At 43.9% G+C, this 115343-nt stretch carries 108 protein-coding genes and 4 tRNA genes (1 of these 112 cut by a window edge); 66 read left to right on the forward strand and 46 right to left on the reverse strand.

The annotated features are described in order from the left end of the window. Window positions 1–158: 158 nt before the first annotated feature. Window positions 159–1016 (reverse strand): TraB/GumN family protein, encoded by an 858-nt coding sequence (locus B3O12_RS07625; RefSeq protein WP_286755852.1) that lies wholly within the window; start codon window positions 1014–1016, stop codon window positions 159–161. A 620-nt stretch (window positions 1017–1636) separates the two neighbouring features. On the opposite strand from B3O12_RS07625, the gene B3O12_RS07630 reads away from it, so the two are divergent. The 7 genes from B3O12_RS07630 (at window position 1637) to B3O12_RS07660 (ending at window position 4903) form a co-directional block, all read left to right on the forward strand. Then, a tRNA-Cys gene (locus B3O12_RS07630) sits at window positions 1637–1707 on the forward strand. 5 nt (window positions 1708–1712) lie between these two features. Further along, window positions 1713–1786: transfer RNA gene (locus tag B3O12_RS07635), tRNA-Ile, on the forward strand. Between the two features lie 293 nt (window positions 1787–2079). Continuing rightward, window positions 2080–2162: transfer RNA gene (locus B3O12_RS07640), tRNA-Tyr, on the forward strand. Between the two features lie 70 nt (window positions 2163–2232). Next, complete coding sequence (locus B3O12_RS07645) at window positions 2233–2730, forward strand: tetratricopeptide repeat protein (protein ID WP_286745315.1); 498 nt, start codon at window positions 2233–2235, stop codon at window positions 2728–2730. A gap of 104 nt (window positions 2731–2834) precedes the next feature. Then, complete coding sequence (locus tag B3O12_RS07650; protein ID WP_286745317.1) at window positions 2835–3359, forward strand: hypothetical protein; 525 nt, start codon at window positions 2835–2837, stop codon at window positions 3357–3359. Beyond that, on the forward strand, window positions 3341–4762 hold the full coding sequence (locus B3O12_RS07655; RefSeq protein ID WP_286755853.1) for an RtcB family protein: 1422 nt from the start codon (window positions 3341–3343) through the stop codon (window positions 4760–4762). The genes B3O12_RS07650 and B3O12_RS07655 overlap by 19 nt, the downstream gene beginning before the upstream one ends. 59 nt (window positions 4763–4821) lie before the next feature. Beyond that, window positions 4822–4903: transfer RNA gene (locus tag B3O12_RS07660), tRNA-Leu, on the forward strand. 121 nt (window positions 4904–5024) lie between these two features. On the opposite strand, the gene B3O12_RS07665 is transcribed toward B3O12_RS07660, so the two are convergent. Continuing rightward, entirely contained in the window at window positions 5025–5303 is a 279-nt protein-coding gene (locus tag B3O12_RS07665; RefSeq protein ID WP_286755854.1) for a TIGR03643 family protein, read from the reverse strand. 395 nt (window positions 5304–5698) lie between these two features. Between B3O12_RS07665 and B3O12_RS07670 the strand changes: the two genes are divergently transcribed. Further along, window positions 5699–6079, forward strand: coding sequence for a hypothetical protein (locus tag B3O12_RS07670; protein WP_189629624.1), 381 nt, complete (start codon window positions 5699–5701; stop codon window positions 6077–6079). On the opposite strand, the gene B3O12_RS07675 is transcribed toward B3O12_RS07670, so the two are convergent. From B3O12_RS07675 to B3O12_RS07705, 7 genes are all read right to left on the reverse strand, one after another. Further along, window positions 6080–7120: a c-type cytochrome gene (locus tag B3O12_RS07675; RefSeq protein ID WP_286755855.1), complete on the reverse strand. Its 1041-nt coding sequence runs from the start codon at window positions 7118–7120 to the stop codon at window positions 6080–6082. It abuts the gene before it with no gap. Between the two features lie 46 nt (window positions 7121–7166). Continuing rightward, on the reverse strand, window positions 7167–8510 hold the full coding sequence (locus tag B3O12_RS07680; protein ID WP_286755856.1) for a hypothetical protein: 1344 nt from the start codon (window positions 8508–8510) through the stop codon (window positions 7167–7169). Further along, window positions 8510–8923, reverse strand: coding sequence for a YeeE/YedE family protein (locus tag B3O12_RS07685; RefSeq protein ID WP_286747097.1), 414 nt, complete (start codon window positions 8921–8923; stop codon window positions 8510–8512). The genes B3O12_RS07680 and B3O12_RS07685 overlap by 1 nt, the downstream gene beginning before the upstream one ends. Before the next feature lie 12 nt (window positions 8924–8935). Continuing rightward, window positions 8936–9502, reverse strand: a complete 567-nt coding sequence (locus tag B3O12_RS07690; RefSeq protein ID WP_286755857.1) for a YeeE/YedE family protein — start codon at window positions 9500–9502, stop codon at window positions 8936–8938. A gap of 113 nt (window positions 9503–9615) precedes the next feature. Further along, on the reverse strand, window positions 9616–11028 hold the full coding sequence (locus B3O12_RS07695; protein ID WP_286755858.1) for an MBL fold metallo-hydrolase: 1413 nt from the start codon (window positions 11026–11028) through the stop codon (window positions 9616–9618). A 90-nt stretch (window positions 11029–11118) separates the two neighbouring features. Next, a complete protein-coding gene (locus B3O12_RS07700) occupies window positions 11119–12834 on the reverse strand; it encodes a SulP family inorganic anion transporter (RefSeq protein WP_286755860.1) in 1716 nt (571 codons plus the stop codon). Window positions 12835–12943: 109 nt separating this feature from the next. After that, window positions 12944–13120: a hypothetical protein gene (locus B3O12_RS07705; protein WP_286747091.1), complete on the reverse strand. Its 177-nt coding sequence runs from the start codon at window positions 13118–13120 to the stop codon at window positions 12944–12946. Between the two features lie 15 nt (window positions 13121–13135). Here B3O12_RS07705 and B3O12_RS07710 point away from each other — a divergent pair, with 15 nt between their 5' ends. The 7 genes from B3O12_RS07710 to B3O12_RS07740 all read left to right on the forward strand — a co-directional run bounded on the left by B3O12_RS07710 (window position 13136) and on the right by B3O12_RS07740 (window position 18820). Next, window positions 13136–14788, forward strand: coding sequence for a hypothetical protein (locus B3O12_RS07710; RefSeq protein ID WP_286755861.1), 1653 nt, complete (start codon window positions 13136–13138; stop codon window positions 14786–14788). A gap of 32 nt (window positions 14789–14820) precedes the next feature. Beyond that, the gene (locus tag B3O12_RS07715; RefSeq protein WP_286755862.1) at window positions 14821–15555 is read left to right on the forward strand and encodes a DUF6090 family protein; all 735 of its coding nucleotides are present in this window, start codon (window positions 14821–14823) and stop codon (window positions 15553–15555) included. A gap of 60 nt (window positions 15556–15615) precedes the next feature. After that, window positions 15616–16659, forward strand: a complete 1044-nt coding sequence (locus B3O12_RS07720) for a glycoside hydrolase family 43 protein (RefSeq protein ID WP_286755863.1) — start codon at window positions 15616–15618, stop codon at window positions 16657–16659. A 144-nt stretch (window positions 16660–16803) separates the two neighbouring features. After that, window positions 16804–17247, forward strand: coding sequence for a hypothetical protein (locus tag B3O12_RS07725; protein ID WP_189629614.1), 444 nt, complete (start codon window positions 16804–16806; stop codon window positions 17245–17247). Further along, window positions 17247–17477 (forward strand): helix-turn-helix transcriptional regulator, encoded by a 231-nt coding sequence (locus B3O12_RS07730; RefSeq protein ID WP_189629613.1) that lies wholly within the window; start codon window positions 17247–17249, stop codon window positions 17475–17477. Before B3O12_RS07725 ends, B3O12_RS07730 begins: the two co-directional genes overlap by 1 nt. Window positions 17478–17510: 33 nt before the next feature. Then, window positions 17511–18491: an NAD(P)-dependent alcohol dehydrogenase gene (locus B3O12_RS07735; protein WP_286755864.1), complete on the forward strand. Its 981-nt coding sequence runs from the start codon at window positions 17511–17513 to the stop codon at window positions 18489–18491. Window positions 18492–18601: 110 nt separating this feature from the next. Next, a complete protein-coding gene (locus tag B3O12_RS07740; RefSeq protein WP_189629611.1) occupies window positions 18602–18820 on the forward strand; it encodes a hypothetical protein in 219 nt (72 codons plus the stop codon). A 105-nt stretch (window positions 18821–18925) separates the two neighbouring features. Here B3O12_RS07740 and B3O12_RS07745 read toward each other — a convergent pair whose 3' ends face one another. From B3O12_RS07745 to B3O12_RS07765, 5 genes are read right to left on the reverse strand one after another with little or no spacing between them, the layout of a single operon-like run. Beyond that, on the reverse strand, window positions 18926–19564 hold the full coding sequence (locus tag B3O12_RS07745) for a Crp/Fnr family transcriptional regulator (protein WP_286755865.1): 639 nt from the start codon (window positions 19562–19564) through the stop codon (window positions 18926–18928). Window positions 19565–19567: 3 nt separating this feature from the next. Next, window positions 19568–21031, reverse strand: a complete 1464-nt coding sequence (locus B3O12_RS07750) for a TolC family protein (RefSeq protein ID WP_189629609.1) — start codon at window positions 21029–21031, stop codon at window positions 19568–19570. Window positions 21032–21038: 7 nt separating this feature from the next. Next, on the reverse strand, window positions 21039–22394 hold the full coding sequence (locus B3O12_RS07755) for an HlyD family secretion protein (protein WP_189629608.1): 1356 nt from the start codon (window positions 22392–22394) through the stop codon (window positions 21039–21041). A gap of 4 nt (window positions 22395–22398) precedes the next feature. Continuing rightward, window positions 22399–24573, reverse strand: coding sequence for a peptidase domain-containing ABC transporter (locus B3O12_RS07760; protein WP_286755866.1), 2175 nt, complete (start codon window positions 24571–24573; stop codon window positions 22399–22401). Window positions 24574–24576: 3 nt separating this feature from the next. Continuing rightward, a complete protein-coding gene (locus B3O12_RS07765) occupies window positions 24577–25257 on the reverse strand; it encodes a TetR/AcrR family transcriptional regulator (protein WP_189629606.1) in 681 nt (226 codons plus the stop codon). Window positions 25258–26340: 1083 nt separating this feature from the next. On the opposite strand from B3O12_RS07765, the gene B3O12_RS07770 reads away from it, so the two are divergent. Together B3O12_RS07770 and B3O12_RS07775 are read left to right on the forward strand one after the other, a co-directional pair. Continuing rightward, the gene (locus B3O12_RS07770) at window positions 26341–28014 is read left to right on the forward strand and encodes a glutamine--tRNA ligase/YqeY domain fusion protein (protein WP_286755867.1); all 1674 of its coding nucleotides are present in this window, start codon (window positions 26341–26343) and stop codon (window positions 28012–28014) included. Between the two features lie 31 nt (window positions 28015–28045). Further along, window positions 28046–30880 carry a CHAT domain-containing protein gene (locus tag B3O12_RS07775; protein WP_286755868.1) on the forward strand — a complete coding sequence of 945 codons (2835 nt, stop codon included), beginning with the start codon at window positions 28046–28048 and terminating at the stop codon, window positions 30878–30880. A gap of 5 nt (window positions 30881–30885) precedes the next feature. Here the strand turns inward: B3O12_RS07775 and B3O12_RS07780 are convergent, their stop codons facing one another. The 3 genes from B3O12_RS07780 to B3O12_RS07790 are packed head-to-tail and all read right to left on the reverse strand — an operon-like array spanning window position 30886 to window position 32363. Then, window positions 30886–31053: a hypothetical protein gene (locus B3O12_RS07780; protein WP_189629603.1), complete on the reverse strand. Its 168-nt coding sequence runs from the start codon at window positions 31051–31053 to the stop codon at window positions 30886–30888. A 26-nt stretch (window positions 31054–31079) separates the two neighbouring features. Next, on the reverse strand, window positions 31080–31832 hold the full coding sequence (locus B3O12_RS07785) for a tetratricopeptide repeat protein (protein WP_286755869.1): 753 nt from the start codon (window positions 31830–31832) through the stop codon (window positions 31080–31082). Then, entirely contained in the window at window positions 31833–32363 is a 531-nt protein-coding gene (locus B3O12_RS07790) for an RNA polymerase sigma factor (RefSeq protein WP_189629601.1), read from the reverse strand. A gap of 231 nt (window positions 32364–32594) precedes the next feature. On the opposite strand from B3O12_RS07790, the gene B3O12_RS07795 reads away from it, so the two are divergent. From B3O12_RS07795 to speB, 12 genes are all read left to right on the forward strand, one after another. Next, a complete protein-coding gene (locus B3O12_RS07795; RefSeq protein WP_286755870.1) occupies window positions 32595–33887 on the forward strand; it encodes a S8 family serine peptidase in 1293 nt (430 codons plus the stop codon). An 8-nt stretch (window positions 33888–33895) separates the two neighbouring features. Beyond that, window positions 33896–35566: a hypothetical protein gene (locus tag B3O12_RS07800; RefSeq protein WP_286755871.1), complete on the forward strand. Its 1671-nt coding sequence runs from the start codon at window positions 33896–33898 to the stop codon at window positions 35564–35566. Between the two features lie 52 nt (window positions 35567–35618). Beyond that, window positions 35619–36659 carry a hypothetical protein gene (locus tag B3O12_RS07805; RefSeq protein WP_189629599.1) on the forward strand — a complete coding sequence of 347 codons (1041 nt, stop codon included), beginning with the start codon at window positions 35619–35621 and terminating at the stop codon, window positions 36657–36659. Between the two features lie 2 nt (window positions 36660–36661). Then, a complete protein-coding gene (locus B3O12_RS07810) occupies window positions 36662–38626 on the forward strand; it encodes a hypothetical protein (RefSeq protein ID WP_286755872.1) in 1965 nt (654 codons plus the stop codon). 9 nt (window positions 38627–38635) lie between these two features. Then, entirely contained in the window at window positions 38636–38782 is a 147-nt protein-coding gene (locus tag B3O12_RS07815; RefSeq protein WP_189629597.1) for a hypothetical protein, read from the forward strand. Window position 38783: 1 nt separating this feature from the next. Then, window positions 38784–39071 carry a hypothetical protein gene (locus B3O12_RS07820; RefSeq protein ID WP_286745676.1) on the forward strand — a complete coding sequence of 96 codons (288 nt, stop codon included), beginning with the start codon at window positions 38784–38786 and terminating at the stop codon, window positions 39069–39071. Then, the gene (locus B3O12_RS07825; protein ID WP_189629595.1) at window positions 39061–39783 is read left to right on the forward strand and encodes a hypothetical protein; all 723 of its coding nucleotides are present in this window, start codon (window positions 39061–39063) and stop codon (window positions 39781–39783) included. The genes B3O12_RS07820 and B3O12_RS07825 overlap by 11 nt, the downstream gene beginning before the upstream one ends. Before the next feature lie 2 nt (window positions 39784–39785). Further along, window positions 39786–42953 carry a DUF4347 domain-containing protein gene (locus tag B3O12_RS07830; RefSeq protein WP_286755873.1) on the forward strand — a complete coding sequence of 1056 codons (3168 nt, stop codon included), beginning with the start codon at window positions 39786–39788 and terminating at the stop codon, window positions 42951–42953. Window positions 42954–42958: 5 nt separating this feature from the next. Next, window positions 42959–43588, forward strand: coding sequence for a hypothetical protein (locus tag B3O12_RS07835; protein WP_286755874.1), 630 nt, complete (start codon window positions 42959–42961; stop codon window positions 43586–43588). Beyond that, on the forward strand, window positions 43578–44105 hold the full coding sequence (locus tag B3O12_RS07840) for a hypothetical protein (RefSeq protein ID WP_286755875.1): 528 nt from the start codon (window positions 43578–43580) through the stop codon (window positions 44103–44105). The genes B3O12_RS07835 and B3O12_RS07840 overlap by 11 nt, the downstream gene beginning before the upstream one ends. A gap of 7 nt (window positions 44106–44112) precedes the next feature. Then, a complete protein-coding gene (locus B3O12_RS07845) occupies window positions 44113–44664 on the forward strand; it encodes a hypothetical protein (protein WP_286755876.1) in 552 nt (183 codons plus the stop codon). A gap of 117 nt (window positions 44665–44781) precedes the next feature. After that, complete coding sequence (gene speB, locus B3O12_RS07850) at window positions 44782–45597, forward strand: agmatinase (RefSeq protein ID WP_286755877.1); 816 nt, start codon at window positions 44782–44784, stop codon at window positions 45595–45597. A gap of 41 nt (window positions 45598–45638) precedes the next feature. Here speB and B3O12_RS07855 read toward each other — a convergent pair whose 3' ends face one another. From B3O12_RS07855 to B3O12_RS07890, 8 genes are all read right to left on the reverse strand, one after another. After that, the gene (locus B3O12_RS07855; protein ID WP_286755878.1) at window positions 45639–46424 is read right to left on the reverse strand and encodes a phosphatidylinositol-specific phospholipase C/glycerophosphodiester phosphodiesterase family protein; all 786 of its coding nucleotides are present in this window, start codon (window positions 46422–46424) and stop codon (window positions 45639–45641) included. A 12-nt stretch (window positions 46425–46436) separates the two neighbouring features. After that, on the reverse strand, window positions 46437–47774 hold the full coding sequence (locus B3O12_RS07860) for an alkaline phosphatase PhoX (protein ID WP_286755879.1): 1338 nt from the start codon (window positions 47772–47774) through the stop codon (window positions 46437–46439). A 206-nt stretch (window positions 47775–47980) separates the two neighbouring features. Further along, window positions 47981–49060: a sulfatase-like hydrolase/transferase gene (locus B3O12_RS07865; RefSeq protein WP_286755880.1), complete on the reverse strand. Its 1080-nt coding sequence runs from the start codon at window positions 49058–49060 to the stop codon at window positions 47981–47983. Window positions 49061–49141: 81 nt separating this feature from the next. Beyond that, a complete protein-coding gene (locus B3O12_RS07870; RefSeq protein WP_189629586.1) occupies window positions 49142–50692 on the reverse strand; it encodes a SusD/RagB family nutrient-binding outer membrane lipoprotein in 1551 nt (516 codons plus the stop codon). 21 nt (window positions 50693–50713) lie between these two features. Next, complete coding sequence (locus B3O12_RS07875; protein ID WP_286755881.1) at window positions 50714–53983, reverse strand: SusC/RagA family TonB-linked outer membrane protein; 3270 nt, start codon at window positions 53981–53983, stop codon at window positions 50714–50716. A gap of 189 nt (window positions 53984–54172) precedes the next feature. Next, complete coding sequence (locus B3O12_RS07880; RefSeq protein WP_286755882.1) at window positions 54173–55282, reverse strand: TIGR03364 family FAD-dependent oxidoreductase; 1110 nt, start codon at window positions 55280–55282, stop codon at window positions 54173–54175. A 5-nt stretch (window positions 55283–55287) separates the two neighbouring features. Next, complete coding sequence (locus B3O12_RS07885; RefSeq protein WP_286755884.1) at window positions 55288–56589, reverse strand: DUF5690 family protein; 1302 nt, start codon at window positions 56587–56589, stop codon at window positions 55288–55290. Further along, window positions 56586–57278 carry an HAD-IA family hydrolase gene (locus tag B3O12_RS07890; RefSeq protein ID WP_286755886.1) on the reverse strand — a complete coding sequence of 231 codons (693 nt, stop codon included), beginning with the start codon at window positions 57276–57278 and terminating at the stop codon, window positions 56586–56588. Before B3O12_RS07890 ends, B3O12_RS07885 begins: the two co-directional genes overlap by 4 nt. Window positions 57279–57347: 69 nt before the next feature. Between B3O12_RS07890 and B3O12_RS07895 the strand changes: the two genes are divergently transcribed. After that, on the forward strand, window positions 57348–57923 hold the full coding sequence (locus tag B3O12_RS07895; RefSeq protein ID WP_189629581.1) for a helix-turn-helix domain-containing protein: 576 nt from the start codon (window positions 57348–57350) through the stop codon (window positions 57921–57923). Between the two features lie 245 nt (window positions 57924–58168). On the opposite strand, the gene B3O12_RS07900 is transcribed toward B3O12_RS07895, so the two are convergent. Beyond that, window positions 58169–59344: an aminotransferase class V-fold PLP-dependent enzyme gene (locus B3O12_RS07900; RefSeq protein WP_286755888.1), complete on the reverse strand. Its 1176-nt coding sequence runs from the start codon at window positions 59342–59344 to the stop codon at window positions 58169–58171. 98 nt (window positions 59345–59442) lie between these two features. On the opposite strand from B3O12_RS07900, the gene mltB reads away from it, so the two are divergent. Then, on the forward strand, window positions 59443–60411 hold the full coding sequence (mltB, locus tag B3O12_RS07905) for a lytic murein transglycosylase B (protein ID WP_286755889.1): 969 nt from the start codon (window positions 59443–59445) through the stop codon (window positions 60409–60411). Window positions 60412–60414: 3 nt separating this feature from the next. On the opposite strand, the gene B3O12_RS07910 is transcribed toward mltB, so the two are convergent. The 7 genes from B3O12_RS07910 to B3O12_RS07940 all read right to left on the reverse strand — a co-directional run bounded on the left by B3O12_RS07910 (window position 60415) and on the right by B3O12_RS07940 (window position 65099). Further along, complete coding sequence (locus B3O12_RS07910) at window positions 60415–60939, reverse strand: DinB family protein (RefSeq protein ID WP_286755890.1); 525 nt, start codon at window positions 60937–60939, stop codon at window positions 60415–60417. Window positions 60940–61073: 134 nt separating this feature from the next. Further along, window positions 61074–61346 (reverse strand): hypothetical protein, encoded by a 273-nt coding sequence (locus tag B3O12_RS07915; RefSeq protein WP_189629577.1) that lies wholly within the window; start codon window positions 61344–61346, stop codon window positions 61074–61076. A 141-nt stretch (window positions 61347–61487) separates the two neighbouring features. After that, window positions 61488–62180, reverse strand: a complete 693-nt coding sequence (locus B3O12_RS07920) for a hypothetical protein (RefSeq protein WP_286755892.1) — start codon at window positions 62178–62180, stop codon at window positions 61488–61490. 2 nt (window positions 62181–62182) lie between these two features. After that, window positions 62183–62920: a hypothetical protein gene (locus B3O12_RS07925; RefSeq protein WP_286755894.1), complete on the reverse strand. Its 738-nt coding sequence runs from the start codon at window positions 62918–62920 to the stop codon at window positions 62183–62185. Window positions 62921–62997: 77 nt separating this feature from the next. Further along, window positions 62998–63774, reverse strand: a complete 777-nt coding sequence (locus B3O12_RS07930; RefSeq protein ID WP_286755896.1) for a hypothetical protein — start codon at window positions 63772–63774, stop codon at window positions 62998–63000. A 67-nt stretch (window positions 63775–63841) separates the two neighbouring features. Further along, window positions 63842–64600, reverse strand: coding sequence for a HEAT repeat domain-containing protein (locus B3O12_RS07935; RefSeq protein WP_286755898.1), 759 nt, complete (start codon window positions 64598–64600; stop codon window positions 63842–63844). Next, window positions 64587–65099, reverse strand: a complete 513-nt coding sequence (locus B3O12_RS07940; RefSeq protein ID WP_286755900.1) for an RNA polymerase sigma factor — start codon at window positions 65097–65099, stop codon at window positions 64587–64589. The genes B3O12_RS07935 and B3O12_RS07940 overlap by 14 nt, the downstream gene beginning before the upstream one ends. 146 nt (window positions 65100–65245) lie before the next feature. Between B3O12_RS07940 and B3O12_RS07945 the strand changes: the two genes are divergently transcribed. After that, window positions 65246–66010: a YdcF family protein gene (locus tag B3O12_RS07945; protein ID WP_286755901.1), complete on the forward strand. Its 765-nt coding sequence runs from the start codon at window positions 65246–65248 to the stop codon at window positions 66008–66010. Here B3O12_RS07945 and B3O12_RS07950 read toward each other — a convergent pair. From B3O12_RS07950 to B3O12_RS07960, 3 genes are all read right to left on the reverse strand, one after another. Next, on the reverse strand, window positions 66007–67371 hold the full coding sequence (locus B3O12_RS07950) for an NAD-dependent succinate-semialdehyde dehydrogenase (RefSeq protein ID WP_286755903.1): 1365 nt from the start codon (window positions 67369–67371) through the stop codon (window positions 66007–66009). The genes B3O12_RS07945 and B3O12_RS07950 overlap by 4 nt on opposite strands. 53 nt (window positions 67372–67424) lie before the next feature. Further along, entirely contained in the window at window positions 67425–67727 is a 303-nt protein-coding gene (locus B3O12_RS07955) for an ArsR/SmtB family transcription factor (protein ID WP_189629569.1), read from the reverse strand. Window positions 67728–67892: 165 nt separating this feature from the next. Next, complete coding sequence (locus B3O12_RS07960; RefSeq protein WP_286755905.1) at window positions 67893–69302, reverse strand: OmpA family protein; 1410 nt, start codon at window positions 69300–69302, stop codon at window positions 67893–67895. 179 nt (window positions 69303–69481) lie between these two features. Between B3O12_RS07960 and B3O12_RS07965 the strand changes: the two genes are divergently transcribed. Then, window positions 69482–69991: a metallophosphoesterase family protein gene (locus B3O12_RS07965; RefSeq protein WP_286746254.1), complete on the forward strand. Its 510-nt coding sequence runs from the start codon at window positions 69482–69484 to the stop codon at window positions 69989–69991. A gap of 38 nt (window positions 69992–70029) precedes the next feature. Here B3O12_RS07965 and B3O12_RS07970 read toward each other — a convergent pair whose 3' ends face one another. After that, the gene (locus B3O12_RS07970; protein WP_189630072.1) at window positions 70030–70194 is read right to left on the reverse strand and encodes a hypothetical protein; all 165 of its coding nucleotides are present in this window, start codon (window positions 70192–70194) and stop codon (window positions 70030–70032) included. Window positions 70195–70446: 252 nt separating this feature from the next. Between B3O12_RS07970 and hisS the strand changes: the two genes are divergently transcribed. From hisS to B3O12_RS07990, 4 genes are all read left to right on the forward strand, one after another. Then, window positions 70447–71823: a histidine--tRNA ligase gene (gene hisS, locus B3O12_RS07975; protein ID WP_286755906.1), complete on the forward strand. Its 1377-nt coding sequence runs from the start codon at window positions 70447–70449 to the stop codon at window positions 71821–71823. A 138-nt stretch (window positions 71824–71961) separates the two neighbouring features. After that, window positions 71962–73611: a gliding motility-associated C-terminal domain-containing protein gene (locus B3O12_RS07980; protein ID WP_286755908.1), complete on the forward strand. Its 1650-nt coding sequence runs from the start codon at window positions 71962–71964 to the stop codon at window positions 73609–73611. A gap of 21 nt (window positions 73612–73632) precedes the next feature. Further along, window positions 73633–73965, forward strand: a complete 333-nt coding sequence (locus B3O12_RS07985) for a YbaB/EbfC family nucleoid-associated protein (RefSeq protein ID WP_189629565.1) — start codon at window positions 73633–73635, stop codon at window positions 73963–73965. Beyond that, window positions 73965–74984 carry a glycosyltransferase family 2 protein gene (locus tag B3O12_RS07990; protein WP_286755909.1) on the forward strand — a complete coding sequence of 340 codons (1020 nt, stop codon included), beginning with the start codon at window positions 73965–73967 and terminating at the stop codon, window positions 74982–74984. Before B3O12_RS07985 ends, B3O12_RS07990 begins: the two co-directional genes overlap by 1 nt. Here the strand turns inward: B3O12_RS07990 and B3O12_RS07995 are convergent. Continuing rightward, window positions 74981–75199, reverse strand: coding sequence for a PspC domain-containing protein (locus B3O12_RS07995; RefSeq protein ID WP_189629563.1), 219 nt, complete (start codon window positions 75197–75199; stop codon window positions 74981–74983). The two genes, B3O12_RS07990 and B3O12_RS07995, sit on opposite strands and share 4 nt — an antisense overlap. Before the next feature lie 124 nt (window positions 75200–75323). On the opposite strand from B3O12_RS07995, the gene B3O12_RS08000 reads away from it, so the two are divergent. The 4 genes from B3O12_RS08000 (at window position 75324) to B3O12_RS08015 (ending at window position 79820) form a co-directional block, all read left to right on the forward strand. Next, on the forward strand, window positions 75324–77117 hold the full coding sequence (locus B3O12_RS08000; RefSeq protein WP_286755910.1) for a tetratricopeptide repeat protein: 1794 nt from the start codon (window positions 75324–75326) through the stop codon (window positions 77115–77117). Between the two features lie 133 nt (window positions 77118–77250). Further along, window positions 77251–78228 (forward strand): pyruvate dehydrogenase complex E1 component subunit beta, encoded by a 978-nt coding sequence (locus tag B3O12_RS08005; protein ID WP_189629561.1) that lies wholly within the window; start codon window positions 77251–77253, stop codon window positions 78226–78228. A 299-nt stretch (window positions 78229–78527) separates the two neighbouring features. Further along, window positions 78528–79028 carry a uridine kinase family protein gene (locus B3O12_RS08010; RefSeq protein WP_189629560.1) on the forward strand — a complete coding sequence of 167 codons (501 nt, stop codon included), beginning with the start codon at window positions 78528–78530 and terminating at the stop codon, window positions 79026–79028. A gap of 144 nt (window positions 79029–79172) precedes the next feature. Next, window positions 79173–79820, forward strand: coding sequence for a hypothetical protein (locus B3O12_RS08015; RefSeq protein WP_286755911.1), 648 nt, complete (start codon window positions 79173–79175; stop codon window positions 79818–79820). Window positions 79821–79984: 164 nt separating this feature from the next. Here B3O12_RS08015 and ffh read toward each other — a convergent pair whose 3' ends face one another. Continuing rightward, the gene (gene ffh / locus B3O12_RS08020; RefSeq protein WP_189629557.1) at window positions 79985–81319 is read right to left on the reverse strand and encodes a signal recognition particle protein; all 1335 of its coding nucleotides are present in this window, start codon (window positions 81317–81319) and stop codon (window positions 79985–79987) included. Window positions 81320–81461: 142 nt separating this feature from the next. Here ffh and B3O12_RS08025 point away from each other — a divergent pair, with 142 nt between their 5' ends. Continuing rightward, window positions 81462–83906, forward strand: coding sequence for a YfhO family protein (locus B3O12_RS08025; protein WP_286755912.1), 2445 nt, complete (start codon window positions 81462–81464; stop codon window positions 83904–83906). On the opposite strand, the gene B3O12_RS08030 is transcribed toward B3O12_RS08025, so the two are convergent. Beyond that, the gene (locus B3O12_RS08030) at window positions 83893–85104 is read right to left on the reverse strand and encodes a glycosyltransferase family 4 protein (RefSeq protein WP_286755914.1); all 1212 of its coding nucleotides are present in this window, start codon (window positions 85102–85104) and stop codon (window positions 83893–83895) included. The two genes, B3O12_RS08025 and B3O12_RS08030, sit on opposite strands and share 14 nt — an antisense overlap. Before the next feature lie 77 nt (window positions 85105–85181). On the opposite strand from B3O12_RS08030, the gene B3O12_RS08035 reads away from it, so the two are divergent. The 6 genes from B3O12_RS08035 (at window position 85182) to B3O12_RS08060 (ending at window position 92109) form a co-directional block, all read left to right on the forward strand. Next, window positions 85182–85913 carry a hypothetical protein gene (locus B3O12_RS08035; RefSeq protein ID WP_286755916.1) on the forward strand — a complete coding sequence of 244 codons (732 nt, stop codon included), beginning with the start codon at window positions 85182–85184 and terminating at the stop codon, window positions 85911–85913. Continuing rightward, window positions 85906–87693 carry an HAD-IIIC family phosphatase gene (locus B3O12_RS08040; RefSeq protein ID WP_286755917.1) on the forward strand — a complete coding sequence of 596 codons (1788 nt, stop codon included), beginning with the start codon at window positions 85906–85908 and terminating at the stop codon, window positions 87691–87693. The genes B3O12_RS08035 and B3O12_RS08040 overlap by 8 nt, the downstream gene beginning before the upstream one ends. 110 nt (window positions 87694–87803) lie before the next feature. Then, entirely contained in the window at window positions 87804–88433 is a 630-nt protein-coding gene (locus B3O12_RS08045) for a TylF/MycF/NovP-related O-methyltransferase (RefSeq protein ID WP_286755919.1), read from the forward strand. Next, window positions 88411–89136, forward strand: coding sequence for a polysaccharide deacetylase family protein (locus tag B3O12_RS08050; RefSeq protein WP_286755921.1), 726 nt, complete (start codon window positions 88411–88413; stop codon window positions 89134–89136). Before B3O12_RS08045 ends, B3O12_RS08050 begins: the two co-directional genes overlap by 23 nt. Window positions 89137–89166: 30 nt before the next feature. Continuing rightward, complete coding sequence (locus tag B3O12_RS08055; protein WP_286755923.1) at window positions 89167–90558, forward strand: tail fiber domain-containing protein; 1392 nt, start codon at window positions 89167–89169, stop codon at window positions 90556–90558. 75 nt (window positions 90559–90633) lie between these two features. Continuing rightward, complete coding sequence (locus tag B3O12_RS08060; RefSeq protein ID WP_286755924.1) at window positions 90634–92109, forward strand: polysaccharide biosynthesis C-terminal domain-containing protein; 1476 nt, start codon at window positions 90634–90636, stop codon at window positions 92107–92109. Here B3O12_RS08060 and B3O12_RS08065 read toward each other — a convergent pair. After that, complete coding sequence (locus B3O12_RS08065) at window positions 92095–93408, reverse strand: glycosyltransferase family 4 protein (protein ID WP_286755925.1); 1314 nt, start codon at window positions 93406–93408, stop codon at window positions 92095–92097. The two genes, B3O12_RS08060 and B3O12_RS08065, sit on opposite strands and share 15 nt — an antisense overlap. 72 nt (window positions 93409–93480) lie before the next feature. On the opposite strand from B3O12_RS08065, the gene B3O12_RS08070 reads away from it, so the two are divergent. Beyond that, window positions 93481–93921, forward strand: a complete 441-nt coding sequence (locus B3O12_RS08070) for a hypothetical protein (protein WP_286746287.1) — start codon at window positions 93481–93483, stop codon at window positions 93919–93921. Here B3O12_RS08070 and miaA read toward each other — a convergent pair. Further along, the gene (gene miaA, locus B3O12_RS08075) at window positions 93895–94827 is read right to left on the reverse strand and encodes a tRNA (adenosine(37)-N6)-dimethylallyltransferase MiaA (RefSeq protein ID WP_286755926.1); all 933 of its coding nucleotides are present in this window, start codon (window positions 94825–94827) and stop codon (window positions 93895–93897) included. The genes B3O12_RS08070 and miaA overlap by 27 nt on opposite strands. Window positions 94828–94870: 43 nt before the next feature. On the opposite strand from miaA, the gene B3O12_RS08080 reads away from it, so the two are divergent. The 4 genes from B3O12_RS08080 to B3O12_RS08095 are packed head-to-tail and all read left to right on the forward strand — an operon-like array spanning window position 94871 to window position 97043. Then, a complete protein-coding gene (locus tag B3O12_RS08080) occupies window positions 94871–95623 on the forward strand; it encodes an Hpt domain-containing response regulator (protein WP_189629549.1) in 753 nt (250 codons plus the stop codon). Window positions 95624–95625: 2 nt separating this feature from the next. Next, entirely contained in the window at window positions 95626–96009 is a 384-nt protein-coding gene (locus B3O12_RS08085) for a response regulator (protein WP_189629548.1), read from the forward strand. Then, window positions 96010–96285, forward strand: coding sequence for a hypothetical protein (locus tag B3O12_RS08090; RefSeq protein WP_189629547.1), 276 nt, complete (start codon window positions 96010–96012; stop codon window positions 96283–96285). It abuts the gene before it with no gap. Next, entirely contained in the window at window positions 96282–97043 is a 762-nt protein-coding gene (locus tag B3O12_RS08095; protein WP_286755927.1) for an MBL fold metallo-hydrolase, read from the forward strand. Before B3O12_RS08090 ends, B3O12_RS08095 begins: the two co-directional genes overlap by 4 nt. A gap of 6 nt (window positions 97044–97049) precedes the next feature. On the opposite strand, the gene pyk is transcribed toward B3O12_RS08095, so the two are convergent. Together pyk and B3O12_RS08105 are read right to left on the reverse strand one after the other, a co-directional pair. After that, window positions 97050–98483, reverse strand: a complete 1434-nt coding sequence (pyk, locus tag B3O12_RS08100) for a pyruvate kinase (protein ID WP_189629545.1) — start codon at window positions 98481–98483, stop codon at window positions 97050–97052. Between the two features lies 1 nt (window position 98484). Beyond that, entirely contained in the window at window positions 98485–98913 is a 429-nt protein-coding gene (locus B3O12_RS08105; RefSeq protein WP_189629544.1) for an IPExxxVDY family protein, read from the reverse strand. 111 nt (window positions 98914–99024) lie between these two features. Between B3O12_RS08105 and B3O12_RS08110 the strand changes: the two genes are divergently transcribed. The 13 genes from B3O12_RS08110 (at window position 99025) to B3O12_RS08170 (ending at window position 113607) form a co-directional block, all read left to right on the forward strand. Then, window positions 99025–99264 carry an acyl carrier protein gene (locus B3O12_RS08110; RefSeq protein WP_068224820.1) on the forward strand — a complete coding sequence of 80 codons (240 nt, stop codon included), beginning with the start codon at window positions 99025–99027 and terminating at the stop codon, window positions 99262–99264. 21 nt (window positions 99265–99285) lie between these two features. Further along, window positions 99286–100536 carry a beta-ketoacyl-ACP synthase II gene (gene fabF / locus B3O12_RS08115; protein WP_286755928.1) on the forward strand — a complete coding sequence of 417 codons (1251 nt, stop codon included), beginning with the start codon at window positions 99286–99288 and terminating at the stop codon, window positions 100534–100536. Between the two features lie 2 nt (window positions 100537–100538). Further along, on the forward strand, window positions 100539–101285 hold the full coding sequence (rnc, locus tag B3O12_RS08120; protein WP_229838573.1) for a ribonuclease III: 747 nt from the start codon (window positions 100539–100541) through the stop codon (window positions 101283–101285). After that, window positions 101282–103123, forward strand: a complete 1842-nt coding sequence (gene nadE / locus B3O12_RS08125; protein WP_286755929.1) for an NAD(+) synthase — start codon at window positions 101282–101284, stop codon at window positions 103121–103123. The genes rnc and nadE overlap by 4 nt, the downstream gene beginning before the upstream one ends. A gap of 116 nt (window positions 103124–103239) precedes the next feature. Then, window positions 103240–104340 (forward strand): prolipoprotein diacylglyceryl transferase, encoded by a 1101-nt coding sequence (locus B3O12_RS08130; RefSeq protein ID WP_286755930.1) that lies wholly within the window; start codon window positions 103240–103242, stop codon window positions 104338–104340. A 7-nt stretch (window positions 104341–104347) separates the two neighbouring features. Further along, window positions 104348–105772, forward strand: coding sequence for a hypothetical protein (locus B3O12_RS08135; protein WP_189629540.1), 1425 nt, complete (start codon window positions 104348–104350; stop codon window positions 105770–105772). Between the two features lie 90 nt (window positions 105773–105862). Next, window positions 105863–106636, forward strand: coding sequence for a hypothetical protein (locus B3O12_RS08140; protein WP_286755931.1), 774 nt, complete (start codon window positions 105863–105865; stop codon window positions 106634–106636). Beyond that, entirely contained in the window at window positions 106633–108708 is a 2076-nt protein-coding gene (locus B3O12_RS08145; RefSeq protein WP_286755932.1) for a ComEA family DNA-binding protein, read from the forward strand. The genes B3O12_RS08140 and B3O12_RS08145 overlap by 4 nt, the downstream gene beginning before the upstream one ends. A 190-nt stretch (window positions 108709–108898) precedes the next feature. After that, window positions 108899–110776 carry a M1 family metallopeptidase gene (locus B3O12_RS08150; protein WP_286746304.1) on the forward strand — a complete coding sequence of 626 codons (1878 nt, stop codon included), beginning with the start codon at window positions 108899–108901 and terminating at the stop codon, window positions 110774–110776. Between the two features lie 106 nt (window positions 110777–110882). Further along, complete coding sequence (locus B3O12_RS08155) at window positions 110883–111908, forward strand: TlpA disulfide reductase family protein (RefSeq protein ID WP_286755933.1); 1026 nt, start codon at window positions 110883–110885, stop codon at window positions 111906–111908. Then, on the forward strand, window positions 111908–112255 hold the full coding sequence (locus tag B3O12_RS08160) for a DoxX family protein (protein ID WP_286755935.1): 348 nt from the start codon (window positions 111908–111910) through the stop codon (window positions 112253–112255). Before B3O12_RS08155 ends, B3O12_RS08160 begins: the two co-directional genes overlap by 1 nt. A gap of 144 nt (window positions 112256–112399) precedes the next feature. Beyond that, window positions 112400–112954 (forward strand): carboxymuconolactone decarboxylase family protein, encoded by a 555-nt coding sequence (locus B3O12_RS08165; protein ID WP_189629534.1) that lies wholly within the window; start codon window positions 112400–112402, stop codon window positions 112952–112954. 185 nt (window positions 112955–113139) lie between these two features. Beyond that, window positions 113140–113607, forward strand: a complete 468-nt coding sequence (locus B3O12_RS08170) for a MarR family winged helix-turn-helix transcriptional regulator (protein WP_189629533.1) — start codon at window positions 113140–113142, stop codon at window positions 113605–113607. Between the two features lie 119 nt (window positions 113608–113726). On the opposite strand, the gene B3O12_RS08175 is transcribed toward B3O12_RS08170, so the two are convergent. Both B3O12_RS08175 and B3O12_RS08180 read right to left on the reverse strand, forming a co-directional pair. After that, a complete protein-coding gene (locus B3O12_RS08175; protein ID WP_286755937.1) occupies window positions 113727–114881 on the reverse strand; it encodes a hypothetical protein in 1155 nt (384 codons plus the stop codon). Beyond that, window positions 114882–115343: the 3' portion of an NAD(P)-binding domain-containing protein gene (locus B3O12_RS08180; RefSeq protein WP_286755938.1), read on the reverse strand. Its footprint extends 1005 nt past the window's final position; 462 of the gene's 1467 nt are visible here — the last part of the coding sequence; its start codon lies off the right edge, out of view — the gene reads right to left on this strand; it ends in the stop codon at window positions 114882–114884. It lies immediately after the preceding gene.

The following is a 115343-nucleotide window of genomic DNA, read 5'->3' on the forward strand; positions in this document are numbered from 1 at the left end:
ACGCTGTGAGGACACAGCTTGTGGATAGTATACTGAATCTAACGAATGTGATCTAAATGAGTAACCCTATAATATTATAAACCTCAAGACCTAAAAGATAAAAAGGGGTAGCCATTGTAAAGTAGCTACCCCTTTTTTGGAATGGGTTGGTGTGCAACCTATTGAAGTTGTTCAACCTTATATCCTTTTGCTTTTAGCATGTTTAAAAGGCCATCTGGACCATGCAGATGAAGTGCACCGACAATTACGAATTCAATTACTTCATCATTTATAAACCCTTCAATCTGGGGTATCCAATTATTATTCCTATCCACCATGATGGATTTGTATATATTCGGATACTCATTCTTCATTTCGGTTAACTGAGTAATCATCAGGTCTGAGGAGCCATTTCTCCAGTTTTCCGTCATTTCATCCATCGCAGACTCCATATCGTCCATATCCTCTAAAGAATAGTTAACAAAACTATCTTCGCTTCCTTCGCCCATGCTAGTGAGTATATCAAGTTGCTCCTCAACAGTTTCTAAAAACCCCAAAGTCTTTTCATGCTCCTTAGCTTTCTTATGAAAATGTTGGTCAACACCGTCTGCGGTAACGCCCATTTGTTGGAGCTTGATTCCGGACATGGTTACTATAACCATAGAAGGCTTAAACCTGGAAAGAGAAGCCAGCGGAATTGACAGTTTACTACACTCCTGTTCCAACTTTTTATAGACCTCCTCACTCAAAACATCTTTCAGAGTTTTATTATCAGGTATCATGGCCTTAGAAAGCAAAACTTGAGCAATCTGAGGATCATTTAACTTGTCAATATCCGTCTCAAAGACAACCTTCTGGGACTTATTAAAAGCAATATCAAACTCTTTTGGAAGCGGGTAATCCGACTCTTTTAGCAAATGGATAGAACCTGCAAGGTAAATTTCATTTTCCCCTGAACTAACTCTCCAAACCGAGGTTTGAGCCTGAGCCTTAGTTAAAACGAAAAACAGTAAAAATAGAGTGAACAACTGCTTCATGGTCTGACTTTAATTGTGATGCATTATAGTAAGCTTTCACAAGAACCGTTCTCCCTTCTGGCTAAAAGTCATGATTCATTTAAATAATTGCTTAAACGGTTTTACGAATTTTTACTTGTGTTTAATCTTTTTTTTAATTTTTTCCCTCAAATTAAACTTCTGATTTTCAGTAACTTAACTTTTTTATATATAGAGAAGTAATTTGACCTCCGATTTACAGACACTTGCAAATTTAAAATCTCTTTTTCTACCTTTGTGCCACATAAGAAATGAAAGCACTATTCTCACATATCAGCAGTATACAACCAATGGAAACATTGGGTTACAATGATTGTGATGTGCTACGGTTCCGGAATATAAGTTAAGCTTAAGTATAAAGACACTTAGAAACCCGGGCCAATTGGTTCGGGTTTTTTGTTTTAAATGAATTTGAAAATGCAAAAGAACAGTATACGCTTAGAGGTTACATGGCTATCACCGGCAGCCTATCCAAATCACAGTGATTTTGGCCTGGGTGAAATATGTCTTTTGCAAAATAAGATCGGGAAGAATATGACTTGACAATTCCGTATACACGGCATTGAAAAGCCCGGTCTGCATAAGGCCGGGCTTTTTTTATTGTCGGGATAGCCAAGTGGCAAGGCTTCAGTCTGCAAAACTGACATCACCGGTTCGAATCCGGTTCCCGACTCAAAACGGCCCATAGCTCAACAGGTCAGAGTGCCAGTCTTATAAGCTGGTGGTTCGGGGTTCAAGTCCCCGTGGGCCGACAAATGATACCGTAGTTCAGTGGCAGTAATAGATCACTGATGATGAAGACGCCCCTTCCTCTTTCCCCTTACCAAGGCGAAATGTCCGCAGGACAAAGGGGTCAAGAAGCTAAAGGAGAGGCAGAACGAGCGTCTCCTCAACTTGGAGAGAGCCTGCCTGCCGCAGGCAGGGTTAAAGCCCTCAAGCAGTCTTTCGTTCGGACTGTGATGTTTGAAAAAGCTCCAATGCAAATAGCAGGTCGTTGAACCGGAATATTGGTTGAGTGCCAATTGGAAGGAACAATGACCTCAATGGAAATGCGATAACGAAGGAGAGTTATGCTGGTCTGTAAAACCAGTGCCTCAGGCTGAGTAGGTTCGAATCCTACCATTTCCACAAGACTTCAATGAAGTCTCATTGAAGCGATGGTCGCTTCAATCCATGTTTAACAATAAATGAATAGGCCATGACTGCTTATGCATTAGAGAATTACATTTTAGATGCAGAAAGTGCCTTCGAGAGACAGGAATGGCTTGAAGGCGAAAGTTATCTGCTGGCGGCTCTGGTTGAAGAGCCATGTTTCGGTAAGGCTCACAACCACTTAGGCTGGTTGTACCTGAACCATTTGCGAGACTTAGAAAAGGCCGAAAGGCACTTGAAGTTGGCTATGAAATATTCACCAAACTACAGTGCGGTGTACATTCACATGACCCACTTCCTTTTCGATGCAAAGCGTTTTGAAGAACAGCGAAACATTCTGGAAAAAGCTAAAACTATTCCAGGAGTAGACTTTGCCTTTATCTACAACGAGTTAGGCAGGATTGAAGAGGTCCACGGAAAAAGTAGAAAAGCGGTAAAGCACTACAAAGCTGCTTTGAAATGGAGTTTGAACGATCATGAGATGCAAGTGATCAGGACAAACATCAAAAGATGTCGAGCAAAGCGATTGATTTTGCTGTGGTAGCAACTCCTTACCTGCGTTCACTCCTCCAGTCATGGGGGAGTGTTAAAATTCGCTCCTCATGTGAGAGATATCCGGAAAACTAAGGGGTTACAAATAAGACAAAAATGGACATTTACGAAGAATACATAGAAAGTATTATTCAGATGGCAGATCAAGCTATAGATAATGGCCAAGATGATGAGGCCAAAAGATGGTTTGAGAGAGGATTGTGTGAAGAACCTGGTAGTGCCAAACTTCATTTTAGAATGGCTTGCCTACTTCAATACGGCCTTGATGATAAAGCGGGAGCTGAACAGCATTATTTGCTGGCAATAAAATTTAAGCCAGATTACAGAAATGCATACGACAACCTGGCACAGCTCTATCTGGATAATGAGAAGTACCCGGGTCTGGAAAAACTTATGCTAAAGGCCATCAAGGTGGAAGGCTTTAATAAAACCTTTGCTTATGAAAACCTAGGCAAGGCAGCAGAGGCTCAGGGTCAGTTTAAGAAGGCTATTGCCTTATACCGAAAAGGCATGATGCAAGCCCTTGACAACTACGATGTGGACGACCTGAAAGACCACATCAAGCGAAATAAGTATAAACGATTGAAGAAACGTTGGAAATTATGGCAACGAGAAAATTAAGCGGAAAAGACCTGAGAAAGCTCGGATTCCCTGAAGGTAGAGCCATTGGCGAAGCCATCAAGGCTATAGAAGAGCATTACAAGGGCAAATCCATACTACATAAAAAAGCCATGTTGAAAAAGGTGGTCGAAAACCCAGGTCTCTATTTAAAACACGAGGCTTGGGGTCCGGTAGCGATGGCCCTGATCATCAAAACTGAGCACAATGAAACACTGGCTTTGAGGGAAAAGCGTATACCATATCATATATATGGGGCAGACGGCATTGAGCAAGGGGCAATCAACCAAATGGAGATTGCCATGAAATTGCCGGTGACTAAATACGGTGCACTAATGCCCGATGCACACCAGGGCTACGGACTGCCAATTGGTGGTGTATTGGCTACTGAAAATGCAGTGATCCCTTATGGAGTTGGCGTAGACATTGGCTGCAGAATGTGCATGACCATGTATGACATCCCTCCTGCTTTTGTGCATCAAAACACTGATGAGTTAAAAGACATGCTAATGGAGAACACCAAATTCGGTCAGGCGGTATTTAAAAGGCCAAAAGACCATGAGGTGTTAGATAGAGGACTGTTCAATGAGATCAACATCTTGAAATCATTGAAAGACACGGCCTGGAAGCAAATTGGATCTTCCGGAGGTGGCAACCACTTTGTGGAGTTCGGTATTACTGAAATCCACTCGGAGATCAATGAATTCAACCTGCCGGTTGGCAAGTATCTGTCGGTACTCTCCCATTCGGGATCGAGGGGACTTGGTGCGAATATCGCGAGACATTACACCAAGCTGGCCATGGATATGACCAAGTTACCGGGAGAAGCCAAACATCTGGCCTGGTTGGATTTAGATTCCGAAGCGGGTCAGGAATACTGGCAAGCCATGAATTTGGCAGGTGACTATGCCTCGGCATGCCACCACCAAATCCACGATAGGCTCGCTGCGGCCCTGGGTGAGCAACCATTGGCACTGATCGAAAACCACCACAACTTTGCCTGGAAAGAGCGAGATGCAGATGGAAACGAGATCATTGTGCATAGAAAAGGTGCTACCCCTGCAGGCGAAGGGGTGTTGGGAATAATTCCTGGCTCAATGACTTCACCAGGCTTTATTGTAAAAGGCAAGGGGAATGTGGATTCCATCAATTCGGCTTCGCACGGAGCAGGAAGAGTACTTTCCAGAACCAAAGCCAAGCAGACACTCTCTAAAAAGGAAGTGAAGAAGCACATCAAAAAAGCCGGAGTGACTTTGATCGGTTCCGGTTTGGACGAAGCCCCTCAGGTGTATAAGAACATTCATGAGGTAATGGCCAAGCAAACCGACCTGATTGATGTACTAGGCACTTTCGAACCCAAGGTGGTTAGAATGTGTGGCGATGAAAGGTTTGGGGAAGGAGATTAACAACTTATGATTTGGGCATTGATTATTGAATCATTTTTCAGTTATCTTTGCCCTCCCTTGCGCACGTGGCGAAATTGGTAGACGCGCTGTCTTCAGGCGGCAGTGCCTTCGGGCATGGAGGTTCGACTCCTCTCGTGCGCACTTAAAACCCGGAAATTCCGGGTTTTTCCTTTTATGGCGGCAAGGCCTCAAATACCCTTGTGATACTTCCTTAGCAACTATTTATATCGGCCCGACCATCTGCAGTGGTCTAACCAACCATTTACCTCTTACTAATCTTGTTTCCGGAAATCTCTCTCTGAAGACTACTTTTAAATTTATCGGAGGCTTGTAAAGCGGTATGCTTGGTCTTTCGCCCTTGAACTCTGGCTCTCCACATCCGAAAAGAACTCGCTTTCATCTCATTGCGCATTAAGGCAATCACCTCTTTTTCCGTCAATCCAAATTGATGCTCAATGGCCTCAAAGGGTGTGCGGTCTTCCCAGGCCATTTCTATTACTCTGTCAATTTCTTGTTCTTTCAAATTACCATTATTAGTCATGCCTATATAATTCGGTAACTCAATAAATGTTCAAAAAAAAGAACCCTGACGCGTATCGTCAGGGCTTCCAACCATCAACTTACCAATATCACTAAACAATGATATTCAAAATCATCTCGTTCTAAGCCTGAATGCCAGCTTAGAGTACACTCTCAAAAGAGGTTCTCAAAAGCATACTTTACAGTTTGTGACTGTGGCTTGAACAATGCAAAGATGCAACTGATTGTAAGCGGGTTCGCCAACTTAGATTACCTCGCGAACTGATCATTGTCATTTTTTTGCCGTTTAACACTTTTCAAGAAAATTTTGACATACATTTTTTTGTTATTTGTCACACATAGAATTAGATTCGTAAACGGTGCAAAAGCACCAAACTAAGAACTCAAAATAAAATTATGGCTCAAGTCCTATTGGTGGAAGACCGAGAGAATCTGAGGGAGCTTTTTTCTGAGCTAATTCAGAATTATTGGTTAGAAGAATCGGAATTAATGGTCGAATCGTGCTCGTTCGGTCAACTTCAAAATCAAATGTCATCAAAGGACTTTGATACCTATGTTTTCAATGTTGGCTTCAACAGCTCCGAAAACTATCGTCTGGTCAAACAACTTACTGAGTCTGGAAATTTTGAGAATCGAAAAATCATAGTTTGCTGCGGAATCACTCCTCCTGAAATTCAAAGCAGTGGCACTGCCGACATCCACTACTGCAAAGAAGACCGCTTCGTATCCGATTGTCTACCGCTTATTGTCAACAACCTGAGCGGAAGAATGAGCTAATCATTTGTTCTTTTTGATATTATACTGTTGCTCGTAAAACCGCATTATGGGTTGGAATGGGCCATATTTATGCTGCTCTGCCGGAAAAGTATCAGCCCAGGGTCCATAAGGAGTAGACACAGGCTTTAATTTTACATCGGGAAAATCGGCTTGAGCATTGTGTTTTTGGGGTCTTTCAAAACTATTGATGTAAGCCGCCACATGATAGGCTTCTTCATCGGTAAGCACGGGTTTGTCATAGGTAGCCAGTAAATAAGGCATATTTGCTTTAATAAACTCAGCAGCGGTAATTACCCGATGCATACCGGCTCCATGATTGTACGAATCGGAGCCCCACAGCGGAGGGTACTGATACATCGTATTCTCACCGGCTCTTATTCCCTGACCATTTTCGCCATGACAAGCTACACAGTAGCGTTTAAAAACAGCTTCTCCGATAGTTAAATCTGCTTTTATCTCCGGTAACTCCAGTGTAGTAAAGCCTTTGTATTTTTCTTCTTCTTCCACCGGAACCTCTTCGCTCAACCACTGCATATAAGCCACCATCGCTTTCATTTCTTCACTATCGGCCGGCAATTTTATTCCATTCATGCTACGCTCCATGCAGCCATCAATGCGCTCAAAGAGTGAACCCTCTTTGTTTTCTCTGGCCCTGAACTGAGGAAATCGGTTATATACTCCCACAAAACTCCCTGCTCCGGCTTGGGTCCCTGCTTTTAGATGGCAGTTCTGGCAGGTTAGGTTATTTCCGGCAAATCGTTTAGACACATCCTCAGCCAACGGGCCTATGAGTTCAGGTGTACGGGTAATAAGGTCATGCCCCAGCCTGATTAACCCGGCATTGGCTTGCTGGTCTGACAGGTCTGTAGCTATGTCTCTGGGTCTCCAGGGTTCCGGCTCCACAGCTTGCTCATAGCTTAGCCATGCATCCGCCCACCCCAGCTGAGCCCCCAGAATTCCGGAAAAAGCAACTACCAGCAGTAAGCCGCAAAGCAACAACAACAGACGAATGCGAGCAAAGGCCGTACGGAACTCTTTCATACCTCTGAATTTCAATATTTTAAAATGAGACTCAAAGTGTTAGACCTCAGAAATTATAATTGAAAATAATGTCGGCATGAAAGAAGTCCGCCCGATTAATTAAGACATTATAGTTAGTATGAATGTCTTCGGCCAGAAAGCGATAAGCAAGGTAAATCTCTGCAGTGATCTTACCATCTCCGGCAATGGGCTGGTAACGCAGGGAAGCGTCCCAGTGTACATGCGATGGTAAAGTATATTTGTTCCTCGGATAGTCGGTAGCCAATGGCATCTTGTTTTTTCCTATAGAAGTAAAGAAGCGATAGAGAGACTTATCCGTTACCCAAGACCTTTGCCACTTGAGCATTATGGCCCAAACATCACTCGCGCCTTCAACCCGGGTTCTGCGTTGAAACGTATAAAACGGCTCTCTCCCCCACTCCCGTGGCAACAGCAGTCGTCCATCCGCACTAATCCGGGATAGGTTCATCTGAAAAACATCTTTTTCCAAATGTTTTTCCAATCTGAGTCCCAGATACAACGCTAAATCATCCCTCTGATAAGTCAGGCTCTCAGCGGCATTGCCTCCATCGCCTAAACGGTTTTGTACTATGGCCATTCCGGAAATGTTTATGGCCGGATCAGCCAAATGGAGCTTAGACTCAGCAATAAAAGTATTGGTAACGTTCGGCACAAAGTAATTCCAAAGATTTATAGAGGCCTTTTCGTTGAGTTGTTGCTGAACATTGGCAATGAGCATTAACCCGGCATCGATCTGCCCTCTGTATTGAGCAGTATTGCCATCAAAGTCCACTCCCGTTGCACCAACACCAATGCTCTCCCCTACCACCTCAAAGGCTCCAGAAAACCGGGGGGCAATCCTCCGGATTATTCCGAGTTGCCACGAGGTAGATTCTGCACTATAGTTTTCATACCAAACACCCTCCATAGCATTGGGAAAGGGCCATGGCTCCGGGTTAATGATGGGCGACTCTTTAGTAAAACGACCCAGCGTAAGAAACTGACTCTTAAACTCTAGTTCGGCATTCAGTACGGGAAGACTAAACTGCGTATTGCCGGACATAAGTCTATCGTTCCAAAGGTTGCCCTCATAAATGGGGCCCGATCCGGTTGCAGCATCTACACGCAGCAACCCGTCTTTAAAAGGTATATACACCCCATTGAACTGGGCCGAAAACTTTAACCAGGGCTTTGCCTTATAGCTCGCCTTCAGCATACCCTGACCAATCAGAGCATTGAAGTCCGCCAGTTCTCCACGGTTGTGGGTAGATATATAACGGCTACCCAAGACTCCTTTAATTGACAGAGGTGATTTGTTGGTCTCTTTCTGCGCTTTGCCTAAAAAAGGAGTGCTTAAAAGCACCAGTAAAAGAATGAATCGCTTTATCACTAATGTGGAAGTTTATGCTTGATGCGTCCATATACATAGGTTCCTAGCAAACCCGATGCAATGGCTACCAATATAACGAATACACCATTACCAACTAAAATAAACATTGGCCCCGGACAGGCGCCTGTCATGGCCCAGCCCAGCCCAAATATGATTCCGCCAATTAGGTAACGGGCTATTGAAAATTTCTTTGGACTTATAACAATAGGCTCCCCCGACAGGGTTTTCATACGGGTTCGTTTTATGATTTGGGTGATGATGATGCCGAGCACTACGGCAGAACCTATTACCCCATACATATGAAAAGCCTGGAATTTGAACATTTCATAGATTCTATACCAAGAGATGATTTCTGCCTTAGTGAGGGTAATACCAAAGACAATCCCAAGTACCAGATATTTAAGATATTTCATATGGCAACAGAATTAGAGCGTGAGTAAATGAGGGAGTAAAAGGTGGGTCATAAGTAAGCCACCAATAAAAAAGCCAATCACCGCAACAAGCGAAGCCGGCTGCAAATCACTTAGGCCACTAATGGCGTGTCCGCTGGTGCAACCACCGGCATAGCGCGTACCAAAACCGACTAAAAAGCCTCCTACAACAAAAAACACCACTCCTTTTAGCGAGAGTAGCGATTCAAAGCTAAAGAGATCGGCTGGCACAAAACCATTTCCCGGATTATTGATACCCAACGCTTTAAGGTCGACCACAGTAGCATCGGAAATAGCCACTGAGGTGTCACTCATTAAGAACTGCGAAGCAATGAACCCTCCCAGTACCGTACCGGCAAGAAAAACGAGGTTCCAAAGTTGCTTGCGCCAATCGAAGGCAAAGAAATCGCACGACTTACCGGCACCGAATACAGAACATATATTTCTAAAATTGGCAGAAAGGCCAAAGCTGTTACCAAAATAAATAAGGGCGAACATGACAAAGGCAATAACCGGCCCGGCCACATACCACGGCCATGGCTGCTTAATAGCTTCTAACATTGTATTGATAAATTAATGGTTGGAAATAGTTGGAAAGAAATTCCGAACAAGGCCGGCCCCTAAAAGAGTTCATGTAAGCAGGCCAGCCTTGAGGGTTTTTGTTATCGGTTTATCTACTTGAGTGTAGAAGGACAGACATAGTCGGTAAGAGGAATACCAACTTCTCTTATGGCCTTTACTCCTCCTTGTACATCAATAATTTTGTCATAGCCACGAGACTTTAGTATCGATGAAAAAATCATGGATCTATAGCCTCCTGCACAATGGATGTAATACTCCGTGTCTTTCTCAATGCGATGCATTTCGTCATTTATAAAGTCTAAAGGAGTGTTTTTCGCCTTCTCAATATGTTCGGCCTCATATTCTCCCGGCTTACGCACGTCCAATACGTTGGCACTACCTTCCTCTAGCTTTTCCTTTAGCACCTCGGCCTTCACTGAGGTGATTGTATCTACCTCTTTGCCGGCTTTTCTCCAGGCTTCGATACCTCCTTCAAGGTAACCCAGGGTGTTGTCGTAGCCCACTCGTGACAAACGGGTAACTACCTCTTCTTCACGGCCCTCTTCGGCAATAAAGACAATAGGTTGTTGCAGGTCGGGGATAAGAGCACCCACCCAGGGGGCAAAGCTTCCGTCAACTCCAATAAAGATGGAATTGGGAATAAAGCCTGAAGCAAACTCCTGAGGTTTACGGGTATCCAATACCAGGGCTCCTTCGTGGTTGGCCATGGCTTCGAAAGTTTCTACATCGAGAGCTACCTTACCTCGCTCTAAAATTTTGTCTACACCATGCGTTTGGGCCGATTTATTCATGGCCACATTCTGGGCAAAATATTGAGGAGGGGGTAAAAGTCCGTCCGTCACCTCTTTAATGAACTCTTCTTTACTCATATCGGCTCTAAGTGCATAATTCACTTTTTTCTGATTCCCGAGACTATCCGTTGTTTCCTTGCTCATGTTCTTTCCGCAAGCGGAGCCGGCACCATGAGCCGGATACACAGTTACATCATCAGGGAGGGTCATTATTTTAGAGCGCAGGCTGTCATACAGCATTCCGGCAAGCATTTCCTGAGTAATATCACCTTTTTGAGCAAGGTCAGGGCGCCCCACATCTCCAATAAAGAGTGTATCTCCACTAAAAAGAGCCTGCTCTTTTCCTTTTTCGTCAATCAACAGAAAGCATGAACTTTCCAGCGTATGACCAGGCGTATGAAGTACTCTGATCTTCACTTTCCCGAGTTGAAACTCTTCTCCATCCGCTGCCTGGTGAATGGCAAATTCCGTAGTGGCTCCGGGACCATACACAATGGTTGCTCCTGTCTTCTGCGCCAGGTCGAGATGCCCCGAAACAAAATCGGCATGAAAATGAGTCTCGAATATGTATTTGATTTTGGCATTATTCTTTTCAGCCATATCCACATAAGGTTGGGTTTCTCTCAGTGGGTCTATAATGGCCACCTCTCCATCGCTTTCAATGTAGTAGGCTCCCTGGGCCAAACATCCGGTGTAAATCTGATCTATCTTCATTGTTCTTTATTATCGTTGTAAACTCAATTTTCAGTTCGTATAGTTCAAAGTAAACATCTTCTACTTTTATCGGTGGTAACTAAAGTTACACTAGGTATTGCGCTGAGTTACCAAGGCCACTTTTTCATTGGCATACTCCCCGGAGAGGCAGTAGTTTACCGCATCGTTGGTGGTCAGAAAAAACACTTCGCTGGCTTCGCCTTCTACCAACCGGTTTCGATAGAAAGTATCTCTTACAGGGCCAATTACCTCTGCATAGAGAATACGTATTCCTTTTTCGGCCAACGAATCCATCAACTCCCTCAACCCGATTACACCAGTGGCATCTACATAGGCCACAGAAGCGGCATCGAGCACCACAAATTTAAGCTTGCCATCTCTTTTATGGACCTCTGCCAGTATTCTATCTTTAATGGTTTGAATGTTGACAAAGGCAAAAGGTGCATCAACCCTCATGACTAACAGTTCAGGCCAGGTTTCCACATCAACAAATCGTTTCACATTTCGGTATTCCTCCAGTCCCTTTACTCTGCCCAACACAGCTATATGGGGATTGGCAGCCTTGAATAAAAGAATGAGGATGGAAAGCACTATGCCAGTAACTATACCGGGAACCATGCTAAATTGGAGGGTGACCAGAAAAGTAGCCAGCAACAATCCAAACTCTATTTTGTTGGTTTTCCACAAAGTTCGGGCATAGCCCAGATCTATAAGCCCAGCCACAGCCACCATTATAATGGAAGCCAAAACTGCATGCGGCAAATGATAAAAGAGTGGGGTAAGAAATAACAGGGTTAGAGCCACTAAAACAGCCGAAATAATGGATGCCATTGGTGTATTGGCCCCTGCCTGATAATTAACAGCCGAACGGGAAAAGCCCCCGGTAACAGGATAACTTTGAAATAGGGACCCCACTATATTGGCCGCCCCCAGAGCAACCAACTCCTGATTGGGTACTACTTTGTAATTCCTTTTTTTAGCTTCTATGGCTTTGGCCACAGAAAAAGCCTCCATAAAGGCCACCACTGCAATGGTAAGCGATAGTGGCAACAACTTTTGAAAAGTCTCCAACGAAAGGTCGGGCATAACCAGAGCCGGCAAACCTTGCGGCACATCTCTTACAATACTCACACCGCGGCTATCGAGTCCTAAAAGGCTTACCGCGGCAATACCAAGTACCACGGCCAACAATGCCCCCGGCAATTTGGAGCTAATCTTTTTACTGCCTTTTATAAGAAAAATACCCAAAATGCCTATCAGTAAGGTAATACCATGGGTCTCGTTGAGTTTTCCTATGGCACTCCATAGTATTTTATACACCTGATTGCTCTTTTCTAACTCTACCCCCAAAATGTATTTGAGTTGGTTGAGCCCTATAATGAGTGCCGCGGCCGAGGTAAAGCCACTAATGACAGGTTTCGACAACAGGTTGGTAATAAACCCCATACGTATAAGCCCCAGCAAAAGCTGGGCAGCTCCCATAAAAAAGGCCAGCATGATGGCATATGTAATATACGCCTCACTGCCTTCGGTGGCCATTACCGATACTCCCGTAGCTACCAACAGTGAATCCATGGCCACCGGAGCAACCGATAGTTGCCTTGAGGTACCAAAAATGGCATAGATGAGTTGAGGCACTACCGAAGCATACAAACCATAGACGGGAGGCAGCCCCGCTATCAAAGCATAGGCCATTCCCTGAGGCACAAGCATAACCCCTACCGTTAAACCTGCAAACAGGTCACCGTTGAACTGCGACTTTTTATAATTAGGTAGCCAGGAAAGTATTGGTAAAAACTGCTTCACTTTATTCTGATTTAGCTGACACAAAAGTAGGCCGGCTCAGAAGCTGTAAAAGTAACTAAAGTTACGGAAGGCTGAAGCTACCATGGCTGGCTACCATTGGGTTTAAGGCTCAACCTAGCATTTTCTCTGCTTTGGAGGTGGCTTTACACACAAAATTGGCTCTCGGAGTGCCCGGCATCTCTGCCTTTTGGTGCTCGGTAATCGCACGGTCACCCTGCTTGTTTTTGCATATCATAGATTTTCCGGAAGGATTTTTAATAGCCTCAGGAATACTTAACTTGATCATAGCAAAATCTACCCTATGCCAACCTTAAGAATTATACTCCTTCTCATTTTTGCTTCTTTTTTAAGTTGTGAAAACACTAAAAATCAGACCGATGTAAAAACCCAGGCATCTTATAAAGACCTGACAGCTCTCTTCAAAGAATGGCGCACTTTTGAGCAGCCACCCTTGCACAATGAGGCTCCTGACTATAGAGAAACCACTTTTAACCAGAGGTGGAGTGAGTTCAAGAAGCTTCAAAACCGATTACTATCTATGGACACCACGGGCTGGAGCATTTCCGAACAGGTAGACTATCATATTGTTTGGGCAGAGATGAATGGCTATGATTTTAACCATCGCATATTGAAACCATGGCAAAGAGACCCGGCCTACTACAAAGTCGTTTGGATGGAACGAAGCGATGTGCCTGCCCATGAAGGCCCAACCAATCACGGCACCGTTGAGGTATGGACTTATGACTTTCCTTTGAGTGCGGATAAGAGAGATAGTTTTTTGAAAGGAATTCAGGCTATTCCTGCATTTAATGATCAAGCCAAAGAAAACTTAATCGGCAATGCCAGAGATCTTTGGATAGCCGGTATAAGAGACATCAAAACACAATCGGCCAACCTTGCCTCCATAAAAACAAGGGAAGGCATTCTGGCAGACGAGGAACTGACCAAGGCCATAGATAAGGCCATTGCATCTACAAATAGCTTTGCAGAATGGCTGGAGACTGAGTCAGCCAATAAAACAGGCCCTTCCGGCATTGGTAAAGAAAACTATACCTGGTATCTACAAAATGTACATTTAGTACCGCTGACCTGGGAAGATGAGGTAATGTTGTTGAAAAGAGAGCTAGCCCGAGCATGGTCTTCCCTCAAGCTCGAAGAGCACCGAAACAGAACTCTTCCGCAGCTCGAAGCAGTAAGCTCTCCTGAAGCCTACAATGAAATGGCCGAGCGGTCGGCCAAAAGCTTGCTTAACTTTCTGAATAATGAAGACATAGTAAGCGTTAAAGATTACTTTGCTCCAGCCCTCAGGGCCCATCTGGGAGAATATATTCCCGAAGAAAAGCGCAACTTCTTTACCATTGGTGAGCACTATGATGCGCGCCCCTTATACTCCCATTTCTATCACTGGTTTGAGTTGGCCAGAATGGACAATGAACCCCACTCTAGCGAAATTAGAAGAGGACCTCTGCTCTACAATATTTTTGACTCCAGAAATGAAGGAACAGCCACTGCCGTAGAAGAAATGTTTATGCACGCTGGCCTTTATAACGATGACCCAAGGGTTAGAGAAATTGTTTATATAATGATTGCCCAACGGGCAGCCAGAGGCCTGGGTTCACTCTATGCTCATGCCAATGAGATGACTATGGAAGAAGCCGGTGGAATTCACTCAGAATATACGCCCAGAGGATGGATGAAAACGGAAAAGGAGTTACTCATTTTCGAACAACATCTCTACCTCAGACAACCCGGCTACGGCACCAGCTACATTACAGGTAAATACCTTTTGGAAGCCGCCATGGCAGATTATGCCCGCATAAATGAACAAGACTTTGAGCTGAAAGAATTTTTCGATCAACTCAATAGCATTGGCAATATCCCAATATCTCTGGGCCACTGGCAAATGACAGGAGTAAATGATCAGGTTCTGACCATAACCAGGCCGAAGAAATGATTGGATTCTTCAGAAAAATAAGGCTTCAACTCATGGTTTCTCAAGCAAAAAGCAAGTATCTAAAATATGCCATTGGAGAAATTACTCTGGTGGTAATTGGTATTCTCATAGCTCTGAGCATAAACAACTGGAACGAAAGAAGGAAGACCCGAAATGAAGAGCAAGTTTACTTACTCGGACTAAGGGATGAGTTCCAATTCAATCAACAGGCTCTTCTCAAAGCATCCAGAATAAACGAAACCAACCTCAGACACGCATTGGAGCTTATTAAATATACCGGCCCCGGCACTCCTCAATTAACTGAGTCTCAGTTCGACTCTCTACTATATGGATCCATCGTCAACGAAGTGCAATTTTTGCCAAGTCCGGGCGTATTGAACGAGATTACCAATTCCGGCAAGCTGGGCAATTTTTCAGATGTCGAGCTTAAAAAAGCTCTGGCCTCCTGGGAATCTATTCTTTCCAGAGTTAGATTTCAGGAACAAGAAGAAGTACAGCGCACAAGATTAGGCATCTTAAATTTCTTGTCTGATAAAGTCAACGAAAGAAGAGGATCATATGCCAAATACGGAGCAGTTGTAGGCTTTGGGCCAAGGAAGTTTAAGGGCAACAACCAAAACGTTTTACAGCTCGAAGAATTCGAAAATAAGCTACTGGAATTCATATTTACCAACACCTTTTTAAGGGATAACTACTACCCGCAACTCAGGGAGCGAATAGACCTGATCCTATCCCTTATCAACCAAAACATTGACCCATCTTCATAAAGCCTCCAAGCGGAGTAAACGAATATTCTAACATTGTACTTTTCGTGTTATCTTAAAGCCATGTCAAAATTCCAATTCCATAGCCTTTCGGTGTACCCATACCTGTTTATCCTGTTCATTAGCCTCTCTTGCCATCCTTCCGGAGAGCAGGCCGATACCGACAAAACCTCGGGCAATCCGATTTTTGAAGGCTGGTATGCCGACCCCGAAGGAACTGTTTTTGGCGATGAGTATTGGATATTCCCTACCTACAGCAACCGATACAAACAACAGGTTTTCTTCGATGCATTTTCGTCTAAAGATTTGGTTACCTGGCAGAAACACGAGAGAATACTCGACACTACCATCATTAGCTGGGCCCGGCAGGCCATGTGGGCTCCTGCTGCTATTGAAAACAACGGCAAATACTTCCTGTTCTTCTCTGCCAATGATATACAGCGCCCCGGCAGCTCGCTATACAATGCCAACGACAACATTAACCACACGGGTGGCATTGGTATTGCCGTGGCCAATGCACCCGGTGGACCCTATAGAGACTACCTAGGTAAACCCCTGATCGATGATTTCTATAACGATGCCCAGCCGATCGACCAATTTGTGTTTAAAGACACCGATGGCCAACACTATATTTTCTATGGCGGTTGGAGGCATTGCAACATTGGTAAGCTCAGTGCTGACTTTAAAGAGATTATTCCATGGGATGAAGAAAACCTTTTCAAGGAAATTACACCCGAGGGCTATGTAGAGGGCCCTTTTATGTTCCTTAGGAACAACAAGTACTACCTCATGTGGTCAGAAGGTGGCTGGACCAACGGTAGTTATAAGGTAGCCTACGCCATGGCCGATAAAGTAGACGGTCCATACCACCGAATTGGTACAATTCTGGAATCCGATACCACCGTTGCCACCGGAGCCGGACATAACTCGGCCATCAATGTGCCCCATACAGATGAATGGTATATGGTATATCACAGACGCCCCATTCCTAACGAAGACCGTGACCACCGCGTGACCTGCATCGACAAAATGGAGTTCAATAGTGACGGAACCATTAAGCCTGTGAAAATGACATTTGAAGGCGTAAAAGCCCGCTCCATAAAATAGCCACCACTTTTTTCCAATTAGCAAATAACTGATTATCAGTTATTTATAAATAAATGTAAAAAATTTTTAACATCATGTTAAACTTTATATACCTTTAGTACGTCATTTTTTACATAAGGTCAAATTTTATATACAACTAAAGTCATGTCATATCGAGAAAACAAAAACCTGGTCAACATTGTCAGTGCCATAGCGGTGCCGGCCATTTACTTTTTCTTCATTTTCAAAAACTCGCCTTACGAACACATGGACACTGCCGAACTGCTTAAGTTCTGGGGTAAGGAAATGATGACCTACATATTGGTAGCCATTGGAGTGCGCATAGGTATAGAAATACTGTACTCTGTGCTCTATGCGGTAATTACCCGTGAGTCTATTCCAAAAACTGATGAGCGCGACAAGATCATTGAGCTAAAGTCTAAAAACATCAGTCAGGTTATTTTCATCTTCGGAATTATAGCCGGCATGGGTTCACTGGCCCTGGAAATGTCGGTAAACACTTTCTTCCTGGCTTTTCTTATTGGAGGAGTAATTGCAGAAATCGTTGAAAATCTGGTGCAGCTATTTTACTACCAAAGAGGCTTTTAATGGCAAAGTATAAAATTCAAAATAACATAAGAACACTCAGGTTCCTGAACGAAGAAATGACCCAGCAGCAATTGGCTGAAAAAGTGGACGTATCGCGACAAACCATTGTGGCTATAGAAAAGGGCAAATACTCCCCCACTCTGGAACTGGCATTCAAGATTGCCCAGGTATTTGAGGTTCCTTTACATGAAGTATTTTCTTATGAGCCGGAAGGCAAAAACTCAAAATAGCTTGGTCATTCCATTAATTAAATTCAAAACAACATGAAAAGGTATATCAGAAAAAGGTACTGCGGTCCGGAAGGGCTAGAAGTTGTGAACATACCAACTCCTGAACCGGCTGAGGATGAAGTGCTCGTTAAGGTACAAGCAACCTCTATAAACCCGGCCGACTCGCACACCATGCGAGGCACTCCCTACTTCTATAGGTTAATGTTGGGTGTTTCCAGGCCAAAAAACCCAAAACTGGGTGCCGACCTTTCAGGTATCATTGAAAAAGTAGGAGCCAACGTAAATCAATGGCAAGTAGGCGATGAAGTTTTCAGTGACATTCTTTCGGTGGGAGCAGGAGCCTTTGGTGAATACATTTGCGTAAAACAGCAACATCTGGTTAGAAAACCAAATGGCATCTCACATCAGGCGGCTGCCGCGGTGCCCCTTGCCGGAATTACTGCCTTGCAAAGCGTAACCAGCAATGGCTCATTAAAACCCGGCCAACAAGTAATGATTATAGGGGCCGGAGGTGGAGTAGGCACTTTTTTGGTGCAACTGGCTAAACACTATGGAGCCGAGGTAACTGCGGTGTGCAGCACCGGCAAAGCGGAGAAAGTAAAAATGCTTGGAGCTACTGAAATAATAGATTACACCCGGGAAGATTACAGAAACTGCCAAAAAGCATTCGACCTCATAATAGATGCCGTAGGTAATTGCTCAGCCGGCACGGCCAAAAAACTACTCAAACCCAATGGCACCTGCCTGCTCATTGGCTGGGGCGGATTTGGCCACTTAATCAGCTATATGCTGTACGGTTGGTGGATAGGCCTTCGAACGGATAGAAAAATCAGCATACTGACAGCCCAGTTCTCCACAGCAGACCTCAGCACTCTTGGTTCCCTGATAGAAGCCGGGGCCATAGTACCGGTTATAGACAAGATTTACTCATTTAAGGAGCTGCCACAGGCTATAGCCTATCAGGAATTGGGGCATTCCGGTGGCAAGGTGGTGGTTACACTTTCCAATGAATAACCACTCAGCAACTCAGCGCAACAACTGGGGCATTTCATTCACCGTTTCGGCAAGATATTCAGTCGATTAGGTGATTTTTTGAACACATTGCAGATATAAATATCAAGGTCATGAAACTCCTTATTTTTAAAACCAACATTGAAAACGAACTGAAGGTAAAAAAGGTCAATGCCTTACTGGCCTACAGCCCTGAAATTATGGACTGGTCAGTAGATCTGGAAGATAGAGATAAAATACTACGCATAGAAGCCGAAGACGAAGTTGTAGAGGCAGACATTATGGATATTGTGAACTCATGGGGACTACACTGTGAAGCACTGGAAGACTGACAGAGATTACTGATTTTTTGCTACACGGTACAGTCTTGCAGACTCTGATTTCTTTAGAAAATGCAGGACGACTATTTACCCGCATGGCTCGAAGTAAAAGGCACTCTACAAAACCTCTATTCGGTTGCGGTGCAGCTCAATTTTTTCCTGTCGTTCCAACTTCTTTAACAAACGCGAAACCACCACCCGACTGGTATTGAGTTCCTGTGCTATCTGCTCATGGGTTTTATGAATGATGTAAGAACCAGTGCTTTGCTTCTTGTCCAGCAGGTATTTCATTAGTCGCTCATCCATGTTCATAAAAGCAATACTATCAACAGTGCTAAGCATTTCATCGAACCGATTGTGATAGGCATCGAAAATAAACTTTCGAAACGACTGATAACGAGCCAGCCAATGATCGATTTGACTCATGTGAACCATCCACAACCATGTATCTTCTTCCGCCACCGCTTTGAACGAAGACAACTGATTGCCCAAACAGCAGGAAATGGACATGGCGCAAGCATCGCCTCCTTCCAAATCATAAAGCAAAAGTTCTCGCCCGCTGTCTTCCTCACGCATCACCCGCAAAACACCGGAAACCACCAGAGGCATTTCCGCTGCTTTCATTCCCGGCTCAATGAGCGATTGACCCTGAATTATTTTCAAAGGTCTTCCTGTCTGAAGAATATCCTGCTTGAGGTCTTCTTCAAAACCCATTTGACTCAGTAGCTCGGCTACTCTCACATGCACACTTTCCATCGGTTATCTAAAGTTTAGATAAGGTTTACCTGCCGCCCAAAGTAACTCTACTTTGGCCTTTTCTATAGCCACCCGCTGCTTAATAAGTTTCACCTGAGCTTCCAGCAACTTGTCTTGTTGGAAATTGATTTTAAACAGGTCGCTTTCGCCCACATTGAGGTTAAAAATCTCGGCCTCCAGCAATCGTTCATAGTTGCTCACCGCTTGTTGTAAAAGGCTCACCATTTCGCGACCATTGACCATTTCAAAATAGGCACCCTCAACCTCATTAAGAATTTGCTGTTGCGCAAACTGGGTCTCAAAACTGGTTTGATCTATCTTAATTCGTGTTTGCCTCAACTTGGCCCTTTCCTTTCTCAAAAACAACGGAAACTCCACCTCCAGGCCAAACTTGTAGTTACTACCCAAAGCAATATCTGTGAAGTCGCCAGAGTAGTTTATGGGTGAATTAATGAAGTTATAATTGAGGTCTACTCTTGGTTTAAGGTTTTCTTTGGCCAGTCGTTCATCTACTCCCAACTGCTCTAGTTTAAAGCCTAACTTCTGAAGTTCAGGGTGATTCTGAACGGCAAAATCAAGAAGGCTGTCCAGCGATTCTTCCGGAAGGGTAAACTCGGCATCCCAACGTGGGGCTACATCATCCTGCAATTCCAATGGCTCCTCATTTTCACCCCACAAAAAGTTAGAAAGCATAAGGCCAGAACGCTTAAACTGAATGAGAGCGGCCTGCCTTTCCGTACTTCTGTTCTGCAGCGTAATGGCGGCCTGAACAGTATCTACAGCAGCTAGTTCGCCAAGCTCAAAGTCTACTTTAACTCTACGGTAAATTTCCTGTGAAATGACCAAACTCTGGTCAACCATTCGAAACTGAAAATAGCTGTAATACCAGTCCCAATAGGCCTTAACAGCCGAAAGCAGTGCCTTATTAATCATCTTTATGCGTTCAGCATCTGTTATCTGGGCAAAAAGCTCAGCCTGTTGCACAGCTGCCCTTCGCTGGTCGATTAGCAAACCCCGGCCCACCGGCAAACTCAAACCGGCCGTTACTTGTCTAAAGTCTTCGCTTTCGGCAATAGAACGCTCCGGGTTTAGGTATACCCCACGGTTTCTGTCTACGCTAATCTTAGGGTCTACCGGAAACCACAGGGGCACTTTTAGAGTGGTGTTGAAAATATCGTAGTACTCCGTGTCTTTGTAGTTTTTCACATCCCAGTTACCGGTAAGCTTGGGATCGAAGGCTCCACGAGCCAGGCGAATTTCTTCACGAGCATTTTCGGGCAGTAAATCGGCTTGTTTGATCACCGGATGGTTGGCCAAAACTACTTTCACGTAGGCTTCGAGAGGAAATACCTCTGCACTATCGCTCGGTGCCACTATCTCGGCAATGGTTTTTACCTCAATTTGTTGCGCCAGCGTAGCACTTACGCACATAAAAAAGGATGAAAGAATAATCAGTACCTGCTTCATGAGCTTTTTACTTCTTTTCTTCTTTAACCAAAACCGCATCTTCCGGAGCCTCATACAAACTTGGAGGGAAACCATTGAGTTGACGCCATATCTCGTACCAAACGGGCACATTGTCTAGCATAACCCAACCTTTGGTACCTGAGCCCATTCGCAACTGTTGCGGCCACTCCTCTTCGGCCGGGTCTGGCGTTACTAAAATCCTGAACTCTCCCGGTCTGGACTCTACCCTGTCGATCACCTGTACCACACCTCCAAAAGTACCAACAGAAACACTAGGCCAGCCGGAAAACTGCAATGCCGGCCAACCATCGAACTCAATTCGCACTTTTCTACCCTTTTGAATAAGCGGCACATCCATGGCTTTCACATACATTTCTACTGCCAATCGAGGGTTCTCCGATATGATTTGCACAATGGACTCTCCCTCTTTTATGGTTTCGCCAACTCCTGCTTTGAGTGCTTTTACCACATAGCCCGACTGTGGCGCCACCAGCTGATAGTTCTGGGTGCGTATTTGATAGTTGCTAAACTGATTCTCCAGTTTGGCCAAACCGGCCTCTGCCTCAAAAACTTCGGCCGCAGTGTTATTCAGGTCAGATCTTGCCTTGCTGATTTTGTCCTGATACTCGGCTTCCACACCGGTAATATTTACCCGTGCATTAATCACTTCCGTTTTGGATTCCAGAAATTTATTTTCAGCACTGATGAGCTTCATTTTCGCCTCCTGATACTTAGATTCTAACTCCTGAAACTTGGTAAGGGCAATGTTTCCGGCCTCATAGCGCTGTTTGTTCCGGTAAAATATATTTTCCTGGTTGGCATATCTTACTTTCTCGGCCTCATAATCTACACTATCGCTTGTCAGCTTAAAACGAGACTGCCTGAGCTTGTTTTGCGCCTGCTCCAACTTAACTTTCATTAAGTTTTGCAGTGCCTCAATCTGATTTTCCAGTTGGGTAATTTTCTCCTTCTTGGAATCTATACTCTGTCTTTTAGCCTCAATCTGTTCCTGGGTACGCTGCAATAATTGCGGATCGAAATAGTCGTCTTTTACCTCTGAAAGAGTGAGAATGGTATCTCCTTTTTCTACAAATTGCCCTTCAATTACATGCCAGGCTTCAATTCTACCTGCAATGGCCGATTCTACCGACTGAGGTCTTTGCCCTGGAGAGAAGGCAGTTACTTTTCCCTTTCCTCTTATGTTTTGCTGCCAAGGAAAAAACAATAGCACAAAGAAGACCAACGAAATGGATACCAACACCTTGGCCAGAAGCTTGCCGGCATTAGGAGTTTTGAGGGTTTTGAACAAAATGCTTTTCTGCTCTACACTCCTGTTATCGGTTTGTTCAGAAATATTCAACATAAGCTTATCCGTTTACCAGGTCTTGTAAATATCCTTTAGAAAGCAATTCTTCGTAGGTCGAATCGGCCTTAATCTGGCCGTCCTCCATCAGTACCACACGGTCGCAGGCCGACATCACGGCCGGATCGTTAGAAACGGCCACCACAGTGCACACACTCATTTCCATAACCAATTGTATGAGCTTGAGCTTCTCCGAACGCTGAAACATATGAAAGAAGTCGTTCAGAATCATGAGCTTAGGCTTCTTAACCAGGCAACGTGCCAATATGAGCTTGCTCACAAAAGAAGTGGAATATCCTTTGCCTCCACTTAAAATGTGGGTATTCATTCCGTTAGGCAACATGTTCACCTTGTCTTGCAAGCCAACCAGGCGAATGGCCTCAATGGCATCGCTCACAGAAACCTGAGGTTTGCCCACCGTTACGTTGTCCAGAATTGTACCTTCAAAAATATCTTCCTGAGACACATTCTTGGCAATCTTATCGCGTAGATTGGTGAAATCCAGGTCTCTCAAACTGTATCCGTTAATGGTGATAAGGCCTTTGTACTTATGATTGAGCCCGGATAACATGTTGGTGAAAGTGGTTTTGCCCGACTCGTTGCCTCCGGCAATACACAACTTGGTTCCGCAGGCAATGGAAAGGTTAATATTCTTGAGGCTTAGATCGTCAGCACCAGGGTACGAGTAGTTAAGGTCTTTTACTTCGATAGAAAAACCACGGTCTACATCTTCCTTGCGTAAATCAATCCCACCAACTTTTTCAAGCGGCAAATCAGTTACCTGGCTAATTTTATCTACTGCCGTGAGCATATCATAGACTACATCCATGTAGGTGATAATCTTTTCCACAGAGTTGAGAATAAGAATGATGATTACCTCAGAAGCTACGAACTGTCCGAGGGTAATTTCCCGATTAATAACCAGTGAAGTACCAATAATGAGGAGCCCTCCCGTAATGGCTGCCTTAAACAGTACAATGTAACTGTATTGTGTAATGAGCACCCGGAAATGGTTCTTTCTGTTTTTGAGGTAGTTGTTTACGTTGTACTCTGTCTTCTTTATGGGCAAGTTGGTATTGCCCGAAATTTTGAAGGAATTAAGCACCCTGGCTATTTCTTCCAACCAATACACCACCTTATACTTGTACTTAGACTCCTGAATGGATGACTCCAACCCCTTGGGGCCGGTTAATCTGAAAATGAGCACCAAAGTAAGTACCAGCACCAAACCAAAAAACACAAAGAATGGGTGGTAGAAAGAAAGAAGCAGCAAACCAAAAACTATCTGTATTACGCCTGACATCAGGTCGCCCAGCAACTTGGGCAATCCCTTTTGCAGGGTAAGCACATCAAAGAACCGGTTCATAAGTTCGGGGATATGCAGATTAGAAAGTGCTTCCACTTTCATGCGTGGAATTCGGAACGTAAACTCCAGTGCTGCTTTGGTGAAGATTCTTCGTTGAATATATTCCACCAGGGTTATTTGCATAATTTGTAGCCCTCCGGCCGCCAAAATGCCCAGCAACACAAGCCCTATAAGCAGGTATATGGAGCTAAACACCACGCCACCGGAAACCAATTCAACCGTAGCCTGAATGCCCAATGGCAGGGTGAGCGATACAATACCCACAAAGGCGGCATAAATAAACACATAGAAGATGTCTTTCTTCTCCTCTCCCAATACCCTTAGCAGTCGCTTTACGGGCGAAAGAGGCTTAGGCACCTCGTCTTCGTCATGCTCAGACACCAGGCTCTTGTAACTAAACGTGCCCAGCAGAATAATCTCGCCACTCTCGTTTTTGATTAAACGGCCCTCAAGTTCTTCAAGGGTTATTTCCTGAGTCTCGCTTTCCGTTACTTCCTGAACAACCACCTCACCCTTCTTGTCCTTGTGAATAATTACCGGAGCAAAACCCGACTCAGTAGTCTTCAGGGCAATCAAAGGAATGCTTACTTCCTTAAGAAACGGAATCAGTTCATCGTCTTTCAACGGCTGATCGAGCAAAACCACCCGTACTTTGTTGGCCGACTCTAGCAAGTCACGCTTAAATTCGTACGATTCATCGATGGAATACAGCCGGGTACCCACCTGTAAATCCTGGTACAAAGCATCTTCGATGCCTTCACCCAGCAATAGCTTTACTTCTTTTATGGTGTTAGCAATGTGCTGATTGGTCATGTTTTATTCTTGAATAGCTTTTAAAACTAATTGATGGATGAACTCATAGTTTTGAGTATATACCTTGTCGTTGGCTCCTGAATGATCGGTAAGTGAAGGCAAATGCTCCGAAAAGAAGACTTGCTGATGAGCCGCCTGCAAACAGGTACTTATCAGCGAATGGGCATACGGATAATCAGGGTTTATCTCCTTAACTATATCTGCAATGCGCCCACAGAGCGATTTAACCCCTCTAAAAAGGCCAAAGCTGTTGTCATGATCTACCTGTTTGGTTAGGTATGTTTTGTCAAATTCATTAATCACTATGCGCTGCAAGGCTGTTTCGTCTACATCTGGAAATGAATTATCGTATGTCTTTTTCTCCGTTACCAAGCGCAAAGCTTTTGATAGTCTCAGGTAAGGATCGGCCACGTTGTTGGTCTCAAATTCAATCTTATACTCCAGCCACGTCCAGTACCACGTAATAAGATACACCAAAAGCTTGTGTTTGTTTTCAAAGTATCGATATATCGAAGCTTCGGTAGAATCTATAACCAAAGAAAGTTTCTTGAATGTAAAGGCTTCGAGCCCCAACTCGTCAATCATTTGAATGGATTGCTGTACTATTTTTCTCCCCAATTCGGTGTCTTGAGGATCTTTTAAATACAGGCATTCATTCATTTGTAACTTAAGCAGAGTGGCCATGCATTAGTAGGTTAATTTTACTTTAGATAATGATAGTATTACTATTGTTAAAATCAGTAATACAACGTAGGCAGTTTAATTTTGTTCATTGGCTGCGAAAAAAAACGAGAATATTTTTTCAATGAGGTTTCAAACCCCTGACTTACAGAAGACTACGCGATAAAATATTTCAGACCAGTCACAAAAAAAAGGATCACTCCCCAGTGATCCTTTCCGTATTTTTACAAATACCCCCAAATAACAAAAGCGGGGGACGATTACTCGCCCCCACTCACCCTGTTTCAACTAGTGTTAAAACAGGATGCCAAGGTACTGTTCAGAACCAGACTGTCAATAGGAAAACCTACCTTGGTCTATCTCCTTTCAGCTTCGCCTTACCCGAGCCACTTCGTGACAAGGGAGGGTGAATTTTGCAGCTTCCAGCATTTACATGCCAATGCCTATTTATACTAAGAACAAGTCTTTTCTAAATTCCTCGCTCTCGTGGAGTTTGGCGCACCGTTTCCGGTGGGGCATTGCAACGCAGCTCGTGGCTGCGTTGGCCGTAACATACATTACGGCCGCTTCTCATCTACGGCCTGCTTTAATCACCTTTCAGCAGAAAGATTTTTAAAACGTCTTCAGATTACTCCCTTTCAAAGTTGTGATCTGGCACCTGTGGAGTGAGTCCCTGAAAGCCTCAGTTCCACACCACTGAGACTATTGCCTCAACGGTCGATTCGAAACGTTTGCTGTTTCAGATTTACCTGAGTAAACCCTTTCATTACACTTTTTCAGGCTTCCCCTGAAGAGAGATTGAAGCCATGCTTCAGTTCTTTATCCCTCACTTGGTATGTCTAAGGTATCCTTAATAATTTTACGCGCAAACTTTGTAAGTCCTTAGTTTTCAACAAGTTTCCCACTCCCTAATTCACAAGGTTATACACAGGGTTATCCACATAGTTATACACACATCTCTCAGCTTCAATCATTTAACATCTTCTACCTCCTATTTAAGCCTCTTTCGGTTTCCATAAGAAGCTTTCTATCTTATACTGCCATTTGAGGCATTTTCACTAAAATTGCAGCCTAATTGAAACGACCATGAGCGAAAACGAAAAGCACGAATCCCTGAACTTTATTGAGCAAATGATTGAGGCTGATTTGAAATCGGGCAAACGACAGGCCGTGCATACCCGTTTTCCTCCTGAGCCCAATGGCTACCTGCATATAGGTCATGCCAAATCTATTGTGCTAAACTTTGGCCTGGCCGAAAAATACAATGGCACCTGCAACCTTCGGTTTGACGATACAAATCCGGTAAAAGAAAGCACCGAATATGTAGACGCCATTAAGGCCGATATCGAATGGCTTGGTTATGAGTGGAACGGAAAGGCGCGTTATGCTTCAGATTATTTTGAGCAACTCTACACGTTTGCCGTAACCCTCATTGAAAAAGGACTTGCCTATGTAGATGAGCAAACAGCCGAACAAATAAGTGCTGGTCGCACCAACCCTTCTACCCCCGGGATTGAAAGCCCGTTCCGAAACCGACCGGTAGAGGAAAACCTGGACTTGTTTAAACGAATGCGCGATGGTGAATTCGAAGAAGGCTCGCATGTACTTAGAGCCAAAGTAGATATGAATTCGCCCAATATGCATATGCGCGACCCTATTATGTATCGCATACGCAAGGTGAAGCACCACCGCACAGGCGACCAGTGGTGCATTTACCCTACCTATGATTTTGCCCATGGGCAGTCGGACTCCATAGAAGAAATTACCTACAGCCTTTGTACCCTCGAGTTTCGTGACCACCGGCCTTTATACGACTGGTTTATTGAGAAACTGGGCATATTCCCTTCGCAACAAACCGAGTTTGCTCGGCTAAACCTGGGATATACTGTAGTGAGTAAACGTAAGCTGCTACAGTTGGTAGAAGAAGGGCATGTTTCCGGCTGGGACGACCCCCGAATGCCTACCATAAGTGGTTACAGACGCAGAGGCTACACCCCGGACTCCATTAAGAACTTTATTAAAAAAGTTGGAGTAGCCCGGAGAGATGGCATAACAGACATTGCCTTACTGGAACACTCTATAAGAGAAGACCTGAATAAGAAAGCTAATCGTGTTTTTGGTATTCAAAATCCGCTAAAAGTGGTGATTACCAACTGGCCGGAAGATAAAGTAGAAATGCTTCAGGCCGTAAACAACCCTGAAGATGAGTCGGCAGGAACTCGTGAAATGCCATTTTCGCGCGAAATTTATATTGAACGAGACGACTTTATGGAAGACCCTCCATCGCCTCGAAAATGGTTCCGCCTTGGCCCCGACAGAGAGGTTCGGCTGAAGTATGCTTACATTGTGAAATGTACGGGCTTTAAAAAAAGCGAATCGGGAGAAATTGAAGAAATCTACTGTGAGTATGATCCGGAAACAAAAAGCGGACAAGACACCAGTGGTAAAAAAGTGAAAGGAACCCTGGGTTGGGTATCTGTGGCTCATGCCGTTGAAGCAGAAATCAGGCTTTACGACCGTCTTTTCAGAACAGAGAACCTGAACACTATAGAAGACGACTACCTGAATCACCTCAACCCCAACTCGCTGGAGGTGATTGAGCACGCCAAGCTGGAGGCTTCATTGGCCCACGCAAAGCCGGGGGACCAGTTTCAGTTTGAGCGTCAGGGATACTTTATTGTAGATAAAGACAGTTCTTCTAACAAATTGGTATTTAACCGCACAGTGACACTAAGAGACAACTGGGGTAAACAGAATTAATGGTTAAATTCATGAGACTAACACTCATGAAATGACCCTTCGACTACCCGTCTTTTTTTGTCTTCTATTAATGACTCTAAATGCTTTTGAGCTTACTGCATGGCAGCCAACTCAAAAGCATTTTTCATTAAAAGAACAGGCCGATTCGCTCTATAAAGCTCAGCAATGGGCCGAAGCCCTGGCACTTTTTCATCAATTAGAAAACCTGTCTTCACCCGATTCAGCCAGGGCATCCCTCCTTTCCAAAATAGCCCGTTCGTATTTTAATCTTTCCCGCATTGACGATGCTATTGAAGCCTATGAGGAAAGCTTGCATATTCGTTCACAATACCTACCTGCAACAGACACCTTGCTAGCTCCTACCTACGCTATGCTCGGCTATCTGTACAGGTATTATAAGTATGACGATCGCAAGGCGCTCCTCAATTACAGGCAGCAGGCCCATTGCATTGAAGACCACCCTGAAAGCTTCGATGCACAAACCTCTTTTTACAATGCCTATAATCTGGCTACTACTTATCGGTTAATTGAAGACCATGAAATGGGGCTCAACTATGCATACAAAGCCCTGCAAATTGCACACAATGAAAACAACGATGGCTTTAGAAGCCTGAGCTATTCTGTAATGGCCAATCTGTACAACGCCCTAAACCAAAATGAAAAAGCCATAGCAGCCTATCAGGCTAAGATTGAACTTACACCTGCCTCATCCAAAACAGCCGCTGAATTGGTTACAGACTATAACAATATGGCCACGGCCTATCTGGACTTGAATCGGACTACTGAAGCCGAACACGCTTTACAGCAAGCCATTGATCTCCAACAAGGAAAACCCATTTCGGCTCGTAGTTGGCTTATTTACGGCAATCTACGTGTAAAACAAAATCGGCCCACAGCTGCAAACAGGCTTTACAACAATGCACTGAACAACTCCAATAGCAACAGGGAAAAAGCAGTGATTCACGCCCAAATTGGCAGGGCCTATGAAGACCACAATCACCTGCACCAGGCCATAAGCCACTACAACCTGGCCATTGAACTGGAAACCAAAGAAATGTTGGGAGAGACAGTCTCTCTCTCCGAGGTTTCAACCCCCAATCCTTTTCTTTTCAGAGTTCAGAGTCACCTTGCTCGCAGTAAAGTGAAGCTTTTTAAAACCAGTTCGGAATACCATTGGCTCAAAGAAGCTCTCGATAGCTACGACCGTCTGTTGGATTTTGCCGGCAGGCAGCGAGAACAGTTTGTAACAGAACAAGCAAAACTGGCTTTTCAGGGTTATGCACATAACCACTATGAATCGGCTTTAGAGGCCCTATTTTTAAGTAAAGATTCCCTACCGGCCAAAGAGGTATGGAATAAAGCCTGGGCATATATGGAAGACAGCAAGGCTCAAGATCTCCTTGAATCCATTGGTAGGGCCAAAAACTACGCCTTCATAGCGGTAAGTGACTCCATTCTTCAGGCCGAAAGCGATCTAAGAGACAAACTGGTACGCCTTACGGCCAGTTTGCAAGCTTGCGAAGTGTCTGCCTGCCCCGACTCTCTCATTATAAACCGCAGAAGGCAACTGCTGCAGATTAACGAAGACCTGGAGCAGATAAGACTACTTGTAGAAGAGCAATACCCAACCTACCATCAGGCCCTGGCCGGTAGCAAAGCCATTTCGCTAGATGATTATACGAAGCAGATGGAAAACAACCAGACCATCATGTATTTTATGGGGCAACACTATGTATACTACCTGGCCATAGCAGGTAATCGAGGAGCGTTTGGCCGCCAACCCATAGACCATCAGTTCACACAGGAACTAAATAATTTTCAGAACCTGGTACACCACAGGCTGCTCTTCGCAAATAGAGAGTCTGTCGATTTTCGCACTTTCACCAACTCAGCTTATGCTTTATACACCAAACTAATGCCCTCAGGGCTCAAAGGTTCTTCACAACAGTTGACCATCATTCCCGATGGTGCCCTCAACCAGCTTCCTTTCGAGGCACTCCTTACCGGGCTTCCATCCTACAAAACCATTAACTACAAAAGCCTCGACTACCTGATTCATCAAAAGGAAATTGCCTATGCATTTTCGGCTGCCCAACTGTTAAGCCAAATAAGAGCACAAACCACCACCAAACCTGCTAAAATCATTGCCTTTGGAGAACCAGCCTCGCAGGAATTCAGCTCCTTAAAAGGCTCCACAACCGAGCTGCAATACATTAAAGAGTCGGTTAAAAACAGTCGATTTTATACAGGGCCAGCAGCTACTAAAGCAGAATGGCTACAGTCGGTAAAGTCAGACCACAATATTCTGCACTTGGCCCTTCATGCTTCGGCCGATACTCTTACTCCCTTGTATTCAAGTATCTATTTTAGCCAAGGGGAAAATACAAACAACAGGCTTCAGCTTTATGAGCTATATGAATCAGGAATTCGTTCTCAGCTGGTCATTCTATCGGCCTGTGAAACCGGCCTGGGCAAATGGCAAAAAGGAGAAGGAGTACTTAGTTTGAGTAAGGGTTTTAGCTATGCCAATAACCCCAACCTTATTATGTCTTTATGGAAAGTGGCCGACCGGGCTACTGCAGAACTTTTTAAACAGTTTTATAGGGAAATAGCTGCTGGCCAACCTGTGGGCAACTCGCTCAGGCAGGCAAAACTCCAATACCTCAACCGGGCCGATGAGCTAAGTGCTCACCCCGCCAACTGGGCCGGATTCATTCAACTGGGCAATGCCAGACAAACTTTTGAGCCTGCGCCCCAACAAAGCCGGGCTTACTGGCTACTGGCTCTTGCTCTGACCACAATAGGCATGGTAGTGTTAAAAAAAGCCCGGGCCAAGAAGGACAATATTCTTGAGCCCAGACTTTGATATTGCTAAGCGCAACCACAAACAATCCACTGCCAAAGCGTGTACAGTATGTACACTATAGAGGCAGCACCAACAGCATACCCTCCAAAATAAACTGGCGGAGGCGGTGGTGGTGGCTTGTGGTCTTCAAGTACTCGGTTGTCTGTGCTGTCATCATTATCAGTTTCACTCATGGCTTATTGGTTTTGGTTAAAAAATATTACATCTCTTGTAGGAGTTCATTTGCCCTTTCTGAATAAGACGAATCGCCCTCTGCCAATACCTTCAACTGTTCCTTTGCCTTTTCAGTCTCTTTTGTATGTAAGTAACAAAGTGCCAAATACCATCGCGCTTGGCTTACAAGTAGACCTTGCCTTCGGAGTACATCTTGCAAGTACTTTATGGCTTCGGCATGTTCGTTCAACACCATATGAGCCTGAGCACTATAAAACAGCACATACTCTTTCTGTTCTGCTTCTAGTATTTGGTTAAAGAGCTGTACAGCTCTTTCATAGTCTTCATTGTCATAGGCCAAAAAGGCCTGTTCTTCTTTAGTAAGTGTTTCGTTGCTACGCGTATTGGGAAGCACCACATTCGCATATACCTCAAAATAATTATTATACAGCCTTTTATGGCTTTGGTTTGCTCCAAAATACCAGGCCACAACACTTACTACTCCCACCAGAAAAACGGCAGCCCAGCGCATAATCAGCGAAGGCCCCAAACTTCTCTGCTCACCTTTCGGCTCTTCTAAAGGGTTTCCAAGATCTTTTTCCCAAGAATCCATAGTGTGCCTCAGCGCATTTCTACCTGCTTGCTCTATCCCCTCCTTCAGTGCTACAAAATCCTCCTTCAGAGCTAGAAAGTCTTTGTCTTCGGACAGTCGATGCTCTACCGCAGTCCGTTCCTCTGCCGACAACTGGTCGTTCAAATATTGTTCTATGCGCTCTAAGTCTCTTTCCTTCTCCTCCATCTAATTCCCTCCGGTAAAAAGTTTTCGTAGTCTGTTCAAACACTTATACTTCAAATTCTTGGTCGTATCAGTGTTTTTATATTCCAGCGCCAGCGTAATCTCCGCCAGGCTCATTTTCTTATAGTAGTATAGTTCCAGCAATTTCTGGCAGGGATCTCCTAACTGATGTAATGCCTGTTCAACCTTGTTGAGCAGCGATTCTCGGCTCAATCGTTCGTCAGTCGATTCTGCCTCAAAGCGGCCCGCTTCGGGCTGCTTTAACCTAAGCTCGCGCAACTCCCGGATTTTGTTTTTCCCAATACCGAAAATATACGTTTTGGGATCGCTGGTAAACACCTGCAACTTGCCCGAAACCACATTTTCATAGAACTGTACCATGCTGAGTTGGTAGGCCTCTTTGCACTCTTCAAAATCAAGATCGAAGTGTTTGTTGGCCCATACCATAAACTCACCTCTGTACATTTCATAGACCTTTTGCAATTCAGCATTGTCTCCGCGCCTAATACGGTCAATCAGCGATCCGCTATCCATTCAAATGCTATCCTTTAATGATCTTATAGTGAAAAAGGTAACCCTCCACTATGGAAAGATTTCTCAAAAACTCATTCAAAATAGACAATTGTATGCTTAACAAAAAGTAAGGTACCCCTGAGTCGCTCAGGCGTCTTTGAACGGTAATTCAATTTTTTTTCTTTTGCCTGGGTTACCTTTTTCTATTTCTCCCATTAAGGGTGCTAAAGTTTCTCGAAAACGCACCTTAAAATGAGAGAACACCTTATCATAAAGCTCCATAAACCTGTTTCCGGGCAGTTCAGCTCCTGGCAACAGCTTATTCATGATAAATCCTCTCCACAATTTTCACTTGCAGCCGATGTAGACTCCATACTGGAGAAAAACCAAGTACCCGTTTGGGTAACCCATGAATATGAAAAGGCCAAAAAGTCAGGATGGTCGCCCACAGAAGTAAAGAATGGGCTCAACCGAATCTACCGTCTCATTCTTCGTAACAAAGCCAGCATACCCCAAAGCCTGGTAGACCAAATAGCCTTGCTTCCGGAAGTAGAGTATGTTCGAAAATTTGAAATTGCATCGGCCGAGCTGCCAAAGTACGAAGCCCATTCAGTACTGAACGACCAGTTTCCACAGCGAGCGCAGGAAAAAATCATAAAAGAAGCCCATCGGTTCACCCAGGGCCACCCCACCATAAAAGTGGCCGTGTTAGACACGGGCATTACGGCTACCCATCCGGAGCTGCGCCATGCCCTCTTAGACGGAAAAGACTTTGTAGACATTATAGATGGCCAAAGCGACTTTGTTGGCGATTTTTTAGGGTTTGATAATGATCCGGGCGATGAGGTTGGCCATGGCACTCATGTAACCGGCATTATAGCTGCCCGCGGGCTTCATATGCCCATGGGGCTTTCGCCACGCTCAAAAATTATTCCGGTGAGAGTACTAGGGGCCATGAGGAAAGGTGACTCAGTGGTTGGTGCCGGCATAGTTGATAATATAAATGCTGGGTTAAAATTCGCCATCGATGCCAAGGCCGACATTATTAACATGAGCCTGGGCATTAAACATTCCGGTGGCGGCCTCCCTCACAAGGAGGTAATCGACTATGCCAAAGACGAAGGGGTAACCATTGTGGCTGCAGCCGGCAATGACGGCAGGCACCAAATGTATTATCCCGGAGCTAATCCTTATGTAATTGCCGTTGGTGCCTTAGATACCAACGGTGAAATTGCCCCCTACTCCACCTACGGTGCCCACATATCCTTTGTGGCTCCGGGCACCAATATTTACAGCACCTACCTGGAAAATAAGTATGCCTACTCTAGCGGCACCAGCCAGGCTGCTCCTTTTGTAACCGCACTTATTGCGCTTATGAAGTCTTATGCCAAAAAACGAGACAAAGCCCTCTCCGACTCGAGCATTAAAAAACTACTAATGCTCACGGCAGATCGAAAAACAAGAAAACTAAAAGAAATGAAAACCGGCTTCGGTGCCGTCAACCCTGTTGACGCCCTTAAGCTACTGGATTATAAGTTAAACTGATACACATTATGAAAACCAAAAACGAAAACAACGGCACCGTAGAATCAGTAGGTTTAGACTACCAATTACTGGAACTGGTAGCCAATGAATTTAGAATTGCAGCTCCCCGGCTAACGGCAGATGAGCACAGCAAACATGCCCTCAAAATCCTTAAAGAGAAAGCCTCTAAGGAGCATCAAGCCAAGAGGCAAGAGCTTATTAAAGCAGGCTACTCCCTCACTATCGATGAAGTGAGTAAAAAAATCAATAAGAGCGGTATACACAATACCCTCCGGTATCTGCTGGCCGAAGAAAGCCTCTATGTAACCATTCTTCATGAGGTGATTCTCAAAGAAGGAATTACTGATACTCAGGGTATATACTCCAGAGTATCGGCCCTGACCAATCGTATGAAAGTAGAGTTCTTCAGCGAAGTTATCAGGCATGTAATGGACGATGCCAACATTGACAAACAAGCGGTTTCCATCAAAGCCCTATTAACGGAGGTGATAAAGAAGAACCCCTCCATTAATGCCACTCAATCGCCCATCCTAAAACTTATCGATGAACTGGACGATTTGGGACTTATTCCTGATCTCATAGAAGCCTTCTTTTCGCGCCCCAAACCTGAGGTAGACCCTTCCAAAGCCACCGATGAAGTCAAAAAATCAATGGCCAATTACCTTATGAGTGTAGGTCTGGTGGTCACTCAGGACGCCATTAACAACCCCTCTCAAAAATTCGATGAAGCTCTGTTTTACGCCTATGCTCAGGCCATTAAAAAAAGCTCGAACGGTGAAGACCCCATAAGTAATTTGTATTCCAACACTTATGACAGCGAGTGGGACTATTCGGTAGATACCTTTGAAACGATTGAAGAACAAGGAGTAGACAAAGAAAATATTTATGCCGCTGCGGCTCTTTTCTACATTAAAACACTAGGCGATGACCTGGGTATCTTCAGAGTTGCCGATGCCATTATTCTGGCCTGGACTCAAGGCCGACTGGACATTCCACAGGGAGAAACCTCCTCAAAGTTATATCGCTACTACAAGCTTCGTGAAGAACGCACCACTATGGAAGAAAGAGCCATGTTCTACAAACAGGTGCTCAACATTGGCGATGCCGAAATGCTCGATAACATGGTGGCCAACGAGGAGTTCTCACAACTGTGGGAGGTGCTCATGGAAGAAGTTGTACGCTACATAGAAAAATATGAGTCGGCCGACAGCCCCGATTATATTTCAAAAACCCCTGTTTACCAATCGCTTAAAGACATCCAGTATAACCTTACCACTCGTACCAGCGGCATGGTAAAAGCCATGACCCGCGAAATGTACGCCCACCTGCAAAGCGCCATTGAGATACTGCGTGAGCAAACCGTAGTAGACCAACTGGGCTATGGTTATCAGAAAAGCATGTGGAAGGTAATAGAGCGCGTAAGCCAGTCAGAGTTTGACTCTATTCCGAACGTTTCGGCCCTGAGAAGAGCTGCCATAGAAGGCAATAAGCTGTTGCGTTGGATAGCCGATTTCGATGAAGGTTCTGTTACAGAAGAAAACTTTGTTGAATTCCTTCACATTGCCGAGAACTTCATCATATCTCAAAGCCAACTCATTGATAATGAAGACAGTGATGGCTATAACGAGAGAGAAATTGACAACATGTTGGATGAGGATAATGATGATTGGGACTTCTAAACCCAGAGGCCACCATTCACTCATGTTCAAAAACCATTAAATCATTTCAACGATGACACAAGAAGAACAATTAAAGGAAATAGCCCGGTCTAAGGCGCGCAATGCCCTGGCACTCTCCCCTTCTTTCAGAAGCATGCCCATAAAAGACCAGAAGTCTATTTATAGAGAAACCGTAAAAGCAGAATACGACAAGCTGGCCCACCAGAGTGGTTTAACCACCGCCATGGCCAATGTACCCAAAGCCAGCGACAACATTGACGACAGTCGCCATGCCCCCAATTATGAGGCTGGAGTGGATGCCTTCAAAGACCTTCAGGAAGACATTAACTTTGCCGATTTTGTAGGGGACTTACTGCGTTCGGTTTTCGATGCCAACATGGACGTAATGAAGTCGCAAACAGACGATTACATCCGCCTGATGAAACAGGCCACAACCGATTTGGCCTCGTTCATCAACAAAATTGATGATACCACCACTTTTGCCTATCTGGCCGAAAACAACAGCGATGAATTCGGCATGTCTTTTCAAGACCTGGATGATGACTCAGACAGCGGCAATAGTGGCGATGGACAAAAGACGGTGCTAACAAACTCAAACGGTGAACCTGTAGACCTGGGAGACAACCAGATAAAAGCCAAAATAATGGAGGCTAAAATAGCCATGGCCAAAGAACACCGTACCGCTTTGCGCGAAATGATACTCATGGGGGTTACGCGCCTGGTGGTAGAAAAAGGTAAGGTAAAAGCCGGGGTAGTGTTCGACTTTAAGGCCAACCGGAATGTGCAAAAACAAGACAAAGCACTTAATAAAAACTCAACCTCCAGTGGCAAGTCGAGCCGTGTTGGCGGAGGTTTGTTTGGCATTTTCAGAGCCGGAGGTGGTAGCACAAGCAGTACCAGAAACACCAACATGAGCGTGAGCTCGGCCAAAAGTGTGGCCAATGACGAACTCAAAGCCAAACTTATGGGTGAAGTGGAAATTGTGTTTAAGACCGACCACTTTCAGTTAGATAATTTTGCCCAGATGTACGGCCCCGTTACTAACAACGGTTCGCAACAGGCCGCTCCACCAACCAGTCCAACACCTAAGTAGTTGTGGCCCTGGCTTATCTAAAATATGAAGGTAGCTTCGGAGGGAATCATCACTTCACCTTCGACTTGGGAGCCAATCGCTTCTTCAAGTTGGGTGTAGGGCGCGAAACCCGAAGATCCAAGCGCTCAGGGCTTAGGTTTATAGACAACGTCTATTACACCACCCCGCTCAAAAACATACCTGAGCAAGCCCTGGGAAGAGGTAAGATAGTATTGCCTAACGAACGCCTTCAGGAAAGGCAGTCGTATGTGCAGCTAATTAGCTATGCCGATCGCAAACAAACGGGGGCAACCTTCTCCGACCTGATAAGCATTCGAATGCTGTCTTCATTGAATGGAAACGATGGAGATTTCACCATGCCAGAGTTAGGATTTTCAAACCAACAAACCATGAATACAATTAACATAGACCATAAACCGCTTACACTAAAAGAAGAGCAATATAGCGATGCCATGTTCATTCAAGGGTTAATTGCAGCCATACCGGGAGTTATAAGTGCTGCAGGCCCCATACTCAAAGGATTGGTATCGGGTGCCGGAGGAGCATCGGGCATAGCCAATATTGTAGGCAGCCTGTTAGGTGGTGCCGGAGGAGGCCTACTCAACGGTGGAGCTACAGCAACCGCTCCTGCCCAGGCAGGCAATGGGAGAGCTTCCATAGACCTTACGAGTCCTGAATTTCTTAACCTGGTCAAAACTGTGCTCGAAAAACTCCCCAACCTTTCCACCGCCAGGGCACAAAGCCAATATTCCGAAGCCAAAGTGGCTCCGGCACTGGCTGCACTGATTCCCATGCTCCAGAAGGTGCTTTCTCCGGAGGTAATGAAATCAATAATAGAAAGCCCGAATAAAATGCTGAACACCATAATCGATGGCACGGCCAAGCTAGACAAGCAAGATATGGAGCACCTGGAAAAACTTAACCCGGGTGTAGACGACCCCTCGGTGGAACGAATTCTGGCCGGAATGAGCCTGATGCTGGCAAGTAATGCCAAGGCCATCCCGTTTAAGCAGATCAGATCAGTAGATTTCGACTTTAAACTCAAAAGAGCCGAATCGGGCAAGTCTCAGAGCAAAGCCTTTCTCAAAGGTGCTGCCATTAGGGTGCCCATTCAGGTGAGCACCCCCAAAACCCTGCCCGAAACCATTGTGCAGGTAATTATCAAAGACCCTGAAAAACTCACGGTGTTTGTAGAAAAGAAGTTCAAAGTGCCCACCCTCCAAAATGGGGAAGTTTTGGACACTATTTCTTTCGAAGCCCATGAACTGCTGGATGTACCTTCTAACAAAGACCTGCTGCTTTGCCTCTCGCTGATCTGGAAAAACAGTAAGGGACAAAAAATAGGCACTCAGAAAACTACTCTGGTCACCTTTACTTCGGCCTATATGTTTGGCCACGTGGGAGGTGTGGTAGGCTCATCGGCTCCTCTAAACGATGTGAACCAGCACAGGGACTTCTGGCACAAAGTATGGCAAGCCGACCTTAAGGGTTCTACACGAAAGGTCACTTTCGACACCAAGTACATTTATCAGCTTTCTAACCAAACCAGCAGGAATGCACAGAACCAAACCCGGATAAAATGGAATAACCCGGCAGAGTTTGGAGAGGAGCGGAACGTACAGGGCAAGTTGCTTAGTGGCTTTGAAGCAAGCATTACATTGCTCAACCAGCTATTGCCTCGTGTAAGCGATTACCCTTCGCTTTCCCAAGATCAACTGGAGGCTCTAAGCAGCGACCACTTTGTAGGGCAGTCTGCTTTTTCGGCCCGAACACAACTGGAGTTCAGAGGAAGAACCGGAGACACTTTAGCACTTTGGATATTTCCCGAACTGCAAATCAGAGAGATTGTATTGAAAAAGACAGCTGAGGCCGACCTCAACGGCCAGCCGACAGCCTTTACCGAAGAAACCGTGCACTTTGGGCTACCTGCCGCGGTGCACTTTATAGGAGTAAGTTCAGACCGATAAATCATTGACATGAAAAACCCAACAAAATATCCAATAAAACAGGGCCTGAGCCAAAACATGAACATATCGGGCATTCAGATTAATGGAATGAAGGTATTGTTCGAAGAAAAGGTAAGTCTCATGCCCATTAAGACCGTGAACATAAGCCACAAATAATATGGAAAAAGAGTCCTACCAATTGATTGATGAGGCCCTAGCCCCAGTTTCCGGGTTCTTCAGCGATATGATTGACATAGCCGGAGAATTGCGTGATGAGGAACAAGGCCTTAGTCTCTACCTGGAAAATATGAGCATTTCTACTCCCATAGAAATGGATGTGATAATGACAGAAAGTGGAGAGATGGTATTAGGTAGTGCTCCACCCACACAAACTGTAGAAACCTCATTTATGCCTGTTTTTCATCAACTCAAAGTAAACATAAGCCTGGAAAAAGATGAGAAGTAACAATCAATCGTGGAAACTGGAAACCTTCATTGACACGCTCACTGTAGAATTAGACAAAGTGCGCGAAACTTTGGCGGTAAAGGCACTCAACAAGCCACTCACCTATTCGGTGAAAGATGTTGAACTGGAACTACAGATTTTTCCTGAATTCGATGGTGACGACATCCGCTTCTTAACCGCCAAACCAGGTCAGCAAGGAGCCTCCAAAGTCTCCTTACAGCTGGGTTCCATTACCGACAGACAGGTGAGGGAAACATCTAAGGCTCCCAGTGCCAATGACATTTCTATTGAAGAAGTGGAAGACATAGATCAGGAAACCAAAAAAGAGCTTAGAAAAATAGGAATCACCAGCGTGGGCGATCTGAAGAAGACCGAACCCATTCTCAAAAAAACCGGCAAACCCATTAACTACAACAAACTGGCCAATCTCATTAACAGATCCAGGAGAGATCAGCACGCACCACGCATTCAAAAAGTATCCCTCTCTCAGGCCAATAACAACCGCCTGCTAGACATTCGCGGAGAATACCTGGCTCTTAGCAGCGACTTTACCCCGGTGGTAAAAATAAACAATAAGGAAGCACAGGTACTGGAAGCCTCCGAAGAACTGGTTAGGGTTATAATCCCTCAAGACCAGACACTTAGCCAAGCCAATGAGGTAATGATTGCCTTTGACCCATACGCATTGTACACACTGAACTTAAAGAACTAATCATGAAGAATCGATTAAACGCCCTTCAGAAAGAATTGAAACGGACCTCCCCTGCCAAACGGCACCGGGACACTCGTCCTTACATGTTCAACAAAAGCGAAATTATTGTTTCGTTCAAAAATGGAGTCAATCAGGCAGCCGTTTCCGATTATTCTCTTCAGGTTATAAAAGACCTGCTCAAAGCTGCCAATCTCACCAAGGCCACTATTTCTGACAGTACCCGAACACCCGAAGATCAGGCCGCCATTATGTACAGAAATCTTGAAAACGAAGGAGTAGAAGCTCAACTGAGGCTCTATGGAGCCAGTGGAGACAAAGTAATTCAGGAGTACGTGAGATTAAAAGCCGAAGGCAAAAGCAAGAGTGAAATAATAGCCGGAATGCTAGCCAAAATTAATGCCTTGGGCCCCACTAACGTTTCCCGACATACGGCCGATCCAAGCCAGGTAAACATCATTGACATTGCACCATCATCTATAGAAGACAAACCGGCTTTCGAGAAAGCCATAAAAACAGAAAGTCGAATATCGAGGTATTTTTTGCCACCGGACGACCCTGCCTACCATATCGAAATCCCTCAAAACCAGGCTGTAGCTCAATCGCTTCGACTAACCCGGCAAAGCCGTTCCGAGCAGTTCTATGACGACCTCTCGGCCATTCAACTTCAATTCAACTCAGAATCTATTGAAATAACCCACGAACAATCAGCCGAAAGCGCAACTAAAGAGTTTTTCAGTCCATCAGAAGAAGCCGAAGCGCAAGGTTCTTTTGAGCTGGTAAACAATGACTATGTATACAAAGACGACTCCCCTAACACCGCCTCTCCCCGAAGAGCTACCATTGGAACAGATAAATTCTCGGACCTTAAACCGGCAGAACCTTCAGATCAGGTAGACAGGGAAATGAATCGCATTGACCAAAAGCTCGATAATCCTTCCGGTGGCAACGGTTCTGCCGTATTGGCCAAAGACATTCCTGACTTCGACCGATTGGAAGAGGAAGTTCCCGATAAACCCGATTCAAAAACCAAGGAGGAAATAGATTTTGCCAAAGATCTAAAAGCCATACTGAGTGGTGAAAAACTCTACGATCCGGAAACCAAAAACCTGGTAGATCACAAAAGAGAGGTGCATTTGGACGATGAAGTACCCGAAGCTCCTTCTGCCCCTACCAAAGCCGAAGCTACTCCCCCAAAAGAGCAGGCCCCTGCTCAGGTTACCAATGAGCCCTACGACTTATTCGAGCAGATTGAGAAAAACCGAAGTACGGAAAAGGGAGCCTCTATTGCCATAGAAGATGATTACCTGGCCTTTGAAGACCTGGAAATGCCTCCGGTATCAGCACAATCTAAAAACACCATTGTGAACATAGAGGTGTTGGAGCAAGCCGATAAGACCATGGACAATGGCTTTATTCCGCAAAGGGCCTCTGCCGTAGCAGGAGAATTAAGAGCCACCAGCGTGAGTGACATGGTACAGAAAGTATTAGCACACTTGCAGCCGGGACAAAAAATTGGAAGACTCACTCTAAGCGGCCACGGAGCCAAAGGCAATATTTCTGTAGGGGCCGGTATGGGCAACATCGGAGGTAAGATAATCAATGGTGATGCTACCCTATGGAAACCAGAGCTGGCTAAGTTAAAGGATAAGTTTGACGAAACCCGTGGAGAACTCTTTCTCAGAGGCTGCAATGTGGGAGCCGGACAGGCCGGAAGTAAAAAGCTTAAAGAACTGGCCGATTTTCTAAACGTGAAAGTATATGCCCCCACAGGCAAGGTATACGACAGCTCCGAAGAAGCCGGTTCGGTGCATCAGGTGGCCTTCCCGGGTTCTCCGGCTCCAATACCCAAAAAAACACCTAGCGAAGAAAAAGCAGCCAAGGCCACAGCCCACACCAATCCAAACAGTATGCTCTTTAGAGATTTAGAAGAAATACTATTCAGTACCCGTGAAGAAATAAACTGGAACGAGAAACCGGAACAGGCCGATATTAGCAAAACCGATAGCGAGTGGATTGGCAACTTCCAAACCCAGTTGACACCCACCGATGCAGCCGATCTGAAAGGGCTTGCGGCCAAAGCCAATGGCCTTGTATTCCTCAAACGAGGGGGCCAATACCAGCACCTTACAATCTTCAACGACTTCCACCATTTGATAGACAAAGACTTTACCCTGGCCTATGAACTTAGCCCCCACTTGCGCGAGCAAGTATTGACCCTCTTCGATCCCAACTCCAAACTCTCTTACAATAGTTCGCAAAGGGCTGAAGACTTTGGTACTAACACCACCGTAGATATTACGGTGATTGATCACAACAATGATGGTTACCTGGGAGGCAGTGCACTATTCACTCTCGGTGAGTTAAGGGCCGGAAGCGTGAAAGACATGGTCGATAAGGTACTAAACCACCTCAAAGAAGGTCAAAAGATAGGCAAGCTTACCATTATTGGCCATGGCAACAAAGGCATTATAGTAATGGGTAGTGCCAAAGTACTAAAGACCAATAAGTACATAAACAGTAACGAATCAGAGTGGAAACCACAACTGCAAAGACTTAAGGGCAAGTTTGCCGAAACCGGTGAAATTTTTCTGAGAGGCTGTAATACAGGAGCAGGTACCAAGGGGGCCAACAAGCTCAAGAAGATAGCCGATATAGTAGGTGTAAAAGTTTCTGCTCCCACCGGCAAGGTTTATCCGCTTTCTGAAGAAAGCGGTTCTAAACACCAGGTGGCCTATCCGAACAAACCGGCTCCAACCCCAATTCCTACACCCACCGAGAGTAAAAAACTTAAGCTTTCGAAAGCCAAATCCATTGATATGACACCAACCGAATCCATAAAGGCCATCATGCTGCATGCAGCCGGGTTAGACGATTTTCCCGCTAACCCTGCCGATTATGCCGTTATGGAAAATAGCCCAGAATTCATTCAGCAATTTGTGAATGGAATTGACTTTAGCCAGAAAGAAGATGCCTCACAGCTTGCGGCAATTATAGATGCCCAGTTGGTGGTAATAACTCCGCAAGGACATAAAACCTATCAGCTGTTCAACGACTTTGAGTTGATTGCTGTTGGCAACGAATGGGCCAGTGCCTATAGCGTGAGCTACGACCTGAAGCAGGCCATACTGCAAAAACTTGAAAACCGGAACGACTCTACTCCATCAGTCTGATCGCTATGAAAAGGGGTAAACTGTTCATATTACATCATGACGTTCAACGTCATAAAAAGGCCAAACCTGCTCCTGACCGGCTAGCTGAAGCACGCATGGTTCAGTCCGGTCAGGTAAGGTCTGGCTACTTCGATGACCTAAAGGCCATTGAACTGAGCTGTAATGAACAGCCAACCATTCCGGTACTACCCAACTCTCCCGATTATTCTCAGGCCAAAGATGCACTCCACGAAGTAAAGCAACTGGAAATAACCGATATAACTGATGGGTTTTCAGACTTTATGGACTCCGCTTTCGAAGATCAATTCGATGAGTTTTTTAACGAAAACCTGGAAGAGATAAACCATTCTCCCCAGGCCAGTAGTGAACAAAGCACAGCTCCACCAAAGCAAAAGAAGCAGCCGGTGTACTCACAGCCTAAGGCCGAAACAGTACCTGTCGACTATTCCGACCCACATCATTTATTCGATCAGATTGGCAATAACATAGCCAAAACGAAAGCCATAAGCCTGGGTGAATTTTCTATCGAAACCAGTGACAATGCTTCAACACCTCCGCCACTCATGGGCGAAGATGAATTAAACGAAGACTTAAACCTTTTGAACAATACAAAAAAACATAGTGATGAGAAATAGAATGCTGGCGATACAACAAGAGTTGTTAACCAATAACCCAAAAATGAAGAAAGTGGCCAAAGCCAGTGCCAAGCGCCACCTGCACAGCGCCTATAACAAAAGCAATTACGACAAGTACCTACCCATAATAGGAAGGGTATTAAGAAACGGACAACCGGTTAGCGGTGCTGAAGTGGCATTTGTACAAATGGTAAACGATACCGGCCAACGCATGAACTATCAGGTACATACAGGCAGCTCTATAACCAATCAGAACGGAGAGTTTTTTATGGGCATTCAGTATGAGAACCACAACTTTGCAGCGGTCACTCAAGCGACTATAGAAGTAACCGTTAATACGGAAAACCACAATATGGTCACCCAAACCGGAATAGACTTAAGAGCTGCCATGCGAGCCGTTTTCCCTACCACTACTATGGACGCTATTCTTACTCTCCTGAAAGCACCCAATCCATTCAGTTTGATATCCACCAATTTCGTTGGGATTGCCGCCATCAAAGACATAACTATTCAATAACACTGCCATGAGAAACAGAATATTATCTATACAACAAGAGCTAAAAGCACCCGGTGTAGCCCAAAGCTACTCCCTCATTGGTGTAAATAAAAAAAGCAGGAGTGCTCGGCCGGGCGGACGATTGGCACGAACTAAAAGCAAGGATCATGACAAATACCTGATTGTGACGGGTCAGCTGATTAAAAACGATAGTCCGGTGGCCAATAAAAATGTGGAATTGGTAGGACTATGGCATGAGAACGGCTACGCCATGTCTTCGACCAACTATATTGCATCGGCCAAAACAGACGCCAACGGGTATTTTAAAATGGCACTAAAGTATGATCAAACCAATACCATTGAAGTGGCCGCCCGAGCTTTGGTAAAAATAAAAGTAGACGGGCAAGAGTACTTGCTGAAACCAAAGCCTATGGCCGATCTCACACACATGCTTTCTATTATATTCCCAGGCGATATGAAAGGGGCTATTCTAAAGTTTCTAAAGGTCAGAAACCCAATGAAGCTTATCTCAACCAATTTTATTGGTTTGGCCACGGCTCAAAAAGTACCCCTAAAATAAGGCAAGCTATACAGAGAGGTGAGTTCAAAACCAGATTTTACCACCTGCCACCCACGGAAATACATTTTCGGCAGGCCACTATAAAGTCTTACTTTTGAGCCAACCTCTTTGTTTGCCATGAGTCTTAACCCCACCCGTATCCACCAACTATCTCCGGGCGATATAGCCCTTGTAGGACTACCATACGATGAAAACTCTTCTTTTCTGAAAGGGCCTGCCCTGGCTCCCCAGCTCATAGTGGATGCCATTAATTCCGACTCAGCAAACTTCTACACTGAATCTCTCATTCAGATAGCAGATATCCCCCATCTCAAATGGTGTGGAGAAACCAGTCTCTCTGACTATTGGGCAATTGAGAAAACAATTGACAGCATCCTTGCTAAGGGAGCTATACCCTTTAGTCTTGGAGGTGATCACTCCATTACCTATCCTATTGTTAAAGCAATGGCCAAAAAGTATGCTCAACTGAGTATTCTTCACTTCGATGCCCATGGCGACCTCTACGATGTGCTGGATGGCAATAAGCTTTCGCATGCGTGTCCCTTTGCCCGAATAATGGAAAGCCAATATGCACAACAGCTCACGCAAATAGGCATACGCACCATGACTCAGCATCAAAAAGAACAAGCCGATCGGTTTGGAGTAACCGTAAACACCATGAAAGACCGGCACCAACTCAAAGGCTTGAATCTGGAGGGACCGGTTTACCTGAGTTTCGATCTGGATGTGCTAGACCCGGCTTATGCACCGGGTGTTTCGCACCATGAGCCGGGTGGTTATTCCACCCGAGAGGTACTCGATATTATTCAGTCACTTGAGCTCGAAATTGTGGGTTTAGATGTGGTAGAATACAACCCCAAAAGAGACCTAAATGGTGTAACGGGAATGGTTGCCGCTAAAATTATCAAGGAGCTGATCGAAAAAGTGCTTTAATTAACCTCTATTGCCCCTACCAGCACTTAGGACTACAGCTTCTATGCCCCGGTGCCATATCTGTAGAACTCTTCCAGCTTATCGGTATTGATAAAGTCTACACCCAGCTTTTCCATTTGCTGCCAACTATTCCGGTTATCCGGAATTGCCCAGAAACGAAACTTCTTCCCCTCAACATGGGCTTCTTTTATCAGTTTGCTGATTTTCTTTCGATCTGCCTTCGGCAGTTTTCCTTCACCATTCCATTGAGAGTAGGCTCTAAAGCTCACACTAATTACCGGCATAATGTGGCTACCAATACCCTTACCTAAGTCGTCCGGCCGGCCATCCAGTGCGGCTAAACCGGGGTTGTCATTCACCAACCCAAGCGGTCGGTTGCCAGAAATAAAGAGTGTAACAGGCCCTTCTTTCTCCACTCCAGTTTTAGTGAGTTTAGTAAATAGGTGTGCATACTTTTTCTGCAACTCAGCCAAAGCCATATACGTGGTGTGAGCATCGCTCTTAAAGTCTACCATTAAGTAAAAAGGCAAGTCGCTATTCGCATAGACACTGCCATGGTTAACCCTCACTATACTATCCAAGGGTTGAAAATAAAGTGCTTCGAGTGTCCTTTCTACCGAGATATCTTCATAATCATGCGCCACAAACAGTTCACCATTTACCTCAAACACATCTGCTTCAATTGAAGTAAACCCGAAGGAATAGGCATCTAAGAGTGGTCTTTCATGGTTGTAATCATTGTGGGCATGAGATTTTGGCAGGGGCTTTTGTGCATGAGCACATAGCCCTGAAAAAAGCACACACACGAGTATTAATGTTCGCAACATACTCAGCCCATATTAAGGTTTGACAATATGCTCCCAAGGGCCGGTAATGGCCAGGGTATCTCCGTTTTCCTGAATATTCACAAAAAGGGTTTTTCCTGAAGGTGAGAAAGTAACCCCGGCAAATTCCGACTTGGAACTCCTATTGCAGGCTATATCGTACAACTCTCCTTTTTGATTGATACCGCGTACATGGTTCAACTCTCCATTGTCTTCAGTAAGTACCACATCGCCCCAGGGCGCAATGCACAAGTTGTCGCACATATGGAGTATGGTTTTATCGGCAGACTCTGCAAATAGTTCCAGCGTTTGGTCTTCCGGTGAGTATCTGAACACCTGACCAAATTTTTTCGGGCCACCATTGGTACAGGCAAAGTAAACTTCCTTATTGCCATACCACATTCCCTCACCTCTGGCGAAACGAGCCGCTCCTTTGTCGAAACCTCTATATCTTAGATCATCTTCTTCAGAATCTACATTGTCAAGGTCGATCCACTCTACTTCTAACTTTTCATTGGGTTGAATGGTGATCTCTTCCCAGTTTCGGGTATCGAAACCTGGTTTATCCTTTATGGCAAGGGCTTGTAAGATACCTCCGCTATGCAAGTCGTTTTTGTTGTTTGGTATAAACCGGTAGATCAGTCCATCATGAGTATCTTCGGTCTGGTACACATAATGTGTTTCCGGATCTACCGCCACAGCTTCATGGTTGAAGCGCCCCATTGCCTTAATTGGCTTGGGTTCGGCCACCAGAATATTTTCAGAAGCCGGCACCTCAAATACATATCCATGATATTGCTCTACCGGGCCTTCAGGCCTGGTTACGTCTTCTTCACAAGTGAGCCAACTACCCCAGGGGGTAATTCCACCGGCACAGTTACGGTAGGTTCCTGCCAGACTCAGGTATTGTTTCTCAACCTCTCCGGTTTCTTCATTGTAAACCAAAGTGGTGGTTCCTCCTAAACCCGGGTATTCCGAATTACCCGCATCGAACAGGTTTTCTGTCCCAAAAGACTTCAGGTTTTCATTTTCATTGCCAAAAGCACCTTCTTCCTTTCGGCCCGGGCTATTCTCATGATTCCTGACTATTAGTACTTTGCCGTCTGCCGCTTCAAAAGTTCCCATTCCATCGGGTCGGGCAGGTACTTTCAGGCCATCGTCCATGGGGTCTCCCCATTTGGATATAATCTTATAAGAAAAACCCTCGGGTAAATCCAGGTAGCCCTTAGGATCACTGATAAGTTGCACTTTACTATTGGATATCGCTTTGCCGGCACATCGCGAGAGGGCTATAAAGCCAAGGCTCACAACGGCTGATTGTTTGATGAACTTTCGTCTGCTGTTGGCGGTCATGTCTTGATTGAAAGTGTGAGAGGCTGTTTCTAAAACTTGTTTCCATCACCCTAAACTCATGGAAAGCCATTCGGGGCTTTGTATCTATTTAGAATGACCGTATAAACGTTCGAAACAGCCTCATCACCATTACTAATTGAAAATAAACCTAATCTACTTTAAATAGCTGTTGATGTGGGGCTCAGGGCATGAACCCTTTGTTAAATCTATTTTACGAAGGCTTCAACGGCCTTTCCGGCTCCTTTGAGTTGGTAGTTGAGTCCCAACAGTTTAGCTACGGTAGCTGCCACCTGATTTTGATAGTATTGGCCTGTTTTTACCTCTCCCAAGGCCGGAGTATCGGGGCCAATAGCAGCCATCCAGATTTGATCTGCTCCTTTTATGTCAGTTCCGTGGCTTCTCCAGGTATCCAGCGGCTCTGTTCCTCTGCCATGATCTGTAGTAATGATCAAAGTAGTTTTATCCTTGTATTGAGGGGTAGACTGAATGTACTCCCAAATTTCTTTGATAAACTGATCGGTTTGCCTGGCCGACTTCAGGTAGTGATCATACTCCCCATCGTGGGCAAAATCGTCAGTTTCGCCATAGGCAATATATACGAGCCTTGGCGAGTGTTTTTTTACATATTCCATGGCAAAATGGTGCGTAAAAGCATCAAGCCTCACTCCTCCCCAGGGGCTTGGAATTTCGTCCTGAAGCTTATTAAGAAATTGCTCTTTTTCAGAAAGCGGCTCATCAGTAGATTTTTCGAACCCGGCATTTACGGGAACTCCGCTCCTTTCTTCGTTGATAATGTATGGAAAGACATCCCAGGAACCAAAAGCTGCCACTTTGCCTTCAAAACCTTTTTGCTTGTGAGCAAACTCCAGTATGGTTTCGTTAGGATTCTGAATTTTTGCGTTGGAGTTGATTCTCTCATCATCTGCTTTACCGGTCAAAATCTCATTATACCCCGGGTAGGAAAACCACATATTGTTGGTGCAATTGACCAAGCTCCCCAACTCTCTGTTTCCTAATAGCTGACCTTCTTTGGCCAAGGTGTTCCAGAAAAAGGGCATCAGTACCTCTCTTCTTTCAGCAGGACTTTCTCTCCAAAAAAGCTCCCTCAATTCTTCTGCGTTGCCCACATAGGTTTTGTTGCCTATGAGTTGTTCATCGGCACCGGTATAGAGTTCCTGCCAACGAAGCCCATCGAGCGTAATAATGAATACATTTTCGGTTTTATATTGGCCACAGGCACTTAGTGTTACAAGGCACAAGGCCAGGGCTATTATATTTTTTTTCATTTCTTCTTTTTTTAATAAGAGGTTATGGCCACCCTTACTATGACCATAACCCTAAATCTAAAAATTAACTAACAACTATGATTACTGAACATCCCACCAAACCCGCGTGGTTAGGTTGTCCGGCCCCTGTCTTTGTATAGCGGCATTATAGTTTTCTTTGTTGAGTGCCTGAACACCTGAAGGATACATGAACCTTACCGGAACGGTGGCCTGCACAGCTCCCGGTCCGGGAGTTATCTGTGGCACACCGGTTCTTCTCCAATCGAACCAAGCCTCTAAACCACTGAAAAAGTTGGCGATCCACTTTTGCATAGCAATTTTCTCTAATCGCTGAGCAGGAGTACCCACATAAGCCACCTCCGGTTGAGCGTAATAAAGAGCATCGGCTTCTACAGCATCTTTTATGGCATGGTAGCCTCCCACTTCCAGGCGTTCATCGTAATAATCGAATGAAGCCTGAATACCGTTTCGGTAATAATCTGCTGCTGTACCTGTAGTAATAAACCCTCTTTCTCTGGCCTCGGCCAATATAAACTGAAGCTCGGAGTAGCTCATTATCATGGCTTGTCTGGCAATTGGCGAGGCCAATGAATTGCAAGCCGAGCAAGAGAACATGAGCCCCAGTCTGGAGATGAAGTTAGAACCTCCCTTGGCAGGATCGCCACTTGGCGAATACTGAAGAGCCTCCTCATCGGCCAGTCCATTAGGCACTCCCTGGTAGTCATCCCAGTCGCCAACCAGCCCGGCTCCAGAGTCGGTAGTTGGCTGAGCATAGGCAAAAAGCCTGGTATCGTTGAGCGACTTGAGTGTATTCTCCATTTTTTCACTCAAACGGTATTCATCGAAAGAGCCCGAACGGGTGGTATACAAAGGCTGCTGGTTGGGTAAATCGGCCAGGTATTGCAGAGCTACATTGTCTGCATTGCTCTCCATTATCGGGTGATCGGCCGGGTTGCCCACAATGGCCTGCATGGCCGCACTTGGATCTATACGATCAGACAAGCGGAGATGTATTCTGAGCAATAGAGAGTTGGCAAACTTCTTCCAGCGCAGTATATCACCATTGAACAGTATATCGCCTTCAATACCCGGTCCATTCACATCGAGTATGTCATTTGCCTCATTGAGCTGAGCAATTATCCCTTGGTAGATCTCTTGCTGAGCATCGAACTTTGGTAGGTTCACCCCTTCTTTGGCCATAGTAGCTTCAGAATAAGGCACATCTCCGTAAGCATCGGTTAGTACAGAAAATAACCAGGCCTGGTATACCATTGCCACTCCCAGAAAGTTGTTGTTGCCCGACTCTGTGGCTATTTTCTTAATGTTTTCAACATCGCGCATAATGTTGTAGTACGAGTTATAGGGCGAAGACTCCGGACCCCAGTTGTACCGGTCTTCATTGGTAAACTGTATTTTGGCAGAATATTGCATCACCACGTTGCCAAGGCCCCAGGCCAGACCAGCACTCTCGTTTATTCCGTTTCTCAGCACCGTAGGGAGCAGCAACGAAGCCGGTACTTCTTCCGGACTGTTGGGATTCATGTTGAGCTCTTCGAAGCCATCGTCACAAGCCGCCAGGCCAAAACATACGGCTAGTACCGCTACTACAAATAGTTTATTGAAACTTTTCATTTCAGTAGTTTTTAAAAGGTCTTAAAATTTGATATTAAGGTTGAAGCCTATGCTTCTGGCTGATGGATAAGCCATGTTTTCGATACCCGGCTGCAGGGTTCCTCCACTCATGGCCATAACATCCGGGTCGAAGTGAGGGTTTTCTGTCCAAAGGGCCAGATTTCTGCCCACCACAGAAGCTCTAACAGACTGAATGAAGCTGTTTTGGAACCAGCTAACGGGCAGGTTGTAACTCACCCTCACCTCTCTCAGTTTTACGTAAGAGGCATCGTATTTGGCAGCCTCCACGTTGTTTCTCTCATAGTAGCGATTGTGCCAGTTTCTGGAACTGATCTTCACCGTGTTGGGAGAATATGAGCCGTCTTCATTCTGAATAACTCCGGGGGAGACTATGCCATTACCTTCTTCGGTTAGGTCATATCCGTTTTCGCGTCCGTAAAGAGTTTCTTTTAATTGACCGGATGTGCTACCAATCGTTTTGGTACGCGATACCACAATGCCGCCATAGCGTATGTCGAACAAAAAGCCCAGGGAAAGATTTTTATAAGACAGACTGTTTTGAATGCCCATCATCCAATCCGGGTTATAGTTGCCTTGTTTCACCAATTCTGAGCCTCTCAAAGGAGTTCCTTCGGCTGAATGTATAATCTGGCCATAGTACGGACTGTTTTTGTCTTCTACTCTGGCAAAGCCAACTCCGTAAATGTCGCCCATTCGCTCTCCTTCTCTGGCCTGTATGTAGGCTCCATTTCTCGCTGTTAGCGTGTAAGCATCCACACTTTCATCGAGCTCAATTACCTTAGACCTATTGCGGGTAAAGTTCACCGAGGCATCCCACTTCAATCCGCTGGCATTTTCCAGTGGTGTACCGTAAACCATTAGCTCAATTCCGCTATTCTGAATTTCACCGGCATTAATAATGCGGCTGCTATAGCCTGTGGCAATGTCGAGTGTAATGGGAATAATCTGATCTTTGGTGCGATTGTCGTAGTAGGTAAAGTCCACGCCCAATCGGCCGGCAAATAGCCTCAGATCGGCTCCAAGCTCATACGAATTGGTCCTTTCGGGCTTCAACTCACTGTTGGCCAGTGTAGAAGACTCTGACTTGGCTTGGGTACCACCCCATGGTGTGCTGGAGTTATAAACATTGGAAAGGCTATATGGGTTGGTATCGTTCCCCACCTCGGCATATGCAAGCCGTACTTTAGCAAAAGAGATAAAGCTTGGCAACAAGAAAATATCGCTGAGAGCTGCACTAAGAGTGGCTGAAGGGTAGAAATAGCTATTGTTGTTTACCGGCAAGGTAGAAGACCAGTCGTTTCGACCTGTAACATCCAGGAAAATCATGTTTTTATAGGCAAACTGTCCGTAGCCATATATGGAATTGATTTTCTTTTCCTGATCATATTGTTCTACCTGAAGGTTTACGGCCGAGTTGGAGAAGTTGTAGATACCCGGAATTAAGAGCTGAGGAGCAACCGTTTCATTGTAGTTATTGGTTTGTCTCATCTGGTTACCTCCAACTGACACGGTAAATTCAAAATCCGGATTCAACTCTTTGCTGTAAGTCAATAGGAAATCGGTGTTTTGCTCATAGAAGAACAGCTTGTCTTCTCGGTACATACCCTTTGGAAAGCGCTGGGTGCTGAAGGCCCTTCTTCTATCTCGCAGTTCGTTGTAGAAGTCTATTCCGGTGCGGAACATCAGGCTGAGCTCATCGGTAAACTGATAGCTTGCCGATACTGTACCAAACATTCGGTTTTTATTCTGACCGTTGGTGTTCTCGTAGGTAGTAAAGTAAGGGTTATCGTGGTAGTTGTAGTTGTAATTAAACTGCTGCTGACCTTCCAACCCCGGCATCCAGTAGTTGCGAAGGTTTTTGGTATTGATTTGTCTACCGTACCAAATCCACAGATACATTAAGCTTTCGGTACCATAGCTTATGGCCGGGCGATTGTCGCTTTGTGAATTTACATAGTTTACAGAGGCATTAAACTTGAGTTTCTCGGTCAGGTTAAGGTCGGTTTTTAAAGAAACAGTATTTCTTCGCAAATCCGTATTGGGCACCATTCCCTTTTGGTCCAGATTGGTGTAAGAGAATCGCACATTGCCAAACTCGCTGGCCGAAGTAACGCTTATGTTGTTGGATAGGGTGACTCCTGTTTCAAAAAAGTCACTCACATTGTCCGGATTACTCACCCAAGGGGTTGGAATAATTGAGCTTCCGGCCGGGGCATTCAAATCTCCTCCCCTGTAACCATCCACATTTCTGGGCGAATCAAACTGAGGAATTAGTCGCCCGTCCATTCTAGGACCCCAGCTTTCATCTACACCATCGGCTATTCCTGAGCCAGACCCGTCTACAAAAGCAAACTGCCCGTTGTTTCCCTGGCCGTATACATCTTGCCACTCCGGCAGGCGCAATGGGTTTTCAAAGCTTACATTGGAATTGAGAGTAACCCCAAGGCCTCTGCGGCCTTTACCCGATTTAGTGGTGATGAGTATGGCACCGTTGGCTGCTCTGGATCCATAAAGAGCTGCGGCTGCCGGTCCTTTTAATACGGAAACTGAGGCAATATCGTCCGGGTTAATTTCTCCAGCTGAGTTGCCATAATCTACCTCCAGATTGCCGCTTCCGGAAGAGCCGCTCACGTTGTTGCTTATAGGCACTCCATCGACCACAAACAACGGTTGGTTGGCATTGATGTTAAGAGAAGATTCTCCACGAATAATTACCCTGGCAGAACCTCCAATGGAAGTACCTGAACCGGTAACCTGTACTCCGGCTACTTTTCCACTCAAGGCATTGACCATATTGGTTTCCCGAGCCTCCGTCATTTCATCGCCCTGAATTTCCTGAACAGAGTAGCCCAGGGCTTTGGATTCGCGTTCTACCCCAAGAGCCGTAACAACCACTTCTTGCAGTGAGGTTACCTGTTCTTTGAGCGATACATTAATTACCGTGCGGGTACCAATAGTTTCTTCTACCGGCACGTAGCCTACAAATGAAAACACGAGTATTTTAGCATCGGCCGGTACTCGAAGCGAGTACTTACCATTGGCATCGGTAACGATTCCTACAGTAGAACCTTTTACTGAAACTGTTACAAATGGAAACGGCTGATTGGTTGCTTCATCGGTTACGGTTCCTGTGATGGTTTTTTCTGCTCCTCCCGATTGTGGAAAAGCTATATTGGCCTGTGCAGTTGGGCGAATAAAGAGCCCTATTGCCACTGCCAGAAGAGTAAGCCAAGGCCCAGCGGGCAAAGGCCTGTTAGCACTTTTTTTCATAAATTTGAACGTTTATTAAAGTTGTCTTTTGGTTGCTTTAGTAAATTTTTGTTAGCCGAAGTCTGAGGTTTCCGCCAAGAAGATTCAGACTCGGAATGCGAAAAATGGAGTGCCTGCAGGGGCACTTCTTTGTTTTATATCAGTAGAAGTTTCTATTCATAGGCAGCTGAGTTTTTTTTCGTCTCATCATTACAAGTTTTCCAATACTTCCTCAGTTAAACCGAACGACAGGGTCATGCCGGCTCCACCAAGACCGTTGATTATGCTCACCCCTGGTTCAGGGCTCTCTACTATTTCGGTGGCTCCGTTAGTCATTTTAGGGTAAATCCCCATCCACCGTGAGCCTACTGACCAATCTTTGAACTGAGCAAAAGAGGCCAGATAGTCCAAAATCATCTGGTCTATAAATTCCTGATTAAAAGGGCTCAATTGCCGGCCATATTCGTGCGAATCGCCAACAGTGAGCTCTCCATGACCATTCTGAGAGACCATTACATTGAGTCCCCATTTGAGGTATTCGGAATGATGCTGCTGAAAGTAGGCTTTAAGTGCTGCATGCGAAGCTACCCCCTTAAAGGCTTCGTAGTGAACGAGGGTGAGTCCACCACATAAGGCAGGGCCAATGGACCAGTTATCGGGTTGTGCCCTCAGGCGCATCATTTGAAGCTTGCACTTTGTAATGGCCAGTTCTGCAAAGCGCTCCGGATATAGTGTTTCAAAATCGGCTCCGTTACATACTACAATCACATCGGCCTCAAGCTTATCTCCTTTAGCAGTTTTCACATAGGGATGGCTCACCTCCACGGCTGTAGTGTTCCACCGGAACCTCACACCAAACTGTTCATTGAGGTAATGGGGCAACCGGGCTATGGCTTCTCTCGGGTCTACAATTAGCTCCTCATTACTCCAAAGTGCCACTCTTAACCCTTCTTTGACAACTGCCTCGGAACGGACAGCCGATGGACTTAACAAGGTGTACTGAGGGTTTTGATCTACAAACTCTTCGAGTACGGCCTGTTCTTCTTGCCGATGGGCCAGGTGCAAGCTTCCTACTTCTCCATACCAAATTCCGGCCTTCTCGGCCAATTCCTTCCATATGCTGCGAGAGCGCAATGCACGCTCGTACAGTTTACCTTTGGGTTGGCCAATAGGCCATATCATTCCAAAATTGCGAATAGAGGCACCTTGTGCTCTTTCTCCTCTTTCCAGCACCTCAACGGCATACCCTTTCTGTGCCAGTTTTCTGGCCGTTGCCAAGCCAACTATGCCGGCTCCTATTACAATTGCTCTCTTTTTCATTTATTTCAATTCAATGCCAACTGCGCGCTTTGCAACACCTGACCGTGATACTTTCTTTTAAAATATATGGCCGCGGCTGTGGTCACAGCCAATCCAAAAACTGAGATTACCAGAAGGGATTGTTGGAAAAACAGTGTCCACGACATTTCTCCAAAACCTGCCAGTTCTTTGTAAAACAAAAAGCCCATACTCCCCAGGTAGCCAAAGCTATCGGCTACGTACATCAGAAAACCGGCATTGCCTTTATGCTTAAAGGTGGACATGAACCGATCGAAAATGACGCAGTTGAAGGGGACATAGGCCAGATACAACCCAAAACCTACGAGCATCATCCAGGGCAAAGCTTCTAACCGCTGCGCAGAAAAGGCATAGGTGCTTAAGCAAATAATGGTAAAGCCTATTCCTATGAGCCAATGATTGAGCATGAATGCCCGAAGATTATTCTTGACCAGTACCAGCAACCCAATGATGAGCAATACACCCAGTGCTACGGGCACTTCGGTTTGAGTGAATATTCCGGGCTGCTCCCCATAGCCTTGTTCCACCCAAATATTAGCCACAAAATTGTCGCGCACATCGCGCAAGAGGGTTAAAAAAACATAGGCCACTACCAGTAATAAAATGCCGCTGGCATATTGCCAGAAGAAGCTTCTTCTTTCGGGCCGGGCCATTGATTCACGCTTGTTTCTCAGGCGCACGTCTTCCGGGTTTGGTGGAGGTATCTGGTCAAGCAGCCAGACAAATGCAAGAAGCGGAACCACAAAAACAAGCCCGGTAAAAAAGGGCATCCACCAGGCTGAAACACTATAGTCGACCATCAAATGGGCACCAACAGTCTTTACTAATCCCGATGAAAAAATAAAGCTAACCCCAAGAAAGGCCCCCATAAGCTCAGTAGCTCTTCTACCCTCCAGATAACTGAACACCAGTCCCCACACCATGCCTAACGGAAAGCCATTGACAAGGAGTAAGATCATATTGGCAGGCTTCGGAACCAAAGGAAAAAGCAGTAAAGCCAGCCAACTAAGAGCTATGAGCCATAGAATTTGTCTGGCTCTGCCTTTGTCTCCACGTTCAGCGATAAAACGAATACCATAGAACTTAGAGAGTGTATAACCAATAGTCTGGGCAAAAATGAGCCATATTTTATAGTCAATACCTAGCCACTCCATATCGGCATAGGTAGCTGCAGTGAATGGTTTTCTGAAAGCATACATGCATGAGTATGTACCAAAGGCAGCTACTGCTCCCACCAATGCTACCACACGGTGGTCCGACTTTAGAAGGTATGCTTTCAGTGGACTCATTGGGCCTCGAGTATTTGGATGATTTCGCTCAACTGGTCGATGGCATGAGTAGCTCCCATACTGAGTAGTTGCTCGCGGGAGTACTGGTCGGAACTAATGCCTACGATAATCCCACAACCTGCATTCCTTCCTTCGTCAATATCGGACTGGGTATCGCCCACTTTCATAATGGTTTGCGGGTTTTCAACTCCCAAAGCCTCCATTGCCAAACGAATCATGTGGGGTTGCGGACGCCCTTCTTCGACCTCATCTGAAGTCACCGAAAAATCTATAAGGTCTTGATCTTCCCATCCCATTTTATCAATGAGTAAGTCGGCCGTAGACCGGTGATAGCCCGTGTCGAGTACTACCTTTATGTGGTTAGATTTTAGGTAAGAAAACAAAGCGGTGGCTCCCTTCATCTCCTTTAACCCACGAGCACTCTCATAGGCCGCCTCTACATTCTTTTTAAAGAGCCTGAAAACTACCTCTACAGCTTCTTCGGTAATGGCCTCTCCACTCTCTCTCATGAGCAGGGCAATGCCCTCTCGCTTATTCATGCCTCCAATTTTATGCACAATGGTTTCCAGCGAGTACTCAAAACCAAATTCAGCCAATGCCTCACCCACACTGCGGTACACTGTTTTCTGTTCGTCTATGGTAGTACCGGCCATATCGAAGACCGCCATCTTTATATTTTCTTTAATCATTCTTTACACTGGTTTTGGGCATGTAATTCATGCCTTTGCTTACATTTAAAAATTCCAAAAGGGTATTGTATGAAATCGGATATATTGAGCGCCATTGGCAAAAAGCTTCGGAACGTACGAAAGGAAAAAGGGCTGAGCCTTGCCGAGGTGGCCAGAAAGAGCGGCATAACGGCCGGATTGCTTTCAAAAATTGAAAACTTTCGAACCATGCCTTCTCTGCCTGTTTTGTATAAAATTTCGGAAGCTTTGGAAGAACCTCTCTCCGAACTGGTGAAACCGGTAGATAATGAGCCTGAAAGTTCATATACCATTATTCGCAAGGGTGAAGGAGAAATTGAACTTCGCTACGACTCTAAAGGGCTGACCTATGAAAAGTTGATGTCTCAGATTATTCACAACCATCCGGTCAAAGTGGTTACGGTAACAGTACAGCCTGGAGTTTTTCGAAAACCACTGGCCAACGATTCGTACGAACTGGTATATATGCTCGAAGGCGAAATTATCTATGGCCTTCTCGATGAAGAAGTTCATCTGAAGCAGGGAGACACACTTTATTTTAATGGACAGATTCCTCATTCTCTTAAAAACCCAGGCGACCAGAGCGCCATATTGTTCAAGACTTACTTCATGAACTCAGGCGACTGAATGGGCTGCCAAATAGTTCATATAGGTAAAATTACTAAGAGAATTCTTCGAGAAAATCCTTGGGGAATTGTTTAATGAAAGGGTAACTCTCTTTACTTAGAGTTAATAAATAAACTATTGAAAAACAGATTATTACAACCAATAGAAAAGCCTTCTTTACAAAAAGAAGGCTTCAATAGATTAAATTTTATTAACGTATTGACTTGAATATTTGTCAACACCTATGATTTACAAATAGTAAAATTCTATTTCAACTTTTGCAGTAGCTCCAACAGCTTGCTCACTTCTTCTTCGGTGTTATAATAGTGCACGCAGACCCTTACTATTTCCGAAAGCCCCTTTGCGGTCATGTCCAGATAGGTATTGGGGGTTCCGTTCCAGCTCACATTTATCCCTTCTTTTAAAAGGTATTGCTGAACCTGGGCAGCACTATGGCCTGAGACTGTAAATGAAACTATTCCGGCCAGCAGGCTGCCTTCATCATGACAATGTACGTGAGGCATTTGTCTAAAGCCTTTGCGTACTTCATGGGCCAATGCCTGAATACGGTGCCATATAGCCTCAAGCCCTATGGTATGGGCATAGTCGGCTGCTGCCTTTAACCCTAGTTGGTTGGCCCTGTTCCCTTCCCAGTTTTCGAATTTGCGCGCATCGGTGCGAATGGTATACGTTTGCTCTCCTGTCCAGGTGGCTGAATGAAGGTCTACCACATAAGGTGTGAGCTGCGGTAATATTTCTTTTCTCACATATAAGAAACCGGTACCTCTTGGAGCCCTCAGGTATTTTCTGCCGGTAGCAGAAAGCATATCGCACTTTATTTTTTCCACGTCTACTGGATACTGACCCACCGACTGGCAGGCATCTAGCAAAAAGAGAATGTTTCGGGAGCGACAGATTGATCCGATTTGCTCAGCCGGAGCCACATGGCCTGAATTGGTTGGAATATGGGTAATGGACACCAGTTTGGTGCGGGAGTTGATCATTTTCTCAAAGGCCTCCAGATCTTCATCGCCAGAAGCGGTGGTTGGAATTACTTTAACCTTTGGTTTTTTGGGGTGATGTAAATAGGCCAGGTAGTTGCTGGCATAGTCTGGCCGGTTACAAATTATTTCATCGCCCTCTTGCCAATCTATGGCCTGGAAGGCCGCATTCCACGCAGAGGTGGCATTTTCCACAATGGCTATTTCTTCTTTCTGCGCATTAATGAGCCTGGCCAGCGAATGATAAGTTTCATCTAACTCATTCGCTCTTTGCGCCTGAATTTCGTAGCCCCCAAGCAGAGACTCCTGTTTCCAATAGTCAATAACCGTATCTCGTACCACATTGGGAGGTAAGGCACTGCCGGCATTATTGAAGTGTATTACATGTTGTACACCGTCCGTTTCGGCTCTGAGTCTGGCAATATCTTTGTTTGAAAGCATAGTTGAAATTAGTGATCTAAAAAGTAATCCGTCCAATAAAAAGTAATCTATTTCTGAGTGAATGCTTCTTCACTATCTTTAGTTCAAAATCGTTCTGTATGCGCTACACCCTGACTACCATTTTTCTATTCTGTTTTGCCGGCCTCTATGCTCAGGTAAACACTACCGAAGTTGAAGAATTCATAAAAGAGTATGTGAAAGAACACCGAGCTGATGAAACCAAAATAAGGGCCATCCTGAATGAGGCTCAGTTTCAACAAGAGATTATTGATAAGATTAGCCGACCGGCAGAGGGCACAATGACATGGGAAAGGTATCGTAAAATATTTGTGACGGAAGAACGCACTCAGGCCGGCTTAGAATTTTGGAAAAAATACCAGAAAGAGGTTCGTACCGTAAGCGAACAAACGGGAGTAAATGAAGAAATCATTTTGGGTATTATTGGAGTAGAAACCTACTTCGGACGAATTATGGGCACTTACCGTGTCTTGGACGCCCTCTACACGCTTGGTTTTGGATACCCAAGAAGAGCCAGCTTTTTTAAATCGGAACTGGCCAAATTCCTGGAACTTACTTCTAAAGAAAAACTGGACCCTCTGGCGATAAAAGGATCATATGCCGGGGCCATGGGCTTCTCTCAGTTTATGCCCAGTAGCTACCTGGCCTATGCCAAAAGCTTTGAAGACGATGGCAGTGCTGACCTGATTTCTGACCCGGCCGATGCCATTGCCAGTGTGGCCAACTACCTGAAGGTACACCGATGGCAGCAAGGTGAACCAGTGGCCACCAAAGCCACTTTTACCCGCAAGGTGACTAACCTGAACAAACAAGTGATCAAACCCAAAAACAAACTTTCTGACTATACGGCTCTGGGAATTAAACCTGCAGCAAACCATATACCCGGCAGCACTCCGGCCACTTTAGTTATTCTGGACAACGAAAGTGACAAAGAGCACTGGTATGGTTTTTATAACTTCTATGTGATTACCCGGTACAATAGAAGCCCCATGTATGCCATGGCTGTTTACCAACTGGCCGAAGCCATGAAAAGCAAGAAAGACTGGTAGCAATTAGTTGAACCCATATTCCGGAGGCGTTATTCCATTGAGTCTCAGATAGAGTACTGCTTTGGCTCTATGGTTGGTAATATGGTCTCTCATAAACAAAAATGATTGCCATTTGGTAAGCGGAAAAGCTCCGTGTGATTTCCCCTGGGTGAGCAGCTCACTATCTGTCATGCCATTAAGCGTGGTTATTACTTCATCGAAAGCGGCCGTCAAGGCATCTATTATTTGCTGTTTACTCATAGTAGCGGCATTTTGCTCTACCCCTGAGTAGCTTTTTATAAGAATAAACCGGGTATTCATAGAAAGCAGGCTATTGGCCATATGTGTCATTTGTTGACCAAACGACTTAACTCCTGTTGTTGGTGTATAGCTATACTTATCTTCCGGCATAGCTTTGGCCACGGCCAGAGTTCTGGCTTTGGCTAACTCCCACACCTTGGTTTGTTGTTGAGAAAAATTAAACTGCTGAGCCTGAACTCCGGCAGACATGAGCAGCATAATAGAAGTGATAATTATGGTTTGTTTCATTTCTTTTCTTACAAAGAAAGAACCTGAACCTTAAGTTATAGCGGTAATTCTTGCTTTAAAAAAGTAGAGCTCTGCTGTTGCAGAGCTCTGTGGACAGAAAACACTTCTTATGCTAATATATCTCAAACCAAAAACTAATCAGGCATTTGTAAGTGTTTCGTTTTTTGAATTAGATGTTCAACCTCAACCTTTGTAATCACTTCTTTGCCCTCTTCCCGTAATTCTTCCAGTAACAATTCTGCCACAAGTTCTTCCTTTAGTTCTTTAAGACTTTGTTTGCAGAGTGTATCTAAATAGGCATTCAGTTGCGGACAGCAGTTTTTTTCGACATGAAAAACCACACCGCTAATGGTGATCTTATCTTGGCCATTCATTGTTGTCGGGTAAAAAGTTGGTTGATAAAACATCTAGCAGGTTCTTTGTGGTTAGACTCGGAAGCAATAGTTTGGTTACTTCTTTGCCTGGTATTTATACTCTATAGATGCCTGCAAAGCCAAAAATGTTGCATAACATCCTCAATTTTAACAGTTGTTAAGTCAATTTAACATTTACCGCTGTGCCCTGAAGTAAATATCCGAGGTAACCGTCTCCAATCGAATTCGTTTTCCGCCACTTCCCAACTTCCCGTTGATCTTGTGAGAACTAATTAGCGGAAGCCCCTTATCTACCCTGGTCTGAAACTCTCTGTTGGAGTAAATTCCTCCATTCACCGTCTTAATCTCCACCTCTGCTCCTTCTTTTTCAGGCCATGTAAGGTTTATGGTTCCTGTGATGGTTTTTGCCATTAACTGCCCATAAACACCACTAATTTCCAAGTCTCCAATAATGGACTCTACCGATATATCGGCATTGGCCGGAATACTTACTTCTACCTGTGCATCTATACACACGCGGGTAGCATTGTCTTTATTGTCCCAGGTAAGAGCATTCTCATCGTCACAATTGTAGTAACCCCTGGCCTTAATTTGTTTATCATCGAACGAAACATCGAGCTTTACATTCCCACCTGACTCTTGCAAGGACACACTCATCAGGTCATTTAGCTGCCCATCGTTAATCGAATAAAGCACCCGAATTCCAATCTCTTTTTTATCCCAGTTCACCACTTTGATGCGATCTACCAGACCGGCATCTACCATGAGGTGCCTTCCATTATAGTCCACCTGTTTTTCAAAAGTCTCGGTTTGGGCTATTCCCTGAACAGCCACTACCCAGAAGATAATTGCGAGCAGTTTTTTCATGGCTAATTATTTCTAAGGTAAATGTGACCGTACTTCGACTTTATCCTGACCGATTCTGCTCCTTTGCTGGCTGAATAGCTGGCTACCATTTGCTCACCTATTCGCTCACCACCGGTTACCTGAATGGGTGAGGTAAGATTAGAAAATATTTGTCCCCAGGAGGTAGACACCTCAAGCTCCTTGAGACTGGGCTCTGCGACCTTCACATCAGCACCACCATAAGTAGCTACTATCTCTAGCATTTTGGGCATTTCTACCACTTCTACCAGGCCATACCGGGCTTCAACCTCAACCTCTCCTTCTTTGGGAACGAATACTTCAAGCTCTATATCAATACGAGTTCCATTGTGGTAACTCCCTTTTCCATTACCAAATACCAGGGTTTTACCGCCCCGTTTTATACTTACATTCTTCGATTCTTCGATATCCTCATCGATAAAGATGTATTGACTCTTGTACTTGTCCAGATTCTCCAGCTGAGACTCAATAAGAAGTACTCCTGATTTTCTGGAATCGAGGAGCTTGAAATCGTCTCTTACTTCTTCTCCATTAATAAAAACCCTGGCTTTAATGAGCACCTCCTGCTTATTCCATGTTCTCAGTTGAATAAGCTGAGGATAATCGAATTGGAGTGCCAACTTTTCTTGGGGGCCGAGTGCGTAGGTTTTCTCCAAAGTACTTTGACCAAAAAGCCCTCCGGAGATGCACAAAAGAGCAAGTGTTATTGCAATTGTTTTCATGATAGTTTGAGTTTTTGATGAAAAAACTGCCTGCCGCTGAGATACCAATTATCTTTTGCGACAGGCAGTTACTGCATTTATTTTTTTCTCAGGTATACGTTGCCATAAGAAGCCTTTAACTCCAGCCCTACTCCTCCACCATTGAGTGTTCCTTCAATTGCCGAGCTGATTTTGCGCATTTCTTCCGTTTTAGGAAATTCAATGTTCAGATCGGAGTAAGCCTCTCCATAGGGAGTTTTTACCAGCAGATTGGCCTTGGTATTGGTAGGTAGAGTAACATCTACGGTTGAATACACAGAAACCAGTGAAGTGGGGCCTTTTTGGCTAAGCGAAGCAAAATCGGCTTCAATTTTACCGTAAATGGTATTTACCAAAGCAGGACCGGTTATGTTTTTCAGGTATACAGAGTTGTATCTTCCGGAAATTTCAAGTTCGGTAGAAAGTCCGCTAACCTCAATTTTACCACCCTCATGCTGGCCTGTATGTTCTATCTGCACCTTCATGCCTTTGGGTACTTTAATTACGTATTTCCCTTGCGATCTTCTGGCGGCTTGGAATACAGTAACTTCGTTTCCTGAAGTGGTCACATTGAGCCCTATGCCTGTATTGTCTTCTCCCCTGGCACTCAATGGCTTTAAGCCTTGCGCTCTTTCCGGATGGTCTCCATGATTTTCGCTTGTCATAAGCACCTGATTGCCATCGTGAGCCTCTACAGCAACACGGTTCAATTCTTTGAGGATAAGGGTCTTACCTGAAGGATTGGATACATCTAACTTAAATTCCTGGGCGTTGAGTCCCGTAAGTGTTGCAGCAGTAAACAATACTGCCATTACCATTCTGTTTAACTTATTCATTTTCATCGTTTTATTGTTTTCAGATATTTGAGTTTGTTCTTTGGACTGTCTTGTTGACTATTTTGAATTACATGTCTTTGAGTTTGAAAATACCTATGTAGGCTTCGTCTCTTACTTCTTTGAGCACCTGATCTTGTTCGGTTAGTTTTTCGAGCGATTCTATGGCCGATTTCTCCTGCAAGGTCACCAAAGCCTCAATAATGGCTATTTGTGCGGCAGGCTCATTCTCTTCTAACAAGGCTCCAGTGAGTGCCTGAACGGACCCGGGTTGTTTTCCCATTTTGGTCAGAGCCTCTACAGCCTTAATGCGCACATGCATGTTTGGGTCGTTTTTCATCACCGCAAAGAGTGTGATGAGCATTTCCTCATCGGGACGTTCAGCATGCTTTATTTGACTAACCGCCTGCAGCCTGCCACTGGCCGAATTGCTTGATAACTGTTGCTTGAGCAGTGCCAGCTCTTCTTTGATCTCAGACACCTCGGTATTTTGAGAAAAGCGCTCTCCTACCCAAAAGCCTACCAGTACAAGTGTTATTGCAGCAGCCACTCTCAAACCCCAGGTTTGCCAGTTGGTTTTTAACTCTACCACTTTAGGCTCTTTGGCCTCACTTGCCTCCTCAATTTTGGCAAACAGATCATCATCATTCAGCTCGGTTCTCACCTTCCTTAACTCGGCAGCCATCAGTATTTGCTGTCGGTAAGATTCCAGTTCAGCGGGAAGATCTTCTCTTTGAAAGAAAACCTGGAGTTGCTTTTCTTCTTCCAGAGAAGTCTCTCCACTGAAATATTTTTCTATTAATTGCTCTATTTCTTTATTGGCGTTCATATTCTGTCTCTTTTAAATAGGCCTCTCTTGCTGCCTTGCGGGCTCTTGAAAGCCCCACTCTTATGTTGTTTATCTGTAGACCGGTTTGCATAGATATTTCTTCGTAGCTATAGCCTTCAACATCTCGCAGTATCACCAGCAGCCTTTGCTGGTCAGGAAGCGTATCAAAGGCTTTGAGCATTAGCTTCATGCTTTCTCCCAACTCCAAACTCCTGTATGGATTGGATAAGCCCGATTCAACTTCCAGTGTCTGCACGTCTTCATGATACTTGTGCTTTTTAGACTTTAGTTTATCAATGCATCGGTTTTTGCACACCGTCACGGCTAGAGCTTCTACACTACGATACTCTCCCAGTTGTGCTCTTTTATCCCAAAGCCTTACCATTACATCCTGAAGCGTATCTTCGGCCTCTTCGACCGACTTTAGCATTGCTAGTGCTATTCTGTAAAGCCGATCTTTTAGCGGTAAAACTTTGGTTTTAAATTCCTGCAACTCCATTCAATTGTATAGACGAGCCTTGTCTAAAGGCATTACACTGTTTTGAAAAATGCTTGAAAAAATGAGTCAATGATCATTGTATCTCATTGATTTTCAAAAGATAAGGTTTATCAAATAATTGACATTATTTTCGCTATGCATTCCATATGTTTTTTATTCTATCAAAGATACTGTCTCTGTTTGTAGGTCCGTTGACCTGGGTTATCGGCTTGCTCATACTTTCTGTTTTCTTAAAAAACTCCCGATGGAAGAAGCGCTGTTTTTGGCTTTCTGTTGGGCTATTGGCCTTTTTTTCTAATCAATATATTGCCAACCGGGTTATGCTTTGGTGGGAACCTGAGCCGGTACCCATGAAGGAAATGGCTTACTACGATGTGGCTGTGGTGTTTTCAGGAGTTACCAAAGGCAGTAAAACTCCAAGAGACCGAATCTACTTCAATATGGGTGCAGACCGGATCACCCACACCCTTCAGCTTTACAACGAGGGAAAAATTGGGAGAATTCTGGTAAGCGGGGGGCTGGGTTTCGAACAAGTAGACAATAGCAGAGCGGCCGATAGGTTAAAATCTTTTCTAACTATGGCTGGTGTACCCGATTCAGTTATTGTGGTTGAACCACATGCCATTAACACCCACGAAAACGCGGTGAAATCGGCCGAATTATTAAACAGCCATTTTCCGGGTCAGAACTACCTACTCATCACATCTGCTTTTCACATGAAAAGAGCATCGCTCTGCCTGAAAAGGCAGGGTGTAGATTTCGATACTTTTCCGGCCGGGTATTTAACAGACCGAAGCACTCTTAACTTTGATGACCTTGTAATACCTCGCGCTTCAGCCATTGACAAATGGGAAACACTTTTCAAAGAATGGGTTGGATTGGGTATGTACCGGGTAATGGGCTATATCTAAGGCAGCACAATGGTTTTCTGGTTTACAAACTCGCGGATACCCAGATGAGACAGCTCTCTACCATATCCTGATTTCTTTATTCCTCCAAAAGGCAGCCGGGGATCTGAAGCTACCATTTGGTTCACAAACATGGCTCCGGTTTGTACCTTGCGAGCTACTTCAAGACCCATTTTAGGGTCTGCTGTCCAAACAGAGCCTCCCAAACCAAAACGGGAGTTATTGGCAATTGCCACTGCATGGTCAGTATCTTTGGCTTTGATTACGGAAGCCACCGGGCCAAACATTTCCTCCTCGAATGCAGGCATACCTTCCTTTACCCCGGTAAGTATAGTTGGTTCGAAGAAAGCTCCTTGATTACCCGCCATTTTCCCTCCCAATTCTATATGGGCACCGGCCTTGACCGACTCACTCACTTGTCTTTGCAGCTCTTCGGCCAGCGATAGAGAGGCCATTGGTCCACAATTGGTTGATTTTTGAAGCGGATCGGCAGGAATATAGGTTTTCATAAAGGCGGTAAACTTATGAATAAACTCCTCATAGACACGTTCCACCACAATGAAGCGCTTGGCTGCTATACAGCTCTGGCCGCAATTAATCATTCTTGCCTTGGCTGCTATACGACAGGTTTTATCAATATCGGCATCGGCCAATACGATGAAAGGATCACTTCCACCTAGCTCGAGCAAGGAGCTTTTTATGTTTCGTCCGGCCGCCTCCGCAACTTTAGCACCGGCCAGTTCACTTCCTGTTAGTGTAACAGCCACAATTCTTCTGTCATCAATAAGCGCCTCTACTCTGGAAGATTCGATCAAAAGATTTTGAAATACCCCAACGGGAAAGCCTGCTTCTATAAAGAGTTGCTCAATAGCCAGGGCACACTGCGGAACATTGGATGCATGTTTAAGAATGCCCGTATTTCCAGCCATAAGAGTTGGCGCAGCATAGCGAAACACCTGCCAGAAAGGAAAATTCCAGGGCATAACTGCCAACACGCAGCCTATGGGTTCATAACTAATAAAGGCTTTGCCTGAATCTGTTGTGAGAGGCTCATCTTTTAAGAATCGCTCCGCATTTTCTGCATAATACTCACACACCCAGGCGCATTTTTCTATCTCCGCTATTCCTTCGTTAATGGTTTTACCCATCTCTAAAGTCATTAAACGCGCCAGGTCTTCTTTTTGGGATCTGAGTTGAGAGGCTAGCTGAATAAACAGCTTACCACGGTAAGCAAACGATTCTGCCGACCATGATTTAAAGGCCTGCTCGGTTCTTTCTAAAGCTGATTCCACATAGGCCGATGAATGCGGTTCAAACTCGGCTTCGATCTGGTTGTTGGTGGGATTAACAGATTGTATTGCCATACTCTAATTAAGTCAAACTAAAGCTTAATTGTTACGGCTTAACCGGGAATTTACTAGAACACAATCACATCTACATCTTCTAACACTTTAATGAGGTCGGGTACTTCCTTCATTCGCAAGAAATAGAAGATATTCTTACCTTCTCGCTTGCTGCCGAGAATTCCCTTCATTTTCATGTTAGCCAGATGGTGGGAGGTTAGTGATTGTTCCAGTCCAAGGTAAGCGGTAATGTCGTTAACCGACATTTTCTCATGCTCATTGAGCAGGTCGATGATGCCAATTCGCATCGGGTGAGCAATTGTTTTGAGCACAAAAGCAATTTTCTCGACCCTGTCTACGTCCAGTTGCTCTTCCATTTGGATAGGTTTGCTTCAAATATATGAACATACGTTCATATTAAAAAGCGAAAACTGTAATTTTTAACCCCAAGTTGGAGCCATTGCCCACCGAAAAGATATACCGGGTTCAATAAAAAAAGCCAGACGTTGATTCGCCTGGCTTTTCACTAGATATTAACTGATCTATCTATAGATAATTTCTATCTCTACTCTTCTGTTGGCTGCTCTACCGGCACTCGTGCTGTTATCAGCCACCGGGTTAGCAATACCATATCCATCGGCACTAATTCTGCTTGGGCTAATACCCTGTTCTACAAGGTAGTTCTTCACAGCGTTAGCTCTTCTTTTGGACAGCTCAAGGTTTGAAGCTGCATTGCCGGTATTGTCAGTATAGCCACTCAACTTAATATCGAAGTCGTTTTCTTTCATCAGCTGAGCCACCTGATTGAGCGAAGCATAGGAACTAGATCGTAACACATCACTTCCGGAGTTGAACTGAATGCTCTTAACCGCAAGGTCTAATACCTGTTGCACTTCTTCCTGCACTTCAGGACAACCACCATTGCTGGCAAGTCCGGCAGTTTCCGGGCAGCGGTCATCACTATCTTTTACACCATCACCATCTCTGTCGGGGCAACCGTTTAGTGTACCAGCCACTGTCGGACATTGATCATCACTGTCTTTCACACCATCACCATCTCTATCAGGACAGCCATTGAGTGTGCCGGCCACGCTTGGACATTGGTCTTCTGAATCCTGAATACCATCTCCATCCGTATCAGGACATCCGTTGAAGCGCGCAATACCGGCCACATTAGGACACGCATCCTCACTATCTTTTATACCGTCACCATCCGCATCAGGGCAGCCATTGAGCTTTCCTGCTACCGCAGGACACTGATCGTCTTTGTCCAATACGCCATCGCCATCCGTATCGGGCCATGGACATCCTTTGTTTTCTGCAGGTCCTGCCTGAGTAGGACAAGCATCTTCTTTATCATAAATGCCATCACCATCCGAATCTTTTTTGCTGCTTAAGGAGAAGGATACTCCCAGTGAATACTGCATGTAGTTAGGAGCCTGCTGAACACTCTTTTTATAGGCAGCGCCCACTTCTATGCTAGCGCCTTCGGTTAGCTTAAACTCAAGTCCGGCTCCAATCGGTACATGACTCAGCAAGCCATCTTCAAACTCTTCGTATATGCCTTCTATATTGCTGAAAGAAGTGAGTCCATAGCCTAGAAAAACAAACGGAGCTACTTTAGACTCTTCTTTGAGGACATACCCATTAGCCAACTTATAAACCAGTCGGGCATCCACATCGAATACATTACCCACGAAAATATTTTCGTGGCTCAACTTACCATAAGAGGTTCCCAGCTCTAAATCTAAACTATTGTTGAGGTAGCGATCTACCCCTACTCGAAAACCGGCACTACCCAAGTCTCCAAAATTGAAGAGGCTCTCATAGTAGCGGTAATCAAACTTGTTATTGATGAGGTCAATGTCAATCCACCACTTGTCGTCAGCGGTTTGGGCATGAGCAGTAAATGCAAAAAGAATTGCCGTAAGTGTTAGTAAAAGTTTTTTCATCGATTTAAGGTTTTTGTTGTGTGTTACAGACTCAAAAATACCACCAAACTGTCAGACAATAAACAGTCTTTGAGTAAAAGAGACTACACGATAAATAAAATGGCATTTTTTTTTGAATCCGCATCAAAGCGAGGCCAGAAAAGTTTCTTCATCCTAGAAATGATTCCCAAATTAGGAACATGAAAATTGGCCTTATTTCCGATACTCACGGGTTTCTCGATGATCGCGTTTTTCATCATTTTGAGACATGCGATGAAGTATGGCATGCCGGTGACATTGGTGAGGGCGGGGTGTTAGAGGCCTTGCAAAATTTCAAACCCACTCAAGCGGTTTATGGAAACATAGACGGCCCCGAGATGCAGCGGGAGCTTCCGGAATACATTGCAACCTCTATAGAAGGCTTAAAGATTCTAATGATTCATATCTGTGGAACTCCGGGCAAATATGCCAGAAGGGCGAAAGAACTTATTGCCGAGCACTCCCCTGACCTGCTCATTTGTGGCCACAGCCATATACTTAAAGTAATGCCCGATAAGCAAAACCAACTTTTATACATGAACCCTGGCGCTGCAGGAAGGCACGGTTTTCATCAGGTGCGAACGCTGTTGCGCTTCGACATTGCCCAAGGAAGGGCACAAAACCTGGAAGTTATTGAATTGGGTAAACGAAGTGAAATAAAAAAGCCCTGATTTCAGGGCTTTCATTAGGTTATATTTTTAAAAGATGCTTATTCAGCAGACTCTTCTTTTTTCTCTTCTTTAGCAGGCTTCTCTTCTTTAGCAGCTTTTTCAGCCTTAGGGGCCTCTTCTTTCTTTGCCTTGGCCTTAGTTTCTTTCTTAGGCTCTTCAGCGTTGAAAGACGCCTTCAGCTCCTCTTTATCAACGTTTTTCAACACAGGTTTGCTGGTAAGAAATTTAATTCTGCTCTGTCTTTGAGCCGCTTTTTGCTTATTTCTTCTGCCTTTTCTCTTTAATCTTGTTACTCCCATGACTAAGACCTTATTTCTAAATGAGGGGCAAAGATACTGGTTTAATATTCATTTGCGAATATTTTGACGAAGAAAAACTGTCATTTTTTTCCTATAAGTTAGGAAGAGCTACTCAGTGAGCCATGGTTTTACTAGTTTTGGCAAAAATTTGAATAGATGTCTAAGAAACCATCCCTTCCCAAAGGCACCAGAGATTTCGGTCCGGAACAAATGTTCAAACGAAACTTTATTATCGAAACCATTAAAAAGGTGTTTGAAAAATACGGTTTTATGCCTCTGGAAACTCCGGCCATGGAAAACCTGAGTGTTTTAACCGGTAAGTATGGGGATGAAGGCGATCAATTGCTCTTTAGAATCCTCAATTCGGGAGACTTTTTGAGCAAGACTCAACCGGCAGATTTCGAAGAAGGCACTAAATCGCTGGCACCTAAAATCTCCGAAAAAGGGCTCAAATATGACCTTACAGTGCCTTTTGCCCGCTATGTGGTAATGAACCGCAACGACATCACCTTTCCGTTCAAGCGTTACCAAATTCAGCCGGTATGGCGAGCCGACAAACCTCAAAAAGGGAGGTATCGCGAATTTTTTCAGTGCGATGCAGACATTGTAGGTACCGACTCGTTGGTTTGCGAGGCCGAGTTGCTGGCTATGGTGCAGGAGGTTTACAAATGCTTTGCTTTCGATGCCTATAGCATCTCTATAAGCAACCGTAAAATACTGGAAGGAATTGCCGAAGTGTGTGGAGCCAAAGAAGAGTTTAGCCGGTTTTGTGTGATTCTCGACAAGCTAGACAAGATAGGCAAGGAAAAGGTGTTTGATGAATTGGCCCTTATTGGTCTGAATAAGCAATCGCTTCACCGACTCGATCAAATTCTGGCACTTTCCGGCAATAACGTGGAGAAACTGGATGCCCTGCTCTCCCTGCTCAACGAATCTGAAATAGGCCAAAAGGGAATTGCCGAAACCAGAGAAACTCTGGACAACCTAAGTTTACTGGGCTTTCTGACCGACAAAGTACTTGTGGACTTTACCCTGGCCAGAGGACTCTCCTACTATACCGGCATGATCTACGAAGTGAAACCTACCACTATTAAAATGGGAACAATTACGGCCGGTGGACGATACGATAACCTCACAGGAGTTTTTGGACTAGAAGGTATTTCAGGCGTGGGTATTTCTTTTGGAATCGACCGTATTTACGACACTCTCGAAGAACTCAATCTCTTCCCCCAAGCCAAAGCAAGGTACAGCAAGCTTTTGATCGTGTCGTTCGATGATGCTGCACAAAAGCATTCGCTTAATCTGCTATCTAAACTAAGAGCGGCAGGAATTAGCGCAGAACTATACCCTGAACCCGCCAAGCTTAAGAAGCAATTGGGTTATGCGGATAAAAAAGGGATTCCCTATGTCTTATTGGTAGGTTCTGAAGAAATGAAAAACCTGCAATACACGCTTAAGTATATGGAAACCGGTAACCAAGACAGCTTCAGTATAGAAGATGTGATTAAACATCTGCTTGAGGAAACGAACTAGCAAATACGGTTTTGTTTTACCTAATTTGAATAAGTTTCCAATACGCGCTACGTTTATTGGATAGTTCAAATGGATATTCTTCACGTTCATATCCTTTCATTATTGACACGAAGCCGGTGGGGTAAATTTATACTGCTCATGCTGCTTTTTGCACTGCCCTATGGCGCTTATGGCCAGTTCAATAGTAGCAAGGGTTGGATAGAATCTGATTTTGTAGCCGGTTGTGCCCCCCTTTCATTGGTAATTAAACACACCGGCCTTAAACCGGGCACCTTATTTTACACCATAGATGGCGATCCTAACAACCCACAGTTTACCAATGCAGATGGAGCCCTGGACCCCGGGGAAACGAATACCATTGAGTACCTGGACCCCGGCACATATCATATCATATTGGTCGATCAGGGGGTAATCAGAGAATATGACAGCCTAAAAATCACTGTATATCCTAACGATCCGCCACAGGTTTCTTACAACTCCTGCCAGGGCAACAGCGTGCAACTGGAATTCCGGAAAGATCAGGACATATACGATTTTTATCGAATAGACTTTGGAGACAATAACATAGTAGAACACGATGGCGAAAGTCCCCTAAACTACAGCTATAGCACTCCCGGAGTTTATCGGCTCACCGTGCGTGGTATGCTTAACACTGGCGAAGCCTCCAGTTGTCATGTGGCTATTTTCAACGTATCCTCTTTTGAAAACCTCCCTCCTCCCGTTCTCAACACAGTAGAAGTAGTGGATGAGCAAAGTTTTCGAATTGCCTATGAGGAACTTGAACCTAACCTCAATTATACCCTCGAAATTAACCGGGGCAACGGATTTGAGGTAGTTACTTCTATTGATCCTGACAACAACCCCACCTCATTTGAGTATAGCAACAACGCTCTTTCTTTAAACGATTCTTATGTGGGTATCCGCCTGATGGTAGCCGATGACTGTGGCACTCAAACCATTTATTCGGAGACAGGTTACACCATTGCCTTTAGTTTATATGATGAATCGGTTGACGATGATATAGAAATGACCATTGCCTGGCTTACCAGCACCACAGACTTTAGCGACATACGGCTACACCTGAACGGTTTGGAATGGCAAACTTACTCTGAGGCTGAAAATAGCAACGGACAATCCCTTTCTTTCAACAGCTGTACCGAACTGGGCACCCTACAAATGGTGTCTGTGTTTAACGGGGTTACGTCTCTGAGCCAAAGCCTTGAACCATTTAATGGTCAGCCCTTCACTTTACCGGCTCCACCGGCTCCTCAAATAAGCGCTCGGGGTGCTGTGGTAGAAGTAGTTCTGCCAGCCACTAATTTTCCCTTGGGGCGATACATTCTGTACAGGAAAGATATTGAAACAGACTTTGCAGAGATATTTAGCACCGCAGAAACAGAAATAACAGACACCACCATTCCACCGGGTACTTCCGAGGTATGTTACCGCTTGGTTTATGAAGACGCGTGTGGCAACCTTTCCGAAACCAGTGAGCAAGTATGCCTCATACTTTCTACCAATCTGGGTGTTCCTAATGCTTTTAGCCCCAATGGCGATGGAATCAATGACATTTTCAAAGTAAGTGATGGAATTTATAACAACTTTGTACTGAGTGTTTACAGCCGATGGGGAAGTCTCGTTTATGAAACTACCAACCCCTCAGAAGGTTGGGACGGAAATTTTAACGGTGAGCCCGCGGCATCCGGAACCTATCTTTACCGTGTCTCGTTCGAGAATGCGGACAACCAACCCATAAGAAGAACAGGTTCTTTTATATTAATTCGATAGCTTTGACAAAAAATACAGGCCATGTTTGATATGATGAAAATGATGGGCAAGGTGAAGGAGATGCAAGCCAAAATGAAAGAAGCCCAAGAGAAGCTGGAGTTCATTGAAGAAACCGGTGAAGCCGGAGCAGGAATGGTAAAAGCCACTGTAAACGGCAAGAAAAGCGTAGTCTCTATTGAAATTGACGAAAGCCTGTTGAGCAAGGATGACAAAGAAATGCTTCAGGACCTTACCGTTGCGGCCATTAACAATGCCATGGAAAAGGCCGACATCCGGGCAAAAGAAGAAATTAAGAAAAGTACTGAGGGGCTTATGCCCAATATTCCCGGAATGGATCTGGGCAATTTATTTTAATGGAAAAACTTTCTGTTGTTCTCCTCAACTACAATGGGAGAGCCCACCTGGAAACATTCTTACCATCGGTAGTTGCACACAGCCAACCACACACCGTATACCTGGTAGACAATGGCTCTACCGATGATTCACTCCAGTGGGTAAAGGCAAATTTTCCTTCCGTAAAAACCATTGCTTTTTCTCAAAATCATGGTTTTTGCGGTGGTTACAACAAAGCACTACCCCTAATTGAGTCTGAGTATGTGGTGCTACTCAATACCGATGTGGAAGTAACCAAAGGGTGGATTCATGCTCCCTTACAGTTGCTAGAACAAAACAGAACCATTAAGGCCCTTCAACCCAAAATACTCGATTATAAGAAGAAAGATACTTTCGAATATGCCGGAGCTGCCGGTGGTTATATCGATTGGATGGGCTACCCTTTTTGTCGCGGCCGGATTTTTGAAACGCTCGAAAAAGACAACGGCCAGTATAACACCAACACTCCCATTTTTTGGGCCTCGGGCAGCTGCCTTTTCGTGCACCGCAAAACCTACCTAAAACTTGGCGGTCTCGATGAAGACTTTTTTGCCCATATGGAAGAAATAGATCTCTGTTGGCGCATTTGGAATGCCGGGTTTCAGGTGAGTGTAGCAACCGAAAGCATCGTATTTCATTTGGGTGGAGGCACATTAGACAAGTCGAAACCCAAAAAAACTTACCTCAACTTTAGAAATGGCCTAAGCCTGCTCATTAAAAACGAAACCATTGGCCACCTGCTGTGGAAATTCCCTTTGCGCTTAGCCCTGGATTGGGTAGCTGTATTCAAGTTTTCTGTACAAAGCGGCCCACAACACGGCCTGGCCATTCTGCACGCCCACTTGAGCACTTTTTGGTATATGAGAAGAACATGGGCTAAAAGAAGCAAGAAAAGCCAAAGTTTACCCAACATTCCAATCTACCGAGGGTTTATAACCTGGCAGTATTTTGTAAAAGGCCGGAAAGTGTTTGCCAATCTGAACCGAAAAAACCTATCCTAATTATACCAAACAGGGTTTTGTCTTCTTCTAAGATGTTTTCTAATGTTGATGATATAGGCCAAACCCAAATAAACAATGAGAGGGGAGCCAAAGGTTAGAAAAGAAGAGTAAATGAAAAACAAACGGATGCTAGAGGTAGAAAGATTGAGCTTCTCCCCTAGTTTGGTGCATACCCCAAAGGCCTGATTCTCAAAAAACTGCTGAATTCTTTCCATTTAGCTAAAAGATGTACCAATTTAGAAACAAATTCCAATTGGTGAAATCGGAAAGTACTAAAAAATTATTAAACTTGCAGCCTGCTAAATCAGGCTTAAACAGACGAAAACAATCAAAATTCTTATGAAAACCCGAACTGCTAAAAAGTTTTTTCTAGTTGCACTTGTGGGCATCTTCTCATTCACGGGCTGTGCACTCAGCACCATGAAGAAAATGGCCAAAGATCAACAACTAACGGTGACTCCAAGCCCACTTGAGGTACATGCAGACACTGTAAGATTCGAGTTATCTGCCAACCTTCCGGTTAAAATGCTTAAACCAGGCAAGGTGTACCAACTGAATACTTTCTATACCTACGGAACACAAGAGCGTCAGCTAAAAACCATAGAGTTCAGAGAAGTTGACTACCCTAATGCTGGTACCGAACAACCAAAGAAAACCGAAACCTATGCCTTCCCATTTGTAGAGGGTATGGAAAGAGGTAATCTTCTGGTTCAAGGCCGTGCACTAAACCCTAAGAACGGCAACTACCTTGAGACCGAGCGACTTGGCATTGCCGATGGCGTAATCACTACCTCAAGACTGGTACAGTCTTCTTACTATGCCTCTTATGCCCCTCACGGTTACAACGATCAGGAAGAATTGATCCCTACTAACGTAGAGTTCTACTTCGATCAGGGAAAATCGGTATTCAAAACTTCTGAGAAAAACAGTGACAGAGGTGAGCGTTTTGCTGCCTTTATTGCCGAGAAAAACGTAACAAGAACTGTTACCATTACCGGTACTCACTCTCCTGAAGGTAGAGAAACATTCAACTCAGAGCTTTCTCAGGAAAGAGCTGCCGCCATTGAAAAGTGGTATAGAGAAAAAATGGATCAGTATGACTACAAAGGCATGGCTGATCAGATCAGATTTATTCTTAAGCCAATTGTTCAGGACTGGAACGGTCTAAAATCTATGCTTGCCAGCTACGATGGTATCACTGCGGCTCAAAAAGCAGAGTGGACTAACATTATCAATGGAGCCGGTTCATTTGAGCAAAAAGAAAAGCAGCTACAAAAACTAAGCACTTACAACAAAGTGTTTAAAGACATCTACCCTAAGCTTAGAACAGCTAAAACAGAAGTGTTGACTGTGAAGCCAAAGAAATCGAGAGAAGAAATTGCTACGCTGGCTACTCAAATAGCTAACGGTTCGGCTTCGGCAAGCGCTCTTTCTCTTGAAGAATTGCTTTATGCTGCTGCCAACAACCCTTCACTTACTGAAAAGCAAAAAATCTACGAAGCTGCTGCCAAGAAAAGCGATACTTACGTAGTACACAACAACTTAGGTGCTGTACACCTACAGTTAGCCATGCAAACTTCTGGCAGAGAAATGACTAACCATGTTAGAACTGCATTGAACCACTTCAATATTTCTAACCAAAAACAAGCTAACGTATATGCTCAAGCCAACATTGGTATGGCTCTAGCTATGCAAGGCAACCTTTGGGGAGCACACGATGCGCTTACAAAAGCAGCCGGAATGAACCCAGGCAACGAAGTAAGCCAGGGTATTAACGGTGCCAAAGGAGCTGTAGAAATCAAAGTAGGTCGTTACGATCTTGCCATTGGTTCATTGAACAGAGCTACTAACCGTTCTGTAGACCAGTTCAACAAAGGCCTTGTACAGTTGTTGAGAAAAGACTTCAGAAATGCACAGTCTACTTTGGAAAGTGTAATTAGCAGCGACAGAGGTTATGTAGTTGCTCACTATGCTGCTGCAGTTGCCGCTGCCCGTCAGGACAACGAGAACAAAGTAATTGAGCACCTGAGAAATGCCATTAGTGCCGATGCTTCTTTGAGAGCTAAAGCTGCTAACGACCTTGAGTTTAGACAATACACTGGCTCACAAGCATTTCTTGACTTACTGAAATAAGTAAATCATTAAAAAAATACTCGAAAGCCCCGAATCACATTCGGGGCTTTTTTTATACCCAATTCTAAAGCAATTCTATATTGGGATTTGAACCCTGATTGTGTATTTTTACGCCCGCTAAAAACCAAGTTCAATGAGAGAAATACAATTCAGAGAAGCCTTAAGGGAAGCCATGTCTGAGGAAATGAGAAGAGACCAAAAAGTCTTTCTCATGGGAGAAGAAGTTGCTGAATACAATGGTGCTTACAAAGTGAGCCAGGGCATGCTCGATGAGTTTGGACCGGAAAGAGTTATAGATACCCCTATTGCCGAACTGGGCTTTGCAGGAATTGGTGTTGGAGCAGCCATGAATGGCCTGCGTCCGATCATTGAATTTATGACCTTCAACTTCTCGTTGGTGGCCATAGACCAGGTTATTAACTCAGCCGCCAAAATGATGTCTATGTCAGGTGGTCAGTTTCCAATGCCTATAGTTTTTAGAGGACCAACCGGTAATGCCGGAATGCTAAGCTCTCAGCATTCTCAAAACTTTGAAAACTGGTATGCCAATACCCCCGGACTCAAAGTGGTAGTACCTTCTAACCCCTACGATGCTAAAGGTTTGCTCAAGTCGTCTATAAGAGATGAAGACCCGGTTATCTTTATGGAGTCTGAGCTCATGTATGGCGATAAAGGAGAAGTACCTGAGGGAGAATACCTCTTGCCTATTGGCCAGGCCAATATTGTAAAAGAGGGTAGCGATGTAACACTCGTTTCCTTCGGTAAAATGATGAAGATTGCCATTGAAGCAGCAGACGAACTGGCCAAAAAAGACATTAGTGCAGAAGTAATTGATCTACGATCAGTACGCCCCATTGACTATAAAACTGTTATAGGCTCCGTTAAGAAAACCAATCGATTGGTGATTGTTGAAGAAGCCTGGCCACTGGCTTCTATTTCAACCGATATTGCCTTCAACGTACAAAAAGATGCCTTCGATTATCTGGACGCACCTGTAAAAAGGGTAAACAGCATGGATCTTCCGTTGCCTTACGCCCCTACGCTCATCGATGCCATTCTACCCAATGTAAAGCGGACACTAGACGCGGTAGATGCAGTTATGTACAGATAGTAAGAAAAAACTTAAAAAAAGCCCTGTCGGAACTGACAGGGCTTTTTTTATGCTCATCAACGCCATAGGAGAAAATATTATACCCATCTCCCCTACTTAATTGAGGGCTCTTTGAACGCAGAAAACAAATGGATTCTTTCTCATAATTCAAAACACCCTTTAAATTGCCTACTGTTGAAAAGGCTCTAGCTCAGAGCACCAACAAGCACATAGATTAATTTCCCTGAAGTACAAAGCAACATAAAGATGTACTCCATGGAAACTCATAAAAGAGAGAAAGTAAGGTTTAAAATCAACAGATGGGTCAACTGATTTTAGTAGCGGGAGTCAGCCGATCGGGAAAATCGTCATTTTCGAAAGAACTATGTGCCCTGCTGCATGATTCCATCCATCTGGATCAGGATGAATTTGTGAAAGCCCAATCGGAAATACCCACCATTAAAGACAGGATTGATTGGGAAACCCCCGATTCAATCGACTGGAACAGATGGAGAAACACCATCGACAGTTCTTTGAATGAAAATCGCTATGTAGTCGCTGAAGGCATTTTTGCTTTCACAGATCTACAAATAATAAAAAACGCCTCTCTTACCATTGCCATAGACATTCCCTACGAAACCTATCTGCAGAGACGTATGAAGGAAACCCGCTGGGGTAATGAACCGGAGTGGTTTTTAGAGCATGTTTGGCATTCTCACCTCAAATATCATAACCCTCACAAAATAACTCCTGATATTATGCTTAGCGGCACGGAAACTATTGACGCTCAACAGGTACTCTTAGCCGCACAACTTATTTAATTACGCTTTTGGATTTAAGAAATAGAAACACTTTATTTAACGAAATAATTAGTTAATTTGAAGTATTTCATAGTTATACCAATTCTCTCTGTTGTCTTATTGGGCTGCACCCCCCCACAAAAAGAGCCCGATTCGTCAAAAAGAATGGTAGAATCCGAGCCCAAAAAAGAAGAACCCATCACCCGTGTATTGGCTGAAATGCCGGGTTACTACTTTCAATTTTCTTCGCTAGAGCTCAATCAACACCTGAAAGATTTGGATTTGCGGGTGTTCAAACACTATGGCGAGTTTTACACTGATGATTTTAGCATATACAAGCTTCACCGCCTGGACTACCTGGTAGAATCGTACTTCATAGAAGATATTAACCTATACTTTATCGATAGCTTATTAGTTAAAATCCAGGTCTATCTGCGCGAAGACAAGACTCAAGAGTTCCTCAACCGCTACGGAATGGCTAAGATTTATATTACTGACTATCACAATAAAAAGCTTTTAGAATCGGAACGGATATTATCGTATCAAAAAGGCAAATACCGGATCAACGAGAATCTGGATCACTACATTCTTCGATGGAAAGCCGACAGCATGGACATTGAATACCGGGTGAATAAGAAACCGGACAGTATAAAAATACAGGCGGCAAGCAACACTACCTTGTTAGACGACAACCGAAAGCGCTACAAGCTCACCTTTCAAACAGCCGACTATGATCACCAAATGGCATGGATAAAATGGGAATCGTACAAAGAGTCTAGAGGGCTTGTGGCAGAACCCGCAGAAGAACAATGAAAACGGCCAATTTAATGGTCATGGTAAAAGGTCTGTCAAAAACCGGTAATGATGGAGGAATTTGGCCTATCAAAACCATAATCTTATCATTTCTGCGTCCATAAAAAAAGTCCTCGTTTTTCACGAGGACTCCTTAGTTAATATCCACTGAAAATGCTTGAGGCTTATCTCCTGCCGCCCATTTGAGCCAGGCTTTGCATGGCTCGCTTGCCTCCTACTTTATTCATCATTTTCATCATTTTTCGCATGTCGGCAAACTGCTTCATAAGGTTATTTACCTCCTGAATAGAAGTACCCGAGCCATCGGCAATTCGCTTTCTTCGGCTACCATTAATAATCTCTGGGTTAGCCCGCTCATCTTTAGTCATTGAGCGGATAATGGCTTCAATCGGCTTAAAGGAATCGTCATCAATATCAAGCCCCTTCAAAGCCTTTCCCATTCCGGGTATCATACCCATAAGGTCTTTCAGGTTACCCATTTTCTTAATTTGCTCTAGCTGCGACAAGAAATCATCAAAATCGAACTTATTCTGGCGAATCTTTTTGTTGAGCTTCTTGGCTTCTTCTTCATCAAAGGTTTGTTGCGCTTTTTCTACCAACGACACCACATCGCCCATACCCAATATTCGGTTGGCCATACGGTCTGGATGGAAGACATCAATAGCCTCCATCTTCTCTCCGGTAGAAATGAACTTAATGGGTTTGTCTACTACCGTTCTGATCGAAAGGGCCGCACCACCGCGGGTATCACCATCGAGTTTGGTGAGTACTACTCCGTCAAAATCGAGCCTTTCGTTGAAAGTTTTAGCTGTATTCACAGCATCCTGACCCGTCATTGAATCGACCACAAACAGGGTTTCTGAAGGATTCAGTGCTTTTTTGAGCCCTTCAATCTCTTGCATCATTTGCTCATCGACCGCCAATCGACCGGCTGTATCGACTATAACGATCTTTTTCCCTGTTGACTTAGCATGTTTAATGGCATTGTTGGCAATTTCAACAGCATTTTTATTCTCAGGCTCGGCATAAACCTCCACACCAATTTGCTCTCCCAATACCTTCAACTGATCAATGGCAGCCGGACGGTAGATATCGCAGGCAGTAAGCAACACCTGTCGCCCTTGTGATTTGAGCATTCGGGCAAGCTTACCTGAAAAAGTGGTTTTACCTGAACCCTGCAAGCCGGAAATAAGCACCACCGCAGGATCTCCCTGCAGGGTCATATCTACCTTTTTGCCACCCATCATTTGGGTAAGTTCTTCGTTAACGATCTTAACAAGTAGCTGGCCGGGAGAAACCGATATGAGTACATCTCTGCCAAGTGCCTCTTCTTTAATTTTGTCGGTTACCTCCTTTGCTACTTTATAGTTAACATCAGCATCAATCAGTGCTCGTCTGATCTCTTTGACTGTGGTGGCTACGTTTATTTCTGTGATCGAACCCTGACCTTTTAAGGTCTTAAAGGCCTTATCTAGCTTGCCGCTTAAATTCTCAAACATGCTTTCAACTTTTGGCTTGCAAAAATAGCCATTTTTCCTGTCTTAAAAAGCCGCTAAACCGAGTAAAACAGACAAATAGCGGCTTTGGCTTTTCTATTAGTGGCCTAATGAACATATTGTGTCGCAAATTGATATAGATAGCATGAAGAAGATCAACTTTTCGCAACATGTGTTGCCGCATCTGATAGCCGTACTGGCATTTTTGGTAATCACTGTAGCCTTTTTCAACCCGGTCTTTTTCGACAATAAAAACCTGAACCAGAGCGATATTATTCAATGGGAAGCAAGTGCCCAGGAGTTGATAGAACACAGAGAAGCTACTGGCAAAGAAGGCTTATGGACCAATTCTATATTTGGAGGCATGCCTGCTTACCTTATCAGTGTGAAATGGGGCAATCAGCTTATTAAATATGCACATGCTGTTTATTCTGTAGGGCTTCCTCACCCGGTAAGAATAATTTTTGCCAGCATGCTTTCTTTCTACATTATGCTATTGTGTTTTAGAGTTAAACCATATCTGGCACTGATAGGGTCGGTTGCTTTTGGTTTATCTTCTTATAACATTATCGGGCTCACAGCCGGTCATAACGCCCGCATATCGGCTGTTTCGTTTATGCCACTGGTTATGGGAGGAATTCACCTTTGCTTTAACCGCAACAAATGGCTGGGCGCAAGCCTTACAGCCCTTGCCCTGGCAATGCAGCTAAGGGTGAATCACTTACAGATTACTTATTACCTAGCCTTTATAATAGGTATTTATGGTCTAATACAACTCATCTATGCCTACCGGGAAGGACAGTTGCGCCTTTATGTGCAACGGTTGAGTCTTTTAATTGTAGCCGCGCTAATGGCCATTGGTACTTTCTTTGGTGAGTTTTATGCCACCTATGAATATGGTAAATATTCTAACCGAGGGAAGTCAGAACTTTCTCAGCAGGTGGATGAGGAAATGAATGCCGATGGCCTTTCACCTACATATGCCTTTCAGTATTCCAATGGTATTTGGGATCCTTTCACCCTATTTATCCCTAATGCATTGGGCGGTAATGCTCCTCTTTCTACTGATTCTGAGACTGCCGATTTTTTACGAGCCAATGGAGTAAACAACCTACAATTGGGTCAGTTTTTAAATTATGACCCGCGATTTAGGGCTTACTGGGGTAGTGAGAGCCCTACTACCTACTATGCCGGAGCCATTATGGTTTTTCTGTTTGTACTGGGCTGCTTTCTTGTAGAGCGTAAGTATGTGGTCTGGTTAGTTTCTGTGGCCATATTAGGCATTCTACTGAGTTATGGACGCAACCTTGGCTGGTTCAACAATTTTATGTTCGAGTATTTTCCCGGTTACAATAAGTTTAGATCGGTCACCTTCACAATGGTGATGCCCATCTTCTCCATTGGCCTGCTGGGAATGATGGCACTTCAAAAGCTGGTGGAGCTTAAATGGGACAAAACCTTGCAAAAGAAACTATGGATAGCGCTTGGCTCTACAGCCGGTTTGGCTCTGCTGCTTGGCCTGAGTACGGGTATGTTTAGCTTTAGAGGTACATATGACTCCCAACTTCCACAAGAACTTGCTCGGGCATTAAAAAACGACCGTAAAGACCTGTTTTCTGCCGATGCATGGAGAGCTTTTTTCTTCATCGGCATTTTTGCTCTTACCTTCTACCTTTATAAGGTAGGGAAACTTAAAAAGGGGTTGGCCACCTTGCTTCTCGTTGTCATTGGTTCCTCAGAAATATTAATTGTGAGCGCCAGATTCATTGGCAAAGACAACTATAGCGCCAACTTCAGAAGCAATGTTTTTGCAGAGACGCCTGCCGACCGTTACATTAAGCAAACCAAAAAGAACGGGGACAGAGTTATAGACCTTTCGGCACAGTTCTACAGTGCAAGAGCTGCCTACCACCATCATCTGGTGAACGGGTACCACGGAGCAAGAATCAGAAGGTATCAGGAGCTAATTGATAATGTAATACTACCAGAATATTCATTGGTTGCTCAAGCCCTTAATGCAGGTAGTATACCGGACTTTAGCCAGACTCCGGTCCTCAACATGCTCAATACACGGTTTTTTATTACCGACCCTCAAGCAGCCGGAGATGTGATTCAAAACCCAAATGCCCTTGGTGCTGCTTGGTTTGTAAAAGAATTAAACTATGTGGAAGATGCCGATGGCGAATTCAATGCCACCCGAAACCTTACCACACCGGCTATTACAGCCATAGTAAATGCCGGTGAGGTGCCTCAGGGGCTCAGTACATCAGCCAACGGCACCATTAATTTGGTAGAATACAAACCGGGTTACTGGAAATATGAAAGCTCCAATACATCCGATGGTTTTGCTGTTTTCTCGGAGGTGCATTACCCCAAGGGCTTTAGAGTAACCATTGATGGCGAAGAAGTAGACATGCTCAGAGCCAATTACATTTTAAGAGCACTGGCCATACCTGCAGGCGATCATACCATTGAGTTCAGCTTTGAACCAAAGATTTATTCTGTAGGGAGTACCGTGATGCAGGTAATGAGCCTAATGGTCTTGTTAGCTTTTGCCGGAAGTGTTTATTTTAGTCTTAGGGAAAATTGAGTGCCTCTGACAATTGAGTATAATAATTAATAAGAGATTTAGCTGTACAATCCCAGTTATACTCTGATTCAACAGCTTTCTTACCATTCTCTCCAAACTCTCTGGCCAATGTGGGGTTATTATAAAGTTCTAAAAGGCAGGTTGCTAATTGTTCGTGATTTGCTGCCTCAAATATCAACCCTGCTTTGGCTTTGTTAACTACTGAAACCTGAGCCGGACAATCACTCGCTACTACTGCCCTTTCTCCGGCCATGTATTGAAATAGCTTATTGGCTAGAGTTGTATCGTGGTGAAGGTTTCTATGCAATGGAGAGATGCAAACCTCAGCACCTTTAATATAGGAAGGGAAAAGTGAAACATCCTGCCAGCCTTCAAAAAGCACATGAGCTCCGAGTCCCAAATCCGCCACCAGTTGTTTCAGCTGACTATCCTCGGTGCTTTTACCTACAAGAACCAGCTGAGCCTGTGGAATATACTTCACCACCTTTTGCATTGCCCTTACTGCTGTATCTGTTCCTCTCCGCAAGCCCGTGTCACCCACATAAACAACATCGAAGCCCTTTTTAAACCGCTTTACCACCTTCGTATCAATGGGGTAATTCCAGTAAATTTCGGGCGAAATTGTGTTGGCCACTGCCAAGAACTTGGATCTAGGCTCCTGCGTGTCTCTAACAGCCACATCGATTGCCTCAGGGGTAACCATTACCACCTTATCAGCCCTCCTGATGAGTTCATTCTGAGCGCTTTTCCACAGGTCGATTTTCACCAGATGCTTGGCAGGGAATTTTTGTAAATGCGGGTAGTATTGCATAATCTCGGGTCTGTTCTCGTGCAAATCCAACGTGAGAGGTAGCCTATAATACCGATCATTCACATCCATTACTGCCTTGGCGAGTAACATATCATGCACATGAAGTGCATCTGGTCTGATCTCCTCAATGAACTCCTTAATCGGTTCCCTAAGGCTATTATGAAAGTAACCCCATTCATAAGCCAGAGCCGAGGCCTTATAGAGTAGTTTACCCGCCTTGCATCTGTAAACCTCTATGCCATTGATTGTAACCCTTGAAGGAGAAAGCTTCTTATAATTGAGGGAAAATAAATGAACCTGGTGGCCTGCTTGAATTAAAGAATGAGCCTCATTTTCAACTCTCGAATCAGGTGGAAAAGATTGATCCAAAAAAAAGGCAATGCGCATGTGGCAAGATTGATTATCTGTTTAAAATATCAAAGCAAATGCTTTTTTATGCTATGATTTATTAGTTTCGAACACTAATGCAAAATACATTTCACAAAATAGAAAAGACCGTACTAGGCCACCCTTTCGAAGAAGAGAATATTGCCGTAAGGCAAGGCCTTTTTAATAAAGTCATCTATTTAATCAGAAGACCAATTCTGAAAAGGAAATATAAAAAGTACAGAAAGTACAATGCAGATAAACCTTGGATGAACCCAGATGCAGTTAAGGTCTTAGAGCTTCTTCTGAATAAGGAATCTAAAGTTCTTGAATATGGCAGTGGTTCGAGTACTAAGTTCTTCTGTGCTCGGAGCAAACACGTAGTCAGCATAGAACACAACCGAGCATGGTTTAATACAATTAAAGCACAATTATTATCTGAACAAATAAACAACGTTGAGTATGTCTTAATTGAACCTGACGTTCCTTTACCAACAACAAGACTTAGCAGCTTAGATCAAATAAATTTCTCTGCAGAAGAGTACCCCATAAAAGATGAACTATTCAGAACTTATTCAGCTTATATAACTCGGTTTAAAGATGAATATTTTGACATGGTTGTTGTTGACGGTAGAGCAAGAGCAACCTGTGCAGTTAATGCCATCTCGAAAATAAAAGAAGGTGGTGTATTAGTACTTGACAATTCGGAAAGAAGGAGATATGATTTGGTTCATGAAACACTAAAGGATTGGCCGAAAATCCAAACTACCTCAGGACTTACTGATACTACTTTTTGGCTAAAACCATCTACTAAAAGATCAAATGTTTGAAAGTGAAATTTATAGTAAGAGTTCTAAAGGAAATCTTCCGGAAGACATTACCAAATGCTTTCAGGAAACACAGAAAGCAATACTAAAAAAGTCTATCCTGCATTGGACAGAGCACTGTACAGAGTGTGCCATGCCTGCATGCTTTAAAACCTGTAGCCTTTACTCACCACGAATTGATGGCAAGTGCCAACGTTTCGTGCATGGAATTGAACCTATAAAAATTCAAGACAACTCAGGATTTAGAATTCTGAAAATCTCGTTTAAGAAATGGGCCATGCTCTCAACTCAAGGCAGTATGATGTTGGAAGAACACTCAAAAGCCAATAATCTCCAGCTTAATGACCTTAAAGTCGCTAAAAGAATCAATCTAATTCCACATCGAACTCTCAGAAAAAAATTTATTCAAAAAAGGTATTCAATTAAAAAGAATTACCTTAAACAAAACACTATTTCAACTGGTGAGTCTCCAGATTCTTTTATAATTGAAATTTACAACCCTCAAAAATCAAGTATATTCTTCACTTTGACCATTAGAAGTGAAGATGAAAAGTACTCTCTGATCCCCTTTCAATATAAAGTTGAAGCTAAACAAGGATACTGCCGTGAATTAATTCCATTTGAGGAAATTAAAAAAAGGCTTTACCTAAAGTCTAGCTTCAGAATTGACATTACTCCTGAAAATGTAACGGAAGATGACATTCTCTACTTTGGGGAATTGGGTTTTGTAGATCTAAAGCGACAAGAAGATAGCAGCATTAGCAAGCACAAGATCAAATGTATTGTTTGGGATTTAGACAACACCATCTGGAATGGGACTTTAGTTGAAGATGGAGCGGAAAACCTCAAGTTAAAAGATGGTATTGAAGAGGTGCTAGAAAAGCTTGACCAAGGAGGAATAATCAACTCCGTAGCCAGTAAAAATAATTTGGAAGAAGCCTTAAGCACTCTTAAGAAATTTAAGATTGACAAATATTTTATCTTTCCCAAGATTCATTGGGGACCTAAGAGCCAGTCAATAAAGGAGTTATCCGAAGATCTTAATTTCTCTATCAATACTTTTCTGTTCATTGATGATTCTCCTTTTGAAAGAGAAGAAGTTCAGAATGCAATACCAGAAATTAGAGTACTTGACGCAGTAGCATACAGAGATATTCTGGAGCTAGACGAGTTGGTCTTAAAAAATACCGAAGAAAGTAAACAGAGAAGAAAATTTTATCTGGACGAGAAAGAAAGAAAAAGTAGTTCAGAGCGCTTTAAAGGTGACTATATCAATTTTTTAAGATCATGTGATATTCAACTTCGAATATTCGACTTAGAGCCCGAAAATTTCGAAAGAGTCTATGAATTGACACAAAGAACAAACCAAATGAATTTTTCTGGCAACGTTTACTCCAAGGAAGAATTAGAGGAAATTAGTAAGCATGGCGGTTATGAAAAATATGTTATGCATTGCAGAGATAAATTTGGCGATTATGGAATTATTGGGTTTGCTTTGATTGAGAAGGCTATGGACAGGAATACATTAGTTGATTTAATGTTCAGTTGTAGAATACAAAGTAAAAGAGTGGAACACGCCTTCATACAACATTGTCTTGACAAATACTTACCAAGAGGTACCTTCTATGTTAAATATAAGCGATCAGATAGAAACAAATATTCAGCACAGGTTTTTGACGACCTTGGATTTCACCTAGACAAAAAAGAAGGGAGTCTGTATTTTTTGAGCATGAACCAAGGGGACTATACAAAAAAGGAAGAAATCGTAACAATAATTAATTAAGTAAAATGCCCCTTCATCCGATCCTTATTAAGACTGGTCTTTATAAACCTTTTTTGCCAGTAGCTACACTATTCAACAAACTATACCTTTATCTAGACTTCTTAAAGTGGATGGATAAACAGAGAAGTCTTAAAATCTTCAACGACTATTATGAGAGCAAAAGTCGATATACCAGAAGATTTGAACTTCATGACTACATTATTGAAAATCACGCATCTCCATCTTTACCGATTGACTACTTTGAATTTGGAGTAGCTCAAGGTGAAATGATCAGCCATTGGTCCAATAGAAACGTAAATTCAGCATCACGTTTTTTTGGTTTTGATTCTTTCACAGGCCTCCCTGAAAGCTGGGAAGATAAAGCCCAGGGTCATTTCAACACTAGAGGGGAGTTACCTCAGATTAATGATTCAAGGGTATCTTTTATTAAAGGATGGTTTCAAGATACAGTTAGCCCCTTTTTCAAATCTCTTGACATAGCCGATCGTCAAGCAATATACCATTTGGATGCTGACTTATTTAGCTCTACTCTTTATGTGTTATTTCAGATTCAGCCACTCATAAAATCTGGAGATATTCTGATATTTGACGAGTTCTCCAGTTACAAAGATGAATATCTAGCATTCAAAATATTTGAAAAAACAATGGGAAAGCATTTTGACTCTAAACTCATTGGAGCAATTAACAATTATAGACAAGTAGCCATTCAAATTACCAATGAAGTTCAAGCACAAAATTGAAAAGGCTCTGTCTGAGCTTCTATTCAAAAAAACAATAAACCTTGCTGAAGATAAAGCATTTGTAACTTTCACATTTGATGATGCACCTCTGTCTGCTTTTGTTAATGGGGGAGATATTCTAAAAAAGCATGGACTAAATGGTACATATTATATCTCAATGTCCCTCTTAAATCGAGAAGGATACTTTACTTCTTCCGACCTTAAAAATGCTTTAGAGCAGGGTCATGAATTAGCTTGCCACACCTTTAGCCATTTGCATTCCTTTAATACATCCGGTAAGAGGCTATATCAAGATGTTCTAAAAAATGAAGAAGCTTTTCAACAAATATTCCCCCACCAACCTTTACTCAATTACTCATTTCCATTTGGAGAACAAACCATTCTTTCTAGAAGACTTACCAAAAATAGATTTAAGTCAAGCAGAGGGATAACGACTGGGATCAATAGAGGCAAAATAGATCTCAATAACCTCAAAGCCATTAAGTTGTATGAATCCACTAACTCAATTCAATCTATTAGACAAGAATTGAAAGATCTAAAGGCAAATGGAGGTTGGTTGATTTTTTATACCCATGATGTTCAAAACAATTTTTCAGAATATGGTTGCTCGACTGAGTACTTCGAAGAGGTTGTTAAGAGTGTTTTGCAACTAGATATCAAATGCTTCAATATTAAAGAAGGAATCTCTTGTATAAGTGATTAATTTTTATTTTTTTATTGAAAAAATTCTATCATGAAACACATCACATTTATAGTTATCGTTGCAGCAATGACAACTATAATCACCTCCCAATTAAACGGACAATATCACAATATAACCGCACCTTCCTCCTATTTAACTGCCGAAAGAGTAGCTAGGTTTAGCACATCAGGATTGACAACAGACTTTTTAGAAATAACAAATGCCACGCATTATGAAAACCAATTTGTACCCGCAATCTGGGCACATAGACAAAGTGACAATCGAATTGTCACAAGTCTTCATGCATCCATTTCTTCAGGCATTGACAATGGTTCTACAGCCCTAATAGAATTCAGAGCTGATATTCGCAATAATATTAACCTTAGTGCTCCATCCGGGAGTCTTTTTCCATGGAATGAGAATAGCTATAGTCAGGTATCAACAAGACCTCTGTTCGAATGGTTAAATGGTGACGCCAGTAGAATGAAGATGCTAGCCAACGGCTACTTGGGACTCAATACTACGTCCCCTACTGCCAGGCTACATGTTAATGGAGGTGGGGTGAGATTCGAAAGTCTAAGCACAACCACAGGCGGCACATATGTATTGGTAACGGACAATAATGGTAATGTTAATCGAAAAGCAATGTCATTTTTTGGGGGAGGGTCTCAAGCCCCTTTATGTTTTGATGGCAACACAGTTGTAAAAGTTGATACGAATGGAGATTTTGCATGTACCCAAATTTATGATACTGGGACAAATGTGGGTGTTGGTACTTCAAGCCCTTCAAGCAAGTTTACCGTTAATGGAGATATTAGATCTTTGACCAACACATTCCTATCAGATAAGCGGTATAAAAAAAATATTCAAAGACTGGATGGATCGCTTGATAAAATACTAAACCTCCAAGGGAAAACCTATTACTGGAGAACGGAAGAGTTTAATGACATGGGTTTTAATGACAAAAAGCAGTATGGTTTTATTGCGCAGGAAGTTGCTGAATATTTTCCTGAACTTGCTCAAGTGGACTCTAATGGAGATTACGCTTTGAATTATACTGGATTGATTCCAGTACTGGTTGAAGCCCTAAAGGAGCAACAAGTTCAAATCACTGAACTTAGCAACTTGATCCTGGCTATGAGCAAGGAAGGACAATCTATAAAAAATAAGGATGAGTCAGATGGTCTTATTTTTTCAACCAATTACCCAAACCCTTTTAGTGATGAGACGAACGTAGACTTCCTAATACCGGCTAATATTCATAATGCCACTCTTGCCTTATATGATGGTGATGGAAATGTAATTATGGAAAAAGAAATTAAGGCAAGAAATAAGAGAGAGAGCATCATTATTGAGAAAGGCAACATGAAATCTGGAGTCTACTTCTACACCCTACTTCTTGATGGAAAAGTTTATGATACCAAGAAAATGATTGTGCGTTAACCATTCCAAGAATATTCAATATTAAGTGGCTCAAAATCATTTGAGCCACTTTTTTTGATCATTTTTGTGATGTAGATGGGCATAATCATCAAACAAAGCATACGGTCCTCAATCATCTCCTACTTTGGAGTAGCTATTGGCTATGTAAATGTCTTATGGCTATACCCTTATTTTCTAGGCACCGAACAAGTTGGACTGTTTCGACTGATACAAAGTACGGCTTATTTACTGGCTACATTTGGCCAAATGGGCCTGGCCCAGAGCTTCATAAAATTCTACCCTGAGTTTAAACACAAGAAGGGCTACCTTGCCGCTGCCCTCGTTGGTGGAACCATGGGGTTCCTCTTACTGTGCGGGTTTACCGGGGTCTTTCAACGGCAAATTGTAAACTACTTCTCCAGAGAATCTCCTCTTTTTGTAGAATATTTGCAGGTGACATTCATTGTATCTTACCTGATTATACTCTTTCAATTGCTAGAAGCTTATTCCAGAAGCCTATTAAAAATAGTTTTTCCAACCCTAATGAAAGACATTGGTCTGAGAGTGCTAACTATGGCTTTTCTGCTGTGCTATGGTTTTGGCTATCTGCGGTTCAACCAACTTGTTTATCTTCTCATAGCCATATATGGAACCGTACTTTTGGGTCTTCTTATTCATTTTGCCAGAAATAGAGAGCTCCATTTTTCGTTAGACTTTGGGTTTCTAAAGCAAGGCCGGTTGAAACGGATTGTACATTATGGCTTATTTTCTCTTATAGGAGCCGGAGGCACTCAAATAATACTTCAAATTGATAGTGTAATGATTAGTGGTAGCCTGGGGCTGGAGGAAACCGGTATTTATACCATAGCTTTCTTTATTGGAATAGTCATTGAAATGCCCAAAAGAGCCATCGCACAACTGAGCTCAGCCTTGCTGGCTCAATCTTTTAATAAGCATGACATGGCTGCGGTAAAAAAACTTTACCAACAAACATCAATCAATCAGTTGTTAATCGGCTCGCTGCTTCTTATTGGCATCTGGGCTAATTTGAGCAATATTTATGCATTCATCCCCAATAACGAGGCCTATCTGACCGGAGTTAATGTAGTGCTCTTTATTGGCTTAGGTAAGCTTTCCGACATGGCTTTTGGCACCAATGGCGAAATCATTGTCATGTCTAAATACTTTCAGTTTAATGTTGTTGCAGTGGCCGTTTTGGCCGTGCTTACTATTCTCTTAAACCTTTGGCTTATTCCACTTTTTGGCATAGAGGGTGCAGCTGTGGCTTCCTTTTTAGCCATGCTCACCTTTAACCTAACCAAGTATATTTTTGTATGGTATAAGTTTGGCATACAGCCTTTCAACTCAAAAACACTAGTGCTGTTGGCCATTGCAGCAGGCGCATTGATTTTAAATAGCTTGGTTGTGCCTTTCAACAATCCTTTATTGGATTTAGTGCTTCGCTCTGCCATGATTGCTTTCTTTGTGCTTGGCTTGGCTTATTGGCTAAAAGTGTCTGATGAATTTAACAATCTGATCCATCAGGTTTTGGAGAAATCAAATCTGCGCTAACCAAGTGGCAAGTTGCCCCGTGAGCTGGTGCCTGCTATACTGCTCAATATTTTCATAGGTCAAATCCAATTGCTGTTCATGGGCTGCTTCCAAAAACTCCTTTATGCCAGTATAGTCATCATAATCGAAGCACTTTCCAGCATTACACTCCCTAAGAATAGTCGCCAAATCACTGTGCACATCACCAATAGCCAAAATGGGCTTCTTTGCTCTCAAATATTCAAAAAGCTTACCTGGAAGTTGCGTTTGGAGCCTTTCTGTTTGAGTTTGAATAAGTATGAGCACATTGCTTTGAGCGTACAAAGAAAAAACCTCCTGATGGGGCACGGAGGGCTCAATGGTAGTACACTTCTTTAAAGCCACATGCTGCTCCACCTCGTTGCGCACTTCATCACTTAAAATCCCAATTAGTTTAAGTGCCATATCAGCGTGTGTCACTGCCAAAGCATCTATTGCCTTCCATAGGTTTTTCGGATTCCTTTGCCTACTGAGCATTCCAACATGGCTTAGAATAAACTTTTGATCACGATTAAGCTGTTCGGGCATTTCGTCAGCATCGTCATATCCATTAGTAATTACTTTTACCGAACGTGCCCCAAGCCGCTTAAACTCATCTCTTGCGCTTTGGCTAGTTACCAACAGTGCGTCAGACACTTTTATAACTTCCTGTTCCAGCTTTTGGTGGCGTTTCCAAAGGGGAGCTGTAATTTTCATTTCCTGAAGAATCTCCCATTGTGTCCATGGATCTCTAAAATCTGCTACCCAGGTAAGCGATGGCACTTTCATCTTTAGTCGTTTACCAATAAGATGCAAACTATGAGGTGGCCCGGTGGTTATCACATGCCTTATATGGTTGGTCTCCAGAATACTCAGTAAATAGTTAGATGCCGGTTTTACCCAAAATATTTTGGGGTCGGGCACAAATAAATTTCCACGAAGCCAAACAGCTAATTGCTTCAGAAGGCTATTGTTGGCGTCTTCCAAAATTTGCCCTTGTTTTAGCTCCTTTTGCCCCGATAATTTCTTGAAAATACTGTATGGTTCCCAAATGGGAAACTTCAGCACTTCCACTTCCGGGTGAATATCATGAACCAACGATTCATCTTTCAGGTCGAAATCAGGGTTTTCCGGAGTAAAAATTATAGGTCTCCATCCATAAGAAGGCAGGTACTTGCTAAACTTGAGCCAACGCTGCACTCCGGCTCCTCCGCTAGGCGGCCAATAATAGGTTACAATAAGAACAGGCTTTAGCTCTTTTGGGGTTAGTTGTTGAGTATTGCCAGAATTAGTGCGCTCCATAGTAGACTTGCAATTAAGAAGAAAAAAATCTTATTTCAGCCATCAATACAGGTCAAACTCAACGAATCTACCATGGGCTTTTTACCACTTTTTGTCGCTTTATTAGGCTTAATATTACTTTACACTCTCTATACATACAATCAAATAAAGCCAAGAAAGGCCAACCTTAACCGGGTTATTGATGCCATGGCAGCCAACAGTCGCGAAAGGAAACAACTGGTTTTACAACACGAACAGAACAACCCCGCTCTGCAAGAGCTTGCCGAAAAGCTTCGAAAAACCTCTACAGACAGGTTTCAGAGTTATAAAAAAGAAGAAGAATTCATCGAAGAATTAGAGCAAGCCACCAAGCAACTCGCCAATGAAGACCTAGCTCATAAATTAAATGCGCTCAATCATAGACAGCAAGAGCTTATTCAAAACCTAAAGGCCAAAGCCAAGGAGTACAACTCTTTCATTGGCAAATCGCCTGCTTCGGCAGTAGCCTCAGCATTCGGTTTCAGACAATTTTAACTGTTCTTTGAGATAAGAGACTACTTCTTCGGCAGAATCAGGTTTAAACCATTGTACTTCTGAATCCCTTCTAAACCACGTAAGCTGCCGTTTGGCATATCTCCTTGAGTTTCTTTTGAGCAACCGAATAGCCTCCTCCCTACTGTATTCTCCCTTTAGGTAAGGAAAAATCTCCTGATACCCCACGGTTTGCAACGCGTTCAGATGCTCCAAAGCCAACAGTTTTTCTGCTTCTTCAAAAAGCCCTTGCTCAATCATGGCATCCATGCGCGCATCAATACGCTCATAGAGTTTTTCTCTTTCCATGTGCAGTCCAATTTTATGAACGCAGAACGGTCGGTGTTTTTTGTTCTGGTTTTTCCTAAAATGAGAAAATGGTCTACCGCTGACGCGTATTACTTCAAGGGCTCTAATAACTCGCTGCGGGTTGTGCAAGTCAACAACAGCTGCATATTCAGGGTCTGTTCTTTTCAGCTCTTCTACCAACGGGCTCAAACCGTTCTCTTCCAGTTCATCATTCAGTTTTTGTCTTACCTCCCCGGGCACTTCGGGAAACTCGTCCAATCCATGACAAACGGCATTCACAAAAAGTCCCGATCCGCCCACCAATACCAAAACATCATGTTGGCTATGGAGTTGTTCTATTAAGCGCAGAGCGTCCTTTTCGAACTTTCCAACATCGTAAGAATCATGAATAGAATGAGAATTTATAAAATGATGCGATACTCGGCTCAATTCTTGAGCGTTAGGCTTTGCAGTACCAATTTCAAGTTCTCTGTAAAATTGCCTGGAGTCTGCTGATAGTATTTCAGTTTGAAAGTATTCAGCAACTTCTATGGCCAATGCCGTTTTACCTACGGCTGTTGGCCCCACAATACATATTAAGTGCTTTTTTATTGAGCTCATGTTGAATTTACGCACCCAAATATATTATAATTGAAATTGCAGTATGAATAATAGACACAACAGCATTCTGGTCATTGATGACAATGACATTAATAGAAAATATCTAAAATCAGTACTTTCCAACAACAGCCTGGAACCCGTATTAGTAGAAAGCGGGTATAGGGCTCTGGAAGAATTACGATTACGCCAGTTCGATTTGATTTTAGTAGACATTCAGATGCCCGAAATGGATGGTTTTGAGTGCTACAACCGAATTAAAGAAGAATTTGGTTTATATTGCCCTGTTTTAGCAATAACTGCTTTCTCGGATAATGCCGATAAGAAGCAAATCATTGAATTTGGCTTTAACGATTACATTCTGAAACCTGTAAAACCTAACGTATTGGTAGAAACCATTAAATACTGGATTACCAATTTTAGCAAGACCAACGGGGCCAGCCCCTTTCAGGAAGATGAACATGTAGACGAAGAAGTAATTCAGGACCTACTTAGATACACCGATAAAGACTCACTACTCTTATTAATCGATGAATTTGTTGAAGAGACTAAATCAAATCTTCAATCAATTTCATTTTTAAAGAGCAATCATAAGTACACTGAAATTTTGAGTATCTTGCATAATATAAAAGGAAATGCTGGTTCTTTCGGATTCACCACTCTTTCTTCTATGGCCTCTACCATAGAGTCATACATTAAAGAAGAAAAATGGGATAGGGCTGTTTCTATTCTCGATGAATTTTTAGAATATGGCGACTTTCTTTTTAAAGACCATAGAAGACTGTTAAAGATTTATTAGTTATGACTGTTGAATACAAGAAAGTGCTCGTAGCCGAGGACAGTTCTGTTATTCAGAATCTGTTGAAGAAGATTCTGCTTTTTGAGAACTGTAAAATCACCTCTGCCAAGGATGGGCAGGCTGTGTTAGACAAGTTCGAAGCCGAAGACTTCGACTTGGTTATCATGGATGTAAACCTTCCGATTCTCAATGGATTGGAGGCCACCAAGCGAATAAGAGCCGGAAAAACCAAAAAATCTAAAATTCCAATAATTGGAATTTCTGGCAACGCCAAAAACCTGCCGGTTTCGGAGTTTTTTGAGGCCGGAATGAATGAATACATTCAAAAACCACTCGATTATGACAAACTGATTGAGCTGGTTAAAAAATATACTTCCACCAACTAAATGTCTGTAAAGTACACAAAACAATTTCTGGGTAAACTAGAAGACATATTTGCCGAGTCTGACTACGTATTGCGCTACGAAAAAGGCAACTTCAAGTCGGGCTATTGTATTCTAAAAGACACCAAAATTGCTATTGTGAACAAATACTATACTACAGAAGGCAAAATCACCTGCCTTTTGGACATTATTAAATCTATTGAACTAGACCCTAAGCAGCTTAGCGAAAAAAACGTTAAGCTGCTTAACGAACTCTCTCAAACCTCACTAAAGCTGTGAAAGTAACTGTTCTTGGATCAGGAACTTCGCAAGGTGTGCCGGTAATTGGCTGCCAGTGCCCGGTTTGTCAATCTCTTGACTTTCGAGATAAAAGACTCCGCTCTTCTGTTCATATAGAAGTAGAGGGCAAAAGCATTGTGATTGATTCCGGCCCAGACTTCCGTCAGCAAATGCTCCGAGAACGCATCAGCCAACTAGATGCCCTACTGTTTACTCACGAACACAAAGACCATACGGCCGGCATGGACGATATTCGTTCGTTTAATTTTCTGCAAGAAAAAGACATGCCCGTTTATGCCGCCCCGAGGGTAATAGAGCAATTAAAACGTGAGTTTGCTTATGTATTTTCTGAAAAGAAATATCCCGGTGTGCCCATGGTAGAGGTAAATGAGTTAGACGGTCAACCTTTTGAAGTAGAAGGGATACAGGTTATACCTATTGAGGTACTACACTACAAATTGCCAGTATATGGCTTTCGCATAGGAGACTTCACCTATATAACCGATGCCAAAACCATTAGCGAAGAGTCTTTGGAAAAAGCTCGCGGCTCAAAAATTCTGATGATCAATGCATTGCAGCAAACCGAACACTTGAGCCACCTCACGCTGAACGAAGCCATAGACATGGCTCAAAAAATTGGAGCAGACGCCACCTATTTTACTCACTTAAGCCACAAAATGGGCAGTCACAAAACCATAGAAGCGCAACTGCCCAACAATATTTATATTGCCTATGATGGTCTTCAGCTATCGCTCTAAGACCAACTATTTTGCCACGTTTATTTTAAGCGTATTTGTTCTTCCAAATTCATGAATTGGCATACTGGCTGTGGTAATAAACACATCGCCCGACTTCAGCTTGCCTGCCTCTTTTAGTATCTCCTCCTGATCTTCGAATGTCTGGTCTGTAGAATGACGTTTGTCATAAAAAAATCCTTCTACTCCCCAAACCAAGCCCAGTTTGGTTAGCAGCCCTTTGTTGGCGGTGAATATGAAAATCTTAGAATAAGGTCTGTGCGAAGCCATTTTAAAGGCGGTATAGCCCGAAACAGTGTTGCCTATAATGGCTTTTGCCCTTACCTGTTCGCAAAGCTTACAGGCCGCAAGCATCACATTGTCGTTAATAAAGGTGTCGCTATCTTCCTGAGGGTTGTAGAAGTGGTCATATACTTTGGCCGAACTTTCTACCGAAGCAATGGTTCTAGCCATATACTGAACCGTTTCTACAGGATATTTTCCGGCCGCTGTTTCGGCAGACAGCATCATTGCATCGGCACCATCCAACACCGCATTGGCCACATCGTTTGTCTCTGCCCGGGTTGGCCTCGGATTAGAGATCATGCTTTCCATCATCTGTGTAGCAATAATTACTGGCTTAGCGGCTTTGTTGCATTTATCGACAATCATTTTCTGAGCCATGGGTACCTCTTCCATCACTATTTCTACCCCAAGGTCTCCCCTGGCCACCATTAGAGCATCAGAGGCGGCAATAATGTCATCTATGTTTTTTAGAGCCTCGGGCTTCTCAATTTTAGCCACTACCCTAATATCCTTACCCGATTGTTCAATTTGCTTCTTTAGGTCCAGAATGTCCTTGGCCGTTCTAACAAAAGAAAGAGCAATCCAGTCAACCCCCTGATCGATTCCAAACGCAAGATCTTCCTTATCCTTCTCTGTAAGAGCCGGGGCCGAAACATCCGTAAAAGGAAGATTGATTCCCTTCCTGGACTTCAAAGAACCACCGTATTTAACCTCACAGATTACGTCTTTACCTTTAATATCCTTTACAAAAAGTTCGAGATTACCATCATCAATAAGCACCATATCGCCCTTTTTCACATCTTTAGGCAAATCGGTGTAAGAGGTACTCACACGCTTAGAGTTACCCAAAAGACTTTCGGTAGTAATGGTCAGTTCCTGGCCGGGTTCAATAAACACTTCTCCATCTTCAACCTTTTCTACCCTTATTTTTGGTCCTTGCAGATCCTGAAGAATAGAAACATGAGTCCCAAGCTCTTCATTTACCTCTCTTATTCTCTGAATTACCTGAGCATGTGTGGCGTGTTCACCGTGAGAAAAGTTCAGTCTGAAAACGTTTACACCAGCCTTTACAAGTTCGGTTAATACCTCTTTAGACTGGCTGGCAGGCCCTACAGTGGCCACAATTTTTGCTCTTTTAGAATAAATAGTCTGACCCATATTAAAAGATAAGGTTATCCTTAGATTTTAGTGATTGAATATCGATTTTGGTTGTAAACTGCACGAAAGGTATTCGTTTGACTTCGCTAATAAAAGTATTCTCATCGAAAGTGCTGGATTCGTTTTCCAAAAGCACCAGATAGTCGAAATTTTTCAATTCAGGCAGCAAATAGGCATTATAAGCTCCATCAGTATCTTCGGCTCTATTTCTGATTAATCGAACCGTCTGAAACTCTGACCGATCCAGAAAATTCTGAATGGAAAGACTCTTCTGTTCATTGAAACCAATTTCTATGTTTTCTGCTTTTACCAGGTTGAGCTTCAAATCTTTATTGAGGCACCACGCGAGCTTGTATGGTTTCACGTTAGCATTGAGGGCTAAAAGAAGAAAGTCGAAATCATAAATAACCTGAAGCTTATTTTTAGCCATACGATGCAAAATTAGGCCTTTTGAAGGGCTCGGACAAGATTAAAAATTTTGTTTGACATTCGGGGAGAATTGCATTTCTTTGCATCGAGTTTTAACTAAATTTTAACCAAAATGTCAGAAATCGCATCAAAAGTTAAGGGTATTATTATTGATAAATTAGGTGTTGAAGATTCTGAAGTAACACCAGAAGCCAGCTTCACCAACGATCTTGGAGCTGATTCCCTTGACACTGTGGAATTGATCATGGAGTTTGAGAAGGAGTTCAACATTTCAATTCCTGATGACCAGGCTGAAAACATCGCTACTGTTGGCGATGCCATCTCTTATTTGGAAGCAAACGTTCAGCAATAATTTCTCACTTACGACTCTAGTATGCAATTAAAACGAGTTGTAGTAACCGGACTAGGCGCACTTACACCACTAGGTAATAATCTCAATACATATTGGGACAATCTTATTAAGGGTGTAAGTGGGGCTGGACCGATCACCAAGTTCGATCCCGAAAAATTCAAAACCAAGTTTGCCTGCGAGGTAAAGGGATACGATCCTAACGAGCACTTTGATAGAAAAGAAGCTCGTAAGATGGATTTATTTACCCAATACGCCTTAGTAACAGCCGAGGAGGCTATGCAAGACGCAGGTATTGACCTGGAATCAATCGATAAGCTAAAGGCCGGTGTTATCTGGGGTTCAGGTATTGGCGGTCTTAGAACTTTTCAGGAAGAAGTGGCCTCTTTCGCCCAAGGCGATGGAACTCCACGATTCAACCCATTCTTCATTCCTAAGATGATTGCAGACATTTCTGCAGGAATGATTTCTATCAAATACGGATTCAATGGCCCCAACTTTGTCACTGTTTCGGCCTGTGCCTCCGCTACCAACGCCATGATAGACGCCATGACCTACATTAAGTTAGGCAAGGCCAATATTATGATTACAGGTGGCTCAGAAGCATCGGTAACCGAAGCAGGAATTGGTGGGTTTAACGCCATGAAAGCCCTGTCTGAGAGAAATGATTCTCCGGAAACGGCTTCAAGGCCTTTCGATAAAGATAGAGATGGGTTTGTTTTAGGCGAAGGTGCAGGAGCTCTCATTCTGGAAGAATACGAGCATGCCAAAGCACGCGGTGCTAAAATATATGCTGAAGTAGTTGGTGGCGGTATGTCGGCCGATGCCTATCACATTACAGCCCCTCACCCGGAAGGGTTAGGTGCCTACAATGTGATGATCAACGCATTGGAAGACGCCCACATGAAACCGGAAGAGATTGATTATATCAACGTTCATGGTACTTCTACACCACTTGGCGATATTTCAGAAGCGGCTGCCATTGAAAAAGTATTTGGCGAACATGCCTACAAACTGAATATCAGTTCTACCAAATCCATGACAGGACACCTGTTAGGTGCTGCCGGAGCTATTGAGGCCATTGCCAGTGTAATGGCCATTAAGCACCAGATTGCCCCTCCTACCATTAACCACTTTACAGACGATGATCAATTTGACCCTCGTTTGAACTTTACCTTTAACAAGGCCCAGGAGAGAACAATCAATGCTGCACTTAGTAACACCTTTGGTTTTGGAGGACACAATACCTCTGTGATTTTCCGTAAAATTGACTAATTGTGCGGTTGATAGTAAACCGTGTAACGTCTCTTTTCAAATCATATTCTAAAGAAGAAAAAGCGCTTATTGCCTCTATCAAAATGATAACAGGCAGTAAGCCTTTTAATTTAAAACCCTACCAAATAGCCACTCAACACACCTCAGTGGCTAAAGCACTCAAAAAGGGCTTCAAAGAATCGAACGAACGTTTAGAATATCTCGGAGACTCTGTGCTAGGCATGGTGGTGGCCGAGTACCTCTTCAAACGCTTTCCGTTCAAAGACGAAGGCTTTCTTACAGAACTCCGCTCGCGTATTGTAAGCCGAGAAAGTCTCAACAATGTGGCAAGAACCATAGGCGTACCGCAAATTGTGCGCTTCGACCGAAAGCGCAAAACACCCAATTCCCACAAGTCGCTTTATGGTAACACATTAGAAGCGCTCATCGGAGCCATTTATCTGGACAAAGGCTTTAGACACAGCCGAAAATTCATTCTTAAAAAATTGCTTCTGCCCCATTTCGATCTGGAAGAAATCATTAATACCACCAAGAACTATAAAAGCAAACTGATCGAGTGGTCGCAAAAACACTCCAAGTCGCCTACCTTTGAGCATATTGACACCATAGATAAAGGCCATTACAAGGAATTCATTATTGAAGTAAAAGTAGATGACGAACCGATAGCCAAAGGACATGGTTTAAGCAAGAAGAAGGCCGAGCAAGATGCAGCCCGCGAGGCTTGTATTATTCTAGAACTAGAACAATGAGAACATATCGCATAGGTGGAGCCACTATAAACCAGACCCCACTCGACTGGAAAGGTAACCTTGAACGCATTAAAAAGGTGTTGATTGAGGCCCGAAAAAATGGCGTAGAAATACTTTGTCTTCCCGAATTGTGCATTACCGGCTACGGATGTGAAGATTTGTTTCTAAGTCAATGGCTCCCCGAAAAGGCTTTGAGCCTCATCCCTCAGTTGGTTGCCGAAACGGAAGGGCTACTCACTACCCTTACCCTCCCCCTTCGCCACAAAGGATTGCTCTACAACTGCGCCATTGTGGTTAAGAACAAACAAATACTGGGTATATATGCTAAGCAACACATGGCACTAGATGGTGTACACTACGAACCCCGCTGGTTTAACCCATGGCCCATTGGCTTGGTAGAAGACTTTGAAATTGACGGAGAAACATACCCAATTGGCGACCTTACTTTCGATGTAGATGATTGGAAGGTAGGCTTCGAGATTTGCGAAGACGCATGGCGCGGACCCGTGAGACCTGCCTGCAGACTCAAAGAACGCGGAGTTAACCTTATTCTTAACCCTAGCGCCAGTCATTTTGCCATGCAAAAAACACTGGACCGCATTAAGCTTGTTGAAAACTCCAGCTTAGACTTTAATTGCACCTATGTATATGCCAATCTGCTGGGCAATGAGGCCGGACGCATGATTTACGATGGGGAAATTATGGTAGCCCAGCGAGGAAAAATACTGCTCAGAAACCAACTGCTCAGTTTCCGGGCATTTGAGCTATGCTATGGCGATTTCAAAGCCGATCAATCGACCCAAGAGAACAACGAAGCCGTTGCCCCGGTACTTTCCAAACAAGAGGAATTTCCCAGGGCCTGCGCACTGGCCCTTTTCGACTATATGAGAAAAAGCCGCACTAAAGGATACACCCTTTCGCTAAGTGGTGGAGCCGACTCAGCCACTTGCGCCATTATGGTGGCCGAAATGGTAAAAAGAGGTATTGAGCAGCTGGGAAAAGAGTCTTTCTGCTCAGCCATAGGCTTCGATGAGCTGGCTGAAAAACCCGAAAAGAAAATAGTCTACACCATTTTTAATACGGCCTACCAAGGCACTGTCAATTCCTCAGAGGCTACTTTAAATGCTGCTAAATATTTGGCAGATTCAATTGGTGCAAAATTTTACAGTTGGACAATCGACTCTTCCGTTGAAGCTTACACTTCAATTATTGAAACGGCACTCCACAGAAAATTAAGTTGGGAGCAAGACGACCTGGCCTTGCAGAATATTCAGGCACGCTCGAGAAGCCCCATTATATGGATGCTCACCAACATTACCAATACCTTATTGCTCACTACCTCGAACCGTAGCGAGGGCGATGTAGGTTATGCCACTATGGACGGAGACACCAGCGGTAGTCTGGCCCCTATTTCTTCAGTTGACAAGCACTTTATCAGGCAATGGCTTATTTATGCCCAGAAGGAAATGGGTTATGAAGGTCTAAGGTTCATCAACCAACTTCCTCCCACTGCAGAACTAAGACCACAAGACCAGAAGCAAACAGATGAAGACGATTTGATGCCTTACCATATAATGGTTGAAATAGAAAAGCTAGCTATTAGGGACCACAAATCTCCTTTAGAGGTTTTTACTGAATTGAAAGCTGCAGATCTTGAGCCGGAAGATTTGCTGAGGCAACACGTGAGGAAATTCTTTCGGCTTTGGAGCCGCAATCAGTGGAAACGGGAGCGCTTAGCACCAGCCTTTCATCTCGATGAGTTCAACGTAGACCCCAGAACTTGGTGTCGTTTCCCTATTCTCTCGGCTGGTTTTGAGGAAGAATTAGCCTTATTATAAAGCTTAACAATTAGTTTTTTCGGTTTCAGGCTATTCAATCGGATTGCTTTCAGCAATTCGTATATCTTTGCTTTATGCACCAATTAACAGTTCTATCTTACTTTGTATGGGATCCAATGCGGGAGATTATCAAGGGTATTCAGCCCCCCGTATGGTATAGTGTACTTTTTGCTGCCGGTTTCATATTCGGCTACCAAATAATGGTCTACATTTTTAAGAAGGAGGGCAAAAACCCACTCAATGTAGATACACTTTCAGTTCATATGATTGTGGCAACCATTGTGGGCGCAAGATTAGGACACCTCATATTCTATGAACCAGAACGATTCCTGGCAGATCCCCTTGTATTTTTCAGAACCTGGGAGGGTGGTTTGGCAAGCCATGGCGCAGCCATATGCATACCCATTGCCTTATACCTCTATAGTAACTATGTGGTTAAGGTGGTAAAACCCAGACCATGGCCTTTAAAATTCATTAAACAAAAACGAGAGGGACAAAGCTATTTGTGGATTATAGACCGAATAGTGATTACCGTAGCCCTGGCCGGAGCCTTTATTCGCTTTGGTAACTTTGTAAATTCAGAAATTATAGGAAAGCCCTCAGAATCGGACTATGGGGTGGTGTTTGGTCGCGTAGCCGAAGAGGCTCTGGAAAAGGCTCCTTTAGGTATTGAAAGTGCTGAAGCTTCAAAAGGCAGTACGACCGAAAGGCGTGCTCCAGGTATTGTTCCGGTAGACCTCAGGTTAGTATTTGAAAACAGGCAACTATCAGAAGCTCAAGCACGAAAAATCATTGAAGATGATGTACGATTGATACTTCTGGGAAACCAATCGGTACAGGAGCATTATGCCCAACCCAACGAACCACTCGATTATGAAATTAACATTGTAGACCGTAAGGTGGAGGCCATAGTGCACACCTGGGGTATTGCAAGATATCCCGCACAGTTGTACGAATCGGCCACCTGTGTACTCCTTTTTCTTATTTTGCTAGGCATTTGGTTTAAATGGAAGTCGAAAACTCCTGAAGGCTTACTGTTCGGTATTTTCCTCATCTGGATATTTGGCCTTCGCTGGTTCCACGAACTATTTAAGGAAAACCAGGTTGCTTTTGAAAATGACATGACCTACAACATGGGGCAACTGCTCAGTATTCCTTTGGTACTTGTAGGGGTAATTATGCTGATAAGAGTCATAGTATTATCTAAGAAATCTTAAATCGGGAGTGTTCATAAAGTTATTCAGGCTGTGGTTGATTGTGGGGTGCATTTTATGTATTAAGTCCGGCACCTACGGACAAACTTTGCCTGATATTGACACCGCCTCGGTGGTCAAGATTGGTAAGATTTACGTTACAGGAAACAAGCGTACCCTGGAAAGCATCATTTTGCGGGAGCTTAGTTTTGCTGAGGGAGACCAAATTAAAGTAAGCGATCTAGCCGATAAAATAGTGCTGGACCAACAAAAGCTCATTAATACACGCTTATTTGTGACGGCCGAAATTGTGCCGCTTTTTCTTTCCTCCACCCAGTGCGAAGTACTCATTAGGCTACAAGAGCGATGGTACGTTTTTCCGGTTCCCATATTTAAGCTGGCCGACAGAAACTTTACCGAGTGGTGGGTGAATCAGAACAGAGATTTCTCCAGGGTAAACTATGGCATGCAACTATACCACCTTAACTTTTCTGGTCGAAACGACAGGTTGGTTGTCCGCACCCAGTTTGGCTTTACCAAACGCTACAGTTTTCAATATTCGGTGCCATATATAAACCGTGCTCAAACAGCAGGGCTCACCCTTTCTACTTCGTTCGATACCAATAAAACAGTGAGCTACGCCTCCGATGGTCACCTGCAACAGTTTGTGCAGAGCGAAGACGTAATTCGCAGAATATTCAGTACAACAGGAGCCATAACCTTTCGCCCCTCATTCTATAACCGGCATTCGTTCATTCTTAATTATAACAGAGGCTCCATTGCCGATACTGTTTTCCGTCTCAATAGTGAATACTTTCAGGCCAACACCCAGTTGCAACAGTACTTTGCTTTTGGGTATTCCTTTGTTCACGACCGCAGAGACTATGTTGCATACCCACTAACCGGTACAGAATTTACCTTCAACTTCAATCAGTTTGGCCTGGGAATATTCGATGACATAAACATGACCAGCACCCGGCTGGGCTATGGCACTTTCTCCCAGTTGAGCAAAAAACTCTACCTCGCCAACAGAGTAGACATTTACAAAAACTTCTCCGATGAAATTCCCTATCTGATTCGGGCTGGTTTTGGTTATAACCCCGATTTCATCAGGGGCTATGAGCGCTACGTTATTGAAAGTGATTTTTTGGCTTCGTACCGTACGGCTTTGCGCTACGAGGTGCTTAAAGGAGTTAAGCAAATCAACCCTAGAAGTATGATCGACCAGTTTAGAACATTACCTTATGCTTTCTACTTAAAGGTGTTTTTGGATACCGGCTATGCCGGAGATTCACTGGCTTCTAACATCAACAACTTCTACAACAATCAGTGGATTGGTAGTGTAGGTGTGGGTCTGGATATTGTCACCTACTACGATTTTGTGGTTCGACTGGAGTATAGCATTAACCGTGAAGGAAGCACGGGCTTCTTCTTCAATTTCAGATCGGCACTTTAGATTATTTGCCCCATCTAAACCCCTAATTTCCTATATTCGGAAGTGCGAAGAGTAACACTCACTTTTTTTCTATTTATTCAACTAATCTTTGTGGCGAACGCACAATTGGCTGGTGTTCCTCCCAAAGGCCCTATTTCTCTGGCTCTTGGTGGAGTATCTGCTTCTACGGCCAATGAATGGTCGGTTTTCAATAATCCTGCCGGGCTTATTGCCAATGAAGGCATTAATGCAGCTTTTAGCTATCAAACCATTTTCAACTTTGCCCCCTTTAATACGGTCATGGCCGCTGTGAACCATGAGACCAACTGGGGAACGGCCTCCTTTGGAGTATATCGCTTTGGAGACGAGCTTTTTAGCAACCAAATGGCCAGCCTTGGTTTTGCCCGAAAAATTGGCATTATGAGTCTTGGAGCTAAAACCAGCGTATTACAATACCATATCGATGGTTTTGGCAAAAGGGCCACTTTTATTGGCGAAATGGGCGTATTAGCAGAGTTCACGGAGCAGTTACATTTTGGTGCCCACGTATATAACTTCACCCAATCGGTAATTGCCGAAGAAAGTGGCGAACGCGTGCCAACTATCATTCGCTTGTCGCTCAAATATCAACCCGATGAGGCCTTGGCTATTTATATGGAGGGCGATAAGAATGTAGAAGACAAACCGGACCTACGCCTGGGTATAGCCTATGGTCTTATGGAAAACCTTGAGTTGAGAACAGGTTTTTCTACCCAAACCAATCGGCACTCTTTTGGGGCGGGCCTTACGCTCAAGAAATTTAAGATTAATTATGCCGTCCGCTCTAACCGCGGCACAGGCGCTACGCATAATTTTGGGCTCGGCTACCAAATTAAGCAACCATGAAAAAGTGGGTGCTTCCGGCTTTGATTTTGCTGCTCGTAATCAGCCATTTTCCACTAAGGGCCCAAATACGGGAAAATTTTGATTTACAGCTTTTTATTGAATCACTCTTCAATACTCAAGAAGAATCGCTGAACTATGAAGACCTGTACGAGCGTCTTCTACTGCTTTACGAAACACCGGTAAACATCAACACAGCCTCCATCGAGGACCTTAGAGGCTTGTACATACTTTCTGACCCACAAATAGATTCGCTGAAAGCCTACATTGCTCGCAATGGCAAACTGCTCACCGAATATGAGCTTCAACTAGTGCCAGAGTTCGACCTGGCCACTATAGAGAAAATTCTACCATTTATTACCATAAATGCACAAGACCTAACTACCGACAACCGGCCTCTCTGGCAACGTATTTTGAGCGAAAGAAACCACTACTTCATATACCGTTATGAGCAAACCTTAGAGAAAAAAAGAGGCTTTGATCCTCCGGAATCTCCCACCGATACGCGCTATGCAGGTAGTAGAGGTAAACAATACCTTCGGTATCGGGTAGCAAAACCGGGAGATTTTAGCTTTGGCTTTACTACCGAAAAAGATCCGGGCGAAGCCATTGTTTGGGATCCTGACAGCAAGCGCTATGGCATGGACTTTTGGTCTGCACATGCCATGCTTGAGAATAATAACCAATGGAGAAAGGTAATAGTGGGAGACTACCAGTTGCAGTTTGGGCAAGGGCTCATATTTGGAGCAGGTTTTGCCATTGGAAAAGGCTCCGAAACCATCAATACGCTTGAAAGGGTAAACCTCGGCATTCGGCCTTATACTTCCGTGTTAGAAGGTGGCTTTTTGCGAGGGGTTGCGGCTACATATTCGCTCTCCGAGAAGGTAGCCCTAACCGCTTTTTTCTCACGCTTAAAACAAGATGCCGCATTGCAAGAAGATGAAGAAACCTTTGAGCAATATTTTTCATCCATTCAAACCTCGGGGTTCCACCGCACTCCATCAGAAATTGATAATAAAAAACAAATTACCGAAACAGTGGCCGGGGCAAACCTTCATTTCAAAGTGAATGGAAGAACTCAGCTGGGCTTTGTTATCAGCAACAACAACTTTAACATCCCTATACAGCGTAGCAATCAGGGCTACAATCTATTTGAGTTTTCGGGCCAAAGCAATAGCAACGGCAGTGTTTATGCCAACTTCAACATCAACAAATTCAGGATTTTTGGTGAAGCAGGTGTTTCCAAAAGTGGAGGAAAAGGCGGAGTGTTCGGGCTCACCACCACCCTATCTCCCAGGGTAGACTTTGCTCTGTTATGGCGCAACTACAGTCGGGATTTTCACGCCCTTAGGGGAGCTTCATTTGCAGAAGGAAGCCGCAACATTAATGAAAGCGGTATTTATTGGGGACTTAAATACACCCTGAACCGATCGCTCTTTGTAACGGCCTACTACGATTCTTTTCAGTTTCCCTGGCTCAGATACCGGGTAAATGCCCCTTCGGAAGGCAACGACTACCTACTACGAGTCAACTACTTACCCAACTCAAAAGTCCATTCTTATATTCAATACAGAAAAAAGACCCGCGAAGAGAACGCCACAGAAACAGATACCGGCAACACCATAATAAGACCCGGAGTCAGGCAGCAGGTTTTGGTCAACTTTGACTATCGGCTGGCTCCCGGCCTTTCACTAAAATCGAGAGTTCAATACAGCCATTTTCAGCTATATACAGAAAAGAATGATGGATATGCCTTTATACAAGATGCGGTGTATGATTTCGGTAAACTTATTCTTAGTGGCCGCATAGCACTATTCGATACTGAGGGAGCAAACAACAGGCAATATGCCTATGAGAGAGATGTATTGTATTCTTTTTCAATTCCTGCCTATAGTGGTGAAGGCGTTAGAAACTACATTCTCATTCAATACAAAGCGAGTAGAAAGTTAGACCTGTGGGCCAGATGGGCAAGAACGCGCTATTACGATAGAAAAACCATAGGAAGCGGACTCGAAACCATTGAAAGCAATCAGCGCACCGATGTAAAGTTTCAGATTCGCTACAAGCTCAGGTAAAGGCAGGCAATTACCCGCCCCTGTTATTACATTAGATATCACATATAACCTTACTAGTTAAGGTCTTAGCAAGAGTAATACTTGTCTATAATTTTTTTCTAAAATTATAATCGATCCATTCAACCCATTTGATTTGTTGGGCAAAACAAACTTTGATAATTTCCGAGTCTGAAAACCTATTGAAATGAATATGAAACTTAAAGCGATAATACTGCTTTGTGGCCTGTCAGTTTCAGTGGCATTTGCCCAGAAGAAGGCCGATAGAAAAGACCATGAGCGATGGCAGCAATATGCCAAGTACTACATGGAAATAGACATGGACGTAAATACCAACCGATTTACGGGAGTACAAAAACTGGAATATACCAACAACTCTCCTGATGAACTGGACAAGGTGTTCTATCACCTATATTTTAATGCTTTCCAGCCGGGAAGCATGATGGACGTAAGATCAAGAACCATTGATGACCCAGACAGAAGAGTGGGCGATAGAATCTCTAAACTCTCTGACGATGAAATAGGCTACCAAAAAATTCTTTCCCTAAAGCAAAACGGCAAAGATGTAACGTATAAGGTAGAAGGCACAGTACTCGAAGTTTCACTCAATGAGCCCATTAAACCGGGACAAAAAGTAACCTTTGACATGAACTTTGAAGGTCAGGTTCCGGTACAAATTCGCAGAACCGGAAGAGACAATGCCGAGGGCGTACGCTACACCATGACTCAGTGGTTTCCTAAACTGGCCGAGTATGACTATCAGGGCTGGCATGCCGATGAATACATAGGCCGCGAGTTCTATGGGGTATGGGGTGACTTTGAGGTAAAAATTTCGATTGACAAAGACTATGTTGTTGGTGGTACCGGTTATCTTCAGAACCCACTAGAAATTGGCCACGGATATGAAGACAAAGGACAAACCGTAAAACAAAAAGTGAAGAATGGTAAACTTACCTGGCACTTTGTGGCTCCTAATGTTCACGATTTTGCCTGGGCAGCCGACCCAGACTACATTCACGACAAGCTGACCATGAAAAACGGAATGGAGCTTCACTTCTTCCACCAAAAAGGTCAGAATGAAGAAAACTGGGAAAAGCTCATGCCTTTGGCTGAAAAAGCTTTTGAATATGCCAATAAACACTTCGGCCAATACCCTTACAAGCAGTTCTCTGTTATTCAGGGAGGTGACGGAGGCATGGAGTACCCAATGTCTACCATGATTACAGGTATGCGAGGTAGTCTGCTAGGTGTAACTGTGCATGAAGCCATGCACGATTGGTACCATGGAGTATTGGGTAACAACGAAGCCCTGCACCCCTGGATGGACGAAGGGTTTACTTCTTATGCCACTTCTCGCATCATAAGCCACATAGCGGGTCGCGATACAGCCGAAGAAACTATTGAGAACTTGGGAATGCCCGCCAATGGTGGTTACCTGAGATTGGCAACCAGCGGAGTAGAAGAGCCTCTAAGCACTCATTCAGATCACTACCATCTAAATGGTGCCTACGGAGCAGCTGCTTATAGTAAAGGCTCCGTTTGGATGAGCCAGATGGGCTATGTAATTGGAGAGAAAGCCCTTAACAAAGGACTCTTAGAGTATTTTGAAACATGGAAGTTTAAACACCCTAATCCGAACGATGTTCTACGCGTATTTGAGCGTGTTTCAGGTCTGGAGCTAGACTGGTACAATGAGTATTTTGTGTACACTACTAAAACCATTGACTACGGAGTGAAAGAAGTAGTTGGCGAAAACAACCGCACCAAAGTTACACTCGAAAGAGTTGGGTTAATGCCTATGCCAATGGACGTAGTCGTAACTTACAAGGATGGGACCAAAGAGGTACACTACATGGCGTTGCGCATGATGCGAGGTGAAAAACCAGCCGAAACCAACGACCCGCGCGTGGTACACCCTGACTGGCCATGGACTCACCCTACTTATGAATTTACTATCAATAGACCAGCCTCGGAGATTGCCTCCGTTGAAATCGACCCATCTGGACGAATGGCCGATGTGAACCGCGAGAACAACGTTTGGAAAGCGGAAGCTATCGATAGCAAAAAATAATAAGGCTCTTGCCTACAAACGCGAAAATCCGGCTTGTATAAACAGGTCGGATTTTTGCTTTTAAAAAGCTTTCAACAATTATTAACTTAAACAAAAACGCACCATTATGACAAAATCTACTCTATTCCTGTTTGTTCTACTTCTAATTTGCTCATGTAATTCTAAACCAGAATTCAAGATCCAGGGTACCATTGAAAACTATGAGGGCTATGTATTTCTTCGCTATGGAAATTACGTAGACAGTACGCTTACAGAAGATGGACGGTTTGAATTTACGGGGTCGGTTGAGTACGTACGTAACGCCACCATTACTCATAAGGCCGATGGAATATACAGCGCACAATTCTTCTTAAACAATGAGGAAATATCGCTTAAAACAACTTATAAAGAACCATTCATTAGGCTCGTTGAAGTACACAGCTCCACAAACAGCCAAATGAAGCAAATTCTTAGCGACCTTGAAGGAATTATGGAGGATGAGCAAAAACTGAGAGGCAATGCCCTTTACTTATACATGGACTCCATAACTAAACTCTATCCCAGAAACGAATTTATAGCAGAACTTACTTCAGAAGTAGTCACCAGCGACTTTATTACCATTGATCAGTCACAGCAACTATTATCTACCATAGACACCACCCTTCTCGATCCGCTAGACCTGAAGTCCGTTATGCTCTCTTTAGACCGACAGGAACGAATAAACCCGGGAGATCCTTTTCCCGACTTCTCCTTTGAAGGGTTCAATGGTGAAACTTATACCCAAAACAGTTTTTCGGATAGGTATGTTCTGATAGACTTCTGGGCTACCTGGTGTGCTCCTTGCATTAAAGGGTTTGGATCATTACTGCCAGTTTACGAGGAATTAGAAGGAAAATTAGAAGTGCTTGCAGTATCGATCGACTCCAACAAGGAATTTCCTTTAAAACACCTGAATAATAAGAATTACCCATGGAAGCAGGCTTTTGCTGAAAAAGGGTTTCAAAATCCTTTTCTGGAACAGCTAGGAGTTGTTTTTCTTCCATTCTATTATTTGATCAGCCCGGATGGCGAAATTCTGGCAATCAATCCGAAAATAGACGAAATTCCGGAACTCATTAACAAACGTTCGAGCCTCAAAGAGGTTCTAAAGTAATGGATATAGGAAAAACCTTAATGGGGGTTGTTTATATCATGGCCGGGCTAATGCACTTTGTAAAGCCCAAGCTGTATATGAAAATAATGCCCCCTTACCTCCCACTCCACCGAATACTGGTTTATCTCAGTGGCCTGTTTGAAGCACTTTTTGGAGCCCTATTGCTTATCCCAAGCACTCAAAACATTGGAGCTTGGGGTCTTATTGCCACGCTGCTAGCCGTATTCCCGGCCAACCTCTACATGCTCACTTCTTATAAGGGTAAAAAACGCTGGTACAAAGTCGCACTTTGGCTGAGACTCCCCCTACAGTTTGTCCTCATATACTGGGCCTGGCTGTATACCTAATAACAAGCCGTGTATTCACTAAAACAATAAAGACCTGAAAATCAACATACTATAAATGTTTCATAATTTTATTTTCAATGTTTGAACTTTAATGTTTAAACACCAGTTAACTTCCTGAACTTCGAAAAAATTAAACAAACAATTATGAGAACATTTAATGTACCCACCCGAGATGAGGTTAGTGTTGAGAGTCAGCAACTTTTCGATGCACTAGAGAAAAAGCTAGGCATGGTGCCTAATCTATATGCCTCTATAGGATACTCCGGCAATGCCCTTGCTTCTTACCTAACCTTTCAGGATGCACAAGCCCAAGGCACATTCAATGCAAAACAGCGTGAAGCCGTAAACCTGGTTGTTTCGCAAGTTAATGGTTGCACTTATTGCCAGGCAGCACACACCACTCTGGGGAAAATGAATGGCTTTACAGAAGAAGAAACCATAGCACTAAGACAAGGTCGCTCTTCCGATGCCAAACTGAACGCCATTGTTGGTTTAGCCAAGAGCCTTGTAGAAAATCGTGGAAGAGCCTCAGAAGATAAAGTAGAAGAATTTTTGGCTCAGGGATATGATCAGGCAGCCCTGGTAGACCTTGTTGCCCTTGTGGCGAGTAAAACCCTTGCCAATTACGTGCACAATCTATTTGATTTTGCCATAGACTTTCCTGAAGCACAGCCCTTAGAAGAGGCTATTAATGCTTAAAAGCATAGACGAAAACCATTAAAGGTAGAGTTAAGTGTGTGTTGGTTGAGGGCTGCCCGGCTTAGTCGGGTGGCTCTCTTTGTTCATAGGCAATCACAGCGAAGCACCACCAGCCAAGAGCTTTATTAATGTGGGAACATTAGTATATTTAAAAATCGTTCGAGTAGCCAAGAAAACGCCCCACTATGGAAGAACAGTTAAAAAATGGTGAGTTCCTTAATGAACAACAGAGGTTGCGTGTAAATCTTCAGTATACTGCAGCCTGGTTGGGCGAAAAAATTTCGGCTTTTCTGAAGCCCTATGACATTACTCAACAGCAATTCAATGTGCTTTCTATTCTCGATAAACAATTTCCGGAGCCTATTAGCACCAAAGAGATCAGGGAACGAATGATTGTAAGTAATGCCGACACCTCTCGATTGGTTGATCGTTTGTGTAGCAAAGGCCTGATTTGGAAAAGACCTTGCCCGCACGATGGCCGTTTGGTTCAGGTTTTTATTGCCGAAAGTGGACAAAAACTGCTGCAACAAGTTAATACCCACATGCCCCAACTGGATGCGGAGATGGACAATCTGTCGGAAAAAGAACTGCTCATACTCAACCAGCTTTTAAACAAAATGAGATTTAGAGTTAAAAGCAGCTCTCCGGCCTAACCTTCTTCCCAAGCCTCCTTCTTCTATCGGCCAATTGCTCTCTGTGCATTGATTCAGCCATATAAAAACAGCTGCTACTTCCCTTGCGGTCTCTCTTCTCATTCCCCATTGTTCGTAGTTTATCGTCTTAGCACCCGATACAGAGTATAGATAGAGCCAACACACAACACACTAAATATCCACCGGGGCTCAACTACACCAACCAAGGGTAGGCCAATCAATGCCCCTACTGCAGCACCTATGTCTTTAGCTGTTGAGAGCTTGGCAAACGCATTGTAATTCTCCCGGATTGAACTTCTTTGCAAAGCAAACAAAGGCATGCAAACATTATTGACCGCAGCGGCTGCGAACACTATTACTAAAGCCTCAACTATAATACCTCCGGCCATAAAGCCTAAGGCAATGCATATCAACCCAGAAGATAAGGCAAACACCAGTCTATGACCGTAACGCCTAATAGCAGAGCCTGTTAAAGGAGCCAGTATAATCTGAAAAACCCTTCTCATAGAGATAAAAATTGCCGTATTCATCAGCACATGTTCCGACCAGAAATTGGCATGGAATCGCAGCAGTATGCTAACTGTCACTACCACAAATCCATCGATTAGAAAGGAGGAAATAAATACCCATCCATCGAGCCAATTGGGCTTTTGAAAACGTACGACTTCTTTTAGCACTACCTTAGCCTTAGGATTTGGAAGGTTGTGGAGTAATGTCATCCCCATGAGCGTGGCCATGGCAGAAGTAAGGAATACTGGTGAAGCCCCCCATGTTGCTAGTACTATTGGTCCAAACCAATAGGCAAGCACCGGCCCAAGCTCTTTAATCGATGTAGCTATACCCAGGGCTTCTCCTTTGTGCGGTGCTAATTGTACATACTGAACTGAAGCAAATCGAAACATGGAGTAGCTGATTCCCCAAACAACCCGCACAAGCAACCAAAACCATAAAGGCATTTCAAAGGCATAAGACATTGAGGTGAGAGCTGCCAAACAGATTGCCATACTTACAATATGCTTAAGTCCTGTGACCGCGGCCAGAGCATTGACCCATCGATTTGATAAAACCCGGACAAACTTATTAATGCTTAATATGGCTCCTACTGAAAAGGCGTTTAACTCTAAGGTTGTAGCATTTAATGGCAGGTAGGCATAGAGAAAAGCATCGGCCATGCTTCCGAGCGTCATGGCCAAAGAAGATCGAACTGTTGGCCTCAACGACAGGGTTGCATTCTCCACTTCTAACCGGCCAGAGTTTGCCTGTGTTGAGCGCATCTAACCACAGCAGGCAGAAGCATGCGCATGAGTAACCGTGGCAGTGGTTCCACAACCACACCCTTCCTCTCCTTCTGCCTTTTTTACCTCATCCAGTTTACAACACGCTTCAGTGTTTTCAGTCGGGGCCCCTCCACAACATCCTGCAACTTCACTATCAGACTCCGCTGGGCTACTCACAGATCCGCAACAAGATAAATCGCCTTCATTGGTAGAACCACAAACCCCGGTCTCCGGCAAATCTAACTCCACTCTTTTAGCTCCTTCTATATCGCCATCTAGCCAAGCGGCAATACTCCTCACTTGTTCATAGCCTGTAGCCATTAAGAAAGTAGGTGCCCTTCCGTAGCTTTTCACCCCTACCACATAAAAATTGGTTTCAGGTTGTTTGAGCTCCAACTCTCCATGCGGACGTACCGTACCGCAACTGTGTATATTGGGATCTATAAGCTCTGCCAACTG

This window comes from Roseivirga sp. UBA838 (assembly GCF_002296035.1).
GTDB classification, from domain to species: Bacteria; Bacteroidota; Bacteroidia; order Cytophagales; family Cyclobacteriaceae; genus Roseivirga; species Roseivirga thermotolerans.

Coding starts and splice junctions, on each gene's coding strand:
- B3O12_RS07625 (WP_286755852.1), bottom strand. CDS start 1,016: ATGAAGCAGTTGTTCACTCTATTTTTACTGTTTTTCGTTTTAACTAAG.
- B3O12_RS07645 (WP_286745315.1), top strand. CDS start 2,233: ATGACTGCTTATGCATTAGAGAATTACATTTTAGATGCAGAAAGTGCC.
- B3O12_RS07650 (WP_286745317.1), top strand. CDS start 2,835: ATGGACATTTACGAAGAATACATAGAAAGTATTATTCAGATGGCAGAT.
- B3O12_RS07655 (WP_286755853.1), top strand. CDS start 3,341: ATGGCAACGAGAAAATTAAGCGGAAAAGACCTGAGAAAGCTCGGATTC.
- B3O12_RS07665 (WP_286755854.1), bottom strand. CDS start 5,303: ATGACTAATAATGGTAATTTGAAAGAACAAGAAATTGACAGAGTAATA.
- B3O12_RS07670 (WP_189629624.1), top strand. CDS start 5,699: ATGGCTCAAGTCCTATTGGTGGAAGACCGAGAGAATCTGAGGGAGCTT.
- B3O12_RS07675 (WP_286755855.1), bottom strand. CDS start 7,120: ATGAAAGAGTTCCGTACGGCCTTTGCTCGCATTCGTCTGTTGTTGTTG.
- B3O12_RS07685 (WP_286747097.1), bottom strand. CDS start 8,923: ATGAAATATCTTAAATATCTGGTACTTGGGATTGTCTTTGGTATTACC.
- B3O12_RS07690 (WP_286755857.1), bottom strand. CDS start 9,502: ATGTTAGAAGCTATTAAGCAGCCATGGCCGTGGTATGTGGCCGGGCCG.
- B3O12_RS07695 (WP_286755858.1), bottom strand. CDS start 11,028: ATGAAGATAGATCAGATTTACACCGGATGTTTGGCCCAGGGAGCCTAC.
- B3O12_RS07705 (WP_286747091.1), bottom strand. CDS start 13,120: ATGATCAAGTTAAGTATTCCTGAGGCTATTAAAAATCCTTCCGGAAAA.
- B3O12_RS07710 (WP_286755861.1), top strand. CDS start 13,136: ATGCCAACCTTAAGAATTATACTCCTTCTCATTTTTGCTTCTTTTTTA.
- B3O12_RS07715 (WP_286755862.1), top strand. CDS start 14,821: ATGGTTTCTCAAGCAAAAAGCAAGTATCTAAAATATGCCATTGGAGAA.
- B3O12_RS07720 (WP_286755863.1), top strand. CDS start 15,616: ATGTCAAAATTCCAATTCCATAGCCTTTCGGTGTACCCATACCTGTTT.
- B3O12_RS07725 (WP_189629614.1), top strand. CDS start 16,804: ATGTCATATCGAGAAAACAAAAACCTGGTCAACATTGTCAGTGCCATA.
- B3O12_RS07730 (WP_189629613.1), top strand. CDS start 17,247: ATGGCAAAGTATAAAATTCAAAATAACATAAGAACACTCAGGTTCCTG.
- B3O12_RS07735 (WP_286755864.1), top strand. CDS start 17,511: ATGAAAAGGTATATCAGAAAAAGGTACTGCGGTCCGGAAGGGCTAGAA.
- B3O12_RS07740 (WP_189629611.1), top strand. CDS start 18,602: ATGAAACTCCTTATTTTTAAAACCAACATTGAAAACGAACTGAAGGTA.
- B3O12_RS07745 (WP_286755865.1), bottom strand. CDS start 19,564: ATGGAAAGTGTGCATGTGAGAGTAGCCGAGCTACTGAGTCAAATGGGT.
- B3O12_RS07750 (WP_189629609.1), bottom strand. CDS start 21,031: ATGAAGCAGGTACTGATTATTCTTTCATCCTTTTTTATGTGCGTAAGT.
- B3O12_RS07755 (WP_189629608.1), bottom strand. CDS start 22,394: ATGTTGAATATTTCTGAACAAACCGATAACAGGAGTGTAGAGCAGAAA.
- B3O12_RS07760 (WP_286755866.1), bottom strand. CDS start 24,573: ATGACCAATCAGCACATTGCTAACACCATAAAAGAAGTAAAGCTATTG.
- B3O12_RS07765 (WP_189629606.1), bottom strand. CDS start 25,257: ATGGCCACTCTGCTTAAGTTACAAATGAATGAATGCCTGTATTTAAAA.
- B3O12_RS07770 (WP_286755867.1), top strand. CDS start 26,341: ATGAGCGAAAACGAAAAGCACGAATCCCTGAACTTTATTGAGCAAATG.
- B3O12_RS07775 (WP_286755868.1), top strand. CDS start 28,046: ATGACCCTTCGACTACCCGTCTTTTTTTGTCTTCTATTAATGACTCTA.
- B3O12_RS07780 (WP_189629603.1), bottom strand. CDS start 31,053: ATGAGTGAAACTGATAATGATGACAGCACAGACAACCGAGTACTTGAA.
- B3O12_RS07785 (WP_286755869.1), bottom strand. CDS start 31,832: ATGGAGGAGAAGGAAAGAGACTTAGAGCGCATAGAACAATATTTGAAC.
- B3O12_RS07790 (WP_189629601.1), bottom strand. CDS start 32,363: ATGGATAGCGGATCGCTGATTGACCGTATTAGGCGCGGAGACAATGCT.
- B3O12_RS07795 (WP_286755870.1), top strand. CDS start 32,595: ATGAGAGAACACCTTATCATAAAGCTCCATAAACCTGTTTCCGGGCAG.
- B3O12_RS07800 (WP_286755871.1), top strand. CDS start 33,896: ATGAAAACCAAAAACGAAAACAACGGCACCGTAGAATCAGTAGGTTTA.
- B3O12_RS07805 (WP_189629599.1), top strand. CDS start 35,619: ATGACACAAGAAGAACAATTAAAGGAAATAGCCCGGTCTAAGGCGCGC.
- B3O12_RS07815 (WP_189629597.1), top strand. CDS start 38,636: ATGAAAAACCCAACAAAATATCCAATAAAACAGGGCCTGAGCCAAAAC.
- B3O12_RS07820 (WP_286745676.1), top strand. CDS start 38,784: ATGGAAAAAGAGTCCTACCAATTGATTGATGAGGCCCTAGCCCCAGTT.
- B3O12_RS07825 (WP_189629595.1), top strand. CDS start 39,061: ATGAGAAGTAACAATCAATCGTGGAAACTGGAAACCTTCATTGACACG.
- B3O12_RS07830 (WP_286755873.1), top strand. CDS start 39,786: ATGAAGAATCGATTAAACGCCCTTCAGAAAGAATTGAAACGGACCTCC.
- B3O12_RS07835 (WP_286755874.1), top strand. CDS start 42,959: ATGAAAAGGGGTAAACTGTTCATATTACATCATGACGTTCAACGTCAT.
- B3O12_RS07840 (WP_286755875.1), top strand. CDS start 43,578: ATGAGAAATAGAATGCTGGCGATACAACAAGAGTTGTTAACCAATAAC.
- B3O12_RS07845 (WP_286755876.1), top strand. CDS start 44,113: ATGAGAAACAGAATATTATCTATACAACAAGAGCTAAAAGCACCCGGT.
- speB (WP_286755877.1), top strand. CDS start 44,782: ATGAGTCTTAACCCCACCCGTATCCACCAACTATCTCCGGGCGATATA.
- B3O12_RS07855 (WP_286755878.1), bottom strand. CDS start 46,424: ATGTTGCGAACATTAATACTCGTGTGTGTGCTTTTTTCAGGGCTATGT.
- B3O12_RS07860 (WP_286755879.1), bottom strand. CDS start 47,774: ATGACCGCCAACAGCAGACGAAAGTTCATCAAACAATCAGCCGTTGTG.
- B3O12_RS07865 (WP_286755880.1), bottom strand. CDS start 49,060: ATGAAAAAAAATATAATAGCCCTGGCCTTGTGCCTTGTAACACTAAGT.
- B3O12_RS07870 (WP_189629586.1), bottom strand. CDS start 50,692: ATGAAAAGTTTCAATAAACTATTTGTAGTAGCGGTACTAGCCGTATGT.
- B3O12_RS07875 (WP_286755881.1), bottom strand. CDS start 53,983: ATGAAAAAAAGTGCTAACAGGCCTTTGCCCGCTGGGCCTTGGCTTACT.
- B3O12_RS07880 (WP_286755882.1), bottom strand. CDS start 55,282: ATGAAAAAGAGAGCAATTGTAATAGGAGCCGGCATAGTTGGCTTGGCA.
- B3O12_RS07885 (WP_286755884.1), bottom strand. CDS start 56,589: ATGAGTCCACTGAAAGCATACCTTCTAAAGTCGGACCACCGTGTGGTA.
- B3O12_RS07890 (WP_286755886.1), bottom strand. CDS start 57,278: ATGATTAAAGAAAATATAAAGATGGCGGTCTTCGATATGGCCGGTACT.
- B3O12_RS07895 (WP_189629581.1), top strand. CDS start 57,348: ATGAAATCGGATATATTGAGCGCCATTGGCAAAAAGCTTCGGAACGTA.
- B3O12_RS07900 (WP_286755888.1), bottom strand. CDS start 59,344: ATGCTTTCAAACAAAGATATTGCCAGACTCAGAGCCGAAACGGACGGT.
- mltB (WP_286755889.1), top strand. CDS start 59,443: ATGCGCTACACCCTGACTACCATTTTTCTATTCTGTTTTGCCGGCCTC.
- B3O12_RS07910 (WP_286755890.1), bottom strand. CDS start 60,939: ATGAAACAAACCATAATTATCACTTCTATTATGCTGCTCATGTCTGCC.
- B3O12_RS07915 (WP_189629577.1), bottom strand. CDS start 61,346: ATGTTTTATCAACCAACTTTTTACCCGACAACAATGAATGGCCAAGAT.
- B3O12_RS07920 (WP_286755892.1), bottom strand. CDS start 62,180: ATGAAAAAACTGCTCGCAATTATCTTCTGGGTAGTGGCTGTTCAGGGA.
- B3O12_RS07925 (WP_286755894.1), bottom strand. CDS start 62,920: ATGAAAACAATTGCAATAACACTTGCTCTTTTGTGCATCTCCGGAGGG.
- B3O12_RS07930 (WP_286755896.1), bottom strand. CDS start 63,774: ATGAATAAGTTAAACAGAATGGTAATGGCAGTATTGTTTACTGCTGCA.
- B3O12_RS07935 (WP_286755898.1), bottom strand. CDS start 64,600: ATGAACGCCAATAAAGAAATAGAGCAATTAATAGAAAAATATTTCAGT.
- B3O12_RS07940 (WP_286755900.1), bottom strand. CDS start 65,099: ATGGAGTTGCAGGAATTTAAAACCAAAGTTTTACCGCTAAAAGATCGG.
- B3O12_RS07945 (WP_286755901.1), top strand. CDS start 65,246: ATGTTTTTTATTCTATCAAAGATACTGTCTCTGTTTGTAGGTCCGTTG.
- B3O12_RS07950 (WP_286755903.1), bottom strand. CDS start 67,371: ATGGCAATACAATCTGTTAATCCCACCAACAACCAGATCGAAGCCGAG.
- B3O12_RS07955 (WP_189629569.1), bottom strand. CDS start 67,727: ATGGAAGAGCAACTGGACGTAGACAGGGTCGAGAAAATTGCTTTTGTG.
- B3O12_RS07960 (WP_286755905.1), bottom strand. CDS start 69,302: ATGAAAAAACTTTTACTAACACTTACGGCAATTCTTTTTGCATTTACT.
- B3O12_RS07965 (WP_286746254.1), top strand. CDS start 69,482: ATGAAAATTGGCCTTATTTCCGATACTCACGGGTTTCTCGATGATCGC.
- hisS (WP_286755906.1), top strand. CDS start 70,447: ATGTCTAAGAAACCATCCCTTCCCAAAGGCACCAGAGATTTCGGTCCG.
- B3O12_RS07980 (WP_286755908.1), top strand. CDS start 71,962: ATGCTGCTTTTTGCACTGCCCTATGGCGCTTATGGCCAGTTCAATAGT.
- B3O12_RS07985 (WP_189629565.1), top strand. CDS start 73,633: ATGTTTGATATGATGAAAATGATGGGCAAGGTGAAGGAGATGCAAGCC.
- B3O12_RS07990 (WP_286755909.1), top strand. CDS start 73,965: ATGGAAAAACTTTCTGTTGTTCTCCTCAACTACAATGGGAGAGCCCAC.
- B3O12_RS07995 (WP_189629563.1), bottom strand. CDS start 75,199: ATGGAAAGAATTCAGCAGTTTTTTGAGAATCAGGCCTTTGGGGTATGC.
- B3O12_RS08000 (WP_286755910.1), top strand. CDS start 75,324: ATGAAAACCCGAACTGCTAAAAAGTTTTTTCTAGTTGCACTTGTGGGC.
- B3O12_RS08005 (WP_189629561.1), top strand. CDS start 77,251: ATGAGAGAAATACAATTCAGAGAAGCCTTAAGGGAAGCCATGTCTGAG.
- B3O12_RS08010 (WP_189629560.1), top strand. CDS start 78,528: ATGGGTCAACTGATTTTAGTAGCGGGAGTCAGCCGATCGGGAAAATCG.
- B3O12_RS08015 (WP_286755911.1), top strand. CDS start 79,173: ATGGTAGAATCCGAGCCCAAAAAAGAAGAACCCATCACCCGTGTATTG.
- ffh (WP_189629557.1), bottom strand. CDS start 81,319: ATGTTTGAGAATTTAAGCGGCAAGCTAGATAAGGCCTTTAAGACCTTA.
- B3O12_RS08025 (WP_286755912.1), top strand. CDS start 81,462: ATGAAGAAGATCAACTTTTCGCAACATGTGTTGCCGCATCTGATAGCC.
- B3O12_RS08030 (WP_286755914.1), bottom strand. CDS start 85,104: ATGCGCATTGCCTTTTTTTTGGATCAATCTTTTCCACCTGATTCGAGA.
- B3O12_RS08035 (WP_286755916.1), top strand. CDS start 85,182: ATGCAAAATACATTTCACAAAATAGAAAAGACCGTACTAGGCCACCCT.
- B3O12_RS08040 (WP_286755917.1), top strand. CDS start 85,906: ATGTTTGAAAGTGAAATTTATAGTAAGAGTTCTAAAGGAAATCTTCCG.
- B3O12_RS08045 (WP_286755919.1), top strand. CDS start 87,804: ATGGATAAACAGAGAAGTCTTAAAATCTTCAACGACTATTATGAGAGC.
- B3O12_RS08050 (WP_286755921.1), top strand. CDS start 88,411: ATGAAGTTCAAGCACAAAATTGAAAAGGCTCTGTCTGAGCTTCTATTC.
- B3O12_RS08055 (WP_286755923.1), top strand. CDS start 89,167: ATGAAACACATCACATTTATAGTTATCGTTGCAGCAATGACAACTATA.
- B3O12_RS08060 (WP_286755924.1), top strand. CDS start 90,634: ATGGGCATAATCATCAAACAAAGCATACGGTCCTCAATCATCTCCTAC.
- B3O12_RS08065 (WP_286755925.1), bottom strand. CDS start 93,408: ATGGAGCGCACTAATTCTGGCAATACTCAACAACTAACCCCAAAAGAG.
- B3O12_RS08070 (WP_286746287.1), top strand. CDS start 93,481: ATGGGCTTTTTACCACTTTTTGTCGCTTTATTAGGCTTAATATTACTT.
- miaA (WP_286755926.1), bottom strand. CDS start 94,827: ATGAGCTCAATAAAAAAGCACTTAATATGTATTGTGGGGCCAACAGCC.
- B3O12_RS08080 (WP_189629549.1), top strand. CDS start 94,871: ATGAATAATAGACACAACAGCATTCTGGTCATTGATGACAATGACATT.
- B3O12_RS08085 (WP_189629548.1), top strand. CDS start 95,626: ATGACTGTTGAATACAAGAAAGTGCTCGTAGCCGAGGACAGTTCTGTT.
- B3O12_RS08090 (WP_189629547.1), top strand. CDS start 96,010: ATGTCTGTAAAGTACACAAAACAATTTCTGGGTAAACTAGAAGACATA.
- pyk (WP_189629545.1), bottom strand. CDS start 98,483: ATGGGTCAGACTATTTATTCTAAAAGAGCAAAAATTGTGGCCACTGTA.
- B3O12_RS08105 (WP_189629544.1), bottom strand. CDS start 98,913: ATGGCTAAAAATAAGCTTCAGGTTATTTATGATTTCGACTTTCTTCTT.
- B3O12_RS08110 (WP_068224820.1), top strand. CDS start 99,025: ATGTCAGAAATCGCATCAAAAGTTAAGGGTATTATTATTGATAAATTA.
- fabF (WP_286755928.1), top strand. CDS start 99,286: ATGCAATTAAAACGAGTTGTAGTAACCGGACTAGGCGCACTTACACCA.
- nadE (WP_286755929.1), top strand. CDS start 101,282: ATGAGAACATATCGCATAGGTGGAGCCACTATAAACCAGACCCCACTC.
- B3O12_RS08130 (WP_286755930.1), top strand. CDS start 103,240: ATGCGGGAGATTATCAAGGGTATTCAGCCCCCCGTATGGTATAGTGTA.
- B3O12_RS08145 (WP_286755932.1), top strand. CDS start 106,633: ATGAAAAAGTGGGTGCTTCCGGCTTTGATTTTGCTGCTCGTAATCAGC.
- B3O12_RS08150 (WP_286746304.1), top strand. CDS start 108,899: ATGAAACTTAAAGCGATAATACTGCTTTGTGGCCTGTCAGTTTCAGTG.
- B3O12_RS08155 (WP_286755933.1), top strand. CDS start 110,883: ATGACAAAATCTACTCTATTCCTGTTTGTTCTACTTCTAATTTGCTCA.
- B3O12_RS08160 (WP_286755935.1), top strand. CDS start 111,908: ATGGATATAGGAAAAACCTTAATGGGGGTTGTTTATATCATGGCCGGG.
- B3O12_RS08165 (WP_189629534.1), top strand. CDS start 112,400: ATGAGAACATTTAATGTACCCACCCGAGATGAGGTTAGTGTTGAGAGT.
- B3O12_RS08170 (WP_189629533.1), top strand. CDS start 113,140: ATGGAAGAACAGTTAAAAAATGGTGAGTTCCTTAATGAACAACAGAGG.
- B3O12_RS08175 (WP_286755937.1), bottom strand. CDS start 114,881: ATGCGCTCAACACAGGCAAACTCTGGCCGGTTAGAAGTGGAGAATGCA.